General features: G+C 55.2%; 105 protein-coding genes and 3 tRNA genes (2 of these 108 only partly in view). 46 read left to right on the forward strand and 62 right to left on the reverse strand.

Annotated features, from left to right (window positions below):
* From ACR0D6_RS19020 to ACR0D6_RS19035, 4 genes are all read left to right on the forward strand, one after another.
* Nucleotides 1-267: the end of a phosphotransferase gene (locus tag ACR0D6_RS19020; protein WP_480766683.1), read on the forward strand. Its footprint begins 762 nt before the window's first position; only the last 267 of its 1,029 coding nucleotides appear in the window; its start codon lies beyond the left edge, outside the window; its stop codon occupies nt 265-267.
* Nucleotides 268-286: 19 nt separating this feature from the next.
* The gene (locus tag ACR0D6_RS19025) at nt 287-1,075 is read left to right on the forward strand and encodes an IclR family transcriptional regulator (RefSeq protein WP_480766684.1); all 789 of its coding nucleotides are present in this window, start codon (nt 287-289) and stop codon (nt 1,073-1,075) included.
* Between the two features lie 153 nt (nt 1,076-1,228).
* Complete coding sequence (locus tag ACR0D6_RS19030) at nt 1,229-2,464, forward strand: serine hydrolase domain-containing protein (RefSeq protein WP_480766685.1); 1,236 nt, start codon at nt 1,229-1,231, stop codon at nt 2,462-2,464.
* A 49-nt stretch (nt 2,465-2,513) separates the two neighbouring features.
* Entirely contained in the window at nt 2,514-3,383 is an 870-nt protein-coding gene (locus ACR0D6_RS19035) for an acyl-CoA thioesterase (protein WP_480766686.1), read from the forward strand.
* On the opposite strand, the gene ACR0D6_RS19040 is transcribed toward ACR0D6_RS19035, so the two are convergent.
* Both ACR0D6_RS19040 and ACR0D6_RS19045 read right to left on the reverse strand, forming a co-directional pair.
* On the reverse strand, nt 3,380-4,150 hold the full coding sequence (locus ACR0D6_RS19040) for an SDR family oxidoreductase (protein ID WP_480766687.1): 771 nt from the start codon (nt 4,148-4,150) through the stop codon (nt 3,380-3,382). The genes ACR0D6_RS19035 and ACR0D6_RS19040 overlap by 4 nt on opposite strands.
* A gap of 190 nt (nt 4,151-4,340) precedes the next feature.
* Nucleotides 4,341-5,570, reverse strand: coding sequence for an acyl-CoA dehydrogenase (locus ACR0D6_RS19045; RefSeq protein ID WP_480766688.1), 1,230 nt, complete (start codon nt 5,568-5,570; stop codon nt 4,341-4,343).
* A gap of 96 nt (nt 5,571-5,666) precedes the next feature.
* Between ACR0D6_RS19045 and ACR0D6_RS19050 the strand changes: the two genes are divergently transcribed.
* A complete protein-coding gene (locus ACR0D6_RS19050; protein WP_480766689.1) occupies nt 5,667-6,578 on the forward strand; it encodes a LysR family transcriptional regulator in 912 nt (303 codons plus the stop codon).
* 2 nt (nt 6,579-6,580) lie between these two features.
* Here the strand turns inward: ACR0D6_RS19050 and phoB are convergent, their stop codons facing one another.
* From phoB to ACR0D6_RS19100, 10 genes are all read right to left on the reverse strand, one after another.
* Nucleotides 6,581-7,270, reverse strand: coding sequence for a phosphate regulon transcriptional regulator PhoB (gene phoB / locus ACR0D6_RS19055; RefSeq protein WP_170655553.1), 690 nt, complete (start codon nt 7,268-7,270; stop codon nt 6,581-6,583).
* A 13-nt stretch (nt 7,271-7,283) separates the two neighbouring features.
* Nucleotides 7,284-7,985, reverse strand: coding sequence for a phosphate signaling complex protein PhoU (gene phoU / locus ACR0D6_RS19060; RefSeq protein ID WP_170655555.1), 702 nt, complete (start codon nt 7,983-7,985; stop codon nt 7,284-7,286).
* Nucleotides 7,986-8,001: 16 nt separating this feature from the next.
* On the reverse strand, nt 8,002-8,799 hold the full coding sequence (gene pstB, locus ACR0D6_RS19065; protein ID WP_170655557.1) for a phosphate ABC transporter ATP-binding protein PstB: 798 nt from the start codon (nt 8,797-8,799) through the stop codon (nt 8,002-8,004).
* 14 nt (nt 8,800-8,813) lie between these two features.
* Nucleotides 8,814-10,181 (reverse strand): phosphate ABC transporter permease PstA, encoded by a 1,368-nt coding sequence (pstA, locus tag ACR0D6_RS19070; protein ID WP_480766690.1) that lies wholly within the window; start codon nt 10,179-10,181, stop codon nt 8,814-8,816.
* Nucleotides 10,178-11,650: a phosphate ABC transporter permease subunit PstC gene (gene pstC / locus ACR0D6_RS19075; protein ID WP_480766691.1), complete on the reverse strand. Its 1,473-nt coding sequence runs from the start codon at nt 11,648-11,650 to the stop codon at nt 10,178-10,180. The genes pstA and pstC overlap by 4 nt, the downstream gene beginning before the upstream one ends.
* A gap of 80 nt (nt 11,651-11,730) precedes the next feature.
* Nucleotides 11,731-12,786, reverse strand: coding sequence for a substrate-binding domain-containing protein (locus tag ACR0D6_RS19080; RefSeq protein ID WP_170655563.1), 1,056 nt, complete (start codon nt 12,784-12,786; stop codon nt 11,731-11,733).
* 209 nt (nt 12,787-12,995) lie between these two features.
* On the reverse strand, nt 12,996-14,036 hold the full coding sequence (locus tag ACR0D6_RS19085; protein ID WP_480766692.1) for a sensor histidine kinase: 1,041 nt from the start codon (nt 14,034-14,036) through the stop codon (nt 12,996-12,998).
* A gap of 93 nt (nt 14,037-14,129) precedes the next feature.
* The gene (locus ACR0D6_RS19090; RefSeq protein ID WP_480766693.1) at nt 14,130-14,654 is read right to left on the reverse strand and encodes a gamma carbonic anhydrase family protein; all 525 of its coding nucleotides are present in this window, start codon (nt 14,652-14,654) and stop codon (nt 14,130-14,132) included.
* Nucleotides 14,651-15,292, reverse strand: a complete 642-nt coding sequence (gene gmk, locus ACR0D6_RS19095; protein WP_170655569.1) for a guanylate kinase — start codon at nt 15,290-15,292, stop codon at nt 14,651-14,653. The genes ACR0D6_RS19090 and gmk overlap by 4 nt, the downstream gene beginning before the upstream one ends.
* Nucleotides 15,293-15,310: 18 nt before the next feature.
* Nucleotides 15,311-16,201, reverse strand: a complete 891-nt coding sequence (locus ACR0D6_RS19100) for a YicC/YloC family endoribonuclease (RefSeq protein WP_480766694.1) — start codon at nt 16,199-16,201, stop codon at nt 15,311-15,313.
* 301 nt (nt 16,202-16,502) lie between these two features.
* On the opposite strand from ACR0D6_RS19100, the gene ACR0D6_RS19105 reads away from it, so the two are divergent.
* On the forward strand, nt 16,503-17,126 hold the full coding sequence (locus tag ACR0D6_RS19105) for a PAS domain-containing protein (RefSeq protein ID WP_480766695.1): 624 nt from the start codon (nt 16,503-16,505) through the stop codon (nt 17,124-17,126).
* Between the two features lie 71 nt (nt 17,127-17,197).
* Here the strand turns inward: ACR0D6_RS19105 and ACR0D6_RS19110 are convergent, their stop codons facing one another.
* Complete coding sequence (locus tag ACR0D6_RS19110) at nt 17,198-18,568, reverse strand: class II 3-deoxy-7-phosphoheptulonate synthase (RefSeq protein ID WP_170655575.1); 1,371 nt, start codon at nt 18,566-18,568, stop codon at nt 17,198-17,200.
* A gap of 168 nt (nt 18,569-18,736) precedes the next feature.
* Between ACR0D6_RS19110 and ACR0D6_RS19115 the strand changes: the two genes are divergently transcribed.
* Nucleotides 18,737-19,741 (forward strand): GlxA family transcriptional regulator, encoded by a 1,005-nt coding sequence (locus ACR0D6_RS19115; protein ID WP_170655577.1) that lies wholly within the window; start codon nt 18,737-18,739, stop codon nt 19,739-19,741.
* A 32-nt stretch (nt 19,742-19,773) separates the two neighbouring features.
* Here the strand turns inward: ACR0D6_RS19115 and ACR0D6_RS19120 are convergent, their stop codons facing one another.
* Entirely contained in the window at nt 19,774-20,865 is a 1,092-nt protein-coding gene (locus tag ACR0D6_RS19120) for a PQQ-dependent sugar dehydrogenase (protein ID WP_480766696.1), read from the reverse strand.
* A gap of 166 nt (nt 20,866-21,031) precedes the next feature.
* On the opposite strand from ACR0D6_RS19120, the gene ACR0D6_RS19125 reads away from it, so the two are divergent.
* The 8 genes from ACR0D6_RS19125 to ACR0D6_RS19160 all read left to right on the forward strand — a co-directional run bounded on the left by ACR0D6_RS19125 (nt 21,032) and on the right by ACR0D6_RS19160 (nt 28,100).
* The gene (locus ACR0D6_RS19125) at nt 21,032-22,216 is read left to right on the forward strand and encodes an ABC transporter substrate-binding protein (protein ID WP_480766697.1); all 1,185 of its coding nucleotides are present in this window, start codon (nt 21,032-21,034) and stop codon (nt 22,214-22,216) included.
* 135 nt (nt 22,217-22,351) lie between these two features.
* Nucleotides 22,352-23,140: an ABC transporter ATP-binding protein gene (locus ACR0D6_RS19130; RefSeq protein ID WP_170655583.1), complete on the forward strand. Its 789-nt coding sequence runs from the start codon at nt 22,352-22,354 to the stop codon at nt 23,138-23,140.
* Entirely contained in the window at nt 23,137-23,967 is an 831-nt protein-coding gene (locus ACR0D6_RS19135) for an ABC transporter ATP-binding protein (RefSeq protein ID WP_480766698.1), read from the forward strand. Before ACR0D6_RS19130 ends, ACR0D6_RS19135 begins: the two co-directional genes overlap by 4 nt.
* A 319-nt stretch (nt 23,968-24,286) precedes the next feature.
* A complete protein-coding gene (locus ACR0D6_RS19140) occupies nt 24,287-24,610 on the forward strand; it encodes a hypothetical protein (protein WP_480449500.1) in 324 nt (107 codons plus the stop codon).
* Nucleotides 24,611-24,875: 265 nt separating this feature from the next.
* Nucleotides 24,876-25,226 (forward strand): hypothetical protein, encoded by a 351-nt coding sequence (locus ACR0D6_RS19145; protein ID WP_170655589.1) that lies wholly within the window; start codon nt 24,876-24,878, stop codon nt 25,224-25,226.
* A gap of 118 nt (nt 25,227-25,344) precedes the next feature.
* The gene (locus ACR0D6_RS19150) at nt 25,345-26,355 is read left to right on the forward strand and encodes a branched-chain amino acid ABC transporter permease (protein ID WP_480449499.1); all 1,011 of its coding nucleotides are present in this window, start codon (nt 25,345-25,347) and stop codon (nt 26,353-26,355) included.
* Nucleotides 26,352-27,656 (forward strand): branched-chain amino acid ABC transporter permease, encoded by a 1,305-nt coding sequence (locus tag ACR0D6_RS19155; protein WP_480766699.1) that lies wholly within the window; start codon nt 26,352-26,354, stop codon nt 27,654-27,656. Before ACR0D6_RS19150 ends, ACR0D6_RS19155 begins: the two co-directional genes overlap by 4 nt.
* Before the next feature lie 54 nt (nt 27,657-27,710).
* On the forward strand, nt 27,711-28,100 hold the full coding sequence (locus ACR0D6_RS19160; RefSeq protein ID WP_480766700.1) for a hypothetical protein: 390 nt from the start codon (nt 27,711-27,713) through the stop codon (nt 28,098-28,100).
* 47 nt (nt 28,101-28,147) lie between these two features.
* Here the strand turns inward: ACR0D6_RS19160 and ACR0D6_RS19165 are convergent, their stop codons facing one another.
* Entirely contained in the window at nt 28,148-29,695 is a 1,548-nt protein-coding gene (locus ACR0D6_RS19165; RefSeq protein WP_480766701.1) for a helicase HerA-like domain-containing protein, read from the reverse strand.
* A gap of 446 nt (nt 29,696-30,141) precedes the next feature.
* Here ACR0D6_RS19165 and ACR0D6_RS19170 point away from each other — a divergent pair, with 446 nt between their 5' ends.
* Nucleotides 30,142-30,750, forward strand: coding sequence for an invasion associated locus B family protein (locus ACR0D6_RS19170; protein WP_170655597.1), 609 nt, complete (start codon nt 30,142-30,144; stop codon nt 30,748-30,750).
* Between the two features lie 51 nt (nt 30,751-30,801).
* Here the strand turns inward: ACR0D6_RS19170 and ACR0D6_RS19175 are convergent, their stop codons facing one another.
* Genes ACR0D6_RS19175 through ACR0D6_RS19190 form a run of 4 tightly spaced genes read right to left on the reverse strand, consistent with a single transcriptional unit; the run spans nt 30,802 to nt 35,046 of the window.
* The gene (locus ACR0D6_RS19175) at nt 30,802-32,010 is read right to left on the reverse strand and encodes a beta-ketoacyl-[acyl-carrier-protein] synthase family protein (protein WP_170655599.1); all 1,209 of its coding nucleotides are present in this window, start codon (nt 32,008-32,010) and stop codon (nt 30,802-30,804) included.
* A 9-nt stretch (nt 32,011-32,019) separates the two neighbouring features.
* A complete protein-coding gene (locus ACR0D6_RS19180) occupies nt 32,020-32,277 on the reverse strand; it encodes an acyl carrier protein (protein ID WP_170655601.1) in 258 nt (85 codons plus the stop codon).
* A gap of 47 nt (nt 32,278-32,324) precedes the next feature.
* Nucleotides 32,325-33,401, reverse strand: a complete 1,077-nt coding sequence (lpxD, locus tag ACR0D6_RS19185; RefSeq protein WP_480766702.1) for a UDP-3-O-(3-hydroxymyristoyl)glucosamine N-acyltransferase — start codon at nt 33,399-33,401, stop codon at nt 32,325-32,327.
* A 34-nt stretch (nt 33,402-33,435) separates the two neighbouring features.
* Complete coding sequence (locus ACR0D6_RS19190; protein ID WP_480766703.1) at nt 33,436-35,046, reverse strand: L,D-transpeptidase family protein; 1,611 nt, start codon at nt 35,044-35,046, stop codon at nt 33,436-33,438.
* 358 nt (nt 35,047-35,404) lie between these two features.
* On the opposite strand from ACR0D6_RS19190, the gene mepK reads away from it, so the two are divergent.
* A complete protein-coding gene (gene mepK / locus ACR0D6_RS19195) occupies nt 35,405-35,974 on the forward strand; it encodes a peptidoglycan L,D-endopeptidase MepK (RefSeq protein ID WP_170655607.1) in 570 nt (189 codons plus the stop codon).
* A 264-nt stretch (nt 35,975-36,238) separates the two neighbouring features.
* On the opposite strand, the gene ACR0D6_RS19200 is transcribed toward mepK, so the two are convergent.
* The 10 genes from ACR0D6_RS19200 to iscR all read right to left on the reverse strand — a co-directional run bounded on the left by ACR0D6_RS19200 (nt 36,239) and on the right by iscR (nt 44,228).
* Nucleotides 36,239-36,315: transfer RNA gene (locus ACR0D6_RS19200), tRNA-Arg, on the reverse strand.
* A gap of 88 nt (nt 36,316-36,403) precedes the next feature.
* Complete coding sequence (locus tag ACR0D6_RS19205) at nt 36,404-37,624, reverse strand: cysteine desulfurase (protein ID WP_480449490.1); 1,221 nt, start codon at nt 37,622-37,624, stop codon at nt 36,404-36,406.
* Nucleotides 37,617-38,210 carry a Yip1 family protein gene (locus ACR0D6_RS19210; RefSeq protein ID WP_480766704.1) on the reverse strand — a complete coding sequence of 198 codons (594 nt, stop codon included), beginning with the start codon at nt 38,208-38,210 and terminating at the stop codon, nt 37,617-37,619. Before ACR0D6_RS19210 ends, ACR0D6_RS19205 begins: the two co-directional genes overlap by 8 nt.
* Entirely contained in the window at nt 38,207-38,692 is a 486-nt protein-coding gene (locus ACR0D6_RS19215) for a YIP1 family protein (RefSeq protein ID WP_170655613.1), read from the reverse strand. The genes ACR0D6_RS19210 and ACR0D6_RS19215 overlap by 4 nt, the downstream gene beginning before the upstream one ends.
* On the reverse strand, nt 38,692-39,972 hold the full coding sequence (sufD, locus tag ACR0D6_RS19220; RefSeq protein WP_480766705.1) for a Fe-S cluster assembly protein SufD: 1,281 nt from the start codon (nt 39,970-39,972) through the stop codon (nt 38,692-38,694). The genes ACR0D6_RS19215 and sufD overlap by 1 nt, the downstream gene beginning before the upstream one ends.
* Nucleotides 39,972-40,727, reverse strand: coding sequence for a Fe-S cluster assembly ATPase SufC (sufC, locus tag ACR0D6_RS19225; protein WP_480766706.1), 756 nt, complete (start codon nt 40,725-40,727; stop codon nt 39,972-39,974). The genes sufD and sufC overlap by 1 nt, the downstream gene beginning before the upstream one ends.
* A gap of 156 nt (nt 40,728-40,883) precedes the next feature.
* On the reverse strand, nt 40,884-41,090 hold the full coding sequence (locus ACR0D6_RS19230; protein WP_480766707.1) for a hypothetical protein: 207 nt from the start codon (nt 41,088-41,090) through the stop codon (nt 40,884-40,886).
* Nucleotides 41,090-42,610, reverse strand: a complete 1,521-nt coding sequence (gene sufB, locus ACR0D6_RS19235) for a Fe-S cluster assembly protein SufB (RefSeq protein ID WP_170655621.1) — start codon at nt 42,608-42,610, stop codon at nt 41,090-41,092. The genes ACR0D6_RS19230 and sufB overlap by 1 nt, the downstream gene beginning before the upstream one ends.
* 18 nt (nt 42,611-42,628) lie before the next feature.
* Nucleotides 42,629-43,708 carry a cysteine desulfurase family protein gene (locus ACR0D6_RS19240; protein WP_480766708.1) on the reverse strand — a complete coding sequence of 360 codons (1,080 nt, stop codon included), beginning with the start codon at nt 43,706-43,708 and terminating at the stop codon, nt 42,629-42,631.
* A gap of 61 nt (nt 43,709-43,769) precedes the next feature.
* Nucleotides 43,770-44,228, reverse strand: coding sequence for a Fe-S cluster assembly transcriptional regulator IscR (gene iscR / locus ACR0D6_RS19245; RefSeq protein ID WP_480726161.1), 459 nt, complete (start codon nt 44,226-44,228; stop codon nt 43,770-43,772).
* Between the two features lie 178 nt (nt 44,229-44,406).
* Between iscR and ACR0D6_RS19250 the strand changes: the two genes are divergently transcribed.
* From ACR0D6_RS19250 to typA, 4 genes are all read left to right on the forward strand, one after another.
* Nucleotides 44,407-45,060, forward strand: a complete 654-nt coding sequence (locus ACR0D6_RS19250) for an alpha/beta hydrolase (protein ID WP_170655627.1) — start codon at nt 44,407-44,409, stop codon at nt 45,058-45,060.
* Nucleotides 45,060-45,305 carry a hypothetical protein gene (locus tag ACR0D6_RS19255; RefSeq protein ID WP_170655629.1) on the forward strand — a complete coding sequence of 82 codons (246 nt, stop codon included), beginning with the start codon at nt 45,060-45,062 and terminating at the stop codon, nt 45,303-45,305. The genes ACR0D6_RS19250 and ACR0D6_RS19255 overlap by 1 nt, the downstream gene beginning before the upstream one ends.
* A gap of 426 nt (nt 45,306-45,731) precedes the next feature.
* Nucleotides 45,732-46,067, forward strand: coding sequence for a DMT family transporter (locus tag ACR0D6_RS19260; RefSeq protein ID WP_480726164.1), 336 nt, complete (start codon nt 45,732-45,734; stop codon nt 46,065-46,067).
* A 76-nt stretch (nt 46,068-46,143) separates the two neighbouring features.
* Entirely contained in the window at nt 46,144-47,961 is a 1,818-nt protein-coding gene (gene typA / locus ACR0D6_RS19265) for a translational GTPase TypA (RefSeq protein WP_480766709.1), read from the forward strand.
* Nucleotides 47,962-48,310: 349 nt separating this feature from the next.
* Here typA and ACR0D6_RS19270 read toward each other — a convergent pair whose 3' ends face one another.
* The 3 genes from ACR0D6_RS19270 to recA form a co-directional block, all read right to left on the reverse strand.
* On the reverse strand, nt 48,311-48,598 hold the full coding sequence (locus tag ACR0D6_RS19270) for a DUF1330 domain-containing protein (protein ID WP_170655635.1): 288 nt from the start codon (nt 48,596-48,598) through the stop codon (nt 48,311-48,313).
* 1 nt (nt 48,599) lies between these two features.
* On the reverse strand, nt 48,600-51,269 hold the full coding sequence (gene alaS / locus ACR0D6_RS19275; protein ID WP_480766710.1) for an alanine--tRNA ligase: 2,670 nt from the start codon (nt 51,267-51,269) through the stop codon (nt 48,600-48,602).
* Nucleotides 51,270-51,446: 177 nt separating this feature from the next.
* Nucleotides 51,447-52,514, reverse strand: a complete 1,068-nt coding sequence (gene recA / locus ACR0D6_RS19280; RefSeq protein WP_170655639.1) for a recombinase RecA — start codon at nt 52,512-52,514, stop codon at nt 51,447-51,449.
* Nucleotides 52,515-52,705: 191 nt separating this feature from the next.
* Here recA and ACR0D6_RS19285 point away from each other — a divergent pair, with 191 nt between their 5' ends.
* Complete coding sequence (locus ACR0D6_RS19285) at nt 52,706-53,299, forward strand: gamma-glutamyl kinase (protein WP_480766711.1); 594 nt, start codon at nt 52,706-52,708, stop codon at nt 53,297-53,299.
* A 67-nt stretch (nt 53,300-53,366) separates the two neighbouring features.
* On the opposite strand, the gene ACR0D6_RS19290 is transcribed toward ACR0D6_RS19285, so the two are convergent.
* The 3 genes from ACR0D6_RS19290 to guaB all read right to left on the reverse strand — a co-directional run bounded on the left by ACR0D6_RS19290 (nt 53,367) and on the right by guaB (nt 58,767).
* Nucleotides 53,367-55,256 carry an ATP-binding protein gene (locus tag ACR0D6_RS19290; protein WP_480766712.1) on the reverse strand — a complete coding sequence of 630 codons (1,890 nt, stop codon included), beginning with the start codon at nt 55,254-55,256 and terminating at the stop codon, nt 53,367-53,369.
* Nucleotides 55,257-55,821: 565 nt separating this feature from the next.
* Entirely contained in the window at nt 55,822-56,991 is a 1,170-nt protein-coding gene (locus ACR0D6_RS19295) for an RsmB/NOP family class I SAM-dependent RNA methyltransferase (protein WP_480766713.1), read from the reverse strand.
* A gap of 327 nt (nt 56,992-57,318) precedes the next feature.
* Nucleotides 57,319-58,767, reverse strand: a complete 1,449-nt coding sequence (gene guaB, locus ACR0D6_RS19300) for an IMP dehydrogenase (protein ID WP_480449476.1) — start codon at nt 58,765-58,767, stop codon at nt 57,319-57,321.
* Between the two features lie 216 nt (nt 58,768-58,983).
* On the opposite strand from guaB, the gene ACR0D6_RS19305 reads away from it, so the two are divergent.
* Together ACR0D6_RS19305 and ACR0D6_RS19310 are read left to right on the forward strand one after the other, a co-directional pair.
* A complete protein-coding gene (locus tag ACR0D6_RS19305) occupies nt 58,984-61,026 on the forward strand; it encodes an ASKHA domain-containing protein (RefSeq protein WP_480766714.1) in 2,043 nt (680 codons plus the stop codon).
* A 24-nt stretch (nt 61,027-61,050) separates the two neighbouring features.
* Nucleotides 61,051-61,908, forward strand: a complete 858-nt coding sequence (locus ACR0D6_RS19310) for a class I SAM-dependent methyltransferase (RefSeq protein ID WP_480766715.1) — start codon at nt 61,051-61,053, stop codon at nt 61,906-61,908.
* Between the two features lie 18 nt (nt 61,909-61,926).
* Here the strand turns inward: ACR0D6_RS19310 and ACR0D6_RS19315 are convergent.
* The 5 genes from ACR0D6_RS19315 to ACR0D6_RS19335 all read right to left on the reverse strand — a co-directional run bounded on the left by ACR0D6_RS19315 (nt 61,927) and on the right by ACR0D6_RS19335 (nt 65,346).
* Nucleotides 61,927-62,000, reverse strand: a tRNA-Gly gene (locus tag ACR0D6_RS19315).
* A 65-nt stretch (nt 62,001-62,065) separates the two neighbouring features.
* Complete coding sequence (locus ACR0D6_RS19320) at nt 62,066-62,893, reverse strand: polyphosphate kinase 2 family protein (RefSeq protein ID WP_480766716.1); 828 nt, start codon at nt 62,891-62,893, stop codon at nt 62,066-62,068.
* A gap of 130 nt (nt 62,894-63,023) precedes the next feature.
* Entirely contained in the window at nt 63,024-64,088 is a 1,065-nt protein-coding gene (locus ACR0D6_RS19325; RefSeq protein ID WP_170655655.1) for a methyltetrahydrofolate cobalamin methyltransferase, read from the reverse strand.
* A gap of 9 nt (nt 64,089-64,097) precedes the next feature.
* Entirely contained in the window at nt 64,098-65,024 is a 927-nt protein-coding gene (locus ACR0D6_RS19330; protein ID WP_480766717.1) for a methylenetetrahydrofolate reductase, read from the reverse strand.
* A gap of 25 nt (nt 65,025-65,049) precedes the next feature.
* On the reverse strand, nt 65,050-65,346 hold the full coding sequence (locus ACR0D6_RS19335) for a virulence factor (protein ID WP_170655659.1): 297 nt from the start codon (nt 65,344-65,346) through the stop codon (nt 65,050-65,052).
* A gap of 237 nt (nt 65,347-65,583) precedes the next feature.
* Between ACR0D6_RS19335 and ACR0D6_RS19340 the strand changes: the two genes are divergently transcribed.
* Entirely contained in the window at nt 65,584-66,696 is a 1,113-nt protein-coding gene (locus ACR0D6_RS19340; RefSeq protein WP_170655661.1) for a Ppx/GppA phosphatase family protein, read from the forward strand.
* Nucleotides 66,696-67,412 carry an RlmE family RNA methyltransferase gene (locus tag ACR0D6_RS19345; RefSeq protein ID WP_480449471.1) on the forward strand — a complete coding sequence of 239 codons (717 nt, stop codon included), beginning with the start codon at nt 66,696-66,698 and terminating at the stop codon, nt 67,410-67,412. The genes ACR0D6_RS19340 and ACR0D6_RS19345 overlap by 1 nt, the downstream gene beginning before the upstream one ends.
* A 297-nt stretch (nt 67,413-67,709) precedes the next feature.
* On the opposite strand, the gene ACR0D6_RS19350 is transcribed toward ACR0D6_RS19345, so the two are convergent.
* Entirely contained in the window at nt 67,710-69,623 is a 1,914-nt protein-coding gene (locus ACR0D6_RS19350) for a multiheme c-type cytochrome (RefSeq protein ID WP_480766718.1), read from the reverse strand.
* Nucleotides 69,624-69,657: 34 nt separating this feature from the next.
* Nucleotides 69,658-70,527, reverse strand: coding sequence for a YihY/virulence factor BrkB family protein (locus ACR0D6_RS19355; protein ID WP_480766719.1), 870 nt, complete (start codon nt 70,525-70,527; stop codon nt 69,658-69,660).
* Between the two features lie 182 nt (nt 70,528-70,709).
* Here ACR0D6_RS19355 and ACR0D6_RS19360 point away from each other — a divergent pair, with 182 nt between their 5' ends.
* From ACR0D6_RS19360 to cls, 5 genes are all read left to right on the forward strand, one after another.
* Nucleotides 70,710-71,786 carry an AI-2E family transporter gene (locus ACR0D6_RS19360; RefSeq protein ID WP_170655670.1) on the forward strand — a complete coding sequence of 359 codons (1,077 nt, stop codon included), beginning with the start codon at nt 70,710-70,712 and terminating at the stop codon, nt 71,784-71,786.
* Between the two features lie 3 nt (nt 71,787-71,789).
* Nucleotides 71,790-72,896, forward strand: a complete 1,107-nt coding sequence (locus tag ACR0D6_RS19365; protein ID WP_480766720.1) for an acetoin utilization protein AcuC — start codon at nt 71,790-71,792, stop codon at nt 72,894-72,896.
* A 334-nt stretch (nt 72,897-73,230) separates the two neighbouring features.
* The gene (locus ACR0D6_RS19370) at nt 73,231-74,739 is read left to right on the forward strand and encodes an arylsulfatase (RefSeq protein WP_480766721.1); all 1,509 of its coding nucleotides are present in this window, start codon (nt 73,231-73,233) and stop codon (nt 74,737-74,739) included.
* A gap of 74 nt (nt 74,740-74,813) precedes the next feature.
* Nucleotides 74,814-75,788 carry an HAD family hydrolase gene (locus ACR0D6_RS19375; RefSeq protein WP_480766722.1) on the forward strand — a complete coding sequence of 325 codons (975 nt, stop codon included), beginning with the start codon at nt 74,814-74,816 and terminating at the stop codon, nt 75,786-75,788.
* A gap of 22 nt (nt 75,789-75,810) precedes the next feature.
* A complete protein-coding gene (gene cls, locus ACR0D6_RS19380; RefSeq protein WP_480766723.1) occupies nt 75,811-77,223 on the forward strand; it encodes a cardiolipin synthase in 1,413 nt (470 codons plus the stop codon).
* Here cls and ACR0D6_RS19385 read toward each other — a convergent pair.
* Nucleotides 77,220-77,777: a potassium channel family protein gene (locus ACR0D6_RS19385; RefSeq protein ID WP_480766724.1), complete on the reverse strand. Its 558-nt coding sequence runs from the start codon at nt 77,775-77,777 to the stop codon at nt 77,220-77,222. The two genes, cls and ACR0D6_RS19385, sit on opposite strands and share 4 nt — an antisense overlap.
* A 66-nt stretch (nt 77,778-77,843) precedes the next feature.
* On the opposite strand from ACR0D6_RS19385, the gene ACR0D6_RS19390 reads away from it, so the two are divergent.
* Genes ACR0D6_RS19390 through ACR0D6_RS19400 form a run of 3 tightly spaced genes read left to right on the forward strand, consistent with a single transcriptional unit; the run spans nt 77,844 to nt 81,929 of the window.
* A complete protein-coding gene (locus ACR0D6_RS19390; protein ID WP_480766725.1) occupies nt 77,844-78,491 on the forward strand; it encodes an ABC transporter ATP-binding protein in 648 nt (215 codons plus the stop codon).
* Nucleotides 78,488-80,902, forward strand: coding sequence for an ABC transporter permease (locus ACR0D6_RS19395; protein ID WP_480766726.1), 2,415 nt, complete (start codon nt 78,488-78,490; stop codon nt 80,900-80,902). The genes ACR0D6_RS19390 and ACR0D6_RS19395 overlap by 4 nt, the downstream gene beginning before the upstream one ends.
* Complete coding sequence (locus ACR0D6_RS19400; RefSeq protein WP_480766727.1) at nt 80,892-81,929, forward strand: lipocalin-like domain-containing protein; 1,038 nt, start codon at nt 80,892-80,894, stop codon at nt 81,927-81,929. Before ACR0D6_RS19395 ends, ACR0D6_RS19400 begins: the two co-directional genes overlap by 11 nt.
* A 43-nt stretch (nt 81,930-81,972) precedes the next feature.
* On the opposite strand, the gene ACR0D6_RS19405 is transcribed toward ACR0D6_RS19400, so the two are convergent.
* From ACR0D6_RS19405 to ACR0D6_RS19420, 4 genes are all read right to left on the reverse strand, one after another.
* Complete coding sequence (locus ACR0D6_RS19405) at nt 81,973-83,361, reverse strand: alpha/beta fold hydrolase (RefSeq protein WP_480766728.1); 1,389 nt, start codon at nt 83,359-83,361, stop codon at nt 81,973-81,975.
* 57 nt (nt 83,362-83,418) lie between these two features.
* Nucleotides 83,419-83,850 carry a universal stress protein gene (locus tag ACR0D6_RS19410; protein WP_170655688.1) on the reverse strand — a complete coding sequence of 144 codons (432 nt, stop codon included), beginning with the start codon at nt 83,848-83,850 and terminating at the stop codon, nt 83,419-83,421.
* The gene (locus ACR0D6_RS19415) at nt 83,847-86,864 is read right to left on the reverse strand and encodes a TRAP transporter permease (protein ID WP_480766729.1); all 3,018 of its coding nucleotides are present in this window, start codon (nt 86,862-86,864) and stop codon (nt 83,847-83,849) included. Before ACR0D6_RS19415 ends, ACR0D6_RS19410 begins: the two co-directional genes overlap by 4 nt.
* A 108-nt stretch (nt 86,865-86,972) precedes the next feature.
* Complete coding sequence (locus tag ACR0D6_RS19420; protein ID WP_170655692.1) at nt 86,973-87,941, reverse strand: TAXI family TRAP transporter solute-binding subunit; 969 nt, start codon at nt 87,939-87,941, stop codon at nt 86,973-86,975.
* Nucleotides 87,942-88,694: 753 nt separating this feature from the next.
* On the opposite strand from ACR0D6_RS19420, the gene ACR0D6_RS19425 reads away from it, so the two are divergent.
* The gene (locus ACR0D6_RS19425; protein ID WP_480766730.1) at nt 88,695-89,705 is read left to right on the forward strand and encodes a sulfotransferase family 2 domain-containing protein; all 1,011 of its coding nucleotides are present in this window, start codon (nt 88,695-88,697) and stop codon (nt 89,703-89,705) included.
* A gap of 359 nt (nt 89,706-90,064) precedes the next feature.
* Here ACR0D6_RS19425 and ACR0D6_RS19430 read toward each other — a convergent pair whose 3' ends face one another.
* On the reverse strand, nt 90,065-90,751 hold the full coding sequence (locus ACR0D6_RS19430; protein ID WP_480766731.1) for a GntR family transcriptional regulator: 687 nt from the start codon (nt 90,749-90,751) through the stop codon (nt 90,065-90,067).
* Between the two features lie 140 nt (nt 90,752-90,891).
* Here ACR0D6_RS19430 and ACR0D6_RS19435 point away from each other — a divergent pair, with 140 nt between their 5' ends.
* A complete protein-coding gene (locus ACR0D6_RS19435) occupies nt 90,892-92,049 on the forward strand; it encodes a M24 family metallopeptidase (RefSeq protein ID WP_170655700.1) in 1,158 nt (385 codons plus the stop codon).
* A gap of 2 nt (nt 92,050-92,051) precedes the next feature.
* The gene (locus tag ACR0D6_RS19440; protein ID WP_480766732.1) at nt 92,052-92,846 is read left to right on the forward strand and encodes a carbon-nitrogen hydrolase family protein; all 795 of its coding nucleotides are present in this window, start codon (nt 92,052-92,054) and stop codon (nt 92,844-92,846) included.
* 27 nt (nt 92,847-92,873) lie between these two features.
* Here ACR0D6_RS19440 and ACR0D6_RS19445 read toward each other — a convergent pair whose 3' ends face one another.
* The 5 genes from ACR0D6_RS19445 to ACR0D6_RS19465 form a co-directional block, all read right to left on the reverse strand.
* Nucleotides 92,874-93,275 carry a ribonuclease E inhibitor RraB gene (locus ACR0D6_RS19445; protein ID WP_480766733.1) on the reverse strand — a complete coding sequence of 134 codons (402 nt, stop codon included), beginning with the start codon at nt 93,273-93,275 and terminating at the stop codon, nt 92,874-92,876.
* A gap of 38 nt (nt 93,276-93,313) precedes the next feature.
* Nucleotides 93,314-93,790, reverse strand: coding sequence for a hypothetical protein (locus ACR0D6_RS19450; protein WP_480766734.1), 477 nt, complete (start codon nt 93,788-93,790; stop codon nt 93,314-93,316).
* Nucleotides 93,791-94,268: 478 nt separating this feature from the next.
* Nucleotides 94,269-95,753 (reverse strand): SpoVR family protein, encoded by a 1,485-nt coding sequence (locus ACR0D6_RS19455; protein ID WP_480766735.1) that lies wholly within the window; start codon nt 95,751-95,753, stop codon nt 94,269-94,271.
* The gene (locus tag ACR0D6_RS19460) at nt 95,746-97,068 is read right to left on the reverse strand and encodes a YeaH/YhbH family protein (RefSeq protein WP_480766736.1); all 1,323 of its coding nucleotides are present in this window, start codon (nt 97,066-97,068) and stop codon (nt 95,746-95,748) included. The genes ACR0D6_RS19455 and ACR0D6_RS19460 overlap by 8 nt, the downstream gene beginning before the upstream one ends.
* Nucleotides 97,069-97,083: 15 nt before the next feature.
* Nucleotides 97,084-99,018: a PrkA family serine protein kinase gene (locus tag ACR0D6_RS19465; RefSeq protein ID WP_170655712.1), complete on the reverse strand. Its 1,935-nt coding sequence runs from the start codon at nt 99,016-99,018 to the stop codon at nt 97,084-97,086.
* Between the two features lie 320 nt (nt 99,019-99,338).
* On the opposite strand from ACR0D6_RS19465, the gene ACR0D6_RS19470 reads away from it, so the two are divergent.
* Complete coding sequence (locus tag ACR0D6_RS19470; protein WP_480766737.1) at nt 99,339-99,596, forward strand: site-specific integrase; 258 nt, start codon at nt 99,339-99,341, stop codon at nt 99,594-99,596.
* Nucleotides 99,597-99,694: 98 nt separating this feature from the next.
* On the opposite strand, the gene ACR0D6_RS19475 is transcribed toward ACR0D6_RS19470, so the two are convergent.
* A tRNA-Leu gene (locus tag ACR0D6_RS19475) sits at nt 99,695-99,780 on the reverse strand.
* 144 nt (nt 99,781-99,924) lie between these two features.
* On the opposite strand from ACR0D6_RS19475, the gene ACR0D6_RS19480 reads away from it, so the two are divergent.
* Entirely contained in the window at nt 99,925-100,503 is a 579-nt protein-coding gene (locus ACR0D6_RS19480) for a YqaA family protein (RefSeq protein ID WP_170655714.1), read from the forward strand.
* The gene (locus ACR0D6_RS19485; RefSeq protein WP_480766738.1) at nt 100,500-100,964 is read left to right on the forward strand and encodes a disulfide bond formation protein B; all 465 of its coding nucleotides are present in this window, start codon (nt 100,500-100,502) and stop codon (nt 100,962-100,964) included. Before ACR0D6_RS19480 ends, ACR0D6_RS19485 begins: the two co-directional genes overlap by 4 nt.
* A 2-nt stretch (nt 100,965-100,966) precedes the next feature.
* Here the strand turns inward: ACR0D6_RS19485 and ACR0D6_RS19490 are convergent, their stop codons facing one another.
* Entirely contained in the window at nt 100,967-101,554 is a 588-nt protein-coding gene (locus ACR0D6_RS19490) for an HNH endonuclease (RefSeq protein WP_170655718.1), read from the reverse strand.
* 213 nt (nt 101,555-101,767) lie between these two features.
* On the opposite strand from ACR0D6_RS19490, the gene ACR0D6_RS19495 reads away from it, so the two are divergent.
* Together ACR0D6_RS19495 and ACR0D6_RS19500 are read left to right on the forward strand one after the other, a co-directional pair.
* Nucleotides 101,768-102,373 (forward strand): rRNA large subunit pseudouridine synthase E, encoded by a 606-nt coding sequence (locus ACR0D6_RS19495; RefSeq protein ID WP_480766739.1) that lies wholly within the window; start codon nt 101,768-101,770, stop codon nt 102,371-102,373.
* Nucleotides 102,374-102,404: 31 nt separating this feature from the next.
* Nucleotides 102,405-102,830: a VOC family protein gene (locus tag ACR0D6_RS19500; RefSeq protein ID WP_480766740.1), complete on the forward strand. Its 426-nt coding sequence runs from the start codon at nt 102,405-102,407 to the stop codon at nt 102,828-102,830.
* Here the strand turns inward: ACR0D6_RS19500 and ACR0D6_RS19505 are convergent.
* Genes ACR0D6_RS19505 through ACR0D6_RS19515 form a run of 3 tightly spaced genes read right to left on the reverse strand, consistent with a single transcriptional unit; the run spans nt 102,827 to nt 104,612 of the window.
* Nucleotides 102,827-103,315 carry an N-acetyltransferase family protein gene (locus ACR0D6_RS19505; RefSeq protein WP_480766741.1) on the reverse strand — a complete coding sequence of 163 codons (489 nt, stop codon included), beginning with the start codon at nt 103,313-103,315 and terminating at the stop codon, nt 102,827-102,829. The two genes, ACR0D6_RS19500 and ACR0D6_RS19505, sit on opposite strands and share 4 nt — an antisense overlap.
* Before the next feature lie 2 nt (nt 103,316-103,317).
* Nucleotides 103,318-103,983 (reverse strand): alpha/beta fold hydrolase, encoded by a 666-nt coding sequence (locus ACR0D6_RS19510; RefSeq protein WP_170655724.1) that lies wholly within the window; start codon nt 103,981-103,983, stop codon nt 103,318-103,320.
* Nucleotides 103,980-104,612, reverse strand: a complete 633-nt coding sequence (locus ACR0D6_RS19515; RefSeq protein ID WP_480766742.1) for a DNA-3-methyladenine glycosylase family protein — start codon at nt 104,610-104,612, stop codon at nt 103,980-103,982. The genes ACR0D6_RS19510 and ACR0D6_RS19515 overlap by 4 nt, the downstream gene beginning before the upstream one ends.
* Nucleotides 104,613-104,712: 100 nt before the next feature.
* Here ACR0D6_RS19515 and ACR0D6_RS19520 point away from each other — a divergent pair, with 100 nt between their 5' ends.
* Nucleotides 104,713-105,924, forward strand: a complete 1,212-nt coding sequence (locus ACR0D6_RS19520; RefSeq protein ID WP_480726970.1) for an MFS transporter — start codon at nt 104,713-104,715, stop codon at nt 105,922-105,924.
* Nucleotides 105,925-105,932: 8 nt separating this feature from the next.
* Here ACR0D6_RS19520 and ACR0D6_RS19525 read toward each other — a convergent pair whose 3' ends face one another.
* From ACR0D6_RS19525 to cysS, 3 genes are read right to left on the reverse strand one after another with little or no spacing between them, the layout of a single operon-like run.
* Nucleotides 105,933-106,760 (reverse strand): phytoene/squalene synthase family protein, encoded by an 828-nt coding sequence (locus ACR0D6_RS19525; RefSeq protein WP_480766743.1) that lies wholly within the window; start codon nt 106,758-106,760, stop codon nt 105,933-105,935.
* Nucleotides 106,712-108,361, reverse strand: coding sequence for a citramalate synthase (gene cimA, locus ACR0D6_RS19530; RefSeq protein ID WP_480766744.1), 1,650 nt, complete (start codon nt 108,359-108,361; stop codon nt 106,712-106,714). Before cimA ends, ACR0D6_RS19525 begins: the two co-directional genes overlap by 49 nt.
* Entirely contained in the window at nt 108,361-109,731 is a 1,371-nt protein-coding gene (gene cysS, locus ACR0D6_RS19535) for a cysteine--tRNA ligase (RefSeq protein WP_480766745.1), read from the reverse strand. The genes cimA and cysS overlap by 1 nt, the downstream gene beginning before the upstream one ends.
* 212 nt (nt 109,732-109,943) lie before the next feature.
* Here cysS and ACR0D6_RS19540 point away from each other — a divergent pair, with 212 nt between their 5' ends.
* Nucleotides 109,944-110,288, forward strand: a complete 345-nt coding sequence (locus ACR0D6_RS19540) for an MmcQ/YjbR family DNA-binding protein (protein ID WP_170655734.1) — start codon at nt 109,944-109,946, stop codon at nt 110,286-110,288.
* 59 nt (nt 110,289-110,347) lie between these two features.
* A complete protein-coding gene (locus ACR0D6_RS19545; RefSeq protein ID WP_480766746.1) occupies nt 110,348-111,535 on the forward strand; it encodes a pyridoxal phosphate-dependent aminotransferase in 1,188 nt (395 codons plus the stop codon).
* Between the two features lie 23 nt (nt 111,536-111,558).
* Here the strand turns inward: ACR0D6_RS19545 and ACR0D6_RS19550 are convergent, their stop codons facing one another.
* Nucleotides 111,559-112,077 carry an outer membrane protein gene (locus tag ACR0D6_RS19550; protein ID WP_480449436.1) on the reverse strand — a complete coding sequence of 173 codons (519 nt, stop codon included), beginning with the start codon at nt 112,075-112,077 and terminating at the stop codon, nt 111,559-111,561.
* A 496-nt stretch (nt 112,078-112,573) separates the two neighbouring features.
* Here ACR0D6_RS19550 and ACR0D6_RS19555 point away from each other — a divergent pair, with 496 nt between their 5' ends.
* Nucleotides 112,574-113,532, forward strand: the 5' portion of a protein-coding gene (locus ACR0D6_RS19555; protein ID WP_170655740.1) for a trimethylamine methyltransferase family protein. 586 nt of this gene lie beyond the right edge of the window; 959 of the gene's 1,545 nt are visible here — the first part of the coding sequence; the start codon lies at nt 112,574-112,576; its stop codon lies off the right edge, out of view.

A 113,532-nucleotide genomic window follows, 5' to 3' on the forward strand; every position in this document is an offset into this window, starting at 1 on the left:
CGCGGCCTGGCTGGCATTGACAGGCAATCATTGGGTTTGCCGTCCGACCAAGAGTTCATTGCAAGCTATCGTAAGCGTCGAGGGTTACCAGAAATCGAGAACTTCGGCTTTTACCTCGCCTTCAATTTCTTTCGCATGGCGGCAATCATTCAGGGCGTTTACAAGCGCGCGCTGGATGGCAACGCGTCCAATCCGGAAAGGGCGAAGATGTTAGGTCAATATGTACCTGTGTTTGCCCAAAACGGACTTGATGCATTGAAACAGTAACTCCAGCAGCGCGAACAAGATGGAACGAGGTTTGACACCACAAGACGAAAAAGATCGAAATTTTGTCACGGCGCTGGCGCGTGGCCTGGATATTCTGCGGTGCTTTCGATCCGGAGAGACAACTCTAACAAACCTCGATTTTTCAGATCGAACCGGATTGCCCAAGCCCACTGTATCGCGCCTGACGCACACGTTGTGCCAATTGGGGTATCTGGTGCAGGAACAACAAGGAGGGTCATACCGCCTAGGGGTAGGGGTCTTGCGCCTTGGATTTTCTGCTTTGGCCTCAATCGATGTATGCGACAGGTCTGCTGTTGCCCTAAGAGATCTGCGCGACGGACCCAATTCCTACATAACCGCCGCTCTGGGTGAGGCACATCGTTCCGACGTCATCTACGTGGCGGTAAACAGATCGCGCGAGAACGTCGCTTTGACCATGCATGTGGGGTCACGGTTGCCATTGTTTTACTCATCCATGGGCCGTTCGATCCTTGCCGGTATGCCGGAAGCAGAGCAGGAAGCGGCCGTTTCAGCGGCATTCGATGATCTTGGTCGTTCGCAGGACGAACTCTGGGCAATAATTCGTTCCGCCGAGGAAGAATGCAGCGCCAAGGGGTACTGCACCGGTTTTGGACTGTGGCGCGAAGACGTTAACGCGATTTCCGCTCCGGTTCATTCTCTCGAGGATGGTCGAATATTCGGGCTTAATGTTGGTGGGCCCAGTTTTCACGTCTCACCCCGCCAATTGGAGGAAGATTACGCCGAGAAACTGGTGCAGGCAGCAAGGTTTCTTGGAATGAAGCCGTAACAAGCCGCAATCTTCTTCAAAGAAAACTCAAATTCAAATTTTAGGCAGTGCGCTGTGAAGCGGGTCAGTTCAGGATGCGTATTCCTACGTACTTCCTTCTCTGCCCACTCCGAAGGACACTCAGTTCATGCAATGTAAGGAGAGCCTGAAGGAATGGATACGTCTACACATCATGGATTCGATCAATCCAGGTTGAATCGTATCTCTTCCTGGATGCAGCAATATGTTGACGAGCGTAAATATGCCGGCAGCTCTGTCCTGATAAGCCGCTCGGGTAGCGAAGTTTATTTCAACGAGGCGGGATTGCGCAGTGTAGAAAACAGCCTCCCGTTCCAGCGTGAAACGCTGGTGAGAATCTATTCAATGACCAAGCCGGTGACTACGGTTGCATTGATGATGCTGGTGGAACGTGGGCTTCTCCGTCTTGATGCTCCAGTCGCCGAGATTATTCCATCGTTCGACGATATGTACGCCCTGATCCCCGAAGCTGTGGGAACCGATCAGGTCGAGCCGTCATCGGTGCCCACGCTGCGCCAGTTGCTGACGCATACAAGCGGGCTCAGCTATTCCTTCAACCCGGGTATCCTGCCAAAGGCGATGGACGAACAGGGCCTGACGTTCAAACCCAATCAGGGTGAATTGTCGGTGATGGTTGATGCCCTGGCGGCTCTGCCACTTGCTTTTCAGCCGGGTTCGCGTTGGGAGTATTCTGTTGGTATCGACGTCATAGGGCGTGTTGTTGAAATTGTTTCTGGCAAAACACTTGAATGCTTTTTTCAGGATGAAATTTTCGAACCTCTCGGAATGACAGAAACAGGGTTTTCTGCGCCAAAAGGGGCAGGGGACAGATTTGCGTCCCTTTATACACCGCTCGAGGGCGATGCGATGGCCCTTAATGCAGCTAAATCAGGCGATGAGACTTTGCGTTTAGTGGATCAGGCCGGGCATTCTCCTTTTGAAAATGCGGTCCTGTATTCCGGTGGTGGCGGCTTAGTCAGTACCATCGACGATTATTGTCGGTTTGCAGATATGCTTCGCAGTGGCGGTATGGGCGTGAATGGCAGGCTTTTGGAGGTTGATACAAGAAAGTTGATGATGCGCAATCACTTACCGGGCGACATTGCATCAATGGGACCGCAAAGTTTCGCTGAACAACCAATGGAAGGTATGGGATTTGGCCTTGGTGGCGCCGTTATGCTGGATCCGGTCAAAGCACGTGTAGCAGGATCTGTTGGCGATTTCAGTTGGGGTGGAATGGCCTCGACCTTTTTCTGGATTGATCCGGTACTCGATCTGACAGTGATCTTTTTTACACAGCTTTCCCCGTCCAGTTCATATCCTTCACGGTCCGAGTTAAAAGCGCTTGTTCACGCCGCACTCATTGATTGACCTTGAGCGGGCTGATACCTGAATGCAGGGCTGAAACTAAGGACACACAATGACGGAAGCGGAACGCATTCTTCTTGACCTGCTGAACCTGGAAAGGCTCGAGGTCGATCTGTTTCGCGGCACCGGGTCCGGGGGCGAAACGCCAACACGAATATACGGAGGGCAGGTGGTTGCCCAGGCTTTGGCTGCTGCCTATCGCACCGTCGAGGATCGGCTTTGTCATTCTCTGCACGCCTATTTCATCCGCCCTGGCGATCCAAGTATACCCGTTGTTTATCAGGTAGATAGAGCGCGAGATGGAGGTTCATTTACCACTCGGCGCGTTGTTGCGATCCAGCACGGCAAGCAAATTCTGAACATGTCCGCATCGTTCCACGTGCAGGATGAAGGTTGGGATTATCAACATCCCATGCCCAGTGTCGAGAAAGCCGAGCACCATCCGTCCCGAGACGAATTGAGGCAGAAATACCTTGATCGGGTACCAGAGAATTACCGAAAGGAATTCATGCGTGAGAGGCCGATCGAAGTACGGGAAGTCGACCCGCTGGATCTTTTTGATCCGGTTAAGGCCGACGACCGGAATCACCTTTGGTTCCGCATGGGTGCTGCCGCAGGCGCCGACCCACAAACGCAACATATTCTGCTGGCCTACGCGTCTGATATGGCACTGCTGAGTTCCGGTATGCGCCCTCACGGGTTGAGCTGGTTCAAACGCGAAGTGAACGGCGCCAGCCTGGATCACACCATGTGGTTTCATGCGCCGATTCAATTCGAAAACTGGCACCTGTATTCGATGGATGCCCCTTGGACAGGGCAGGGGCGTAGCTTCAACCGAGGATCGATCTACACAGAAGATGGCGTATTGGTTGCGTCGGTCGCTCAGGAAGGACTTATGCGCCGACCTCTGAGAAAAGATTAACTATCGCCGCTAAACTGCCTGTTTAGCTTACGCATTCCGCCGATCCATCTGTCATAGTCTGACGTCTTAAGGCGCATATAGTCCAATACCTGCGGGTGCGGCAAAATTAGGAAGCGTTCGTCGCGAATTGCCTCAACACACGCCTCAGCCACATGCTCAGGTTCCAGCATTCCGTCTATTGCTGCTACGGAATCTTCGTGCCCACGGGTCATTTCAGATCGAACGGCCTGAGGGCACAACACCGAAACCCCAATTCCTTTATCGCCGTATGTCAAAGCCAGCCACTCGGCCAGACCAACCGCTGCGTGCTTGGTAACCCCATAAGGCGCTGCACCCGGTTGATTTAGAAGCCCGGCCGCCGAGGCTGTGTTCAATAGATAACCACCGCCACGGGCAATCATGCGTGGCACTACATGACGCGCAGCCCAAACATGGGACATGAGATTAATGTCCCAAATTCGGTTCCAATCTTCGTCCGGAACGTCGAGGCCACCCAGCGTCAGAATTCCCGCGTTCGAGCAGAATAAATCAATTGGCCCGATATCTTTTTCGACAGTTGTAATCAGCGACTCGATGTTGGTTTCACTGGACACATCGCACTTGAAAGCAACGCCACCGATTTCTTCCGCCACGACCCGCGCAGCGTCCAGATCGATATCAGCGCATACGACGCACTTGGGGTTTTCATTAGCAAACCGCTCGGCCAATCCTTTGCCGATACCACCAGCTGCGCCGGTAATGACCACAATCCTGTCTTTCAGTTCCATATCCCAATCCAAATTTCCGGCATCAAACTTATGTTTCAACCGAGGATCGTAGTGATGGGATAACAAACGGCCAAGGGTGGACGCGTGGTACGTCGCGTCACCCTATTATTACCATAATACCGATTATGCGAATAATACTAGCTACCTATGCAGACACACACATCCAACATCTCAGCCATAATCCCTGCCGTTAGAAAAATGCCTGAAGCCCTGTTTGTGCGCGGCCCAAGATCAGTGCGTGAACATCGTGTGTTCCTTCATAGGTATTAACGGTCTCAAGATTCACCATGTGCCGTACGACATTGAATTCTAAAGAAATACCGTTTCCGCCGTGCATGTCCCGCGACATCCGCGCGATATCCAGCGCTTTGCCACAGTTGTTGCGTTTGACGATGGAAACCATTTCAGGCGCTGCATTGGCTTCATCCAGAAGACGTCCGACGCGAAGGCTGGATTGCAATCCCAACGCTATCTCGGTCTGCATATCAGCGAGTTTTCGTTGAAACAGTTGAGTTTGCGCCAGCGGTCGATTGAACTGCTTGCGGTCCAGACCATATTGCCGGGCTGCGTGCCAACAACATTCGGCGGCCCCCATAACTCCCCAGCTGATCCCGTACCTTGCCCGGTTCAAACATCCGAACGGACCTTTCAAACCTTGAACGTGAGGTAGCAGAGCGTCTTCGCCGACCTCGACGTTATCCAGAACGATTTCGCCAGTGATCGACGCGCGCAGGCTCAGTTTGTTTTTGATCTTGGGCGCACTCAGACCCTTGACGCCCTTCTCAAGGACAAACCCGCGGACTTTTCCGTCATGCGCATCAGACTTTGCCCAAACCACGAAAACGTCGGCGATAGGTGAATTCGAAATCCACATCTTGCTGCCAGTCAGTCGGTAGCCGCCTTCAGTTTTCTCAGCCCGTGTTTTCATTCCTGCGGGGTCCGAACCGGCATCAGCCTCGGTCAGCCCGAAACAACCGATCCATTCGCCGCTGGCAAGTTTGGGCAGATATTTCCGCCGCTGTTCCTCGCTGCCGTAGGCGTAGATCGGGTACATGACCAATGAGCTTTGGACAGACATCATGGACCGATAGCCTGAATCCACACGCTCAACTTCCCGAGCGACCAGACCGTAAGTGACATAGCCCGCGCCAATGCCGCCATATTCTTCGGGGATCGTTGTTCCCAGCAATCCCATTTCACCCATCTCGCGGAAAATCTCCGGATCGGTTTCTTCGTTCTGGAACGCTTCGGTAACGCGTGGCTGCAGCTTTTCCTGAGCATAGGCATAGGCGCTGTCTGCAACCATCCGTTCATCTTCGGTCAGCTGTTCCGATAACCGGAACGGGTCGTCCCAAGTGAATTTTCCGAGATCAGGTGCATCCTTGGCGCGGAGGGTTGGTTTTGGATCCGGGGCATTCATGGCACAACTCCACTTCATCTGTTTGGGGCACCCTACTCTGCCATTGCCTCAAGATACAGCGAGACTTTTTCACAGTTTCATGAGTAAAACGCATACATGAAAACATCACGCAGGCTTTTGCCGTCACTTTCCTCGTTACGCGCATTGGAAGCGCTTGACCGTCTTGGTTCTGCTTCAGCAGTCGCTGACGAACTGTCACTGACACAAAGCGCGATCAGCCGACAATTGCAGACGCTGGAATCGCAGCTTGACGTCGAGCTGATTAGCCGGGACAGAAAAAGGCTGTCATTGACGCCGGTAGCACAGGATTATGTCAGTGAAATCCGGCAAGCCCTGAATCAGATAACTCAGGCTTCTTTCAGGCTGCATGTAGCGCCCGTTGGCGGAACTCTGAACCTGGCAATACTTCCGACATTTGGTATGCGCTGGCTAATGCCCCGGCTGCCCGAATTCGCGCGACTGCACCCCGACATCACAATCAACATGTCAACGCGGCTCAGGCCCTTCAGCTTTGCGTCAGAACCATTTGATGCAGCACTGCATTTTGGCGAACCTGATTGGCCCGGAACTGATCGCCTGCTCCTCAAGATCGAACATGTTCTGCCAGTCTGCGCGCCGTCTCTCTTGCCTAATGGGACACCCAAGTCGCCGAAGGATCTGCTAAGGATTCCTCTTTTGCATATTCAGACGCGCCCCAGTGCCTGGCAGGATTGGTTTCGGCAGATGGGGGTTACGCATCCCTCTCCCCTGCCCGGCACGATTCATGACCAGTTTTCGACGATCAGTCAGGCTGCGCTTCATGGGTTGGGCGCCGCTCTTTTACCAAATTACCTTGTGGAACAGGAACTGGCCACCGGCAAGCTGATCGCTGCCTTTCCTGATGCCGTCGAGACGGTGGGCGCCTACTACCTGGTCTGGCCCAAAACCAAAGGCGACGATCCTTCCTTGCGGGAGTTTCGCCATTGGCTGGGGTCGCATGCGCAATCCGAAGACACGTTACCGCGGTAGGATTAACCCAGTGCGTACCCCGCACCGCGTACTGTACGAACCGGATCTGCGCCACCGTGCTGTGTCAGGGCCTTGCGCAGGCGTCCGATATGTACGTCCACGGTGCGCGTATCGACATAGATATCGCGTCCCCAAACACGGTCCAGCAGTTGCTCCCTGCTCCAGACACGTCCCGGTTTTTCCATGAAGGTGCTCAGCAAACGAAACTCGGTCGGGCCAAGCTTCAAGGGTTTTTCACCTCGGCTGACCTTGTGTGTTTCTGAATCCAGAACGATGTCGTCGAATTCAAGGCGAAGTCCAACAGTCGCCGGGCGGACGCGGCGCAATTGTGTCCGGACCCGCGCCATCAGTTCGACAATTGAATATGGCTTCACCACATAATCATCTGCGCCGGTCTCAAGACCACGAACCTTGTCCACTTCTTCGCTGCGCGCCGAAAGCATGATGATCGGGATCGAACGCGTATCCGGGCGGGACTTCAGCCGCCGGCAAACTTCGATCCCGCTGAGGTTGGGCATCATCCAGTCGAGGACGATGATGTCCGGACTGTCCTCATCCACCAGCAGCAGCGCCTCGTCGCCGCTTTCTGCCTTGGATACCTGAAAACCCTCGGCTTCGAGGTTGTAGGCAAGCACCTCTCGCTGGGCCAATTCATCCTCGACAACCAGAACTGTCGGCTGATCTGCGGACATGGAACGCAGCCTCCTAGATGGTTTGCGACGTTGTGTCGGCCTTGGGCCGAGACTCTGTCGGGCGCTCGCCGGTGACAAGATATACGACCTGCTCGGCAATTGCCGTTACATGATCGCCCATACGCTCGATATTCTTGGCGATGAAATGCAGATGCATGCATGAGGAAATGTTGCGCGGGTCTTCGGCCATAAAGGTCAAAAACTCACGGAACAGACCGTTATACATCTGGTCGACATCCTCATCCCGGCCGATCACGTCAGAAGCCAGCTCGGCATCCCGCTGAATATAGGCATCCAATGCATCACGCAGCATGACTTCGACTTCACGCGCCATACGCCGCAGGGCCGAGGCGCTGCCATTAACTTCATGCGCATTGACCAGAACCGTTGTGCGCTTGGCGATGTTCTTGGCGTAGTCACCGATCCGTTCCAGATTGGCCGAAACCTTGAGCACCGAAAGCACCAGCCGCAAATCCCCGGCTGTAGGTGCACGCAAAGCGATCAAACGCGCGGTTTCTTCGTTGATCAGTTCTTCCAGCGCGTCGATGGCCTTGTCGCCCTGTCGAACGGTTTGGGCCAATTCCTCGTCACGGGTTTCCAGCGACCTGGCGGCGCCCATGATCGCTGCTTCGACCATGCCGCCCATTTTCATGATATGAGCCTGGATCGCCTCGAGATCGCGATCGAATGCGGATGCGATATGTTGTTCGGTCATTTGTAAATACCTGTCCTCAGCCGATACGGCCGGTGATGTAACTTTCGGTGCGGGGATCTTCGGGGTTGGTAAAGATCTGACCGGTCTCACCGAACTCCACGAGATTGCCCAAATGAAAGAATGCCGTTTTCTGACTGACCCGCGCGGCCTGCTGCATCGAGTGGGTCACGATCACCACCGAATACCGCTTGCGCAGGTCGTCGATCAGTTCCTCGACCTGTGCAGTCGCGATCGGATCAAGGGCCGAGCAAGGCTCGTCCATCAACAGAACCTCGGGCGCGGTCGCGACGGCACGTGCGATGCACAAGCGCTGTTGCTGCCCCCCGGACAGACCGGTTCCCGGCGCATCCAAGCGATCTTTCACTTCGTCCCAGATTGCCCCACGACGCAGGGATTTCTCAACAATCTCATCCAGTTCTGCCTTATTCTTAGCAAGGCCATGAATGCGCGGACCATAGGCCACATTGTCGTAGATCGACTTGGGAAATGGGTTTGGCTTTTGAAACACCATACCTACCTTGGCGCGCAATTGCACCGGATCGACACGCTTGTCATAGATGTCTTCGCCGTCCAACAGGATATCGCCCTTGACCCGGCAAATGTCGATGGTGTCATTCATCCGGTTCAGGCACCGAAGGAAAGTTGATTTGCCGCAACCTGACGGTCCGATAAAGGCAGTAACGGTCTTGTCTTCAATTTCGACATTCACGTCCTTGATGGCGTGTGTGTCGCCGTAATAGACCTGAACGTCTTTGGCGGCGATCTTGATATCACGGGATTCCACGGTTCTCTCCAGTCGAGACATATCGTTCATTTCTTTTGCCTCACTTACCAGCGGCGTTCAAAGCGGCGGCGCAGGATCACGGCCACAGTGTTCATGGTCACGAGGAAGATCAGCAGGATGATGATGCCTCCCCAGGCGCGTTCATAAAAGGCCGGATCGGCGCGTTTTGACCACTCATAGATTTGCGCGGGCATGGCCGAGTTTGGCGACAAGAACCCTGCGACAAGGCTGTCGGGCGGATTCGACGCGATGAAGCCGACCATCCCGATAAGCAACAGCGGTGCGGTTTCTCCAAGAGCCTGCGCCAGACCAATAATGGTACCTGTCAAAATACCGGGTGCGGCAAGTGGCAGAACATGGTGGAACACCGCCTGCATTTTCGAGGCCCCTACCCCAAGCGCCGCGTCCCGGATTGAGGGAGGAACCGCCTTGAGTGAGGCTCGCGTCGAGATGATGATTGTCGGCAGCGTCATCAACGTCAGAACAAGCCCGCCAACCAGCGGCGCCGAAGTCGGCAGATGCATGTAGTTGATGAACACGGCCAGACCCAGAATACCGAAGACAATCGACGGCACGGCTGCAAGGTTCGAAATGTTAACTTCGATGATGTCCGTCAGTCGGTTTTGCGGCGCAAATTCCTCAAGATAGATCGAAGCGGCCACACCAATCGGCAATGCCAGTGCCAGAACAACCAGCATCATGAACAGCGAGCCCAGCATCGACACGCCAATTCCGGCGGCTTCCGGGCGCTGGTCCGATGCATCCGTGCCGAAAATAAAGTCAGGATTGAACGCCTTGTACAGGATGCCGGCACTGATCAACTGATCGACGAAATCCAGTTGCTCGACCGAGATACTTTTGTCGTTTGCAATGGATTCGCGTGTCACGCGCCCTTTGACATACCCATCGACACGGCTGTTCGCGAGGAACTTGAAACTGACCGTATTTCCAATTTCGTCAGGGTTCGCAATTACATAGTTTCTCAACTTGGCCAGCGCAGATTTGGACAGGATGCCACCCATTTTCTTGGGCGGCAGATCTGTCTGAATTCCCAGTTCAGCGACCTTCTTTTCCAACGCGGTTGAGACCAGAGGGGCATACCCAAAGGTCGATACCTTCTTGATTTCTTCGATGTTGCGCTTGCCGTTCTTATCCAGCTTGCTTGCCAACAGATCGACATCGAGTTCCAGATAGGTCTGCTGGAACGCGCCCACTCCTGCGGTGACGATGTTGGTAACCAGTACAGCCAACATCAGCAAGCCGACGCCGATTGCGGCTATTCCGTACATTTTGAACCGGCTTTCAGCGGCATTGCGCCGTTTCGTGCGCGCATCTTTTTCGAACAGCGACCCACCTTTGCCGCTTGCACCGGGCACCGGAGCGTTTGGTGGTGTTTGAGAGATATCGGTCATTCGTACTGTTCCCGGTATTTGCGTACGATGTAGAGGGCAAAGATATTCAGCCCCAGTGTAATAACAAACAGGGTCAAACCCAGCGCAAAGGCCACCAGTGTCTCGGCGCTGGCAAAATCCGTGTCACCCGTTAGCTGGCTGACAATCCTTGTGGTGATCGTCGTCATCGCCTCAAACGGGTTCAGCGAAAACTTCGCGATTGCACCGGCAGCCATCACAACGATCATCGTTTCACCGATGGCACGGCTCGCCGCCAACAGGATGGCACCTACGATCCCCGGCAGCGCGGCGGGCAGAACAACCTGTCGTACTGTCTCGGAATGGGTGGCTCCCAGCCCGAGTGAGCCGTCGCGCATCGACTGAGGCACCGCGTTGATGATGTCATCGGACAGCGATGATACAAAGGGGATAAGCATGATCCCCATGACCAGACCCGCTGTCAGCACCGCATTCGAACTCGCCATCCAGCCAACGCCAATTGCACCACCGTCCCCAAACAACGCAACTAGCGCCGGGCCGACGGTCAGCAGGGCAAACAGACCATAAACAATGGTCGGAATACCCGCCAGAATTTCAAGCAGGGGTTTTGCCAGTGAACGCGTCGCGACAGAGGCGTATTCCGACAGATAAATCGCAGCGAACAAGCCGATTGGGACCGCCACGAACAACGCGATCAGAGAAATGTACAGTGTTCCCCAAAGCAGCGGCAGAATGGATAATTCACTGCCTCCGCGAAAGTTGGGAGCCCAGGTGCTGCCGAAAAAGAAATCTTTCCAGGAATGCAGCTGAAAGAAGTTCATCGTTTCGAACAGCATCGACAAAACGATGCCGATGGTTGTCAGGATCGCGATTGAAGCGGCCAACAAAAGCAATGCGAGAATGCCCCGCTCAACCACGTTGCGCGCCCGAAATTCCTTGTGAGTTCGCACATAGGAATATGCCCAGCCCAGCAAGGCGACCGCTATGACCGCAATCTGCATCGCGGTCTTACCGTATGCATTCATAACGCGGTATTCTTGTGCAGCGCGCAAAACAGGCGTCGTTACGTTTTGAGTGATAACCTGGCCGGCCTCTTTCAGGCGGGAAGTCACGTCCGTGATGTCCGCGCGCGCGTTTTGCGCGAATTCCTCGGTTATGGCACCTGAAGCTATTGCGCCGTCCAACCCGTCGGCAACACGGCGAACCTCACTCATAATCAGCCCACGGGTGGAACCTTCCGGGATGGCCTGGTCGGGGATCATGCCAGATGCGGTGTTGTTGACGATAAGTGGCTGAACCAACAACCAAATGATCAACAAGGCGAGTGCAGGAACCAGCGCGCTGAGTGCCACGTTGTACCCGTAATAGGACGGCAGAGAGTGTAACTCTCGTGCGTCACCCTGTGCACTGGACAAAGCACGCGTGCGGCCCGCCAAAAAGCCAACCGCTGAAATTACGATCAGGACGATCAACAGCCATGATAGAGGCATAAGAACTCCGTGGGGAGGAGAAGTTTGGAGTCAATGTGAACCGGGGCATTCTCAACGCCCCGGTTCGTGTGAGGTCTGGATCAGGAACCGCCGCCCAGGACGGTTTCGTTTGCCACTGCGTCCTGTACCTTGGCCAGTTCCGGATCGGAAACCAGTCCGTACTGTGCCAGCGGGCCGTCAGGACCAGCAATCTCATCCGCGACGAAGAACTCGGCATATTCCTTCAGGCCAGGGATCACGCCGATATGAGCTTTCTTCACGTAGAAGAACAGCGGGCGGGACACCGGATATTCGCCCGTGGCGATGGTTTCGGTCGACGGGGTCACATCCGACATGGTCGCTACCTGCAGCTTGTCGGTGTTGTTTTCGTAGAACGCCAGACCAAAGACGCCGATACCGTCCTTGTTGCTGTCGATGCGCGCCAGGGTCTCGGTGTAGTCACCATCGATGTCGACAGAAACGCCGTCGGTGCGCAGAGCAATACAAGCTTTTTCAGCTGCTTTTTTCTTGGCCTTGTCGCTATCGCCCTCGGCAGCGGCAAGATAGACGTCAAAGTCGCCAAGGTGTTCACAGCCTGCCAGGATCACTTTGTCTTCGAAAACTTCACGGGTACCGTGCTTAGTGCCCGGGATGAAGGCGGCAATCGGCTGTGCCGGGAAGTTCGCGTTGACCTGATCCCAGGTCTTGTAGGGGTTGTCGACCAGCGCGCCGTCAACTACGACCTGAGCGGACAGGGCCTTGTACCAGTCCTCTGGCGTGAATTCGAACGAGTTGCCGTTGATGTCGCTGGCGAAGACAATGCCGTCATAGCCAATCTGAACTTCGATGATGTCCGTCACACCATTGTCGGCACAGGCTTTGATTTCCTTCTCGCGAATTTGGCGCGACGCGTTGGCCACGTCGATGGTGTTTTCGCCAACACCTTCACAGAAACGCTTGAGGCCTGCAGAGGAGCCACCCGATTCAACAACCGGTGTGGGGAAGTCAAAGTTCTCACCGAAGGCTTCAGCTACGATCGACGCGTATGGCAGTACGGTCGAAGAACCGGCAACCTGAACCTGATCACGGGCTGCAGCAGTGGTGGCCGATACGGCCGCGATAGCAAGCGCCGAAGCCGACAGTTTTACAAAGGACATTTCAGTCTCCTTGGCAATGAATTTCAACGATCACCCCCATGATGATCCTGCGCGAACCCCTACGAGCGGCACGTAAGCCTTTTGTGACAGCTGTGTAACAGTATTATGACAAGGAGCCTGAAATTCGAATGACCTGACGCAAAGCTGTTATGCGCAAGGAGCATTGCTGCATTGCTGGCCATCTACATCGGCGAGCAGCAGCGCACTGATCAGTGGGGCAGAATAACCGTAAACGTCGAGCCCTGCCCCAACTCACTGTGAACCCTCAGACGTCCCCGGTGGCGATTGACGATATGTTTCACGATCGCAAGACCCAATCCCGTGCCGCCAAGTTGGCGTGATCGGTGACTGTCTGCACGGTAAAACCGCTCTGTCAGCCTTGGCAGATGCACTGCATCGATGCCGGGGCCATTATCCGAGACTTTTACCCTGACGGACGGCCCGCGCACGGCTGTGTCCCGTTCCTCCAAAGTCAGGTCAATGTCGACTTTGCTGCCACCATACTTAATTCCGTTTTCAATCAGGTTCGTAAAAACCTGCCGCAACTGATCCCGGTCACCTGTAACGGACACGGGATCGTCAGGCGCTTGAAGCGTTAGTTCGACGCCAGCGCTGTCAGCCAATGGTCGAAGTGTATCCAAGGTTGATTCGAGTTGCCCAATCAGATTGACCTGTTCCGTTGGGCGCACTCGTTCTTCGCTTTCGACCCGGTTGAGGGACAGAAGATCGCCGACCAGCCGGTTCATTCTGTTGGCCTCGTCCGTCATGATCTGCAAAAACCGATCCCGCGCTTCGGTGTCCTCGCGGGCGGGTCCCTGCAATGTCTCGATGAACCCCATCAGCGCGGTCAGAGGTGTGCGGAGTTCGTGACTGACATTTGCGACGAAATCCCGCCGCATCTGACTGGCCTGCTCCAAATGTGTCACATCCACAAAACTGGTCAGGACGGCCCCGCCCCCGACAGCACCGATACCGTTGATGTAACGGCACTGAACCTCGAACGTCGTGTCCTGAGCACCGTCGTTGGACAAGTGATTGGTTTTGGACGGGCTCTTTGTCTTCAAGCTTTGTTCAATTGCCTCGATCACCTGCGGTTGCCGCAAGATCGTGGCAAAGTGGCGGCCCGTGATCTGAGGGCCCAACAATGAAAATGCGTCTGCATTTGCCGCAATGATCCGTTCGGACTGATCCACCAGCACTGCGGCCGCCGGAACCGCCGAAAGAAATTCACTTAGCAGATCGTCAGACATGATGTGCCTCGAAAGGAACCGGATTTATCGGATGGGTAGCCTTGTTTTGCAAAACTCTTGTTGCAGCGCCGCAAAACAAAGCCACAAAATCGCTTACGAAACTGGTTTAAGCGTATCGCGAAACTTACGCATGTTCTCTTGATAATGCAGCGCACTCCAGGTGATCTTTTGCGCGGCCGCTTCATCAAGCTGCCGCACAACTTTGCCCGGAGACCCCATTACCAGAGAATTGTCCGGGATTTCCTTGTTTTCCGTAATCAGCGCGCCAGCACCAATCAGGCAGTTTTTTCCAATCTTGGCGCCGTTCAGAACAATGGCCCCCATGCCAATCAACGTGTTCTCACCGATTGTGCAACCGTGCAGCATGACCTTGTGGCCAATGGTGCAATTCCTGCCGATGGTCAGGGGGTATCCTGCGTCGATATGCATGACGCAGTTCTCCTGAACGTTGCTGCCTGCACCTATCCGAATTTCCTCGTGATCGGCGCGGATCGTGCAGCCGAACCAGACCGAAGACCCTTCTTCCATCACGACCTTGCCGATCAGATTGGCATCGGGCGCAACCCAGGTGTCGCTGTGGACCTGTGGCGCGAATTCTCCCAAAGCATAAAGGGTCATGGCAATTCCTCAAATTCGGACTGCAGCGTACGTACGTGTGATTGCAGATTGGGTTGCTGAATACGTCGCATACGTTCTGCGCTGACAATGGTTTTCAGCTTTTCTTCGGTCTCATCCAGATCATCGTTGATCAGAACATAGTCATAGTAACCCCAGTGGCTGATCTCATCCCAGCTTTTGAGCATTCGCTTGGCAATCACATCCTCGCTGTCCTGCCCCCGGTTTTCCAGCCTGCGGCGCAGCTCGCGGATTGATGGCGGCAGGATGAATATCGACAGGGCGTGCTTGCCAAGGTCTGAATTTCGAATCTGAACTTCGCCCTGCCAATCCACGTCAAACAGAACGTCCTGGCCATTGACGATGGTTTCGCGCACCGGCCCCGCCGGAGAGCCGTAGAAATTGCCAAAAACATGCGCATGTTCAAGCATCTGGCCCTGTGTGACTTGCTGCCTGAATTCGTCCTCTGTTAGAAAATAGTACTCGCGCCCGTGCTCCTCACCCGGCCGTGGCGCGCGCGTGGTGGCGGATACCGAAAACTTCAGCCCGTCGTCCCACCGCATGAGCCGCCTGGCAAGCGTGGATTTGCCGGCGCCAGAGGGCGAAGACAAAATGATCAGTAGACCTCGACGATCAGCCATGTCGAATTGTTCCCGTATTTATTCCACGTTTTGCACTTGTTCGCGCATCTGATCGATGACCGCCTTCAGTTCAAGCCCAACTGATGTCAGTTCCGGACTCTGCGATTTCGAACACAGCGTATTTACCTCGCGGTTGAACTCCTGCATCAGAAAATCCAGTTTGCGGCCAACAGGCCCGTCACCTTTCATTAGGTCCCGGGCCGCGCCGATATGGGCAGTCAACCGGTCGACTTCTTCGGTAACGTCCATCTTGACCGCAATCAGGGCCATTTCCTGAGCGATGCGATCCGGGTCGGCGCCGTCGGTATTTTCCATGACCCGTGCAAGATTTGCGTGCAATGTTTCGTGCATCTTACCCTTGCGCCGCTCGGCCAGATCCGCGGCTTGACCCGTCAGTTTTTCAACCTGATCCAGCTGACCTGTGATGACTTTGGCCATCGCCGCGCCTTCGGTTTCCCTCATCTCCAGAAACGCCTCAAGCAGCGGCGCAAAGCCGTGTTTCAGGCATTCGACAAGGGGGGCTGAGTCGTCAGCCTCAACACTTGCGTCCATCATGCCCCGCAACGCCAGCAGATCAGAGGCCTTTGACGGCGCCAGTGCGATTCCCCGCGCGGCGGCCATTTCCTCGGTTTTAGCTAATGCATCCAGTGCCGCAGACAGGGCAGTCGGGTTCAGTTTGAGGTCTGCAGTGTCCTCCTGACGTGTGACGCGGAGTGAAAGCGTCACGTTTCCACGACTCAATGCCTTGGACAGTTCCGCCCGCAAAGCGGTTTCCAACCCGGTTAGCCAATCGGGCACGCGCAGGCGCATATCCAGCCCCTTGCCGTTCACGCTGCGCAACTCCCAACTCCAGCTGTGCAGGCCAAACTCACCCTTGTCTGAGGCGAACCCGGTCATGGATCTGATCATGTCTGCCCTTTCCTGTCGGCTGATGCGTCCAGCACGGTTGACGCACCTAATGCCATCCAACGACAGAGGGCAAGTGTTTGCTGTTGCCCGCCCTTGATCTCAGCAAGTTAACCATTCGTTAAAGAATTGATCCAAAATTGAATAAACCTGTGCAAATCTGACCGTCACAGTGAACGTGTTGCGAAACTGCGTTCCAGCATAGCGGCCTGCAAAAAAACGGCGGGCCTTTGACGTGAAGGTAACGAGGATGAAGTCTGTTTTTGGGAAAAGCCCCGGATCGAGGGTTGGGGAAGTCGTTGCAATGGACCGTTTCCGCAGTGGGCGCAGCCTGTCCCCAATTCGTCAGGCGGAAGGCTATTGGACAGCTCTGCTGGATGGGGATGGCGTTCCCAAAAGGTCCCGGGTCGATCCCCGTGGTCTTGAGAACATACTCGAGTACACATTCATCCTTGAACGAATCGCCCCCGGCATTGCCCGGTTTCGTCTGGCAGGGCACCATCTGAGCGCACTGGCGGGTATGGAAGTGAGAGGGATGACACTGTCAGCCATGTTCGAGGCGTCCGCCCGCAAAGAGGTGTCACAGACGATCGAACGGGTTTTCAGCGAACCCGCCATTGCCGAGGTCGAACTTTCCGCGTCGGGCGGGCTTGGATGCCCCCGGCTGGAAGGTCGGATGATCCTGCTACCCCTCAGAAGTGATCTTGGGGAGGTTAGCCGCATTCTTGGTGTACTCGTTAGTGACGACCCCGTCGGGACGACACCCCGTCAATTTGAAATCTGCGCCAATCGGTTGCGGGAAGTCGCAGGCATTCAGGGCCCCAACACCGCTGATAAGGAACCCGCAATGGAATTTGCGGAAGATCAGCAAGAATTCGACCACCCGGCGCAACATTTACGTCTGGTTGTATCGAACGAACCCGATTAGGCGACGGGCGCGATATGAAAACGGCGGGACTAATGGCCCGCCGTTGTCGGTGTTTATAAATGGATCGGCGTTCAGCCGGCTGCGCGCTTGTTTCGGTCCCGGCGCAGATTTGTAAGTTCTTCGGCCACGAGGAAAGCAAGTTCCAGCGATTGGGTGGCGTTCAGACGCGGGTCACAGGCCGTGTGGTAACGGTCAGACAGATCTTCCTCGGTTACGGCACGTACACCACCGGTGCATTCGGTAACGTCCAGGCCGGTCATCTCAAAATGAACACCGCCCGGAACAGTTCCTTCGGCCTGGTGAACGCCGAAAAAGTCGCGAACCTCACGCAGAACCGACTCGAACGGTCTGGTTTTATAGCCCGTGGCCGATTTGATCGTGTTGCCGTGCATCGGATCGCAGACCCAGGTGACATTGGCACCCTCTTCTTTGACGGCCTTGATCAGACGCGGCAGATGTTCACCTGCCTTACCTGCACCGAACCGCGCAATCAGGGTCAGGCGCCCCTCTTCGTTTTCCGGGTTCAGTTTGGACATCAGAACCTTGAGGTCCTCAGCGGTCGTTGTCGGGCCGCATTTCAAACCGATTGGGTTTTGTACGCCCCGGCAGAACTCGACATGCGCGCCATCGGGCTGACGTGTGCGATCCCCAATCCAGATCATGTGACCCGAACCCGCCAGCCACTTGCCAGAGGTTGAATCCAGCCGTGTCAGCGCCTCTTCGTATTCCAGAAGCAGACTTTCATGGCTTGTGTAGAACTCGACCGTCGAAAACTCGTGAGTGGTATCAGCGGTGATTCCCGCCGCACCCATGAAGTCGATGGTGTCCTGGATGCGATCGGCAATTTCCGAATATTTCTGAACATCCTGCTCATCGGTGAAGCCCAACGTCCAGGAGTGCACCCTGCTCATATCCGCGAAACCACCGGTGGAAAACGCACGCAGCAGGTTCAGTGTAGCGGCCGCCTGAGTATAGGCCTGCAACATCTTTCCGGGGTTCGGAATGCGCGCTTCGGGTGTGAACGCAAGTTCGTTGATTATGTCGCCGCGATAGCTCGGCAGCTCCACGCCGTCCACAACCTCGGTCGGCGCGCTGCGCGGCTTGGCAAATTGTCCGGCCATACGGCCCACCTTTACCACCGGCACCTTGGCGCCGTAGGTCAGGACCATCGCCATCTGCAGCATTACTTTGAACGTGTCACGGATCGCATCTGCGCTGAATTGTTCGAAACTTTCCGCGCAATCTCCGCCCTGAAGCAGGAAGGCCTCGCCGCGACCGGCGGCACCGAGATGTTGCTTGAGGCGCCGCGCCTCGCCTGCAAAGACCAGCGGCGGATACTGGGAAAGCTGCGCCTCGACTTTGGCCAGTGCAGCCGCATCGGTATAATCAGGCATCTGAACCCGCGGCTTGTTGCGCCAGTTCGATTTTTGCCATTCGGTCATAGCTTGGATCTCCGCTGAAGTATTTCAGGTGGTCTCTATACAAAAAGCATTGAAGAGTGACCATATCCGAATTGCGCCTCTTGACGGCGGAAACAAGCTTTGAGCATGGTATTTGCCAACTCTGCCGTCGTTTCCGTGCCGGAAGCGCCGTAATAAGGACAATCAGCCATGCAAGAGCAACGCCAAGTTGTCGAAGTGGAAATCACATCGGCCAAACCACGCCGCTTTATCTTTGTCCTGCTGGACAAATTTTCGATGTTGTCCTTTGCATCAGCTCTGGACAGTCTTCGTATTGCCAACCGCATGGCGGAAAAAGAACTGTATACTTGGCAACTTGTTGGCGAGGGTGGGGAAACCGCGAGCTGCTCAGCAGGAACATCTTTCAATCTGGATGACGATCTGGCCGAACTTCAACGTGACGATGTTGTGTTGGTGTGTGGTGGCGTCGACGTTCTGAAAGCGTCCACGAAGAAGATGCTGAACTGGCTGCGCCGAGAGGCACGCAAGGGCATTCGCATCGGTGGTCTGTGTACCGGTGCGCACACGTTGGCCAAGGCGGGCCTTCTGGAAGGTAAACGCGCAACGATTCACTGGGAAAATGCTGACAGCTTTGCCGAAGAGTTCGAGAATGTCGAACTCACCAAATCGGTGTTCCTGATTGATGGCAACCGGATGTCGACGGCTGGTGGTACATCCTCAATTGACCTGATGCTGAAACTGATCGCGGATGATTACGGCGAAGAACTTGCCAATGCGGTTGCCGACCAGATGATCTATTCCTCGATCCGGACGGATCAGGATACTCAGCGTCTGTCGACTCCGACGCGGATCGGGGTACGTCATCCGAAGCTCAGCCAGGTCATCCAAATGATGGAAAAGAACATCGAGGAACCGATCTCGCCCTCGATTCTGGCCAAGGATGTCGGAATGTCCACACGACAGCTTGAACGACTTTTCCGCCGTTATCTGAACCGGTCGCCGAAACGATACTATATGGAGCTGCGCCTGCAAAAAGCGCGTAACCTGCTGATGCAAACGGATATGAGCGTCATCAACGTCGCACTGGCCTGCGGTTTTGCCAGCCCTTCGCATTTCTCCAAGTGCTACCGGGCGCATTACAATACAACACCGTATCGCGAGCGTGGAACACACAGCGCCCGACTGTCGGTTTGATGTAGCCCGACAGTCCTGAATATGGGGTGCGCCTACTTCGACAGTTTGTAGACGGCTCCCTGCCCTACAGAAATGAACCAGATCGAACCGTCGGGCGCCTCGACGATGTCACGTACGCGTTCGGTTTCGGGGGCTTTGATCTGCTCGACTTCGCGGAGCGGCGAGCCGGAAAGCCGGGCGATGTAGTCAAATTTCAAAGAGCCTACAAATATGCTCCCCTTCCATTTTGGCCAGAGCTTTCCGGAATACACCAGCAGCCCAGACGGAGCGATTGAGGGGTCCCAGTAGAATTCAGGCTGCTCCATACCGGGTTTCGCGGTCCCTTCCCCGATCTTCGCGCCCGAATAGTGTTTTCCATAAGAAATCACCGGCCATCCGAAATTCGCGCCTTTCCGGATTAGATTGACCTCATCCCCACCTTTCGCGCCATGTTCCGACACCCAGAGGCGGCCTTGCTGATCCAATCCCGCCCCCTGCGGGTTTCGGTGGCCAAAGGACCAGATTTCGGGCCGGATACCAGCCTGTCCGACAAAGGGATTACCCGCGGGCACGGAACCATCTCGATTGATTCGAATTACAGAACCGTTGTGATTAGCACGGTCCTGCGCTGATGGGCGGTCCCCACGCTCGCCAATGGTCACAAACAGCGTGCCGTCGGTGGCTTCGACAATGCGGGACCCAAAATGTCGCCCTCCGGAACTGCCAGGCGCAGCTTCAAAAATTGTTCGTACATTCGTCAGCCGTTTGCCATTTTCACTGAGCCGACCGACGGCAACCGCTGTGCCGGCCCCGCCCTGCTGGCGTTTCGAATAGGAAAGAAAAACCTCACGTGTTCGGGAAAAATCGCGTGGAATCATTACGTCCAGCAAACCGCCTTGCCCCGAAGCATAAACCTTTGGAATGCCGGTCACGCGATCAGCTTTTCCCGCAGCCACGCGCAGCAGATCGCCGTCTCGTTCGGTCACCAGAAAACTGCCATCGGGCAGAATTCCGATGGCCCAGGGCGTATCCAGACCACCCAATAGCTTTGTAAGCCGAACCTGTCCGACTGAGGTATTGATGAGTTCGGCGACAGAAATCGCCGGGAAGAAGATCGTTAGCAGAATCACAAAATACTTAAACATCGCATCGCGCCTTGTCGCATCAAACGCCCCTGCGGACCAAAATCAGGCCCATCAAATCAAATGAATTCCTTTGCACAAACCACTTTTTCGTTAGGACTTTCCTTTTCCGAACAGCTTGCCTAGGGTCTGGGGCAGAACGAATACGTTCCAATACGGGAGTAACCATATGAAAAAGCTGCTTACGGCCACTGCGGCCATTGCATTGATGGCTGGCGCCGCATCTGCGGAAGACGTCAAACTTGGTATCATCTTTGGCTTCACCGGCCCGATCGAATCTCTGACCCCGCCGATGGCCGCAGCTGCGGAACTGGCGATGAAAGAAGTCGCCGACAGCGGTCTGCTGCTGGATGGTGCGTCAGTTACTGCTATCCGGGCAGACTCGACTTGCATCGATTCCGGTGCGGCCACCGCGGCAGCCGAACGTCTGATTACATCGGACAAGGTTGACGGTATCGTTGGTGCGGACTGCTCGGGTGTGACCGGTGCCGTTCTTTCGAACGTTGCATTGCCGAACGGCATGGTGATGATTTCGCCTTCGGCGACCTCACCCGCTTTGTCGACAGCCGAAGACAACGGCCTGTTTTTCCGCACTGCGCCATCTGATGCCCGTCAGGGTCAGATCATGACCGAAGTGCTGATGGATCAAGGCGTCAAAGAAGTCGCTCTGACATACACCAACAACGATTACGGCAAGGGCATTGCCGACAGCTTCCAGCAGGCCTTCGAAGCGGCAGGCGGAACCGTCACCATCTCGGCAGCTCACGAAGACGGCAAAGCCGACTATTCGGCTGAAGTCGGTGCGCTGGCTGCGGCGGGCGGCGAAAAGCTGGTGATCGCTGGTTATGTCGATCAGGGTGGCTCGGGCGTTATGCGCGCGGCGCTGGATTCCGGCGCATTCGACAGCTTCCATTTCCCTGATGGTATGTACGGCGCCAAGCTGGAAAGCGATTTCGGTTCTGAAATTGACGGCTCGACCGGTCAGCTGCCGGGCACCGACAGCCCTGGTGCAGAAACCATGGTGGCGATGGGCGAAGCGAACGGCTTTGACGGAACATCGTCCTTTGTCGGCGAATCCTATGATTCAGCTGCGCTGATCTTGCTGGCCATGCAGGCCGCAGGTTCGAAAGCTCCGGCTGACTATGCTGGCAAGGTTATGGATGTGGCCAACGCGCCGGGTGAAAAGATCTATCCGGGTGAACTGGCCAAAGCTCTGCAGATCCTCAAGGATGGTGGCGAAGTCGACTATGTTGGCGCAACTGCTGTCGAACTGATCGGCCCCGGTGAATCCGCCGGTAACTATCGCGAGTACAAGATCGAAGACGGCAAGATCACAACCGTTCAGTACCGTTGATCGACCTACCCAAATGATATCAGGCAGCCCGGACCTTGTGTCCGGGCTGTTTCAATGACAAAAGACCGCACCTCGGTTCAGAGGTCTGGCAACACGAAAACAGAGCTGCCCTAAATGATGCAGCCAGGGGATAACATGATCGTCGTTGAAGACGTGCATAAGCACTTTGGTGGCTTTCACGCGGTGGATGGAGCTACGCTGGAAATCGCGAAAGGTTCGATCACGGGTTTGATCGGGCCGAACGGGGCCGGAAAGACAACTCTTTTCAACGTGATCGCAGGGGTTCTTCCGCCGACCAGCGGCAAGGTCACGATGGATGGTGAGGACATCACCGGACTGCCCCCGCACGAATTGTTTCACAAGGGGCTGCTGCGCACGTTCCAGATCGCCCATGAGTTTTCGTCGATGTCCTGCCGGGAAAACCTCATGATGGTTCCAGGCGCCCAATCCGGGGAATCGCTGTGGAATACATGGTTTGGCAGAAAGCGGATCGCTGACGAAGAACGCGCCCTTCGTGCCAAGGCCGACGAGGTGCTGGAATTTCTGACCATCGAGCATCTTGCCGACCACAAGGCCGGACAGGTTTCCGGTGGTCAAAAGAAACTGCTGGAACTTGGCCGCACCATGATGGTCGACGCCAAGATCGTGTTTCTTGACGAAGTTGGTGCCGGTGTGAACCGCACTCTGCTAATGACCATCGCCGACACGATTCTGCGTCTCAACAAGGAACGCGGCTACACCTTTGTGGTTATCGAACACGACATGGACTTCATCGGCAAGATCTGTGATCCGGTGATCTGCATGGCCGAAGGCAAGGTTCTGGCCGAGGGTACGTTGGACGAAATCAAGGCCAACGAGCACGTGATCGAAGCTTACCTGGGAACCGGACTGAAAAACAAAGACAAGCTGGAGGCCGGGGCATGAGCGGCAATCCTTATCAGGACGACCACGGCAACAAGGATGCAACAATCACCAATACCGCTGGACAGGGAACCATGACGCCAGCCCATCGTGAAAGCGGTGAAACGCGCTATGTCGGTGGCGGACCGTTCCTGATTGGCGACACCATGACAGGTGGTTACGGCAAGGGGCCGGATATCCTGCACGAATGCACGATTGCCGTCGACAAAGGTGAAATCGCAGTGATCGTCGGTCCCAATGGTGCTGGTAAATCCACGGCCATGAAGGCTGTATTTGGAATGCTTGATGTTCGGTCCGGCTCTGTTCGGCTGGATGGGGAAGACATTACCAATCTGAGCCCACAGGACCGTGTGGTTCGCGGGATGGGCTTCGTGCCTCAGACTCAGAACATATTCACCTCGATGACAGTTCAGGAAAATCTGGAAATGGGCGCGTTCATACGGCGCGACGATTTCTCGGACACGATGGAACAAGTCTTTCATCTATTTCCGATCCTCAAGGAAAAACGAAATCAGGCAGCGGGTGAGTTGTCGGGCGGACAGCGTCAGCAGGTGGCCGTAGGCCGGGCACTGATGACACAGCCCAAAGTGTTGATGCTGGATGAACCTACCGCAGGTGTGTCACCTATCGTGATGGACGAACTGTTCGACCGGATCATCGAGGTCAGCCGAACAGGCCTTCCGATTCTCATGGTTGAGCAAAACGCGCGGCAAGCTCTTGAGATCGCTGACAAGGGATATGTTCTGGTGCAGGGTCGCAATGCCTATACGGGAACCGGTAAGGAACTGCTCGCCGACCCGGAAGTTCGAAAGAGCTTCCTTGGCGGCTGACAGGTAGAATCCACGCGCAGCATCTGAAAATTGTCACAATTGTGGCGACCCTCGTTGCCACAAATTAATATCGACACGTGTGGGCGACCAAGGCGTTGATATTAATTCGCATTTTTCGTGCATGTTTTTTTCTATCCGTTTTTCCGTATCAGAAATTCGACAATGACTGGCTGAAATTGCGCCACAATACCCCCCTATCGGGTGCGAGCCGTAAGGTAACTCTTACGGGGCTGGCACGAAAAAAGTGTCGGCTGAGCTCTCCCCAAAACCGAGCCGACTCCCGTGGGACCGGCTTGCCCAACACTCCGGACCAACAAAAATGAAAAAACTGACAATTGCCGCCATTCTCTGCCTTTCTGCCAACGCGTCTGTTGCGGCGGAACGCAGTTTTGTGTGCGTCTCGGATATCGACGGAACGGAATTTCACCTGACGAAAAGCGGCGATGACAGTACCGGATCCATCGCGGTGAACGATATCGCTGGCTCGGCCCAGGTTTTTCCGGGGCTTGGTAATCTGACGTTCATGTATGTGGATGAAAGCAACGTCATGACTTTTGTCGTTAAACTTCCCGATCTGAATTACGACCTGTCCGTTCAGCGACCCCAACCCAAAAATGACAACGGTAAATGCAAGGAAGTGTGACGAACTCACTAACCTTTAGAGTGTCATCTATCTATTTAAATTCAAAGTGATGGATGGTGGGTCTAACATTTAACACGCCTTCTCAACTGCCTGTGATTGTGTGGCATAATCGCTTTTTTGAAAACCGTTCCGGCATAGGTTGAAAAGTGAAATCGCGGTCGGGCTTTCAAGGCCCACCTCGGTTTCACTTAACCTGACCATAGACAGGCGCTTGCAAGGTCGAAATTCTCGGCTTTGCACTCGCCAATAAACGGAACAGTGAACGATGAAGAACGTGATAACTCAACTTTTTGCCCTGCTTATTCCTTCGCTTGGTTTTGCCGCTGGCGGTCCACTGGATGGAGCAGATTTTGTCGTCAATTGTGTATCGGATCAGAATGGTGCCTCGGTTACTCTGGCGCGCTCCGGTGGGACGGACAAGGGATTCATCATAACCGAATCCGTCAAGGGTGAGGCTACAATACTTTCCGGCATTAACTCTCTGACTTTCCTTCATATTATGGGAAAGGATGTCATAACTTTCGTAGTGGATTTTGACGACCTGAGCTATGATCTGACGATCAAAGGGCCGAACGCCACAAACGATCGCGGTGCCTGCAGTGATCCGGTAAGTTGAATGCCAATTGATCAGTTCCTCAATACCCGTCCGGTAATGATGAAAAAACCGGCACAAAATGTTGTGTCCGGTACGCACACCGTGCCATAAGGCCGCACCCGGACTGTGAGAAGAACTGATGGATCTATTGAACGCGCTGGTTGCGCTTGCGAATTTTGTCCTCGTGCCGGCTGTTGCGTATGGCAGCCAGCTGGCACTTGGGGCACTTGGGGTGACGCTGATCTACGGCATCCTGCGCTTTTCCAATTTTGCCCACGGCGACACGATGGCATTCGGCGCGATGATCGCCGTACTGCTGACATGGTGGCTGCAGAGTATGGGCGTCAGCTTTGGACCTTTGCCCACAGCTTTGCTGGCCCTGCCAATGGCAATTCTTGGTTGCATCATCCTTGTTCTTGTCACGGACAGGCTGGTCTATCGATTTTATCGAGAACAGAAAGCCAAACCGGTAATCCTGGTCATCGTTTCGATGGGTGTCATGTTCATCATGAACGGATTGGTCCGGTTCGTCATCGGACCCAACGATCAACGGTTTGCCGACGGTGAAAGATTTCTGATTTCCGCCCGGGATTTCAAAGAGATGACTGGCCTTCGCGAAGGGCTGGCCATCAAAACTACACAAGGCCTAACAGTGGTCGTGGCCGTTATCGCCGTGGTTCTGCTGTTCTGGTTCCTGAACAAGACGCGGACCGGAAAGTCGATGCGGGCCTATTCCGACAACGAGGATCTGGCGCTACTGTCCGGCATCAATCCCGAGCGTGTCGTGATGATCACCTGGATCATCGTGGCGGCCTTGGCGACAACGGCGGGTGTTCTCTATGGTCTCGATAAAAGCTTCAAGCCGTTTGTCTATTTCCAGCTGCTGCTTCCTATCTTTGCGTCAGCCATCGTTGGCGGGCTGGGCAATCCGCTGGGCGCGATTGCGGGCGGGTTCATAATCGCCTTCTCCGAAGTCACGATCACCTACGCCTGGAAAAAGGTCATCACATACGTTGCGCCTGAAAGTCTTGCGCCGTCCGGCCTCGTGCAGCTCATGTCAACGGATTACAAATTCGCGGTCAGCTTCGTGATCCTGCTGATTGTACTTTTGTTCAAGCCCACCGGGCTTTTTAAAGGAAAAGCGGTATGAACGAGACAGTCAAGAATACCCTGCTGTTCGTACTGGTCGGCGTACTCATCCTGCTGACCGGGTTCATGCAAAGCTGGAACTCGGCTGTGTTGATCCTGAATATGGGATTGATCTCGGCCATAATGGCGATCGGCGTGAACCTGCAATGGGGCTTTGCAGGTCTGTTCAACGTCGGCGTCATGGGATTTGTTGCGTTGGGCGGGTTGGCCGTTGTGCTGATCGCGGCTTCTCCGACGCCGGGAGCGTGGTCATCTGGCGGCGTCGGTATCGTCGTAGCGTTGCTGCTTGGTGCCGCAACCGTGGTCGCCGCTGTTCTGACGGCAAAAAAAATGCCCAAGGGGCGACTTCGCAATATTTCGATACTGGGGATTCTGGTCGTCGGTTTTGTCGTATACCGTCAGGTGTTCGACCCTAGCGTCGCTGGTGTTGAGGCGATCAATCCCGCAGCGGCCGGCAATATCGGTGGGCTTGGACTGCCCGTTTTGTTGGCGTGGCCCGCTGGGGGTCTTCTGGCTGCGGGCGCCGCATGGCTGATCGGTAAAACCGCGCTCGGGCTTCGGTCTGACTATCTGGCAATCGCCACCCTTGGTATTGCCGAGATCATCATTGCGGTTCTCAAGAACGAAGACTGGCTGGCCCGCGGTGTAAAGAACGTCATCGGCCTGCCCCGTCCTTTGCCGTATGAGATCGATCTGCAGAACTCACCAGACTTTGTCGAACGCGCAGCCAGCCTGGGGCTTGATCCTGTCACCGCGTCGACGCTTTACGTCAAATTCGGCTACTCAGTCCTGTTCATGATTGTTTTGCTCGTCTTGCTTTGGATGGCGCAAATGGCACTCAAAAGCCCGTGGGGCCGTATGATGCGCGCCATTCGCGACAACGAGGTCGCAGCCGAAGCCATGGGCAAGGATGTTACGCGCCGCCACCTTCAGATATTTGTTCTGGGCTCGGCGATCTGCGGCATTGCCGGAGCAATGATGACAACACTGGACGGACAGTTGACGCCGGGCACATACCAGCCGCTCCGCTTTACCTTCCTCGTATGGGTCATGGTGATTGTCGGTGGATCGGGCAACAACTTTGGCGCGGTTCTGGGTGCTATGCTGATCTGGTTCCTTTGGGTTCAGGTTGAACCAATTGGCATTTGGCTGATGCAAATCATAACCGCAGGTATGGCGGATGGAAGTCCGCTGAAAGAACACCTGTTGGACAGCGCGGCGCATATGCGTTTGCTGACTATGGGGCTCATTTTGTTGCTTGTGCTCAGGTTCAGCCCCAGAGGTCTGATCCCCGAACGATAAGAGCAAACCATTCAAATTGTTGAAACTGCGCCGGGATTTCGGCGCAGTTTCTTGATGGATAGCCCAAAATTAATTAAAGAGGTTCATCGCCGAGAAACTTTTTCGGCGCAGATTGTCCGCACTCACTCACTCGCTTCTCATACGGTCTGTAACGATCATCATCTTAACCTCAGAGACGAACTGCGAACCAAAATGAAACTTGGATCAACCAAAACCACTCTTTTCCTGTCAATTCTGGCTGGACTTTCCGCATGTGTTCCTTCACCGGAAAAACTTGAATCTGAACCGGTTACTGTTCAGACGCCCAAAGGTGCTGTGACTTGTCAGTTGTACACCCGGAACACGGTAATCTGGGATCGCGCGATTGATTTCCCGGCGACCAAAATGTCTGTTGCCGAAGCGGATGCGTATTGCAAACAGGAAGGCCAACGCCTGCTTCAGTAATCTTTATGAAGACTGGTTGGAACCAGCGTATTGCAGCTGGTTCCGCCTTACCGATTTCGGAACAAACCGCCTAAAATACCGCGCACGATGCGTCGCCCTGTTGTGCCTTTAAGCTCCTTGATGACGGCCTCTGACATCGCAGATGCGAACGTGTCCTTTTTACGTGTGTACCGGGCAGAAGACCGCCCAACGCGGCTGCCACTAAATCGTCGGGCGGCAGAAAACTCCCGTTCCATGGCGGATTGCTGCTCTACGACATCGTCAGATTCGGCGCGTTCTGCCTCGCGTGCGGCCTGTTCGGCACGGGCGGTCAGGATTTCGTATGCCGACTTCCTTTCGACACGTTGATCGTACTTGCCCGACATTGCCGAATTTGCCAGCGCCTGCTTCCTGTCGTCGGCGGTTATCGGACCCAATTGCGTACTGGGAGGCCTGATCAACGTTCGTTGCACAATCCCCGGCACCCCCTTTTTTTCGAGCATCGAGGTCACGGCTTCCCCGACACCGACCTCCCGTATTGCTTCTTCGGTTTCGAACGCCGGGTTGTCGCGATACGTTTCTGCCGCCATGCGCAGGTTTTTCCTGTCCCGTGCCGTAAATGCCCGCAGAGCGTGCTGAATTCTGTTGCCTAGCTGGCCCAGAATATCTTCGGGAATATCGGCCGGGCTTTGTGTAATAAAGTAAACCCCAACACCCTTTGAGCGGATCAGCCGGGCAACTTGTTCCACCTTGTCGACAAGTACCTTTGGGGCGTCTTCGAACAGAAGATGCGCTTCGTCAAAAAAGAACACCAGCCTTGGTTTTTCAGGGTCGCCTACCTCGGGCAGTTCTTCGAACAACTCGCTTAAAAGCCACAACAGAAACGTTGCATAAAGACGAGGCGCGCCCATCAGCTTGTCCGACGCCAGAATGTTGATCATTCCGTGCCCATGTTCGTCATTGCGCATCAGATCCGACAAATCCAGTGCCGGTTCGCCGAACAACTGCGTCGCGCCCTGATTTTCCAGAACCAGCAAGCGTCGCTGAATCGCGCCGATCGATGCGGTTGATATGTTTCCGTACCGGAGTGATAGCTGGCTACGATTTTCTCCAACCCAGACCAAAAGCGCCTGAATGTCTTTGAGGTCAAGCAGCGGCATGCCCTCTTCATCCGCGACGCGAAACGCGATGTTCAAAATACCTTCCTGCGCTTCGCTGAGTTCCAGCAAACGAGACAGAAGCAATGGCCCCATCTCGGTCACGGTCATGCGCACCGGGTGGCCTTGTTTCCCGAACAGATCCCAAAAGGTCACGGGACAGCTGTGATACGAGAAATCGGAAAGTCCAATGGTTTCGGCGCGATCAAGAAAGGCTTGGTGAAGCTTGTGATCAACACGCCCGGATTTGGCCAGCCCCGATAAATCGCCTTTCACATCAGCAAGGAAAACCGGCACACCGGCCTTGGAAAACCCTTCAGCCAGAATTTGCAGTGTTACGGTTTTACCGGTCCCGGTTGCACCTGCGATCAAACCATGACGGTTGGCGTATTTAAGGGACAATTCCTGCGGCTGGTCATATTCTACTCCGGCCCCGCCCAAAAAAATCTTTTCACCCATTACGGTTATGCCTCAATATTTCACAGTCCACTCCCAGCATACAAACTTAACCTTTACCTGCGATAGTCCCTTTGTCCCCTACTGGCGTTGCCGGATTTGGGGGCAGACTTCCTCCCTGTCGACTGGCTGTGCCTTCGGGCACGGCCTTTTTTGGTCAAGCACCGGGAAATAGCGATATTTCAGCATTAAAATTCCCGGATAGCTGTTGACCGATGTCCTCCCCTTTCGTAACGTCTCGGACATAACTAAGTCGGCCAGTCCGACGGGGAGAAATATTCATGAAAGGGAGCCGTTCCTCCGGCTCCCTTTTTCGTTGTTCAACCGAAAATCACGAATTTGAGCAAAAATCCGATCAAATTCTTGCACCCCGCGATCTTCGCACCTGACACCGTACGGCAACGATGGTAGACGGGGCAAAAAGTTCTATCGGATGAAATGAGGCATTCATGATCAAGAAACTGATTCCGCTGAGCGTAGCGGCAACCGCGATTCTGACTGGTGCGGTTTATGCTCAGGACACCACGACTACTGCCGGTGAAAGTCAGGCAGAGACATCGCAGGCGACCGGCACCGGATTGGATCTGGGTGAAAGCGGACCACGCATTGGTGAGCAATATGTTAAGGAAGAATTCGGCGATTGGGACTTGGCGTGCGTCAAGACCGAGACAGAGGCCGACCCTTGCGCATTGGTACAGCTTTTGACGGGTCAGGACGGCAACCCGATGGCCGAGGTGACAGTATCTCGTCTTCAGGATGGTGGGGTCGCAGTAGCCGGTGCCACCGTCATCGTGCCGCTGGAAACCTTTTTGCCGGCACAACTTGAGCTTTCTATCGATGGTGCGCCGTCAAAGCGCTACAACTATCGCTTCTGCAACACGGTTGGGTGCTTTTCTCAGCTTGGCCTGACACAATCTGACGTAGATGCAATGAAAGGCGGTTCCGAAGCCATCGTTTCGGTTGTGCCTGCTCAGGCACCCAATCAGGTTCTGCAAATGAAAATGTCGCTAAAGGGATTCACGTCCGGCTTCGAAACTCTTATTCCACGAAGCAACTGACACGATATACCGAAAAGCCGCCAGCTATGAGCTTGGCGGCTTTTTTGTCAGTCAAATTCGTTTCAGAGCCAGGACAGCATTCAGCCCGCCAAATGCAAAGGCGTTGCTAAGAGCCACGTCAACCTTGGCTTCACGCGCCACGTTCGGCACCACATCCAAGGCACATTCCGGGTCAGGCTCTTCGTACCCGATGGTTGGCGCGACTATCCCGTCCCGCAGCGCCATGATGCAGGCCAACAATTCCACTGCGCCGGTTCCACCGATCAAATGCCCATGCATCGACTTTGTTGACGAAATCATCAACTCATCCGCATGTGGCCCAAACACGTCCGCAACCGCTGCGCACTCAGTTTTATCATTGGCGGCAGTACCGGTGCCATGCGCGTTGATGTAGCCGACTTCGCTTGCATTTATCCCGGCATCTGCCAACGCACCGGACATGGCCCGGGCCGCTCCCTGCTTGCTGGGCATGACGATGTCTGCGGCATCAGATGACATGGCATAACCGACAACCTCGCACAGGATGTCTGCCCCACGTGCACGGGCGTTTTCGTAATCTTCAAACACGAAGACGCCTGCACCTTCACCTTGAACCATCCCGTTCCGGTTCGCACTGAAAGGACGGCACGCGTCTTTGGACATGACGCGCAGGCCCTCCCACGCTTTCACGCCGCCAAAGCACAACATGGATTCCGAGCCGCCGGTAATCATCGCAGGCGCCGCCCCGCTGCGCACCATCTGAAACGCAAGAGCCATCGCGTGGTTGGACGAGGCACAGGCGGTCGAGACGGTAAAGCTGGGGCCTTTGATATTGTGCTCCATCGAAACGTGACTGGCGGCAGCGTTGTTCATCAGCTTCGGCACTACAAATGGATGCACCCGATTTTTGCCGTCTTCGTAAACCGAGCGGTAATTATCATCCCAGGTTGAGACGCCGCCGCCCGCCGTCCCAAGAACGACACCAGAGCGCGCAGCGAGTTCGCCATGAAACTCGATGCCGGATTGTTCGATCGCTTCCTTGGTGGCGGTCAGCGTGAACTGGGTAAACCTGTCATACAGGGTCATCTGTTGCCGGTTGAAACGGCCTTCAGCCTCGAACCCGCGCACCTGTCCGCCGATCTTGATGGCCAGACGCTCGACATCACGAAAATCCAGTTCGCCGATGCCACAACGTCCTTCGCGCATCGCTTCGAGTGTATCGGGGACAGAGTGGCCCAGAGAGTTGATTGTGCCAGCTCCGGTAATGACGACGCGTTTCATGATCGCTCGTCAGACCTTTTCAGCCACTAGTTTTTCGATACCCGCGATGATTGCCGCCACGTTGGTGATGTCAAAATCGCTAGCCGTCGGTTCGTTTGCGTTGAACGGAATGGAAATGTCGAACTCTTCCTCAATCGCAAAGATGCTTTCGACCAACCCCAGGCTGTCAATTCCAAGATCCTGCAGGGTGCTTTCGGGCGTGACGTCCGATGGCTCCAGCACGGCCTGCTCTGCAATGATTGCGATGACACGGTCGCTGATGCTCATTTCAATCCCCTGATTGTCGCTTCACGGTTGATTTAATCGCTTGGGGACTATTTGAAAACAGCCTTTTTCAGCGCTTCTATGTCACGGGCCAAGCGCGGCAGGCGACGCTGCGCCTTATAAATGTCTGTGTGGCTTTCCATTTTGATGCCCGGATATCCCATAATGACGCGGCCTGCGGGCACGTTGGACAGAATCTTGGTGCCGCCGCCGGAAATCACGCCATCGCCGATAAAGATGTTGTCGACCACTCCGGTCTGACCGCCAAGAACCACGTTGTTGCCGATCTCAACGGAGCCGGACACTCCGGTTTGGCCGCACAGCAGGCAGTCCTTGCCAACACGTGTGTTGTGACCCACATGAACAAGGTTATCCAGCTTTGAGCCATCACCAATTCGGGTGTTTCGAATTGTGCCGTTATCAACGGTGCAGTTGGAGCCTACTTCGACGTCATCCCCGATCTCGACAGCGCCAAGAGAGTGAATCCGAAGCCAGCTTTGGGCTTTCGCCTCGCCCTGATCACCCATTGTTTTGCGGACGTTCTCGACACCCGAAACCTCTGGCGTGACAAAGCTGAAACCGTCCCCACCGATCCGGGCGCCCGGCTGAGCAATGAATCGATCTCCAATAACAGCACGCGCGCCGACACTGACCATTTCACGCAATAGCGCATCTCTGCCCAGTTGAGCATCCATGCCTATCACACAATGCGCCCCGATGACCGAGTCATCACCGATTCTTGCTCGCGCGCCGATCACCGTCAAAGGCCCGATGGAAACATCTGCACCAATCTCGGCCGTAGGGTCTACAACTGCCGAAGGGTGAACGCCGGGCTCAATCCCCTGCCCCCGGTCCAACATCGCCGTGACACCGGCCATCGCCATGCGCGGCCGCTGGACGAAAATTGCAGCTTCCAGCCCAAGTTCTTCCCAAGGTGCGCCTTCCCATAACAGAGCTGCTCGGGCTGCGCCCTGCCCCAGAGCCTCAGCATATTTCGGCGACATTGCCATTGCCAAATCTGTTGGCCCCGCATCGGCTGGTTCAGCCGCGCGCAAAATGGTCAGGTCAGTATTGCCCTGCGTGTCCGCACCAAGGGCGTCGGCAATCTGTTGGACTGTGAACTTCATGTCGGGGTTCCCTGTCAAAGGATTTGCCCCGTGCTTAACCCTGAACCGCCGGTAGGGCCACCCCCGCATTGTTCAACGCATTCCAGATCTTCTTGTCCCGGTCATACACGTCACGGCGGTACTGAACCTCACCCTTTGGACCAATATAGGCTGTTCGGTAGATCAGATGCACAGGTACTGGTTTTTCCAGCTTCACCTTGGTTTCATTGCCGGTGTTCAACACGCGATGGAAGAATTTTTTCGGACTTTCTTCCTGCAAGGCCAGCAACGCATAGGCGAATTCGAACGGTTGAGCCAACCGAATACACCCGTGCGAAAACGCCCTGACTTCACGCGCGAACAAACTTTTTTGCGGCGTGTCGTGCAGGTAAATGTTGTACTTGTTCGGGAACATGAACTTCACCAGCCCCAGCGCGTTGCTTTTGCCCGGAGGCTGGCGCATCGAGAACGGGAAGTTGCGGGCAGAAAACTGATTGAAATCAACTGCCCCCCGGTTGATGGCGCGCCCACTCCGATCCGTGATCTGAATATGGCCTACCGCATTGGGATTGCTGCGAAGTTTCGGCAAGTATTCTTTGGTTATGATCGAACGTGGGACATACCAGCTGGGGTTGATCACCATGTGTTCCATCTGATCCGAGAATTCCGGGCTGCGGCGATCACTGGTGTTTTTCCCGATCACTGCGCGCGTTTCAAAGGTAACCTGACCATCGTCAACGATCTTTGCTGAAAAATCGGTCTGGTTCACAAGGATATGGCGCCCGCCCCGTTCACGGGGCAGCCAACGCTCGCGCTCAAGGGCGACGATAACGGATTTCAGACGATCAGATACAGGGCGGTTAAGTTCAGTAATAGTACCATTGCCAGCTACGCCGTCCGTTTCCAGGCCGTGTGCGGCCTGAAACTCCTGAACTGCCTTGAACACGTTGCTATCGTATCGCGGACTGGCGGTCGGTTTCAGATAGCCCATCGCGACCAGCCGGTTACGCAGCTTGATGACTGCTGCGCCCGCATCGCCCTGCTCCAGTTTGGCAACCGGAACGTTTTCCCCCCAGCCACCTGCCTGAATCAGGTGTTGCAGCGCAATCTTCTCTTTCATCAGAGAGCGGTATTGGCGGGATTGTGGAGGCAAAGACCGGAAATATGTCGCCGCATCCATGGTCACCAGATCGTTCAAATGCTGAGCTGCAGAACGGCGCGTCACCTCGCGCACAAGGCCGTCATCGATACTGGAAGGCAACAAAACACCAGATTGGACGTCCCGGGCATATTTTACGAACACACGGCTCAATTCAGCTTCGACCTGTCCAAGGTCGCGATTGCTCCGCGCCGTCTGCATTTTGTTCAGCAGACCTTGGACATCGTATCGTGAAAGAGGCAAACCGTGATTGTCGGCGTGTGACAGGGATTCGATCAGAATCTGACGACGTTCCTGATAGTCAGGGCCGGTTCCCGTCCAGACCGGCTGATAGTTGTTTGTGCGATAAAAATCAGCCAGCCCGGAATCCGATGCGGTAGTTTCAGCCACCGCGATCTGGAATGCCGAGATACTGACACCATCCGATACCCCCTGCGCATGGGCCCCGGAGCCCGCCAAAAAGGCCGCGATAGCGATTGCTGCGATGGGCCGAATGACAACTTTCATATTTTAGACCTTACTATTCAATAACTTGCACCGATTTCCTTCAGCCAGCCAAGTTTGGGTGTTTTCAGGTGCAAATGTCCATTCACAAATACTCTATCCTGATGCATCTTCCATTGCCTGATGCGTGTTTGCATCGGAGCGCCAGGCTGCTTAGCCCAATTGCAGCGAAATTTCGGTACACATTTTCAATTGCGCGAAAAACTGCCGAAAGTTCCCCCTTGAAAACATACATGCGAAAGACTTCTTGGCTCGTGATTCCGACTGTGCCATAAATCCCGCATCTGGGGATGGAAGTAAAAAAGTAAGAAGGCGCGCGTAACATCGAGCGCAGGCAGGAACAGTACGGGACTAAACGCTAATGATAAAGAGCAGTACTTCGGGCATAACCCGACGTGCCCTTCTTGGGGCATTTGCAGCTACGGCCGTAACAGCGGCCCCCACCTATTCCCAGGCAGCAGGGTTTTTGCGCGGCGGCGGTGACGTTCGCCGCATTCGTATGTATTCCGGTCGCACAGGCGAACGGATTGACATGATATATTGGGTGGACGGCAAATATATCAAGGACGCAGTCAAGGAAATCAATCACTTCATGCGTGATTGGCGCACGGACCAGTCCAAATCAATGGATTTGCGCACCATCGACATCATGGCGGCCTCACATAATCTGCTGGACGTAAACGAACCCTATATGTTGTTGTCCGGCTATCGCAGCCCTAAAACTAACGCTATGCTCCGCTCTCGCTCTCGTGGAGTTGCGCGGAATTCGCTTCACATGCAGGGTCAAGCGGCGGATTTGCGGTTGGCATCCCGCTCAGTCTCGCAGATGGCGAAGGCCGCCATTTCCTGCCGTGCCGGCGGAGTTGGGCGGTACCACCGTTCAAACTTTGTCCATATGGACTGCGGAGATGTTCGGACCTGGGGTGGTTAAGCCACCCTTTTTGGCGGACAACAATCGAATCTCCGGTTGCGCTTATGCACCCGAAATAGTCTCGTGCCTGCATCGGTGAGCCGATGTGGGATTTTTCTGTTTGCCATTTCGAGCGCGCAACTGCCGGGCGCGATAGAGATCTGTAAAACTTGCGAAAATCCTTGAGACCTGAAGCCGCTTTAGCATTCCAAGCTGATCGCAATGCTCGGCTTGGGCAAGCCGCATATGTCAGATCTGGCCGACAAACTTTGCTGTGATATGAAGTGGCGCACCTGAGAGGATTCGAACCTCTGGCCTCTGCCTTCGGAGGGCAGCGCTCTATCCAGCTGAGCTACAGGTGCCTGTGCCGTTAGCTAACCTTGATCCGATCCGGGTGCAACAGCAAATCGAAGTCCCAAAGGCGGCATTTGAAGCCGCCAGCCATACGTTTCACGCAAAGAGATCGTGAGCCAACTCAAGGGCCTCGATCAGTGTATCGACCTCTTCCTTTGTATTGTAGAGGCCAAAGCTCGCCCGGCAGGTTGCGGTCACACCGAGGTGGTCCATCAGAGGTCCGGCGCAGTGATGCCCGGCCCGAACCGCAACTCCCTTTTTGTCGAGGATGGTTGAGACATCATGTGCGTGCCCCGCCCCGTCCAGCGTAAAACTGAAGATAGCCGCCTTATCTGGGCGCGTTCCCTGAACCTGCAACCAATTAAGACCGTTCAGCCGTTGCAGCGCATAGTCGCGCAGACCACCTTCGTGTGCGGCGATGTTGTCCATCCCCAAATCCATCATGTAGTCCAATGCCACCCCAAGCCCGATCGTTTGCACGATACCCGGGGTTCCCGCTTCGAACTTCATTGGCGGATCGTTGTAGATCACCTGATCTTTGGAAACTTCCTTAATCATGTCACCACCGCCGATGAAGGGGCGCATCTCGGACATGCGTTCCGATTTGATATAAATCGCCCCGGAACCGGAAGGACCATACAGCTTGTGGCCGGTAATTGCATAGAAATCACAGCCGATGTCCTGCACGTTGACAGGCATGTGGACTGCGCCCTGACTGCCGTCAACAAGCACCGGAACGCCTTTTGCGTGTGCACCCTGAGTGATGGCCTTTACATCAACGACCGTTCCAAGAACGTTCGAACATTGGGTAACCGCCACAAGTCTTGTTTTCGGACCAATCGCGTCGATGACGGCCTGAGGATCAAGACCGCCATCCGCATCCACATCAACCCATTTCAGGACAACGCCCTGTCTTTCCCGCAGGAAATGCCAGGGAACGATATTGGCGTGATGCTCCATCACGCTCAGAACGATCTCGTCACCAGCCTCAAGTCTGGGCATCGCCCAACCGTATGCTACCAGATTGATCCCTTCGGTGGTGCCAGAATTCAATACGATTTCATCTTCGCTTCCAGCCCCAAGAAACCGGGCAATAGTTCCGCGCACGGCCTCGTACTTTTCCGTGGCCAGATTCGACAGATAGTGCAAACCCCTGTGTACGTTCGAGTATTCCTCGGCATAGGCCCGCGTCACGGCGTCGATCACCGCCTGTGGTTTCTGGGCCGACGCGCCGTTATCAAGGTAGGTCAATGGTTTACCATTCACCTGACGCGACAGAATTGGAAAATCAGAGCGGATTTTCTGGATATCATACATGGGCGGAAAATCCCAACATTGGGGCCCCGACAAGGGACAGCACGAGGATGAGAAGAGCGGCGATCGCCAAGACCGAAAGGAAAAGAACACCAACCGCCCTGGGCAAAGAACCCAATCGGTGTGCCTGATCAAGGAAATGGACGGTAATGTAAAGACCAACCACAAAAGCAGCAAAGGCAAGCAGCGCAGACAAAACCGGTATGGTCATCAGAAAGATAAGCCCGGCTGCCTGTACGGCAACCCTGAGAAACTGAAGCCAGACCATCAGAACCATGATGTCATTGAATGACCCGGTCCCGCCCATTCTTCGACCAACATGATAAAATGCAAGAATACTCAGAAACAGCCCGCCTCCGACGATCGCGACATAAAGCACAAGCGAATTGGCAATGCCCTGAAACTCGCTGTCTATGACCGGGAAAACTACGTTGGACGCGGTTTGCAGCAGTGTGTTGAGAACTATGGCCAGCGCGAACGCAACCCAAAGCACCTCTCGTCCCAGATTCATCGCCATCAGCTGGCGCGCGGCCTCAGCCGGATCGGTAAGCGTCAGGATGGCCAGATTTTTCAAGTTGGTTGAATTCATCTGGCGCGACCTTCTGCCTGAATAAGCCCGGAAATCCAGAACCAGACAAATACCACCAACCACAGGCCGCCAACTAGATTCTGAGCGGCACCAGGGCCGATGAACCCGGCCACCAGGCCGAACAGCATCAGCAAAGGGCTTGAGGCGAGAAATGACCAGAACAAGGCCATGCGAGCACCAAACCAATCGCCGCTGCCGCCGAAAAGTCGGGCCACCAAATGACTAATACCTGCGAGGATATAGAGGAGCAGCGGCGCACTTAGCACCCAGGCGAAAAGCGCGCCTGCAAGCAGAGAGTTCAGCTCCTGCCCGGTCAGATGTGCCTCTCTGGCCAGACGCGGCGTTTGGCCAACGAACACCAGAACGCACGCGGCCATAACGATGGCCAACGCGCGATCTTCGCGTTGACCCATATCCAAAAGGCGCCGCATGACACGGCCCGGCCCCCTGTATGTGGCCACGATATCGGTAGTAACCGGCATCAGCTACGCCGTGCCAGCCAACCTTCGAGACGCCCGACGATATCAGATATCAGGTCTTCATTCTCGATCTCGTCTACCGCCTCTGCCAAAAAGGCCAGTGTCAGCATATTGGTGGCGTCCTTGTATGGCACACCGCGCGAGCGCAGGTAAAACAAGGCCGTTTCATCAATTGCGCCAGATGTTGACCCGTGGGAACAGGCAACGTCATCTGCATAGATCTCGAGTTCGGGCTTGGCCAGAAACTGACTGTCATCGTCCAACAAAAGGGATTGGCTGATCTGATACCCATCTGTTTTCTGGGCACCTTCCTTGACCAGAATCTTACCCTGAAACACGCCGGTCGCGCCGTTACGCAGCACTTTCTTGAAAACCTGACGGCTTTCGCAATTTACCGCATCATGGGTGACGAACACAGTATCGTCGTGGTGAAAGTCACCATCACCGACACAGGCGCCCGCGACATGTGCCACAGCATCGTCGCCGGTCAGTTCAACCACCTGCTCGTTTCGGGTCAGCACGCCGTTCACTGTCAGCGTGAAGGACTTATAGACGGACTCCTTGCCCAATCTTGTAAACATGTGCGTCGCGGCGCGGCGCTGGTGATCTCTGCCCTGTGCGCGAACGTGGTGCAATGTACCGCCATCCGCGACATCGATTTCCATGCACTTGTTGAAACGCGAAGCCGCCGGGCCGTTTTCCAGAATGGTAACTTCGGCACCGCTTTCAACGCGAATTACGTGATGCAGGATGGCGTCAGAAGATTCCGACGCGTGCCGATAAAAAAGGCTAATCGGCTTGGACGGCTTACCGGTGACGTGGATTGCTACACCATCGGTTGCAAACGCCGTGTTTAGTGCGGCCAGTGGGCGCTGTACCGGGTGCTGTCCACGTGCTTCAAGAACGCCATATAACTCTTTGGCCCAATGGATATCTTTGCAGCAAATATCTTCCAGGCGATCGATCTTGATGCCCTCCAGGGCAAGATCGTCTGATTCCTCGGCGCTGAATACACCATCGACAAACACGATCCTAAGGCGATCGATTGCATCGAACATTACCGGTTCATCTGAATGAAACACCGCTGCGCTAGGTGCTTCCGGCGAAATCAGCGTGTCCGGCCGAGTGTACTTCCAGTATTCATCGCGGCGGCCGGGCAATCCCATCTCGCGAACCCGGGCCAAGGCGGCCTGACGCGCGTCCTTTGTACAGCCTGCATCCGGCAGTTGCAGCGTCGACAGGCGCGCCTCGGTTGCTGATTGTTTTACTTCGGGCAAAGCCATCAGTTTACCTCGGCAAGAATGTCGGCATAACCGTTGTTTTCAACTTCAAGCGCCAGATCGGGTCCGCCCGTTTTCACGATGCGCCCGTCTGCCATGATGTGCACCACGTCCGGCTTGATGTGGTCCAGCAAGCGCTGATAGTGCGTGATGACCAGAAAGCCCCGACCTTCGTCCCGCAGCGCATTCACGCCTTCGGCAACCAGTTTCATCGCGTCCACATCCAGACCGGAATCCGTTTCATCCAGAATACACATGCTGGGCTCCAGCATCGCCATTTGCAGGATTTCGTTGCGCTTCTTTTCACCGCCAGAGAATCCGACGTTGACAGGGCGCTTCAACATGTCAGCGTCGATTTTCAAAGTTTTGGCCTTCGCACGCACAACTTTCAGGAAATCCGTTGCTGACAGCTCTTCTTGTCCTCGCGCTTTCCGCTGAGCATTCACAGCAGTGCGCAGAAAAGTCATGTTGCCGACACCGGGAATTTCCACCGGGTACTGGAAAGCCAGGAAAAGACCAGCGGCTGCGCGCTCTTCCGGCTCCATTTCCAGCAGGTCCCGGCCTTCCAGCTCAGCCGATCCCGCAGTCACTTCGTAACCGTCGCGGCCGGACAACACGTAGCTCAGTGTAGATTTTCCCGACCCGTTCGGCCCCATGATCGCATGAACTTTGCCAGCCTCGACCGTCAGATCAACACCCTTGAGGATTTCTTTTTCTTCTTCTTCAAGTTTGACGTGCAGGTTTTTGATTTCCAGCATTTTTTCGTCCTTCGTATTTCGCTCGGAGTGCAAAGCTCCGCCATGTTCATATCTCAGGCTGACCGCAGGTAACTGGCCCAAACCATCAGCATGCTCTTGCCCAAAGAATTGTGGCCCGGATTGACGTTCATCACCCAAAGCCACAGGGCATTTCATTCATTCCCTCAGAAGCTTTCGGATTATCAGAGAACAACCCCAGCCGAGGATTGCACCGCCGCCCACGGCCCACACGGGATTCAGGAAGTCCTTTGGGTTGATGTTTACGTACACTACCCCCAACAGGCCGCCCAAAACCGGCAACGCATATCCGAGGGCGATCAAAACATCATCCCGTCGAACCCGGTTCCGGGAATTGCGTGTCATCAGCCAACCGATCCTTCAAGCGAGATGGCAACCAGTTGCTGCGCCTCCATTGCAAACTCCATGGGCAGAGCCTGCAATACATCCTTGCAGAATCCGTTCACCACCAGAGCAACGGCTTCTTCCTCGTCCATGCCGCGTTGGCGGCAATAGAAAAGCTGATCTTCATCCACCTTAGAGGTCGTCGCCTCATGCTCGCAACGTGAGGAGTTATTGCGAACCTCAATATACGGCACCGTATGGGCGCCACACTTGTCGCCAATCAGCAACGAGTCACATTGGGTATAGTTGCGCGAGTTTTTTGCCTTTGGGTGCATTGCGACCAACCCGCGATAGGTATTCTGTGCCTTACCAGCACTGATGCCCTTAGAAACGATGCGCGATTTGGTGTTTTTACCCAAATGCACCATCTTGGTTCCGGTATCGGCCTGTTGGTAATTGTTGGTGATCGCGATCGAATAGAATTCGCCCTGGCTGTCGTCACCGCGCAAGATGCAGGAAGGGTACTTCCATGTGACTGCTGACCCCGTTTCAACCTGAGTCCACATCACTTTGGACCGATCGCCACGGCAATCCGCGCGTTTGGTGACGAAGTTATAAATTCCGCCCCTGCCGTTTTCATCACCCGGGTACCAGTTCTGAACGGTCGAATATTTGACCTCGGCATCTTCCTCGATAATGATCTCAACTACCGCAGCATGTAGTTGAGCCGTATCGCGCTGAGGTGCGGTGCAGCCTTCAAGGTACGACACATACGAGCCTTTGTCGGCGATGATTAAAGTGCGCTCGAACTGACCAGTATTTTCTGCGTTGATGCGGAAATACGTGCTCAACTCCATCGGGCAGCGAACGCCCGGCGGCACATACACAAAGGATCCGTCCGAGAACACGGCGCTATTCAGCGTGGCGTAGAAGTTGTCGGAAACCGGCACGACCGAACCGAGGTATTTCTTCACCAGCTCCGGATGCTCACGGATGGCCTCGGAAATCGAACAGAAGATCACGCCGGCCTTTTTCAGTTCGGCCTGGAACGTCGTTCCGACCGAGACCGAGTCAAACACCGCGTCTACGGCAACCTTGCGGCCCTCAGCGGGAGCGTCTTCAGCGCCTTCGACACCAGCCAGAATCATCTGCTCTTTCAAGGGGATACCAAGCTTTTCGTATGTAGCAAGCAGCTTTGGATCAACCTCATCCAGAGATTTCGGCTTTTCCTCCATCGATTTGGGACGGGCATAATAATACTGGTCCTGAAAATCGATCTTGGGGTAGCTGACCATAGCCCAGTTCGGCTCTTCGATCTGGGACCAGCGGTCGAACGCCGCCAGACGCCATTCGGTCATCCATTCGGGCTCGTCATTCTTTTCCGAGATCAGCCGCACGATGTCCGGATTTACGCCTTTGGGCGCATATTCCATCTCAATGTCGGTTTCCCAGCCATACTTGTAGGTTCCGACCTCGCGCACCGCATCAACGGTTTCCTGATCGACACCTTCTTTGACCTGTGTCTGGTCCAAAGCCGCCATGGCCTTCTCCTCGTAATCTCACGCCGTCCGGGCGCGGTATTTTTCCCGCTGCTTCAGCCAGCCATCGGCGAAGCGCATGATTTCATCTTCCGTCGTTTCCGGCCCAAGCGAGACACGGATGGCACTCGCCGCTTCGGATTCGTCAAACCCCATCGCCGCCAGGACCCTGCTGGATTTCACCTTGCCGCTGGAACAGGCAGATCCGGCTGAAATGGCGAAGCCCGCCAAATCCATTGCCATCACCTGGGTTTCACCCTTCCAACCAGGCGTGATCATGCATGACGTATTTGGAAGCCGACGTTCTTTGTTCCCGACAAAAATAGTTTCTTTTGCGGATTCCACAAGACATGATTCTAGAATGTTTCTAAGTTTTTCGACCCTATTCCACGAACCATCCGACAGTTCACGCACAGCCGCCTCAATCGCCGCTCCAAACCCGGCAATTCCAACGATGTTTTCCGTTCCCGAGCGGCGCCCCATTTCCTGACCGCCCCCGGTTGCCAGCGGTTCGATATCCAACCCTTGCCGGAGGATCAATGCCCCCACACCCTTGGGTCCGCCAATTTTGTGGGCAGACAGAATTGCCATATCGGCGCCGCTCCACGCGAACGAGAACGGAATTCGACCAATGGCCTGAGTTACATCCAGTAATAGCCAATCAGCCAGTCTTTGACCGTATGGCCACTGACCATCCACCTTTTCAGGCGGCAAACTCACAATTCCTGTTTCTGAATTCGCCAGTCCCATTGCCAGAGTGTGACCCGGACCGACCGGGCGCTCAGCTACGTTCGAAAGATCCAGATGCGACCAAAGCGCGTCATGCGCCGTGCTGTCTACAAACACATCACTGGTATCGGGCCTGTTCATCAGTACGCGGGCCGCCTCGGTCGCGCCGGATGTAAAGATGACCTCTTGGGGTTTGCACCCGACAGCTTCGGCCACTTGTGCCCGCGCTTTCTCGACCAATGACTTGGCGACCCGACCTTCCGCATGAACTGAAGAAGGGTTTCCGACAACGTCCATCGCCGCGATCATTGCCTCCCGAGCCTCGGGCCGCAAAGGGGCGGTGGCGTTGTAGTCAAGATAAACGCGTTTCATGGATGCATCTTTTCTTGCGGGTCTGATTTCGTTGCATTGACCAAAGTCACGTTAGCGGAATTTAATCATCCACTACGGAAAACAAACTGGGTACGGCAGGACATGGCGCCAGGTCATTCTTGATTACATCCGACAGTCGCGTCTGGTGCAGAAATACGTAGACATGGGCGCTAAGGCTCTCCCAAAGACGGTTAGTCAGTGACTGCGCGCGACTGCCCGAGGAAGCGCCCGATGCGCCAGCACCCTTGTGCATTGCATCAACAGTTTCATCAACAGCGGCCAGAATTTCGACCACGCGGATTTCGGACGCGGGGCGCGCAAGGCGATACCCACCGCCAGGACCCCGAACAGACGTAACCAATTCTGCCCGCCGCAGCTTGACGAAAAGCTGTTCAAGGTAGGGAAGGGAAACATCCTGTCTTTCGGAAATTTCCCCAAGTGTAACCAAGGCGTCGTTGGATTGAAGCGCAATATCGGCCAACGCCACCATCGCGTAACGACCTTTGGTCGAAAGCTTCATTTTCGATTCTCCCAAACCTGACTGCGCGAAAACATTGACGACGTCGCCACCAGTGCGTATCTCCGACTGACAGCGCCCTTGCGCAATGCATACATAATTAGAACCGTTCTAAGGTGCCTGACGGATAGCGTCAAGAATATCCCGGTACCCAGCGAAATAAGACAGGACAAAAGCACACATGCCCGAGGTGATTTTTCCCGGACCCGAAGGCCGCCTGGAAGGCCGTTACCACCCGCAAAAGGAAAAAGACGCACCGATCGCCATCGTGCTGCATCCTCATCCGCAATTTGGCGGAACAATGAACAACAAGGTCGTCTATAACCTGCACTACGCCTTTTACAACATGGGCTTCACGGTCTTGCGGTTTAATTTCCGCGGTGTTGGACGCAGCCAGGGCGAGTACGATCAGGGTGTTGGCGAACTGAGCGATGCAGCGTCGGCGCTGGATTATCTGCAGTCGATGAACAATAACTCCAAACATTGTTGGGTTGCCGGATTTTCGTTCGGTGCCTGGATCGGAATGCAGTTGTTGATGCGCCGTCCGGAAATCACCGGCTTCATCAGCGTGTCCCCTCCGGCGAATATGTACGATTTTTCGTTCCTGGCCCCCTGCCCTTCGTCCGGTTTGGTCATCAACGGTTCGGCCGACCGGGTTGCTCCGCCGGCCGATACGACCTCTTTGGTCAGCAAATTGCATGAGCAAAAGGGAATCACGATCACTCATACCGAAGTCGAGGGCGCCGATCACTTCTTTCAGGAGCCACACATGGACACTTTGGTCACCGACGTTACCGACTATGTAAAACGTCGACTGACGGAGAACACGCGCTGATGTCTGACACCATCAACACCTTGGCCGGGAAACTGGCCGAGGACACGATGAAGGTCATGGACGAGACAGGGAATGATCGGCTTTTCGTAGAGATCGGGGATGTTCTTGCGGCGGCCTCTCAATCTCTGGAAGAAGCGTTCCTGACGGAGATACGTGTACGGCTGGCCGAACGCACAGCCCGTCAATTTCTGATTAAAAAATTATCCGATCATCGCGCCAAGACAAAATCCATCGAAAAGCAATAAACCTGTTTGCCTCGGCGCCGGTTCTGCAAGTTGCAAAGAAAAAGGGGTCCGAAGACCCCTTTTTCATTATCGGTTGGCGCTCAAACCAAATTAACTTCAAACCGCTCAACACTTTGTGCTGCATCTATGTCGACGGACCCCCCGTCTGCAAGCCACCCGAGCGCCACGATAAGTACCGAAGCTACAATAATAGTTATCGCAAAACGCGTCATGAAAGAGAACTCACTAAAAATAACATCAAGTACATGCGTACATTATCACGCCTTCGGGTCATTATCATAGTCGGGTTTCCCTGACCTTCAGCCAGCCAAAGAGCGTGCCCGGTGTAGCGTCGAACGCACCTGATCAAGTAGGTTTTGACTTGCCCGCAGACGGGAATTCGTGCTCAAGGTTTCCGCGAATTCTCCCACGTTAGGACTTGCACCTGTGCCAAAGGCTTATCTGATCCTCCTATTTGCAGTTGTCGCCGAAACAATCGGTACGAGCGCCCTCCAGGCAAGTCAGCAGTTCACCCGGTTCTGGCCATCGGTTCTGGTCGTGGTTGGATACGGCTTAGCGTTTTACCTGATGGCACTCACGCTCAAGGTCATGCCTGTTGGCATCGTCTATGCGATCTGGTCGGGTCTGGGAATCTTTCTGATCGCAATCATCGGATTTGTCGTTTTTGGCCAGCGGCTGGACTGGCCCGCAATTTTTGGCCTCAGTTTGATTTTGATCGGTATATTGGTCATTCACCTTTTTTCCGAGACTGCTGGCCACTGATCTCGCGTTAGGGCTGGTATCTTTTGTCGCGCCGCGTTATGCGCGCGTCAACTTCCCGTTCAAAGGCTGACCTCTCATGGACCTGCGCAACATCGCAATCATTGCTCACGTGGACCACGGCAAGACGACCCTGGTGGATGAGCTGCTCAAACAATCCGGTGCGTTCCGGGAAAACCAGGCCGTGGCCGAGCGTGCCATGGACAGCAACGATCTGGAGCGCGAACGCGGCATTACCATTCTGGCCAAGGCTACGTCGGTCGAATGGAAAGGCACGCGGATCAATATCGTTGACACACCCGGCCACGCCGATTTCGGCGGTGAGGTTGAGCGCATTCTGAACATGGTCGACGGTGTGGTTCTTCTGGTCGATGCTGCCGAAGGCCCGATGCCGCAGACCAAGTTCGTCACATCCAAGGCGCTTGCTCTGGGGCTGCGCCCGATCGTGGTTCTGAACAAAGTGGACAAACCGGATGCCGAACCGGATCGCGCACTGGACGAGTGCTTTGATCTGTTTGCCAATCTGGGTGCCGATGACGATCAGCTTGATTTCCCGGCAATGTATGCGTCAGGTCGATCCGGCTGGGCTGACATGGAGCTGGACGGTCCTCGTCAGGATTTGACCGCTTTGTTTGATCTGATTGTCGATCACGTCCCCGCCCCAAAACAGATTGAACGCAAGGATGAACCCTTCCGTATGCTCGCAACCACGCTGGGCAGTGATCCTTTCATCGGTCGCATTCTGACTGGTCGGGTGGAAAGCGGCACCCTGAAGGCTGGCGCCAATCTCAAGGCCCTGTCACGGGATGGCACAGTCATCGAGAATTTCCGGGCCACCAAGATTCTGGCGTTCCGCGGTCTCAGCCAACAACCGATCGAGGTGGCCGAAGCCGGTGACATCGTCACCATCGCCGGTATGAGTAAGGCAACAGTCGCCGATTCTCTCGTTGATCCGCAGGTTGATGAAGCTCTTCACGCTCAACCGATTGACCCGCCGACCATCACCGTGACATTCGGCATCAACGATTCACCTCTGGCGGGCCGTGACGGCAAAAAGGTTCAGTCCCGTGTGATCCGCGACCGTCTGATGAAAGAAGCCGAGTCGAATGTCGCCATCCGGATCACCGACACGCCAAGCGGTGAAGCATTCGAAGTCGCCGGTCGCGGCGAGCTCCAGATGGGCGTCCTGATCGAGAACATGCGGCGCGAGGGTTTCGAACTCAGCATTTCGCGTCCACAGGTGCTGTTCCGCGAGGAAAACGGCCAACGCCTTGAACCGGTCGAAGAAGTGACAATCGACGTTGACGACGAATATTCGGGCGCGGTGATTGAAAAAATCACAGGTGCCCGCAAGGGCGAACTGGCCGAGATGCGTCCAGCCGGTGCGGGCAAAACCCGGATCATCGCACATGTTCCGTCACGCGGACTGATTGGTTACCACGGTGAATTTCTGACCGATACACGCGGTACAGGCGTTCTGAACCGTGTTTTCCATGATTGGGCACCCCACAAGGGCGCCATCCCCGGACGACGCGCAGGTGTGCTGATTTCGATGGAAAATGGTCAGGCAGTTGCATACGCCCTTTGGAACCTTGAAGAGCGTGGGCGCATGTTCCTTGGTCCGCAGGCAGACGTCTATCAGGGCATGATCATCGGCGAGCATTCCCGCGACAATGATCTGGAAGTTAACCCGCTCAAAGGCAAGAAACTGACTAACGTTCGCGCTTCGGGTTCCGATGACGCAGTTCGGCTTACCCCGCATGTTCAGTTTTCACTGGAAGAAGCGATCGCCTATGTGGACGACGATGAACTGGTTGAGGTGACACCGAACTCAATCCGGCTTCGCAAAAGATACCTTGATCCGCATGAGAGAAAGCGGATGTCAAAAGTATCCTAGACACTTAACCAGCATTAAGAACTGGGTGCAAACTGATAGCAAGGAATGACTTTTTATCAGTTTTTGCATCCAGAGTGGACTGATGTTCTCATTAGGGTCGTCCAAAAGACGACCCGCTGTCCGGTGACGCAGAGGCTCATTTTGCGCTCCGTGTCGTCCAAGACAGCGTGACATGCCGCCTTCAGCGACGATCAGATTTCCAAGATATGCCTGCCCGGCATTCGAACAGAAGTCCTGATCGTAACCTTTGCCGCCTGTGAGGGCATCGGGTATAGCGACCGGGCAAGCTTGTTGACACCAAGGGATCCCCAGCGGCCCGGTTTACGCGCCGCATTCGGGTTCCTTGTCGTCACTCGGTCGTTTCTACAACCATTAACTCGCGCTCAGAGGCATTGCGGGCGTGGCTCAACGCCTCTTGATATTCGGTGGAATTGTAGCATTCGACCGCCGCTTCTACCGATGGAAAACGTGCCACAACATTTCGTGGCCGCTCTTTTCCTTCCAACTGAACGAAACGTCCGCCGCGCGCGATGAATTCGCCGCCATGCTTGGCAATCGCCGGACCAGCCAGTTCGGCGTATTTTCCGTAAGCGTCGGCATCAGTGACCGTCACATGTGCGATCCAGAGTGCGCCCATTTTATCCTCCCAAAACCTGCTCTGCCGCTTTGACCGCAGCATCTGCATTTGCAGCGTCTTTACCCCCACCTTGGGCCATGTCCGGGCGACCTCCACCGCCCTTCCCGCCCAGTTCGGCCACTGCGGCGCGTACCAGATCCACCGCTGAAACTTTTTCAGTCAGATCCTTGGTAACACCGGCCGCGACTGCAGCTTTGCCCCCGGTGTCCGCAATCAACAAAACCGCACCGGAACCAAGACGTTCCTTATGTTCATCGATCAATGCGGGCAGATCCTTGCCGGACACACCGCTCAGGGATTGTGCTAGGAATGGAACGCCGTTCACCTCGCGCGCTTCCACCGCCGAAGATCCATTTCCTCCGCCCATGGCAAGGTCACGCCGCAATTGGGCCACCTCATTTTGAAGCGCACGGCGCTCATCCATCAAAGACTTGATGCGATCCACAACGTCGGTTGGCTGAGCCTTCAGCATCCCGGTCACCTCAGCCATCCGCGAAGCTTCCTGCGAAAGGTGGTCGAATGCGGCAGCACCGGTCAAAGCCTCGATCCGTCTGACACCGGCCGAGGATGCGCTGTCGCTCAGCAAAACGAAGGTGCCAATATCTCCGGTCTGTTTCACATGAGTACCGCCGCAAAGTTCGATCGAGTACGTCATGCCGTCCTGGCCTTTGCCCGTTTCCGCATGGCCCATCGAAACGACCCGCACCTCGTCCCCATACTTTTCACCAAACAGCGCCTGCGCCCCCATGGCGCGCGCGTCGTCCGGTGTCATGATCCGAGTTTCAACCGTGGAATTCTGCCTGATAAACTGGTTCACGTCCGAGGCGACGCGCGTCAGTTCCTCGGCGGTCAGCGCCTTAGCGTGGCTGAAATCGAAACGGAGACGGTCGGAGTCGTTCAATGATCCACGCTGAGCGACGTGATCGCCCAATGTTTCGCGAAGCGCCTCGTGCAGCAGATGAGTTGCTGAGTGGTTTGCGCGAATGGCAGTCCGACGTCCGTGATCAACCGCAAGCTCTACGGCGTCACCTTTTGCAATTGTCCCATGCGCAACTGACACTCTGTGCGCATAGACCTTTCCGTCAGCGAACTTTCTGGTGTCCTCGATTTTGGCAACATCATCACGGTTATCCAACCGGCGCATTTCACCGGTGTCACCGACCTGACCACCGGCCTCGCCGTAAAACGGGGTCTGATTAACGATGACCCAACCCGTTCCGCCCTGTTCAATTACATCGACCATTGCGCCATCAACAACCAGTGCACCGACCTGACCTTCGGCCGTTTCGGTGTCGTAGCCAAGAAAATCGGTGGCGCCGACCGTGTCCAGTACGTCGAACCAAACCGCCAGATCAGCGGCCTCTCCTGAACCGGCCCAAGCGGCCCGCGCCTTGGCTTTCTGTTCTGCCATTGCAGCATCAAAGCCGTCGGTATCTACGCTGAGCCCTTTTTCACGCAATGCATCCTGCGTCAGGTCCAGAGGAAACCCATAAGTGTCGTATAGTTTGAACGCGGCCTCACCTGGCAAAGGCTCACCTTCTGCCAGGTTCGTTACTTCATCGTCCAGCAGCTTGAGACCGCGGTCCAGAGTCTGTTTGAACCGCGTTTCCTCGAGCAACAAGGTCTCTTCAATCAACGCCTGCGCCTGACCAAGTTCCGCGTACTGCGCCCCCATGAGCTGAACCAAGGTCGGTACAAGCCGGTGCATGACCGGATCTCTTGCGCCCAAAAGGTGCGCATGCCGCATGGCCCGGCGCATGATCCGCCGCAGAACGTATCCGCGACCGTCATTCGAAGGCATGACACCGTCAGCAATCAAAAAGGATGTTGATCGCAGGTGGTCGGCGATCACGCGGTGATGCACGTTCTGATCTCCGTAGGGATCGACATTCGTTGCGTCCGCAGATGCCTCTATCAATGTCTTGAACAGGTCTGTGTCGTAGTTGTCGTGACTGCCCTGCAACAACGCACCAATCCGCTCGAGCCCCATTCCAGTGTCGATGGATTGCATGTCGAGTTCGACCATCGAACCGTCTTCGAACTGCTCGTTTTGCATAAAAACGATGTTCCAGATTTCGATGAAACGATCGCCGTCTTCTTCTGCCGATCCCGGAGGGCCGCCCCAGATATGATCACCGTGGTCATAAAAAATTTCAGTGCAGGGTCCGCAGGGGCCCGTCGGCCCCATTTGCCAGAAATTGTCATTCGTAGCGATACGGATAATCCGGTCTTCAGGAACACCGACCTTTTTCCAGATTTCGAACGCCTCATCATCGGTGTGATAAACAGTTGTCAGCAACCGGTTCTTATCAATCCCGAATTCTTTGGTGATCAGTTCCCAGGCAAATGGGATCGCTTCGGGTTTGAAGTAATCGCCAAACGAGAAATTTCCCAGCATTTCAAAGAACGTATGGTGTCGGGCAGTATAACCCACATTATCCAGATCGTTATGCTTGCCGCCTGCGCGAACGCATTTCTGGGATGTGGTTGCGCGGTTGTAGTCGCGGGTTTCGACCCCGGTGAAGAGGTTCTTGAACTGCACCATGCCTGAGTTGACAAACATCAGGGTCGGATCGTTGCGCGGAACCAGCGGGCTCGACGCGACCACTTCGTGACCCTGTTTCGCAAAATAGTTCAGAAAGGTTGATCGGATGTCGTTCAGCGTGGGCATAAGGTTCTCTCAGCGCGCAATCAATTTGTTCCGCGAAGGTTTATCCCTGTCCCTGCAGATAGTCCACAGGATTGCAGCAGCAGAACGAAACAAGGCGGCCCGATGGACCGCCCTGTTACGAGTATTCTAGCCCCCATTAAAGGGCCGTTGAACTTCTTCTGTTGCCATCAGCACTCTTCAGGCTTCGAGGATATCATCCTCTTCCGCGCCCGGTGGCATGTCGAAATCCAACCCGTGTGCGGCGCGTATCTTATCTTCGATATCCAGTGCGATGCGGCTGTTGTCACGCAGGTACTGCTTGGCATTCTCGCGCCCCTGCCCGATCCTCTCGTCGCCATAGCTGAACCAGGAACCCGATTTCTCGACCACACCGGCCTTGACGCCCAGATCCAGCAACTCTCCCATCTTCGAGATGCCTTCTCCATACATGATGTCGAATTCTACCTGCTTGAAAGGCGGGGCCACTTTGTTCTTGACCACCTTTACACGGGTCTGGTTGCCCACAACTTCATCCCGGTCCTTGATCGCACCGATACGGCGGATATCCAGGCGAACCGAGCTGTAGAACTTCAGAGCATTGCCGCCGGTCGTTGTTTCCGGACTGCCGAACATCACGCCGATTTTCATACGAATCTGGTTGATGAAGATCACCATGCAATTGGACCGGCTGATCGAACCGGTCAGTTTCCGCATTGCCTGGCTCATCAGGCGGGCCTGCACGCCGACATTGCTGTCGCCCATGTCGCCTTCCAACTCGGATTTGGGCGTCAGGGCCGCAACCGAGTCGACCACAACCATATTCACAGCACCGGAACGCACCAGCGTGTCCGTGATTTCAAGTGCCTGCTCTCCGGTGTCAGGCTGTGAAATCAAAAGCTCATCAAGATCAACGCCCAGCTTTCGGGCATACTGCGGATCAAGCGCATGTTCTGCGTCTACAAATGCGCAAACGCCCCCGCGCTTTTGCTGTTCCGCGATGCAATGCAGGGTCAAGGTGGTTTTGCCCGAGCTTTCCGGACCATAGATTTCCACGATGCGCCCCATCGGCAAACCGCCGATCCCAAGTGCAATATCCAGTCCAAGCGAACCCGTCGAACTGGCCTCAATCTCGGCCAGGACATTATCACCGCCCAGCTTCATGATTGAGCCCTTGCCAAACTGCCGCTCAATTTGGGCCAACGCGCTGTCGAGCGCCTTTTGCTTGTCTGCGTTTTTCTTGTCGCTCATCGTCAGAAGATCCGCCATTGTCCTGTTGCTTTCCTTTTGTCACACCCTCGTCCGGGCGGCAATCGCTGCTTTGTTCACCCCTTGTTCCTTATGGGATCAAAAAGAGAACATTTCAACTCAAACTTTCAGATTCAACTGTTTGCCAATTGTATTAAGGAGAAGTTTACGGCAATCTGGATTTATGGAATTCCCCTGAGAGATTTGCATAAATGCTTGTTTTCTATAAGGAACGACTAGCCCTTCTATCGGTACCCAAGACGGGAAGCACTGCCTACCAAATGGCGCTGAGAAACCGGGCCGATATTGTGGTATCAGGGCCTCCGGAGCTAAAACACGCACCCGTTCGCCGATACGACAGGTTTTTTCAGAACATGTTTCAAAAGCTGTTCGACGCGGAAATGGAAATCATGGCCGTCGTCCGCGAACCCATAGATTGGCTGGGAAGTTGGTATAGGTATCGTCGCCGCGCCTCCCTTTCAGGCAGCCCAACCTCGACAGAGCATCTAAGCTTTGAGGAATTTGTCTGTGCCTACATGAACTCCAATCGTCCGGCCTTTGCAGACGTGGGCAGCCAAAGCCGATTCTTTCTGACCCGTAGCAACGGTGCAGGTGCTACACACGTTTTCAAGTACGAGCATCAGGACAAGATCCTTGCATTTTTGGAATCACGGTTGGACACAAAGATCTCCCTGAAGCGAGAAAACGTCTCTCCGAAAATGCCTCTGTCTTTATCTTCGGAAACGGAAGGGCGTTTTCGTACAAAGTTTGAGGATGATTTCGAGTTACACCGGTCCGCCCAATAAAGGCACCAGGTTCAATTCAAAAAACTTGGCAGTAATAGTTGGCAGTAATAGATTGCGCGCACCCGCCCTATTGAAGCTGTTGATAAACAGTTTCGGTTAACTGGTTGAGGGAAAACGGTTTCGGTAGGAATACCGAATTCAGAACATCCGGGCCAGTGTCGCCAAAAGCCCCTTCGGTATACCCTGACATAAATACCACGCGAACATGCGGGCGATCATCCAAGGCTTTTCTTACCCAGCTTGGACCATCCATCCCGGGCATTACGACATCGGTTACGAAAACATCCACAGACAGGTCCTTGTCGTCCAGAAGGCGAAGGGCTTCTTCTCCCGAGTCAGCCTCAAGCACCGTGTACCCCCGCAGCCGGAGGGCACGTGATGCAAATGCCCTTACCGGAGCTTCATCTTCGACCAGCAAAACAACTCCTTCTCCCTGCACCATTCCCGGGCTCGGTTGAGTGGATTGAGGGGCTTCGGGCAAATTCAGTTTCTCCACACAGGCAGGCAGGAAAAGCGTAAATACTGACCCCTTGCCCTCGATACTGTCGACAAAGATAAAACCACCGGTCTGTTTGACGATCCCGTACGCTGTGGACAATCCCAGGCCGGTCCCCTCTCCTGTTCGCTTGGTGGTATAGAATGGCTCAAAAACCTTCTGCAGCTTCCCCGGCGGGATTCCGATACCTTCATCCGTCACTTTGACCGTGACGTACTCACCCACGGGCAACGTAGCACGGTCACGCTGCATCGGCTGTTCCAGTCGCACGACATCGGATTCAATACGAATCTCACCGCCCTGAGGCATTGCATCACGTGCATTCACGACCAAATTCATCAATACCTGCTCCAGCTGCCGCTTGTCAGCGCGAACCGGCCTGAGAACCGGATCGTGGCTCAGTGTCAGGGTGATTTTCTCTCCGACCAGACGATTGAGTAAGTGAACCAGATCAGAAATCGTATCCCGCAGATCCAGCACCTCGGGCTGAAGTGTCTGTTTCCGCGAAAACGCCAAGAGCTGACCGACAAGCGCCGCTGCACGGTTCGCGTTCTGGTTTATTTGAATCAAATCGGCATAGTTCGGATCATTCTGATCGTGACGCAGCAAGAGAAGATCGCAATGGCCGGAAATCGCAGTCAGAAGATTGTTGAAATCATGCGCGACTCCGCCTGCCAGTTGCCCGACAGCCTGCATCTTCTGGCTTTGAACAAACTGTGCCTCAAGTGATTTTAGCTCGGTTGCGTCATTTAGAACCGCAATCAGGTTCACGTCCCCGTTCCGAACAATCCGCGTCAGCGTCACTTGCAGGAACAGTTCCTTATCCTTGCGTGTCAGCCGAAGAAATTCGGAATGTGGCACGGTATTCTTCTCTGCCGTCTCTCTGAGCCAGCTTCGAAGCGGGCGTCCTAGACCCTGCATGATTTGTTGGATGTTGGCGTTGCTTGGAATAGTGCCACCAATCAACTGCCTGGCAAGCCGGTTCGCTTCGAGAATGTCACCATCCGGCGAAAGCCGCATGACCGGAATCGGGAGTTCTGCAAACGTGGCGCTGTCCTGATCATCCTTCAACTGCTTCAGCGGAAGCAATACCATCTCGCGGCACACTCCCGATACGCGAATATCCGAAGCCACGACAGGAACGGTCCCTTGCGGGGTTCTGATGCGAGTGATTTCACCATGACGGACCGGAAGTTCGGTAAACACTTGATCCAGTGGCCCAACGCCGCAGTCAATCAAATCCCGGGCAGCCGCGTTTACACCCAAAATGACATCGTCACGACCAATGGTCAGAATGGGCAGCAAACTGCTTTCATTTCGATTTTCTGTACCTGTCGCCACACGCCAGAGGATTAGCCCCCTGCCAACCACGTGCGCGGTCACCGGTACGGTTCCGGCCTTGGTCACAACATCTTCCTGCGCGCGGCCCTGCATGAGTGCGGTCGACTGTAGCCGAAACAAAATGGCTGAGGGATTCGCAAAAACCGATTGCAGGCAATCGTCCAGGCTTTTCCCCGCAACAACACCATTGCATTGCCGGGCCTGTGCATTCGCGAATTGAACACAGCCTTGGGGGTTCGTAACAAAGGTCGGAGTAGTGTCTTGTTCTGAAAGAGATTTCAGTACGTCCAAAGTGTTGGCGCGTGCCATTTTCGAGATCTGCTTTTTGCAAAACATCAACGTAGCGGTAAAAAGGGATGACAATCCCAAAACCACCAGCAATTGGTCAACGGATTCAGGCAATTCGCCAAACAACAAAACGGCTACTAAGGCTATACCGAGAAGCGACAACAAGACACCGCGAAAACTGCCGGTTAACAGGTATCGAAATTCTTGGTGCGAAAACGCGGTTGGAGCGGGCATGGGCGACTCGAATTATTCTGGCGACCGATTGTTCGCCCGCCAACAGTTAACCCACTATTAACGCCTCAGGTCAGTTACACGCCACCCTAAGTTGTGTTCGCACATCACAATTCATGCTTTGCGAGCTAAAAAATCATCATTTCCCCGTATGGCCCACCAGCAATTAATCTTTGCGAAGGACAGCGCAGTAGAATCCATCCCCGCCATCAAGCGGGCTAAATCGCCTTTCGCTCACAAGGGAGAAATTGGAGTTTGACTTCACAAATTCACTGATCTGTTGGCCATTCTCACACTCCAGCAAGGAACAGGTCGCATAAATCAGATGCCCCAATGGCTTAACAAAGTGACTTGCCTGACTAAGAATTTCTTTCTGAGTGTTCAATGTCTGACGTAGCTTGTCCGGGGTCAGCAACCATTTTCCCTGCGGGTCCCGACGCCACGAGCCGGTACCCGAGCAAGGCACGTCAATGAGAACTGAATCGAACGATGGTTGTTTCTCCAACTCCGGCAACGAAACCAGAGACACGGCAACGCCTGCACGAGACGCGCGTTTTGGCAAATCTTTCAACCTGCCCGGATCTGCATCATGGGCATAGAATTCACCGTCCACACGCCCGGCAACGGCCAAAACCTTACCGCCCCCGCCGGCACAAAAATCCAGTAGTGTCCCACCTGCTTCAAGCGGCACCAAGTCGGCGACAGCCTGCGACGAGACATCCTGCAGTTCGATCTTTCCCTGCAAATAAGCCTGCGAATTCCTTACTTTCCTTGCCCCGTCCGTGACTTCGAGAGCCGAGGGAGACAGCACATGTGGCTGGACCGTTATTCCCTCGTCGGCAAGTTCAGCCGTTGCCCTCTCGCGGCTCAGTTTGGACAGATTGACCCGAAGGTAGACCGGCGCCCTGTTTCGCATCGCATCGGCGACCGCTTGGGCCTTGTCCCCAAGTGAATCCTGAAGATGAGGCCAGAGCCACTCGGGGAAATCCGCGCTTTCGCCACCATCCGGTCGCGGTGGGCGACCAGGTAAACGTTCTGCCTCTGTCAATGAGGAAGGAGCATAAGGACCAACACCAAAAATCGTTTCAGGATCCTGTTCAGCTTCTCTGACGTAGCCAAGCAAAAGGGCCCTGCCGGTATCACCGCCACCCCGCGATGCGAGGCTGCGCTTGCGTCTGAGAACATCATAGACTAGATCTGCGATTGCGGCCCTGTCCTTGGACCCGGCATACCGATTTTTGCGCCCCCAATCAGCCAGCGCACGATCTGCAAGTTCTCCGCCCAAAATGCGATCCATCAGGCCAATCGCGGCGCTTATTCGTGCTGCCGGGGTCATCGTGTCTCAATATCCAATGTCAAACGTCCATCTTCATGTTGATACCACCCGTGCAAAGGATTCTACGGCTCGCCCTTGGGGATACTTAAATCCCGGAATCCAGTCCGGAATATCATACATTCCGAAACGGCCACTTAGGCAGGAAAGAAGCACACCTCAAAAAAGGTAAGCGCCTTTTTCGAACCGCATACAGAGCGCAAGCAAGTTTAAGCGAAACAGCGAGCCAACCTATATGCCTCGGTTTGCATCAGTGAAACTGAGAATATCGTGGCACGATGAAACGTTTCACTGATGCAATCTTGTTAATTATCAAGCATAAGTCATTGTTTATGCAAGCCTATAGTTCGGGCTCTCCCTCGTGATCTGAACGTCATGCACGTGGCTTTCCTTCAATCCAGCCCCGGTGATTTTCACGAACTGGCAGTTTCTGCGCATTTCTTCGACGGTGGCGCAGCCGGTGTAGCCCATCGCTGCGCGCAGTCCGCCCACGAGTTGATGGATCACAGCGCTTGCCGATCCCTTGTAAGGCACCTGGCCTTCAATCCCTTCGGGAACCAGTTTGTCGCTTGCTGCGTCCTTCTGGAAATAGCGGTCGGCCGAACCGCGCGCCATGGCGCCCAGGCTTCCCATACCGCGATACGATTTAAAGGATCGCCCCTGATAGAGAATTACCTCACCCGGAGATTCGTCCGTACCAGCAATCATGGACCCCACCATCGCACAGGATGCCCCGGCAGCAATTGCCTTGGCGAAATCGCCTGAAAACTTGATCCCGCCGTCTGCAATCACAGGCACGTCTCCGGCGGCGGATGCACAGTCCAGAACCGCAGTCAGTTGCGGAACACCAACGCCCGCGACCATGCGTGTTGTACAGATCGATCCGGGGCCGATGCCAACCTTTATTGCGTCCGCGCCTGCATCGATCAGGGCCTTGGTCGCCTCAGACGTGGCGACATTGCCCGCAATGATCTGAACTTCGTTCGACAAAGTCTTGGCCCGCTTCACAGCGTCCAGAACGCCCTGCGAATGCCCGTGCGCGGTATCGACCACAATGATGTCCACGCCGGAGTCAACCAGTTGCTCGGAACGCTCAAATCCCGAGTCGCCAACCGACGTCGCAGCAGCCACACGCAACCGACCCAGGCTATCCTTGCAGGCTGTGGGGTTCAGAACGGCCTGTTCCGTGTCTTTTAGGGTCAGCAATCCGGTCAGCTTGCCCCCGCCATCGACGACCAGAAGTTTTTCGATCCGGCGTGCCTTCATCAGGCTTTTCGCTTCTTCAAGGTCCGCAGGCTCTTGCAGCATCGCCAGATTGTCGGATGTCATCATCACCCGGATCGGAGTGTCATCGGACGTTGCAAACCGCATGTCCCGATTAGTCACGATGCCGACAACGCGTCCGGCATCATCCACGACGGGAAAACCAGTGAAGTTATAGCGCTGCACCAAAGCCTTGGCGTCCGCCAAAGTCTGATCAGCGCGCAGTGTCACAGGGTTATAAACGATACCCGATTCGAAACGCTTGACCCGCCGGACCTCACGGGCCTGTTCCTCGACGGACAGGTTCTTGTGAATGACGCCAATTCCACCAGCCTGCGCCATTGCGATAGCCATGCGAGCCTCGGTCACGGTATCCATGGCCGAACTCAGAAGCGGAATATTCATGGTGATCTCGCGTGTCACGCGCGTGGACGTATTTGCCATAGATGGCAGGACGGACGAACTGCCCGGAACCAATAATACGTCGTCAAAGGTAAGTGCCTCACGAATCTGCATCTGCTAACCCCATGCAAAAGCCCGTTTGGCGGTGACCCTATTACATGGATTTCACCCAAGGGAAAGCCCCCCGTCGCAACTAGTCGCTTTGTGCATGCTGATGCGGGCTATAAAACGACGCTAGACGCACAAAACGTGCCGCTGAATGCCCTTTCTCTTTTCGCTCAAAGCCATATCCTGCGCGGAATACGCGCGAACACCAAAGGCAGGCCTCTCATGACCACCGATCCTCTTGTCGTCTTTACACCGTCCGGCAAACGCGGCCACTTTCCAGTGGGCACACCGATTCTGACAGCCGCACGCCAGCTGGGCGTCGATCTGGATTCTGTCTGTGGTGGGCGTGGGATCTGTTCCAAGTGCCAGATCACACCATCCTATGGTGAATTTCCGAAACATGGCGTGACTGTAAGTGATGGCGCGCTGTCGGAATGGAACGCGGTCGAACAGCGATATGACGACAAGCGTGGCCTGAAGCCGGGCCGCCGCCTGGGGTGCCAGGCTGCCGTGCAGGGTGATGTGGTTATTGATGTCCCCCCAGAAAGCCAGGTCCACCGTCAGGTTGTCCGCAAAGCCGCCGCCGCGCGTGCCATCGTGATGGATCCGGCAACAAGGCTGTATTTCGTGGTGGTCGAAGAACCCGATATGCACTCGCCAACCGGAGATCTGGAGAGGTTGGAACGCGCCCTGCGCCAGCAATGGAATATCGAGGCAGTCACGGCAGATTTGTCGCTGATGAACAAGCTTCAGCCGACCCTGCGAAAGGGCAAGTGGGAGGTCACTGTGGCCGTCCACAAAAGCCATAAGGATGACGTGGCCCGAATCGTGGAAATATGGCCCGGCCTGCACGAAAGTGGCCTTTTCGGACTGGCCATTGACCTCGGCTCGACCACGATCGCGGCGCATCTCACCGATCTTGAAACCGGCGAGGTCAAGGCGTCATCCGGCCTGATGAACCCGCAAATCCGCTTTGGCGAGGATTTGATGAGCCGCGTGTCATACGCAATGATGAATCCCGGCGGAGATCTGGAAATGACCCGCGCCGTCCGCGAGGCGATCAATGATCTGACAACGTCCATCGCGGAAGAGGCCGGGATCGATGCAAACCTGATCGTCGAAACGGTGTTTGTCTGCAACCCGGTGATGCACCACCTGCTGCTGGGTCTTGATCCGGTGGAACTTGGTCAAGCACCGTTTGCTCTAGCGACGTCAGAGAGTATGTCCCTGCCCGCCCGAGACATGGAATTGACCGCGATGAACCCGCGTGCGCAGGTATACATCCTGCCCTGCATCGCAGGCCATGTGGGTGCCGACTGCGCTGCGGTCGCCCTGTCGGAAGAGCCCGGAAAATCCGAGGATCTAGTCTTGATCGTCGACGTCGGGACCAACGCCGAAATTCTGCTTGGAAACACGAACCGGGTTCTGGCTTGCTCGTCCCCGACTGGTCCGGCATTTGAAGGGGCTCAGATCAGCTCGGGCCAGCGTGCCGCCCCCGGCGCGATTGAGCGGATCGAAATTGATCCTGTGACCAAGGAACCACGGTTCCGCGTCATAGGCTCGGACAAATGGTCGGATGACGAAGGTTTTGACGCCGATATCGCAACCACCGGCATCACTGGCATCTGCGGTTCGGGCATTATCGAGGCCGTTGCTGAAATGCGAATGGCCGGCTTGCTTGATGAAAGCGGTTTGATCGGTTCAGCCGAACAAACGGGCACTGCGCGTTGCATACCCGAGGGGCGGACACACTCTTATCTCATTCATGACGCCAGCGCTGAAGGCGGACCGCGGGTGACGGTAACTCAGGGCGATATTCGGGCCATTCAGCTTGCGAAATCCGCCCTCTACGCGGGTGCCCGCCTGCTGATGGATGAAATGAACGTCGACAAAGTCGACCGCGTAGTTTTGGCAGGTGCCTTCGGCGCCCACATCTCGACCAAACACGCTATGGTGTTGGGCATGATCCCGGATGCACCGCTGGACAAAGTCATGAGCGCAGGCAACGCAGCCGGTACAGGCGCGCGGATCGCTTTGTGCAATATTTCGTCGCGGGCCGAAATCGAACGTGTCGTTCGCGAAATCACCAAGGTGGAAACCGCGATCGAGCCAAAGTTTCAGGATCATTTTGTTGCGGCCAACGCAATTCCGCATAAAACGGACCCGTTCCCGGAATTGTCCAGCGTTGTCACCCTGCCCGCGCCTTCCTTCAATACTGGCGGAGACGAGGAAAAAACAGGTCGCCGCCGCAGGCGGAAGGCATAGTTCCATTAATTGAAAGAGGTGCCCGTGGATTTCGCAAACAAAGAGCAGGCCGAGTACTGGGGAAATTCTGCGTCGGGCACAAGCTGGCTGACATACGAAGATCAGCTTGATCATCTGATGCAGCCAGTTCTCGACCTTGTTCTGAGCCGGTCGGGCTTGACCCAGGGCATGCGTGTGCTGGACATCGGTTGCGGAACCGGTGCCAGCACGATTGCAGCAGCGCACCATGTCGGCCCGGATGGCCACGCCTTGGGTATCGACATCTCAAACGGCTTTTTGGAACGTGCACGAAATCGGGCTCGGGCCAAGGGATTGAAAAATCTAAGTTTCGAGGTCACCGATGCGCAGGTGGAACCGTTTCCACCCAATGACAGAGACGCAGCGATTTCGCGTTTTGGCGTCATGTTCTTTGAAGACACGGTTGCCGCCTTTGCCAACATTGCGAAGGCGCTAAAACCGCAGGCAAAAATGACCTTCGCCGCGTGGGCACCTCTGGCAGACAATCTTTGGTTCAAAACGCCTTTTGTCGCCGCTGCCAGGCGACTTGGAAACCCACCCAAGGTTGACCCCAATGCCCCGGGTCCATTGGCGTTTCAGGACCTTGACAGTGTCGCTAACCTGTTGTCAGACGCCGGATTGGTTCAAATTCATGCGGAAAAGGTTGGTCTTTCGCTGACACCAAAAGGGACAGTCCAAGATGCAGCCACGCTGTGTGCTCGCGTCGGCCCTGCCGCGCGGGTGATATCGCATTTTGAAGGGACCGAAGCGGATGCCGCGGCCATTCAAGCCGAGGTCGCGAGGGAATTTGAACAGTTCAATACGGAAAAGGGCGTTCGTATTCCAGCGACGATTAACCTGTTTCAGGCCAGTCGGCCCGATTAAAGCACCACTGAGAAAGTCTGGAGCGGGTAGCGGGAATCGAACCCGCGCGTTCAGCTTGGGAAGCTGACAGGCTACCATTACATCATACCCGCCGCGAGAGATTGGATAGCATCGCACCCTAGGCAGGTTCAAGCGAGTATCGATCCCGCACACACATTCACTCGGTACGGGATCGCAGGCTTTCTATCAGGTTCTTGTCCACGTCCAGAACCCTGCTGGCTTCATCCAATGTTCGCATGTCCAATTGCTGTTCAGACAGATCCAGATCCTGCGAAAACACATTAACAATAGTTTCCATGGCCTTGATACGGGCGTACTTTTTGTTGTTGGCCGGTATTACGGTCCAGGGCGCTAAATCTGTTGAAGTGCGGGCCAGCATTTCATCCACAGCGATTTCGGTTTCGCTCCATTTTTCGCGATTTCGGAAATCCTCATATGTCAGCTTCCACCGTTTCATCGGGTTACGCAGGCGTTCTGTAAAGCGGTCCATCTGCTCTTGGGGTGAAATATGGAAGAACAGCTTGACGATGCGCGTGCCGTCATCGACCAGCATACGCTCAAATTCATTGATCTCGCGATATGCGGCACGCCAACGATGTTCTGGTGTAAACTTCTCCAGCCGCTCGACCAGCACGCGTCCGTACCAGCTTCGGTCGAATGCCGATATTGCCCCCTCAGGCGGAAGCCTCTCCCAAAACCGCAACAAATAGTGACGATTGAGATAGTAGTTGCGTGGAGCACCGATGGGCCAGACTTTGAAGCTTCGCGGGTCGAGTGCCTGACTGATACGGCGAATTGTACCGCCCTTGCCTGCAGCATCCCATCCCTCAAAGACAATGACGCCCTTGTTGCCATGGAACAGAAACGCCTGCTGAATGCGGGACAGTTTCGTCTGCAGCTCAGCCAAAGCTTCAAAATAGTCCTTTTTACCCAAACGCAAAGACAAGTCCGCGTCCGACAATCTGGGGGGACGATGCTGTTTCATTTGGCCACCTTCTCAATGTCTCTCGCGCGACTTCAGTCTTCCGGGACAAACAGGCTTTGGCAACAGCTCTTCGGACAGAAAAAAGGCCGGGCAACGTGCCCGGCCTTTGCAATTGTTTGTGAAACCCGGATCAGGCGCGACGGCGACGACCGCCACCGCGACGGCCACGGGCGCCTTCGCCTTCGGCACCTGCGGCCTCGGGAGCCTTGTTGAACTTGATCCACGCCCCGCCATGCGGGTCGTTGTTGGTCAGCAGGTTGGCGGCGCGAATGGCCTCCATCTCTTTACCAGCGCGTGGCAAAGTCGAACCGATGTTGAACAGCTGACAGAAGGTTTCGTCGTCCATGTCCGCAGGCAGGACGATGCCTTTGGCTTCGACTTCGGCTTTCTTCTCGGCCAATTTCTTGGGGCCGACCGGCAGCGCGACCGGGTTCATGATCGCCGAGGTCATGCCAGCAGCCATTGCCATCGGCAGGAACGCATTGTTGATGCCGTGACGGTTAGGCAGACCAAACGAGATGTTGGACGCACCGCATGTCGTGTTCACGCCCAGTTCCTCGCGCAGGCGGCGGACCAGAGCAAACACCTGCTGACCGGCAGTTGCCATCGCACCGATCGGCATAACCAGCGGATCAACCACGATGTCATGCGCAGGAATGCCGAAGTCGGCAGCGCGCTCAACGATCTTCTTTGCCACTTCGAAACGCACATCCGGGTCTTCTGAGATACCAGTGTCGTCGTTCGAAATTGCAACAACCGGAACGTTGTACTTTTTGACCAGCGGCAGAACCAGTTCCAGGCGCTCTTCTTCGCCGGTAACCGAGTTCAGCAGCGGACGGCCTTCGGCCGCTTCAAGACCGGCCTCCAACGCGCCAGGTACCGACGAGTCGATGCACAGTGGTACGTCGACCAGTCCCTGTACCAGCTCGACGATCTTGGTCATCAGCGGCGGTTCGGTCTCGTTCGGGTTGGGGTTCGAGTTGTAAACGACGCCTGCGTTGATATCCAGAACGGTCGCCCCTGCCGCAACCTGAGCCAGCGCGTCTTTCTCGACGGTCGAGAAATCGCCCGCCTCAAGTTCCGCAGCCAACTTCTTACGGCCAGTCGGGTTGATCCGCTCACCGATCACGCAGAACGGTTCATCAAAGCCCAGGACGGCAGTTTTTGTTTTTGATTCTACGACTGTACGGGTCATGTCCGATCCTTAGGAGTTTACGGGCGCTGCAGAAGCACCGCCGTTATTGATCGCCCAGTTGGCATTGGTCTTGATGCCACCAAGCGGGAAGAAGTGCACGTTGGTGATGTTGAAATCCGGGTTGGTCGCTTTGTGCTCGGCCAGTTCGGTGATCACATCATTGGGCTCATAGGGCAGCAGCAGCTTGGATACGTCCATCGCGCGCTTCTGCAATACCTTGAGCGACGGCCCAACACCACAGGCAATGGCAAATTTGATCAGGGTCTGCAGTTTGGCCGGACCGGCGATACCGATATGAACCGGCAGATCGATACCTGCGGCCTTCAAGTTGTCAGCCCATTCGATGATCGGCTTGGCATCAAATGCGAACTGTGTGGCCAGCGCCATCTCCGCATCCGTTGTTTCGCTGAACTTCTGCTTCCAGCGCAGCGCGTCATCGACATTCTTGGTCGAACCGTCCGGGTCGATGTCCTTGTTGCCTTCGGGGTGACCGGCGACGTGCAGACGCTTGAACCCTGCCTTGTCAAACAGGCCGGTTTCCAGCAGTTGCATCGAGCTGTCAAAATCACCATGCGGTTTTGCAACGCCACCCGCCAGCAGTAGTGCCTGATCGATACCGGCTTCACCCTGGTACATCGAGATCCAGTTCTCCAGAGTCGCCGCATCCTTGATGATGCGCGCCGGGAAGTGCGGCATGACCGGATACCCTTCGGCCGCGATCCGCTTGGCGGTCTTGACCATGTCCTCGATCGGGGTGCCCTCGATATGAGCGATGTAGACGCGGGTGCCCTCGGGCAGCAGCGCGCGGAAATCCTCGACCTTTTCGGCGGTGCGCGGCATCACCTCGATCGAATAGCCTTTCAGAAAGGCTTCGACGGTCGGGTTCACCGGGGCCTTTTCGGCCACATCACGTTTCTTGAAGTTCAGCAAAGCCATTGCGGCCTCCCATTAATGTAAGGGCTCACGCCCAACCGTCATTGGCGATCAGGGATTTTACACGTTCCTGATCGTATTCCGTTTCCAGACGCAGGGCCTGCGCCTCGGCGATTTCTGCCGGATCACCTTCGACCTCGAAAGGTTCTGCCTTCCGCCATTCAGCCAGATAGGCATCGGCATCCTTTGCGTTAACTTTCATCGCGGCTCGATCAATGGCTTGCTCGAACCGCTCCTCCAGCTGCCGTTTGGCACCTCGACGGCCTTTGCCGACGATGACCTGAGCAGGGATGTCGCGCCAATAAACAATTGTGACGTCGGGCATCGCTTTGATTCCTCCTAGCCTGATGGACAGTATCTAGACGGCTATGGTTGTTCGGGTCAGTCGATTTTCGACACACAACGCATTCTCAGCGACGTTTTTGCCCGCAATGATATCGAACTGTTTACCTGCCGTCGTCAAAACACGGCACATCAAAATTCTCATGACTTTAATGAGCCGCTTGCGTGACCGGACACCGCGACATATGGTCGAGGTAACTCGAAATCGGAGGGCGTGAAGATGGCGCCCAGGCGTCCCAAAGGTGCGGGCGCGTTCCCAAAAGCGGTCGAAAGCCCCGTGCCAGCAAGACCCGATCCCGATGCGCTGTATGCCGCATTGGATCTGGGAACAAATAGTTGTCGCATGCTGATTGCCCAACCCAAGGGCAGCGGCTTTCATGTGGTGGACAGTTTTTCCAAATCCGTTCAGCTTGGCGCGGGCCTTGAACGGACCGGACGACTGTCGCGGTCATCCATGGCGCGCACCATTCAGGCACTTCGTATCTGTCAGCAAAAGCTGAAGCGGAACAAGGTTAAGCGGATGCGCCTAGTCGCGACCGAGGCTTGTCGGCGGGCCAAGAACTCCCGCGACTTTATCCGGCAGGTCAGACGCGAAACCGGTTTGACGCTTGAGATCATCCAGCCCGAAGAAGAAGCCCGCCTTGCCGTCATTTCCTGCGCGCCTTTAGTGTCGACCAAGACAGAACAGCTGTTGGTTGTGGACATCGGCGGTGGCTCGACCGAACTGGTCTGGATCGATATTTCTTCGATCCCGCGCCGGGACCGGCCTGCGGCAATCATGCGGCTGCACAACGGGTTTCACACAGTCGAAAGCCCCTTTCCTTCTGCCAAGGTGGTCGACTGGATCAGCGTACCTTTGGGTGTGGCGACTTTGCGAGATCAGTTTCACGATGTCGAGGATGACTCGGCCCGGTTTGCCCTGATGAGCTGGTTCTTCGAAGAGAACCTTGCCGACTTTGCCCCCTACAAGGACGAACAGGCCCGCGAAGGATTCCAGATTGTTGGAACCAGTGGCACCGTCACGACTGTCGCCGCATCGCATCTGGGGCTCAAGCGTTATGACCGGACCAAAGTCGATGGCTTGCGCATGACCAGCGATCAGATTGACAAAGTCATACGTGGCTATCTAGAACTCGGCCCTCAGGGCCGCCGCCGTGACCCGCGCATTGGCGAGGACCGGCAGGCCCTTATCATGTCCGGCTCGGCCATTTTGCAGGCGCTTTTGCGGCTCTGGCCCACCGACCGCCTTTCCGTGGCGGACCGGGGGCTGCGCGAGGGTCTGCTTTATGCGCAGATGAGTGCGGACGGCGTACTGGAAGACGGACCATTCTGATGGCTAAGACACCTAGCGGAAAAAACACGTCGGGTCGCGGACAGCGTGACCTGAAAGTCAACGTTAAAACCGCCCGCGGACGCAAGCTGAGTTCTACCCGCTGGCTGCAGCGCCAGTTGAACGACCCGTACGTAAAGCGTGCACAGGCCGAAGGTTACCGCGGTCGCGCGGCATTCAAGATCATGGAATTGGACGACAAGTTCCGATTTCTGGTCCCCGGCGCACGGGTGGTCGATCTGGGTTGTGCACCGGGTGGATGGTGTCAGGTGGCCGTCAAACGCGTGAATGCGCTGGGCGAAAAGTCAGGGAAAAAAATCGGCACGATTCTGGGCATCGACCTGCAAGAAGTTGAACCGATTGCAGGCGCCGAAATTCATCAGCTTGATTTCATGGATGACGGCGCGGATGAGGCGGTCAAGGAATGGCTGGGGGGCAAGGCGGATGTGGTCATGTCCGATATGGCTGCGGCCTCGTCCGGGCATAAGCAGACCGACCATTTGCGTATCATGTCACTTTGCGAAACAGCGGCCTATTTCGCGTTTGACGTTCTGGAACAGGGCGGCACCTTTGTTGCCAAGGTTCTGGCCGGAGGGGCCGAAGGCGATCTGCAGAAACTGCTCAAACAAAAGTTTGAGAAGGTCGCGAATGTAAAGCCGCCCTCGTCCCGGTCGGATAGCTCCGAAAAATTCGTCGTGGCCACCGGGTTCCGCGGCTGAAGCCGTTATCGACGGTCCGGCTTCAACTCGGGCAGACGTTGTTCGCGAAACGACGCGACCGCCAACCCCTGCAACAGTAACGCATCCCCGTGACTGACATCGGTAGGTTTTCTGGATCGCAATTCTTCAATTCTCTGAATCCCCGCCTTTGATTTAGCGGGCAAAGCAAAACCTTGCGAACTCTTCTGAATCCTGGACATACAGCACCTCTAAGGCCGGTCAGACATCACTCCTAACCTCTGTCTATCTCAGCAATTTGCGGGGAAAATGGCGCAAAACAGACCTGACCGTGCCGATTCAACGTCCAAGTTGCGTCGACAGGTCTTTCAGTGCGGGATCATTCGGCAGAATATTCATCGCTTCGCGCAGCACGTCGCGCGCCGCTTGCGGACCCCGGTTTATCTGGGCCAGTTGAACCAGCATGGGCCAGGCTTCGGCCCTCTGCGGGTCCAGACTCACGACCTCACGAAAAGCGCGCTCGGCGGCTTCGGGATTGCGCAGGGTGAGTGCCATACCCCCCAGAACCAGATGTGTTTCCGGAAAGTCTAGACGGTTTGACAACGACCTCTGCCAATCGCGCATCCCCTGCCCTGCAAGAGCCCGTTGGCTGGGCGAAAGTGCCGCCGAGGGAATCGTCAGGAATTCCTTTGCTGCGGAAATTCGCACGTTTCGCATTGGGTCCTGCAACAAAAGCACTAGGCGTTCCACCCGCTCCGCAGGCGGAGCGTGACGTTGCAAAGGTGCGACGTTGGCCCGTATCAGCGGGTCCTCATCCCACAACAGCGGCGCAGTTTGCTCCGCGATGTCAGGCGACCCATAAGATTGCAAAAGATACAACGCCGTTGCGCGTACAATGCCGGGCAAATCCTCGTCATGCGAGATTGCCACAAGATCAGGGGCAGACTCTGCCGAGTTTGCTATGGCCGTCGAAAAAACCGCCCCATAATGCCTGCCTCGGTGATTTGAGTCGGGGAACCAACCTTCAATTTGTTCGGCCGCCCAGTTCTGATCGCGGTCCTCATGGCAATCCGTACACGCGTCCGGTGAACCAATTCGAAGACCAAGATCAGGCCGGGGCACACGGAAACTGTGATCCCGACGGCCATCGACGCCCATGTAGACCCGTTCGATCATATGGCAGTTTTTGCACTGCGCACCTTCACTGTTTTCGGAATGATGATGATGTTCTGCGGTATCATAGGCTTTGTTGATCAGAGTCGGGAAATTGGGGTTGCCTGCCGGCGAATGGCATTGGGTGCATATCGCGTTCCCCTCGGCCCTGAGATCGGCCCCGTGCGGCTCATGGCAATCCATGCACCCAACTCCTCGCGCGTACATCTTGGATTGCAGGAACGAGCCATAAACATAAACTTCATCCAGAATCTGACCATCCGGATGATAAAGACCGGGCCGGAGCAGCGCGAGGTTATAGGCATCGTGAAAAGGGGTACCTGGCAGTGGATTGCCATTTTCCAATGCTTCCCGACGGGAATGGCATCCGGCGCATTGCTGAATTCCCGGTTCCGTTTCATCCCAATTCACCGAAAAACCAAATTGGTCGAGCGGATCATCCGGCGACTTTCCTGCCACCCAGTCTAAATGCGCCGAGGCCGGGCCATGGCAAGCCTCGCACCCCACCCCGATTTCAGATTGAGTCGACGCGTACCTGTCTGTTTGCGCACCAAAGTTCTTCTGAAAACCCGTTGCGTGGCATTCGGCGCAACGACTGTTCCAATTCTTGTACGGTCCCGTCCAGTGTAGGCCGTCGTCTGGCGGTAAATCCTGATCCGGATACAGATGAAACCACTCTTGCCTCTCTGTGTCCCATACCACATCAAAGCTTTGCAGCCTGCCCGGTTCGGTTTCAAACAGATATTGCTGCAGCGGCTCAACCCCGACAACCGAATGCACGCTGTATTCAGTTGTTTTTTCGTCTTTTTCAGTGACCTGCGCGGTATAGGAGTCGCCGTTCCGCCGGAAGGTTGCCGTCATGCCATCGTGATGAAACTCCGTGCCGTCGAAGTCGGCCAGAACCGTGTCATCGCTGACTTCGGTCCAGGCCTTTGCATGATGAGAACCCGCCCACGCCTTAGCTTCTTCTTCGTGGCATTCCAAACATTGATCTGATCCGACATATTCAGGCGATTGCGCTGATACGCTGGTTGCGAGCAGAACAAACACTGCAATCGAAGAGAATACCCACGTCGTCATGCGCTGCTCTCTGCACCTTTTTCCGGCTTGTACATCAGTTTTTCCCAGCCTCAGCTTTTCGGCTGGTCAGATCAATCAAAGCACCATTGAACTCGGCTCCGAGGATCAGAATGGCAGCGCACAGATACAGAAAGATCAAAGCGGCCATTGCACCGGCCAACCCTGCATATGTGGCGCTGTAGGTTGCGAATTTTCCAATGTAGACCGAAAATCCCCACCCGCCAGCCGCCAAAAGCGCCAGTGTCAACAAAACGCCGGGCAAAATCTGGCCAAGACTATGCCTGCGCGTTGGCAACACGAGATGGGCCAGAACAACCGTTCCCGTTGGCACGGCAACGGTGAAGGTCCAGCGCAATCGGTCGACGGACAACCATTCAGACACGTTCACCGCCGTATTCTCGGATACAAGTTGAGTGTAGACCGGTAAAACCAGCTCAAAAGCAGCCAAGGCCAGGATCGCAGCCCCACCAAGGATCACCAGTACGATGCAAAGCAGGCGCGATTTCCAGAACGGCCAGACATCCTCGTCATGGTAGGCGCGGGTAATTGCGGTGCGTACCGCATTCACTCCGTTCGACGCAAAGTAGATCGCAAGCAGGCCGCCAAGCGTGATGGCGCCCGACCCTGCACCGGCAAGGACGGCACGCAGTTCGGAAACGATGGGATCGGCCACGTCCTTGGGCCATGCCCCGAAGATCAGTTCGATCAATTCGTCCGTCACCAGATCCTGAGACAGTGCCCCGGCCAAAGCCACTGTGAACAACACAAAAGGAAACAGTGCCAGCATCATCGACATGGCAACGTGACTACTCATGACAAAGCCGTTCTTGTCATTGAAACGGCGCAACGCCAGCCACAATGCCTGAACTGGAAGTCCGAATTGGGGATTCGCCGGGCGTGTCATTCGCCCACCCTAGCCTGCATCAGACGCCCGCAGAACCCATCAAAGCGCAATGGGTAACGATTTCTCCCGCTTAACCGCCTGATGCCATTGCATAAACCGAACCGCCTGTGCAGGATCGCTCAGACGTTCTATTGTCCAAGGCCCTATGGCCCGCCATTTTGATCGAACCGCAGGCAAAAAACATGACACGACCCGCCAAATACACGTACAGCCTGCACCTAACCCTGGTCCGGGATATCACGATTGTGGCGACCCTGGTCATACTGGGCCTCTATGCAGGCGCTGGATTTCTAATACCCCTTACCATGGCCCTATTGATCAATGTGCTGATCATCGCACTGAGCGACCGGGTTGTTGCCCTGACACGCGCACCCGTTTGGCTGGCCAACGTTGCCGGTGTCACCGTGGTTTTGGCCGGTTTGTTCATGATCATGTACATTATGGGCAGTCAGGCCACGCAATTCGCGCGATCCATCAATACTTATGAAAGCCAGTTCGACAACGCTGTAAACCGTATTACCGGACTGGTTGGCAACGATGTGACAAAATTCATCCGCGACAATCTGATCAGCCTCGACATGTCCTTTGTCGCCCGCCTGCTGCTGGGCAGCGCCACATCGCTACTGAACCAGTTTTTCCTGATCAGTCTTTATGTCGCCTTTCTGATGGCAGAGCGATTGGCCTTTCGGAAAAAGATAAGGCTCGCCGCTGGCAGCCCGGAGTTGGGGGCCGAACTGGCCACGGTTCTGGATGCCATTTCGTTCAGCCTGCAGCGTTATGTCGGGGTCAAAACACTTATCAGCCTGATCACCGCCCTGATCAGCTATTCCGTTTTCCGCGCTTTGGGTCTTGAATATGCCGAGACATGGGCGGTTCTGACATTTGCTCTGAATTTCATACCATCGATCGGGTCGGTCATTGCGGTGGTTTTCCCGTCGCTGATCGCCCTAGTCCAGTTCGAATCCATAGGACCGTTTCTGATCATCGTGCTGGGTTGCGGGACTATTCAGTTTCTGATCGGCAACTTCCTTGATCCGGCAATGCTTGGCCGGTCCCTCAACATGTCCACATTTCTGGTCATTCTGGCGCTGACGTTCTGGACCACTGTCTGGGGACTGATCGGCGCATTCCTGAGTGTCCCCCTTACTGTTTGCATCCTGATCATCTTCAGCCACATCCCCGCCCTCAGACCCGTAGCCATAATGATGTCCCTCGATGGCCGTTTAGGGGAAGAGGCCGCAAGAACTGATACGGAGTGAGCAGTGCAGGCGCCGCTGTTCATAGGTTCGGAAATCTATCGGCATTCGACCTATGGTTCCAAACACCCTCTGGCGATTCCACGTGTGTCCACGGTAATCGACCTTTGCCGGGCTATGGGCTGGCTGACGCAGGACAATTACCGCACAAGTCCGCGCGCAAAACCCAGAGCGCTAGAGGCATTTCACACACCCGAATATATCTCGGCGCTGCTGCAAGCCGAAAAATCCCAAAAAGTTTCACCTGAAATACGGCGCCGGCACGGGTTGGGCACAATATCAAACCCGGTTTTCACGGAAATGTATCGGCGTCCGGCCACCGCTGCGGGCGGTTCCATTCTTGGGGCTGAACTTTTGGCCAGAGGTGGTGTGGTCTTTAATCCGGCAGGCGGAACCCATCACGGTATGCCTGACCGGGCAAATGGCTTTTGCTATCTCAACGATCCAGTTCTGGCGATCAAAACCCTGTTGAATCAAGGCATTCAACGCGTCGTTTACATCGACATAGACGCCCATCACAGTGATGGGGTCGAAGCCGCCTTTCATGGTTCGGAATGTGTACGAATGATTTCGGTCCATGAGGGAAAACGCTGGCCGTTTTCGGGCGCTCTGGAGGATCGTGCCGGTGGTTCGGCATTTAACCTGCCAGTGCATCGCAACCTGAACGACGACGAGTTCAGATTGATATTGGATCGGCTGATCCTGCCCGCAACCGAGGCGTTTTGCCCGGATGCCATCGTGCTCCAATGCGGGGCGGATGCTGTCTTCGAAGACCCTTTGTCGCGCCTCGCACTCTCTAACACTTCTCATTGGCGAGCTGTTGCTGAATTACGCGCGCTTTCACCAAGGATTCTGGTTCTGGGTGGGGGTGGGTACAATCCGTGGTCCGTTGCCCGGCTTTGGGCCGGTGTCTGGGCTACACTATGCCATCAAGAAATACCTGACGTACTGCCACTTCAGGCGCAGTCGGTTCTGAAAAATTTACAATGGACCCGAGCCGCCGGCCGCAACCCGCCCGACCACTGGCTTACGACGCTGCGGGATGTGGTGAATAGTGGGTCAATCGATCATGAGTTGGTGAGCAACATTGCTAAACTCGCTACTCGGATTTGACAGCGGAATAACAAAGGCCTTTCTAGTAAATTAATTTTTGACGATTTCTCAAACATCCGTTTCTAATAATATTTTGATCTGATAGTTTTCCGATCACGTACTGGATTATAACCGTTAACTTCCCACCGCAGACCCACCTAATCTAATTCGCGTAAAATCAATCTCTTACGAAGGCTGCTTTAATTCGACGTGCCTTCGGTTCTCAAAACAGACCATCCGGCGGCGGCTTGGTCGGCGCAATTACAAGGAGAGACTTATGCCAGAAACGTTTCCGTCATTGCCACGTTGGCGCTCTTATTTTCGAAGATTGGCGGCACTGTCCGTTACGGCAGTCATGGCACTGCCAGCTATTGCGCAGGAGCAAAAACCGAACATCCTCGTCATTTGGGGTGATGATATCGGCCAATCCAACATCTCGGCCTACACAATGGGCCTTATGGGCTACCATACGCCCAACATAGATCGCATTGCCAAAGACGGCATGATTTTCACCGATTATTACGGTGAACAGTCCTGCACCGCAGGGCGCTCCTCGTATATCATGGGGCAATCTGTATTCCGTACAGGCCTGTCCAAAGTCGGCCTGCCGGGCGCAGAGCTTGGAATGCAGGAAGAAGATCCCACCATTGCCGGACTGTTGAAGGCCGAGGGGTACGTTACCGGCCAGTTTGGTAAGAACCACCTCGGTGACAAAGATGAGCATTTGCCGACAAACCACGGTTTTGATGAGTTTTTCGGCAATCTGTACCACTTGAACGCCGAAGAAGAACCCGAGAACGAAGATTATCCGGGAGATGCCGTTCTGGCAGACGGTCGGACCTTTCGTGAAGCATACGGGCCGCGCGGGGTTATCAAATCTTCGGCGGATGGAAGCATCGAAGACACCGGACCGTTGACCAAAAAGCGTATGGAAACCGTTGACGACGAAACCGTTGTCGCCGCTATCGATTTTATCAAACGCTCCCACGAACAGGGTCAGCCATTTTATGTCTGGTGGAACGGAACCCGGATGCATTTTCGCACCCACGTGGCCGATGATCGGCGCCATCGGGGCAATGACGAGTACACAGACGGCATGATCGAGCACGACATGCATGTTGGCCAGTTGCTCGACCTGCTGGACGAGTTGGGTATCGCCGACAACACCATCGTTCACTATTCGACCGACAACGGACCTCATATGAACACGTGGCCGGATGCGGCGATGACTCCGTTCTGGGGTGAAAAGAATACCAACTGGGAAGGAGGATGGCGCGTTCCGTCCATGGTCCGCTGGCCCGGCGTGATCGAGCCCGGTTCGGTTTCGAACGAGATCATGCACCACATGGACTGGCTACCCACCTATCTGGCCGCAGTTGGCCGCGACAACATCAAAGAGGAATTGAAACAGGGCGGTGTTCAAGCCATCGGGCGCGAATACAAGGTGCATCTGGATGGCTATAACTTCCTGCCCTATTTCAAGGGTGAGGTCGAAGAAGGCCCGCGCAAGGAAATCTTCTATTTTTCTGATGATGGCGACATGACCGCGCTGCGCTATGACGACTGGAAGCTGATTTTCCTTGAGCAAAAGGCGTGGGGCACATTGCGGGCGTGGATGGAACCGTGGACGGAACTGCGCATTCCGCTGATGATCAACCTGCGCCGGGACCCGTATGAACGGGCCTATCGCACCTCCAACACCTACTATGACTGGCTGTTGGATCGGGCCTACTTCCTGGTTCCCGCACAGGCATATGTCGGCAACTTCCTTGCGACATTCCAGGAGTTTCCTCCTCGCCAGAAGGCCGCCAGCTTTAATCTGGAACAGGTGATGGAAAAAATGCTGTCGCCGATTGGCGATTGATCCTGTTGATAAAATCGACGAGGGCCGCAAAAGCACGTTGCGGCCCTCGCTGGCATTTTGCCGGAGGCGTTTTTATGAAAATTGCAAGCATTTGTCTGGCAGCACTCTTTGCCGCATCCGCCGCAGCTGGCGATCCCCTGCCCTCGTGGAATGAGACTGAAACCAAATCCCGGATCATTGAATTCGTTGAAACTGTCACAGATGCAGACTCGCCAGATTATGTGACTCCGGCTGACCGCATCGCGGTTTTTGACAACGACGGGACATTGTGGGCCGAGAAGCCTGTGTATTTTCAGCTTATCTATGCCATGGATCAGGTTGCCCAACTGGCACAGGAAGATCCTTCAATCGTGACAAGCCCCGCACTCGAAGCCGCCTCCAAGGGCGATTTAGAAGCGATTGCGGCAGGTGGAATGGTGGCCCTGCTGGAGGTGGTCAACGCCTCTCATGCGGGTATGACCGTTGACGAGTTCCAGCAATCAGTTTCAGAATGGCTTCAAATCTCTCGTCACGGTGAAACAGATCTGGCCTACGATCAGATGACTTACCAGCCAATGGCCGAGTTGTTGCGATACCTGCGCGACGAAGGGTTCAAGACCTATATCGTCTCGGGCGGCGGCGTGCATTTCATGCGTGTATTTGCAGAAAGGGCGTATGGCATTCCACCCGAGCAGGTTCTCGGAACCTACGCCAACAGCACCTATTCACTGATCGACGGTGTGCCGACCATCAGCAAGACTCCGGGCATTGCATTTGTGGATGACAAGGAAGGCAAGCCGATCAATATTGAGCGCACCATAGGAAAGCGCCCCATATTGGCAGGCGGCAATTCAGACGGGGATTTTGCGATGCTCGAATGGACAACCGCCGGAGAAGGGCCTCGTCTGGGGCTTTTGGTGCACCACACCGATGAAGATCGTGAATGGGCCTATGATAGGGAAAGTGCCGTTGGACGCCTCGTTGACGGGTTGGATAAAGGCCCCGGGATGGGTTGGTTGATCATAGATATGGAGAAAGACTGGTCACGCATCTACACTGGCTCGAAGTAATCATTCAGGAAGCCGGGCCATCATGTGGACCACCCTCGTTTCAGCTTTTGTTATTGGGCTTTATGGCTCTGCCCTCTTTTGCTCGGTGCGCGCCGCTCAGACTTCAAGGACGCCGCAGGGATCGGTTGGGTGGGTGGTATTTCTTTTATCCGCGCCTCTGTTTGCGGTGCCGCTATATCTGTTCCTCGGCCATCATCGATTCCGCGGCTATCGAATTGCCCGCAAAGAAAGCGAGCGGGTTGTCGAAGGGATCAAGAACTTTGCCGATATAGCAAAACCTGACCCAGCTACGATGCGGATAAACCCCCGCCCTTTCGAAGCCCTGGCCCATCTGCCCGTTTCCCGTGGGAATGACGCCCATCTTTTGATCGATGGCGAAGCGACCTTTCAGGCCATTTTCGACGCTATAGATGGGGCTACAAAATACATCCTGATTCAGTTTTACATTATTCGCGACGATGAATTGGGCGTGGAACTTCAGGACCGTCTGATCGCCGCTTCGAAACGGGGCGTGCACGTACGCTTTATGACGGATGGTGTTGGCAGCTATGGCCTGTCCAATGACTACTTTGACCGGATGCGCCAAAACGGGATTGATGTCGCTGATCCGCGGGATCAGAGAGGACCGAATTTCAGGTTCCAACTCAACTATCGCAATCACCGCAAAACCGTGGTGGTTGACGGAGAGATCGGCTTTATCGGCGGACACAATGTTGGCGTTGAGTATCTGGGACAAAACCCCAAATTTGGGCCTTGGCGCGATACTCATGTTCAACTGCACGGCCCGATTGTTCGACAGTTGCAGCTTATCTTTGCCGAGGACTGGCATTGGGCCCGGAATGAAGACCTGATTGATCTGGTTGACTGGAATGGTTCTGACGCAGAACGGGACATGAATGCCCTGCTGGTTGCAACGGGACCGGGGGATGACACGGAAACCGGTGCGATGATGTTTTTTTCCGCCATTGCGGCGGCAAAGGAACGGATCTGGATTGCGTCGCCCTATTTCATTCCAGATCTCGACATCATGACGGCCTTGCAGCACGCAGCGCTACGCGGCGTCGATGTTCGCATTCTGGTGCCCGAAGTCATCGACCACCGTATTCCATGGCTGGCTGCTTTTGCCTATTTCGACGAAATCCGGGACTGTGGCGCCAAGGTCTTTCGCTATACAGACGGTTTCATGCACCAGAAGGTTTTTGTCGTGGATGAAACCCTGGGTGCGGTTGGCACCACCAATCTGGACAATCGTTCCTTCAGGCTCAATTTCGAAGCAATGGCCCTGTTTTTTGATGAAGAAGCCGCAGTTGCAATCAGTCAGATGCTGCAAGACGATTTCAACTCAAGCTATGAGCTTGTGCGCTCTCTTCATCAACAACCGGCCTATATTCGGCATGGGGCGCCCATCGCGCGCCTTTTTGCCCCGATCCTTTAGGACAGAAACCGCTCTTCGAACACGCGGGTCATCAGGGCAACCATGTAGGCGGTAGAAAGACCAAAGGCCAACAGGCCCGTAACCGAAGCAAATGCACCAAAAATGCGTAACCCTTCCCCCAGAACGATATCGCCATACCCCAAGGTAGTGAATGTAACGAGCGAGAAGTACAGCGCAGAGTTCCAATCTGGCAGCACATCGCCCAAAACCCAGACAATCGCCCAGATCCAGACCTGTATGGTGTGCGTCGCAACAATGAACGCCAATGCCATGCAAACCGGACCGGCCGTTCTCAGGACCTGCCCTTTGTCTTCCCATCTGTCCAGCAGACGGCGGATCATGATGGTGCACCATGTCAAAAGGCCAATTTCAATCAGGAAACAAAGGCCCAGATAGACGCTGCCCCAAAAAATCTGCTGCGACAACGTCATGTCACGAAACCCCGGTTCCCAAAAGCGCACCAATTGCCCGGCCAGAATGAACCGCAGCCACGTTAGGGGCAACCCCTGCACGTGCGTTCCACTGCCCTGCCCTGCGACGAATGGCAATACCACACATGTCTCTACTGGACACAGCGCGCGGCGGCTGCACATTGTGTCAGGCGCAAGGTGAACGTCAGAATGCTTTTAGAGATAAATCAAGTTACTAAGTCCTATCCCGGCGGCAGACCGGTTCTTAAGGACGTGTCCCTAAATCTGGATCACGGCCAGACACTGGCCCTTACTGGTGAAAGCGGCAGCGGCAAGAGCACCCTTCTTAACCTTACAGGGGCGTTGGACAGTTTTGATCAGGGTGAAATCCTGCTGGACGGTATTCGTTTGTCCGGTCTGGGGGATTCCGGACGGGCCGATCTGCGCCGCCGCACCGTCGCGTTGGTGTTTCAGCAATACAACCTGATCCCTTCGCTGACCGTATCGCAGAACCTGTCTTTTCATGCGCGGTTGGCCGGGGGCTTTGACGCCGAATGGACGGATGAGCTGGCGCAACGGCTTGGCCTTTCCGAATTGGGCGACCGTTATCCTGAACATCTGTCGGGCGGCCAGCAACAACGGGTCGCAATCGGGCGGGCGATGGCAGCAAAACCCAAGCTTCTTTTGGCGGATGAACCAACCGGCAATCTCGACGAAACCGCAAGTGGCGTCGTGATGAAGCTGATGCTGGAACTGGTGCGGGATGCAGGTGTCGCGCTGCTGCTGGTCACGCATTCAAGTGAAATTGCCGGACAACTGGACCGGCACGCACATCTGGCTGGCGGAAAGATCTCATGATCGGCCCGGCGTTGCAGGTTTTGCTGTCGCATTGGCGGGCGCATATTCTGCAACTGGCCACACTGCTTATCGGCATCGCACTTGCCACCGGCCTTTGGTCTGCCGTTCAGGCAATAAATGCCGAGGCCCGCGCCAGCTATGCCCGCGCTAACGCCCAGCTTGCCATCGGTCAGTTCGACGAGTTGCGCGACCAAAACGGCCATCTCCCGCTGGAAAGATATATCGATCTTCGCCGAGCCGGGTGGCAGGTCGCGGCAGTACTGGAGGGCCCGTTCAGGGTCGGAGATCGCACCTTGCGCCTGATGGGCGTCGATATGATTGCTTATCCGGCATTACCGGCAATGACCCAGGCCGATCAGGGCGATACACCGCCTGCCCCATTGGACATCCTGACACCTCCGGGTCGATTACTGGTCCGTCCTGATCTGGTTTCGGTACTTGGCGATCAGGAAGATTTACCACCGGTCACTGCGTCAGAGTCTCTCCCCCCTGATCTGATCCTAACGGATATCGGTGTCGCAGAAAAGTTGCTGGCCAAGCCCGGCCAGATATCTCGTCTTGTCGTACTGCCGACCCAGCCCATGGGGATTCCGCCTTTGGCGGAAATCGCCCCTGACCTGGAACGGATCACTGCATCATCGCAGATGGACACAGCGCAACTGACAGACAGCTTTCACCTGAACCTTTCTGCATTTGGTCTACTGTCATTTGCTGTTGGTCTATTCATCGTTCACGGAACGGTCGGCCTTGCCTTCGCGCAGCGCCGCGGCATGATCCGCACCCTTCGCGCACTTGGCCTTCCGCTGCGTCTGCTGATCTGGCTGATCCTTGGAGAATTGACGTTATTGGCATTAATCGGCGGCGTGTTGGGATTGCTATTGGGCTATTTCATCGCCGGAGGGTTGCTGCCGGATGTAGCAGCAACCCTGCGGGGGCTGTACGGCGCCCCGATTGACGGGCAACTCGCCCTCCGGCCGACTTGGGTGGCCGCGGGTTTATTGATGGCCGTGGGTGGTACTCTGCTTGCAAGTGGCCAATCCCTGTGGCGTTTAGCCAAGATGCCGCTACTGGCAAGCCCTGGGGTGCAGGCATGGAGTTCCAGCGGTACTGCAAACCCTCTGCCCGGCTATCTGGGCCTGCTGCTGATAGGGGCTGGTATCTTGGTCTTTTGGAGCTTTGGCGGCCTTGTTCCGGGCTTCCTCATGCTTGGTGGAATTCTGACTGGCGCGGCATTGTTACTGCCCCTTGTGCTTTCGACCTTTCTACGAGGCTTTAAAACGCGCGCGCAAAGCCCTGTTTCTCAATGGATATGGGCGGATATGCTTGCCCAACTACCCGGGCTGTCGCTTGCTCTTATGGCTTTGCTTCTCGCCTTGGCGGCCAATATCGGCGTCGGAACCATGGTATCAAGTTTCCGCCTGACATTCACCGGTTGGCTGGATCAGCGACTGACATCCGAGCTCTATGTTACTGCAGTAAACGACCAGCAAGACTTGGAAATCACCCAGTGGTTAAGTCCACAGGTGGATGCGGTGCTGCCAATAAGGCGGGTTGAATTGAGCCATGAGACAGGACCGTTGTTTTTGTACGGAGTTGTTGACGATCAGACTTATCGGGAAAAATGGCCCTTGATAGCGGCAGATCCTGATGCTTGGGACAAGGTGGCCTCAGGCAACGCTATTCTAATCAATGAACAACTGGCGCGCAGGGCCGATCTTTGGCCGGGCTCATCAATTTCGCTGTCTCCCGACTGGCAGTTGGTGGTCACCGGGGTCTATTCGGATTATGGCAACCCAACCGGGCAGGCTATCGTGTCGATGGATCAGTTTACCGCGCATTTCCCAAATAGCCCTCATCGCCGGTTTGGGATTCGCGTTTCCCCGGACCGGGCCACCGATCTTGCCCGATCTCTACGTGAACAATTCGAACTCCCTGATCGGGCTGTGGTTCATCAGGCCGCCATGAAAGCGCAATCGTTATCCATCTTCGAGAAGACATTCGTGGTGACCTCGGCCCTGAACATACTGACACTGGGTGTTGCTGGTTTTGCCATTCTGACTAGCCTGCTTACACTTTGGACACAGCGCTTACCGCAGGTAGCGCCGGTCTGGGCGCTGGGAATGACCCGAAGTCGGCTTGCAACACTGGAAATTCTGCGCAGCGTGTTGCTTGCCGCACTGACCTGTTGCCTTGCGCTGCCTTTGGGCCTTGTTCTCGCTTGGGTTTTGCTTGTGGTCATAAACGTCGAGGCATTTGGATGGCGGCTTCCTATGCACCTGTTCCCCATGGACTGGGTTCGCTTGCTGCTGCTGACGTTGCTTGCAGCGGCAATAGCGGCGGCTCTGCCCGCCTTGCGGCTGCGTCGGTTGCCGCCAGCTGATTTGCTGAAAGTGTTTGCCAATGAACGTTAAGCTGCTTCTTACCTTTCTTTTGGCGCCTTGTGCCGCTCTGGCTCAGGGGTTTGCGGGGTTGGGCGGAGACGCAGAAGGTTTTGACGTCCCTTACGCGGGTTACGAGTTCCAGTTTCCCGCCGATCATGGCCCGCATCCACCGTTTCGGATTGAATGGTGGTACGTGACTGCCACGTTGGAGGATGAGGATGGGAACGACTATGGCATTCAATGGACCCTTTTTCGGTCGGCGTTGAAGCCCTTTGATCAGGAAGGCTGGCAAAGCCCACAGTTGTGGATGGGGCATGCTGCGGTTACGACACCAACCGAACATTACTTTGACGAACGCCTCGCCCGTGGTGGCATCGGTCAAGCTGGTGTCAAAGCCACCCCGTTTGCCGCATGGATAGACGAGTGGCATATGAAAGGCCCTGACATCAACACCATCCATCTGACGGCTAGAGGGCAGGAATTTGGATACGACCTGAGCCTACAGGCCCAAGGACCACTGGTCTTTCATGGTGACGCTGGCTATTCGGTCAAATCCGCCGAGGGACAGGCAAGTTTTTACTATTCACAGCCTGCTTATTCCGTGACCGGAACCCTTAATCTGCCTGATGGCGAAGTTTCAGTGTCCGGCGAGGCCTGGCTTGATCGGGAGTGGTCGTCGCAGCCTTTGGCTGAGGATCAGACCGGATGGGATTGGTTTTCGCTCAACTTCGACACTGGCGAGCGCCTGATGGCATTTCGCCTGCGCGGCGGGCGTGGAGATTTTACCTCGGCCACTTGGATTGCCAGAGATGGCACCACAACCGCCCTGCCCGATAAGGCAATTTCGTTTACACCATTGCAATCCGCTTCAGTTGCCGATCGTGACATTCCAATCAAATGGCGGATCAACCTACTTGAAAGAGACCTCGATATAGAGGTACAGGCGATGAACCCCGATGCATGGATGGGAACAACCTTTTCTTATTGGGAAGGTCCTGTCGAGGTATCCGGCAGTCATCTCGGTCGCGGATATCTGGAAATGACAGGGTATCAATGACAGGTACGTTAACGCATCGCATCCTATTAATTTGGTACAGTATTTACGAATTTTCGCTGATAAATGGTTCCACCGCTTCAAAATACAATTCGAAGCCCGGCTGCCCTTCGATGGCAACGTGATTGTTGCCCGGCAGTTCTACGAACCGCGCACCGGGGATAAGTCTTGCCAGCAATTGCCCTTGGTACAGTGGGGCCACGCGATCTCCGGTGAAATGCAAGACCATTGTGGGCACTTTCAGTTCGGATGCCAGCGTCCGCACATCTATTTTTCCATTCATTTCATAGATCTTACCCGCGTTTTCTGCGGTGACAGTTACACGTTGCAACTCATCAAAACTCTCCTGCACGGAAATCGGCGCATCCGGCAAAAAGGCTGAGGTGAAAAAGTTTCGGTAAATTGGAGTGTCCGATCCCCACCCCTCGCGGATCATAAGCCTTGCTGCATCGTATAATTTAACTTCCTCAGGGTCCTTCCGCATAAGGCGTCCCTGCGCGTACCCGCCGAACAAAATCAGGCAGGCAACCTGCTCGGGGTGTTTATGGGCGTAGCTGATGGAAAACGCCGCCCCCTGACTGATACCGAACAGGGCGAACTTTTCCAGGCCAGCAGCTTGAACCACAGCTTCCATATCCTCGATCATGGCATCGGCATCTATTCGGTCGACGTCCCAATCGGACAAACCGTTGCCGCGTTGATCGAAACGGACAAAGCGATGGTTTTCGGCAAACCGGGTCAGAAACGGAGACATGAAAGGGCTTTGCCATTCATACTCGATGTGGTTCAGCCAGTGCGGCGCCCTAAACACTGGAAATCCTTGTCCAACACTCGCAAAGGCAATGTGTGTCCCGTCCGCTGAGGTGCAGAATTCGATCTGTTGGTTGTGCGCTAGATGCGATCTGGGGCGTTCTCTTGGCTGTTCGGGTGCCCATTGCCAGACCCGAATGGGCCGCGTGATGTTTTTGACCCTTTGACTTCCAAGATCACGAAAATCATCGGCGTAACGGCCTTGAACCGTCTGATGAACGATGTCCGAGATGCACACACCGCCGGGCTGCGCCAATCCTTCAAGGCGAGCGGCAACATTGACGCCATCTCCGAACATGTCGGATTCGTCGAAAATCACATCACCCAGATTGATGCCGACCCGGTACTTGATCCTGCGGTCATCCGCTTGCTCGGATTCGCGTTCACTCATTTGGGACTGGATATCCACGGCGCAACGCACGGCATCCTGCGCCGAATGGAATTCGGCCAAAAGGCCATCGCCGGTGGTCTTTACGATCCGGCCCCGGTTGGTCGCGATTGATGGGTCGATCAGTTCCTTGCGGTGGCGTTTTTGCCGCGCAAGGGTAGCTTCGTCATCCAGTTCCATCAGCCTGGAGTACCCGACCATATCGGATGCCATTACGGCGGCCAAACGACGTTCCATCTCGTCTCCCCCGGTCGCACAATAGCAGAATTGTGCCGACCTCGCGAGACCGGTGCGTTATCGAACCACGTAGACGGAAACCGTGGAGTGGCGAACGACGCGAGCGGCATTCGGGCCCAGAAGGTAATCCCTGAATTCAGGTTTGTGCGCCCCGATAACAATCAGATCACTACCTGCATTCTCAGCCGTGTTCAGGATCTCCTGATAGGCCGTTCCTGTTGCCACGACATGCCGGACCGACGCATTTTTTTCCTCGCCCAGGGTCGAAACGCAAAGGCGCAGTAGGTTTGCCTGTGCTTCCTTAACTGCGTTTTCGTGGAACCCGGGTTCAAAGAACCCGGACACCCAGCTTTCACCGAAATCCGGCAAAACCGTCACAACATCCAGTTGCGCCCCTTCAAGCTCGGCAAGCTTTGCTGCCTGCCGCAGGACCGCCGCGTCGTGATCACCGTTGCTGAGGTCAACTGCACAGAGAACTGAATTTGTCATGCGGGAACCTCTTGTCTGGCGGCGCGGCCGCGTTGCAGAAAGGCGATGAGGCCAAGAAGGATCAACGCCGGAATGAACATCAGCTCTTTCGGCGGCTGACTTGCAGGCACGCTGACAGAAGTGAGCTGAACCGGTTCATCCCCATAGTAGTCAAAGATGTCCATGTCATCCGACACCGGTGTGCCAAACATCGGCTCATCCAGCTTGACCATGCCATCTTCTTCGATCAACAGCAGACCCATGGCGTCAACACGTGCCTGACCGCCTTCCTCGGAGCCCACGGTCAGAACGACAGTAGTATCAACCATTTCACCGGTATCAAAATCGGGTCCGCTGGCGACAATGCGGATTTCGTCACCCGGTGACGCTTCTCCTACCGTTTGCACCAGTTGGGCAGGCGCTACGTTATTAAAGGGAGGCGACACATAGTTCATTAAGAAATCCGGTCGGAACAGGGCAAAGGCCACCAGGATCAACGCGACGCTTTCATAGATACGGCTGCGCGAAATGAAATAACCCATTGTTCCGGCGGTAAAGACAAGGATCGCGATCGTTGCCGAGATGGCTACGATTATGCCCTCAACCCAGGTGACATCGATCAACAACAGGTCGGTGTTAAAGATGAACACGAATGGCAGCGCGACGGTCCGCAGCGAATAGAAGAACGCTGTGAAACCTGTTCTGATCGCATCGCCACCTGACACAGCAGCGGCCGCAAAACTTGCCAATCCGACAGGGGGCGTAACGTCCGCCATGATGCCAAAGTAGAAAACGAACAGATGCACGGCGATCAACGGAACGATCAGGCCGTCCTGCGCACCAAGCTCGACAACAACACCCGCCATCAGCGAGCTTACGACGATATAGTTTGCTGTCGTCGGCAGCCCCATGCCCAGAATAAGGCTGAGCAGGCCAACCATCACCAGCATCAGGATCAAATTGCCACCGGAAAGGAATTCAACCAGATTGGCCATCACTTGTCCGACACCGGTCAGGGTCACCGTACCAACGATCACCCCAGCGGTTGCCGTTGCAAGAGCAATGCCGATCATGTTCCGTGCACCAACAATCAGGCCATGCCACAGATCGCTTACGCCTTCCATAAAGGTCGCAGCCATGTTGCTTTGACCACGAAACACAGCCTTGAGCGGTTTTTGGGTCAGCAGGATCACAAACAGCAGCGCGGTTGCCCAAAAGGCAGACAGACCCGGCGATTTCTGTTCGATCATCAGGAAGTAGACCAAAACGATAATCGGCAGCAGATAATGCAGGCCAGCCTTGTAAATGTCCTTGATAATCGGCAGGGAAACTTCCTTGGCATTCGGATCATCGGGCTCAAGGTCCGGCACCTGCGCGGCGAGGTACACCAACGCGACATAGACGATGCAGACAATCGCACTGAGGATCAGCCCCGCCTGCGATGGCGCCCATTGCGTGATTGCTTCGACAGGGAACTGAGAGCTGTAGCAAAGTCCTGCGAATACAACGAAGAACGACAACATTCCCACGATTGTCCGGGCCAGGTGAACTTCTCGATCCCCCAGCGTCGGCATGTTCCGCTTTACCGCCTCCAGGTGAACGATATAAACCAGCGCGATGTAAGAAATCGCGGCGGGCAGGAAGGCATGCGTGATCACCTCGACGTAGGAGATGCCAACGTATTCCACCATCAAGAAGGCCGCGGCGCCCATCACCGGCGGCATGATCTGACCGTTGACCGAGGATGCAACCTCGACCGATCCGGCCTGTTCACTGGTAAAGCCCACGCGCTTCATGAGCGGGATGGTGAAGGTGCCGGTTGTAACCACGTTTGCAATCGATGAGCCTGAGATCAGGCCGGTTGCAGCCGAACCCACCACAGCAGCCTTCGCCGGACCACCACGCAGGTGACCCAAAGCGCCGAACGCCATTTTGATGAAGTAATTCCCTGCCCCTGCCTTTTCCAGCAATGCGCCGAACAGGACGAACAGGAAAACGAACTTGGTTGATACTCCCAAAGCGATGCCGAAAACACCTTCGGAGGTGATCCACATATGGCTCATCGCCTTTTGCAGGCTCGCGCCTTTCCAACGAATGACGTCAGGAACCCATTCAGAAGACCCAAAGAATACGTAGGCGAGGAAAATGGTGGCAATGATCGCCATTGCAGGACCCAGGGCACGGCGCGCCGCTTCGAACAGGATCAACAAGCCTGCAAGTGCAAAAAACTTGTCGACATCGTCGGCCAATCCACCGCTATCAACAATTTTCTCATAGAACAAAAAGCCATACAGCGCCGAGAACACCCCTGCCCCGCAAAGAACCCAGTCTTGAACCGGAATGAAACCGCTGCCGTCGTATTTTTCCCTTAGAAGATACTTACCCGCAATCAACGCACCGATTACCACGCCTATGACAATGCACGCCACTTGCGCCGTGCTTGAAAAGCTGTCGGTGGCGTACTGGACCAAAATTGCCATGGCCCCGTAAGTCAGGGTTGCGATCGCGGCCAAAAGACCAACCGCGCTAAATACCCGTTCCAGCGCCATTGGCTCTCCGGAACCATTCAGAAACGTCGGGGCGATCAACGCTATCGCAATGACGGCCGAAAGTGCCACCCACACCCCAAGGCTGAGATCGGAAGGAAGACCCAAAAGCGCGGTAAGATCGGGAGACACCGCCATAAATAGGGCAAGTGCAAAACTACCCAGTCCCAGAGCAGTGCCCAAATGACTCAACCAGAACTTCAGAAAGTTCCGGCTTTCCTGACCCATGGCCGGATAGGCCATGAAACCCAGCATAAGCGCAAAGGCCAGATGGATCAGACGTGAGTTGTTACTTACCGCACCCGGTAAAAGGTAGTTAGCCAACGGAGACGCGAGAGTAACCTGAAAAAGCGACCAACTCACTGCGATGATCGCAAGCGTTAGCCCAACCATGCCAGCCGGGTCACGGGCACCGGCGTCCGAGGACGCAACCAGTTCCTGTAGTTCCTCTTCGGATAAAGGACGATTGCCCTGTTGGTCAGTGCTCATCAACGTATCTCCCCGTCCAGCGGCCGTTGTGCCGACATTAGTGCCCCGGTTTACCGGGTTGCCACGAGGCGCCCTTTGGGGGCGCCTCGCAGAGTTTTAATGGGTGGCTTAGTTCAGCCAGCCTTTTTCTTGATAGTACTTTTCAGCACCCGGGTGCAGCGGGGCCGAAAGGCCATCCTTGATCATTTCTTCCGGTGTCAGGTTGGCAAACGCAGGGTGCAATTTCTTGAAGTCATCGAAGTTTTCGAAGACCGAGGAAACCAGCGTATACACCGCTTCGTCCGACACATTCGCCGAAGTCACCAGAGTTGCGCCGACACCAAATGTGCTTACGTCGTCCGGGTTGCCACGGTAGGTGCCGCCTTTGATGGTGGCTTTGCGGTAGAACGTGTTTTCATCGACCAGACGATCAATTCCGGCACCTTCAACACTGACCAGAACCGAGTCACAGGCAGTGGTTGCTTCCTGGATCGAACCCGACGGGTGACCAACGGTGTAGACCATGGCATCGATCTGGTTGTCGCACAGAGCGGCGGACTGTTCGGCAGCCTTGAGTTCGGTTGCAAGCTCAAAGTCCTGCATGCCCCACTCTTTCATGCCCATCACCACTTCCATGGTGCCGCGCTGACCGGAACCAGGGTTGCCCACATTCACCCGCTTTCCCTTGAGGTCATCAAAGGTGGTGATCCCGGAATCGGCACGCGCTACGACGGTAAAGGGTTCGGGGTGGATCGAGAACACTGCGCGCAGGTCTTCGAACTTGCCCGCATCCTGAAACTTGGACGAGCCGTTATACGCGTGGAACTGCCAGTCGGACTGTGCCACACCAAACTCCAGCTCACCTTCGCGGATGGTGTTGATATTATAGACAGATCCCCCTGTCGATTCGACCGAACAGCGAACGCCGTGTTCCTTGCGGCCCTTGTTGACCAGACGGCAGACAGCGCCACCGGTCGGATAATAAACGCCGGTTACACCGCCGGTACCGATGGTGATGAACTCTTCCGCGTAAGCGGCCGGTGCCATGAACGCCGCCGTTACAATGGCGCCGAGGCTAAGCTTGCTGCTATTTTTCATTTAAGTACTCCCAGGTATTTATTCAGTGGACGGAAGAACGACTTTGGCGACCTGTCCGGCCCATCCGAGATGGAGGCCAATACAGATCAAACGCGCACCATTCAATGGCGCAAACGCCTGAAATTCCTTTCTCTCCCGACAGTTCAAGGGTTTCATTCAGATACCTGCATTGTCAAGGCTCGGTCCGACGCAGACCGCCCAAAGAAGCAGATTTGACGAACAGGCAGGAACATTCCCCCCGAAACCACCTGACCTGACAGGGATCAAAACAAGGCGCCAAACAGGAATACACCATACTACCCGCGCAACTCAGGCACGAAGTGCTTTGCTGCCAGTGGCGCCACTTTTTTCCTTTTGCCACACGATTTGTGAACAAAAGAGCGTCGCAATCCCGAGACGTTTACAAACAACGCGATCGCCGTGTTTCGCTTCAAGACGACGGCCTGAACATGGGTACTCCTGTTCGTTCAATGCAGCTTCAAGCACGTCAGTCTATCCAAAATCGAAAGTGTCGATGTCAACGGAACAACCGCCATATTCAAGCTCTGAGTTTTGCGGGTGTTAAGCAAACTGATGGTGGCTAGAGCACCCGTGCCATTCACGCCTTGTACGCCGCCAAAAAGGGATGGCAACTCTGTGCCGGGTACCGGCATTTTTAGCCCAAGCGCCTTGCTTCTGGCACCGACTTTCTGACAGATACGGCGCAGACGTGCTTATCGTCCCCGAAGATTGCCAGAAATATGAAAGCGCTCAATGCATCGAAAATTGATTTTTCTTCACCTGCCCAAAACGGGTGGCACAAGTCTAACTTCTATGCTTTCCAATCACTTTGACGCAGCTCAGGTATGCCCAAAACGGGTCAATGACCTGATGACGTTGGAGGATGGTGAACTTTCCAAATACCAGTTCTTCTCGGGGCATTATAAGCTGGCAGAGATACCTGCAGCGCTTAGAGATCAGGATATAGTTTCGATTTTTCGCAACCCGAGGGATCGACTGCTTTCCACCTACTACTACCATCGTTCCCTTAGTTGGGATTTCATAGAAGAACGCGGTTTAGAACGCGCCAAACGAGCCAAAAAGAACGATCTTCTAACTTGGTTGCGTGAGATCCAGGATGACGACAATTTGTGCAACACAATGGCGCGTGCAATTGTCGTGCCTCCGTCAGGGGCAACCTACGAGGACATGTCGGACAGCGAAAAAGTCGAAAACGCATTCGACAAAGTTGATAAGTTAAGCGCAATAGGAATATTTGAGTATTACGATGTTTCCGCTGCACTAATTTTTCAATCGCTGGGTTTAGAACATCCGGACAGGTTGAAACATCTCCAGGTAAACCCAAACACAAAGAAAGCTGGCAAGATAGCGTCAGGAGCTGAAGCCTCGGCGACTAAACGCTATGAAATAACTGAAGATATCGAAGCTGAACTCAACCGGCTAACGAAGTTGGATCATCAACTCTATGACTACGCCAAGAAGCAGTTTTTTGTTCGCCTCAGCGAAGATGCGTTGAAGTTGGTACAAGCCATTTCCAAAAAGCAGGAAGAAACTGCCAATGAGCGTGACATAGCTGTAGCACAGCGCAACAAAGCTGCTGAAGAACGCAACAAAGCAACCGCAGAGCGTGACCAAGCCAAGGCAGAGCGTGACAAGGCAGCGGCAGAGCGTGACAGAGTGACTGCAGAGCGTGACCACGCAAAAAGATACCCTTGGAAAAATCTAAGTCACGCCGCGAAACTTCGCCTGAAGCGTTTTTCGTAAGTAATAAATGGCATTCTAATCGGCTGATCAACCTGAACTGAGTGTTCAAAATCGACTGTTGGTCTTTGATCCATCCGCGCTCTGACTTCGGGCGTTATTGGCAACAGCCCAAGTCTTGACGTGATCGCAGTAAAGCTGACGGACATGGACCATCAGAGAGTCACATGTCACGACCGCAGAGAGGACCTGCACCGAGGGCAACGCCGAAGAATTGGTTAGCCGTTCTCTCTCGGGTGTTCCCTGAATGTGCCCGGAATGCTTGTCCTTGAAGGATCCGAAAGCGCACCTTGGCCCTTCCCGTTACCGGTAGTGGTCTTTCGGCAATACCATCATAACATCGACCACACGACAAAGGCTCGTCATTCCGCTTCAGTCGACAGTAAGTGGGTTTTGATCCGTTGGTAGCCATATCCGATATGGGTTCGCTGTATAAACCCGATGGCAGTGACATCGCCTAGGTCCAGCGCGGTGTTGATCTCGCTAAGTTCCGCTACTAGCGCCAGTGCCATTTCCGAGCCTCTTTGGTTTCCGACCCGATTCCAGGTACTGGCCGCCTGACAATAGGTCTGCCACCAAAATGACCTTAACGTACCGTTGCCGATCAGACTGGTGATCAGCACATGCAGGCAATGATTGACCTCGATGTATCGCCGGGAATCGAAAGCATTGCACAACGCTTTCGCGTCCTGCAGCAATGTCTGTCCGATCTCGCAATCTGTCTCGGTGATGACGCGGGGTGACATGGTGCCGATCAACGGCGCAAGCTCCAGCCGCATGTCATAAACATGACGGATTTGCGTGGCTGACAGTGCGACCACGACCGTACCCACCCCATTACGGGTTTCCACCAGCCCCAGATGACTGATCCGGCTGATCGCATCGCGTATCGGAGTTCTGCTGACGCCAAATTCAGCAGCCAGTTCAGCCTCTTTCAGTTGTTCGCCTGGCGGGTATTCCAGAAAACAAATCCGCTTTAAAACTTCGGTCTGGATGGCTTCGGCCGTACTTTTGATTTCTCTTGCGGTGGTATTTTGAGAGAGGGGCATATGATCTCCTTTGCGTTAGGTGCATACACCATTGGCGAACTGACGGCAATATTTGAAACTAAGTATAAGTTTGACTCCCAAGCTGTGTACAGCTTAAGCATTTAGAGATACCTCTCCAGCCCCCAATCGAGGAAACACAAATGCTCGACGAAGCCAAAACCCGCACCCTCACCCTTCAGGCCCGGATGAAAGATCTGGGTATCCAGCGGGCCGTTTTTACGGATGAAAGCTCCATCGCTTACCTCGCAGGGTTTTGGGGTTATTTGGGTATCGAATTTGGTCGCCCCTCGATGTTAGTCATAAATGCCGATGAGGCGCCCATCGTGATCACCCCGCTGATGGAAAGCGAAATGGTGGGCGCGATGACCTGGGTCGAGGATGTTCGGACTTGGGAAGATATGGGGCAACGCACGTGGGGCCGCGCCCTTGCCAGAGCCCTAGGTGATAATCCGGGTGACATCTGGGTGGAGCGCGGCAGCATCCCCGCAATTGTGCGCAATCATTTGGATGAGACCTATCCGGGGGTGCCGATCAAAGACATCTCACCGATACTGGGAGCCATGCGGATGATCAAAACTCCCTTTGAAATTCAGGTGATGAAAGAAGCAGGCCAGATCGCTGGCGCAATGATGAAAGCCGCTCATGACAGCTTGCAGGAGGGTGCTCCGGAGTATGAGAGTGCACTGGCCGTTATTGAGGCCGGATCGCGCAAGGCTGCCACGTTTCTGACGGATAAAGGCTGGGACAGATTTGTCTCGCCGATGATCCACAACCTGCAAATCCTGCAAAGCGGCAAGGACACTTCCATGGTGCACCGCCGCGCCTCGATGCGTCGATATCAGCGCGCCGACCCGGTCTATTTCTGCTTTTGCAACATGGCGCAGTTCAAACAATACAAACTGGGTTTCGACCGGATGTTCCACATCGGTGAAGTGCGCGATGATGCCGCCCGAGTTCAAGAAGCCGCCATTGACGCCCAACAAGCTGCAATCGCCTCTATTCGCCCTGGGGTCGAAGCGCAACAAGTGGCTGCAGCCGCCAATGAGATCTATGCCCAACGGGGATATCAGACCGGATATCGCACGGGGCGATCCATTGGTGTGGCCTATCTTGAGGCGCCCGAGCTTAAAACCGGCGACACCACCATTCTGCAACCGGGCATGACCTTTGCAGTGGATGGGGGCATCTCTATCGATGGGGTGACCGCGGGGCGTATCGGCGATTCCGTCGTGGTGACGGAGACGGGATTTGACTACATCACCGAATATCCCCGCACATTGTTGGTCACGGACAACTAAGGATGGGCCGTGTGTTTCGACTTGCGGTTGGACAATCGCCAGCAGAATTGGCCACGGTGCATGATCGGCTGGATTGGCTGTCGAGGGTGATGCCCGAGGTCGCCGCCGAGCAGGCTGACCTTCTGGTGCTGCCCGAGCTTTTTGCCAGTGGCTATCATATCGGCGATCAGGTCGTCGCGCGGGCCGAACCTGCTGATGGTCCTATTTCTCGGGCCATTGCGACACTTGCCAAGGAACACGACCTCGCAATCCACTATGGGTTTCCTGAATCTGACGGGGAAGCGATCTTTAACGCGGCACAATGCATCGGGCCGGACGGTACACGCTTGGGCGGGCATCGTAAGCTCGTCATTCCGCCGGGATTCGAAGGAAATTACTTCACCCCCGGTCGAGGTTGTACGCTGTTTTCATACCGCGACGTGCGGATTGCGACGCTGATTTGCTATGATGCAGAATTCCCGGAAACGGCGCGGCATGTGGCCTCAATGGGAGCAGAGCTTGTCATCGTGCCCACCGCACTAGGGGCTCAGTGGGAGTGGGTTTCGCAACGCATGATTCCAACCCGCGCTTTTGAGAACGGTGTGTATCTTGCGTACGCCAACAGCGCTGGCAGCGAAAACGGCATGGCCTTTCTGGGCCAAAGCCTTATTGCAACCCCAGATGGGCGGGAACTGGCACGCGCAAAGGCGCAACCCGAAATCATCTATGGCAATTTGCACCTAGACAAAGTGTCAGTCGCACAAGCAAGGCTTCCTTATCTAGTGGACCGCGAAGCGCTAGGACCAGACGTTCTCTAACTCTTGCCGAACGTCAGCTTCGTCCGCTCAGCCGTCACCCTGATAGAAGGGTAGATCAGAACCAAACCCGATGCTGTAATCATCATACCTCGCTGAATATTGCGCAGCAGTAGATTTGAATAGCTCGTCATGTTTTTTGATCTCTGACGCGCTAGGGATGAAGCTCACTTCGGCTTCGATCTCATGAGGATATTGATCACCCTCTTCATCCGTTTCATGTGTGACCACGTAGCCTTTTTCAGACAATTCTTTTGCCACAATATCTGCATCCCGCCGGCTCTTGAAGGCAAGGTAAAACGTGAAAGGAACAGGTTGCGATAAGTCGAGACCATGTTCTTCTGCAGACTTCAACATTTGCTCATCTGAGGGTTTAAAAAAGTGATCCTGAATCGAGCTCAGCCGATCCTGGATAAGCGCCCATAAAGCCATCACTCCACACCTTTCTTGGAACCGCATTCCTATCGAATTTAACTGTTGAGACAAAAGAAAATGTTCTGAGCGCGCGGCGGGCCAGGCAGGTGCCTGAATGATCCCGGCATCTGAGAAATCTGATACAGAAGTTTGTCTACTTGCCTTGGGTGCCGGATCAGACCCAAATTGCGGAGGTTCCTAATTGCAAAGCAATCTGCGGCAGCCTCATTTCCGCCGACAACATGGTGCGCGCATTCATGCAAGAACCAAAACTGACCCACCAAAGGCGGAACGCGGCTAAAAAATCCCGGACCCAAAACGATTATTGGATAGCCATTGTTCATTGCACGCCCGATGTTGTGATCAACGCTGGGGTCAATGAAGATCGCCGCCCTTTGCCCTGAGCTTGACGTACAGTGCATCGGAACTCCACCGATATCTACGTATCCAAGTGGACCTTGCTGTGCTTGAGCAAGGGAATAGAAAAAGAGATTTGTCGTAATAAAAGCTGCAATAACAATGAATTTTGACAACTGGTTTTCCTCCCTATTGTGAACTTTCGAATGTCTGCGGTGAGCCCGAAGCAAACACTTAATTGACTTTAGCCTCTTACTCTGCGGCGAACGACCAAACTGAGTTCAATCAGCGATTTTAGTTTACCCGTGCCGTGGACTTCACCAATTTGAAGCCAAGCATTCGTGGGTCCCCGTGCTACCAAATGGCTTATCGGAAGATTCTTTTGATAAAGTTCCCCAAAAGCTAACTTGCAGCGGCAAAATATATTCTTTGTACGTGGGGCTATGACAGCACTCGCCAATCACGAGACCGTCAATTGCAAGAAGTATGTAACTGAGCCTCGTTCATCGGCACGTGGCTCGCCGTGAGACTTTGGGAAACAGGGCTACAAACGCGCCATCTGCATATGGCTCAGCCAGAGAAGATCAGACATGTCACCGCTCGTTCTTCGAACGATGAATCACGCCTCAAAACGGATATCAATGCGCCCCAAACCTAGTTTTCAAACGCCGCATCAAAACCCCAGATTTGCTGCAGATAGCCTATAGTCGCTTCAGACGCCTTTTTGTTTAACGGCACACCGTTGCGCACGGAATGATTTAGCCTGAGGTGACGATCGCCCATCAAGTCCACATCAACAATCTGAATATCGGGATCGTGTTCCGAAACGTCGAAACTGTGCGCCAGGGTGTCGCGCACCTGGTGATAACCGCGCTCGTCATGAATTGCGTCGACGGTGTAGAAAGGTTTCCCCTCTTCATCGGTCAGCGAAAACATGCGGAACCGGCGCATGACATTTGGGCTGAGGAACTGCTGCACGAAACTCTCGTCCCGATAGTTGGCCCAGGCATCCTTCAATACATCCCGCCACGCGCCGCTACCCGCTATGTCCGGGAACCATTCCCGGTCCTCCTCGGTTGGGTCGGTGCAGATGCGCTTGATATCCTGCATCATCGCGAAACCCAGCGCATAAGGGTTGAGCCCCATTGCGTTCGGAGCGTCAAAGTCGGGCTGCGTAAGCACATTGGTATGGCTATGCAAAATTTCGAGCATGGCTCCATCCGTCAGCAGACCGGTGCGGTGCAACTCGTTGGTGATATAATAATGGACGAAGCACGCACATCCTTCGTTCATCACTTTTGTCTGGCGCTGCGGGTAGAAGTACTGTGCGATGTTTCGAACGATACGCAGAACTTCACGTTGCCAAGACTTCAGAACCGGGCTGTGACGTTCGACGAAATAGAGCAGATTTTCTTCTGGCAACCCCATTTCTCGCTTACGTTTTTGCGCCTCTTCATCGGTTTTCGACGATTGTGTGGGGTGATCGAAAGCGTCCCACAGGTAGTGTACCGCCCGTTCCTCTTCGATGCGCCGCTCACGCTGTCGGATTCTCTCGTCCGCAAGCGATGAGTGGGGGGGGCGTCTGTGTCGGAAAACGCTCGATGGCATAAGCGCGTGGGCAGCGTCGAGTAGTTTCTCAACCTCGCGTTCCCCGTGCTGTTCTTCGCATTGGGCAATAAAACCACGCGCGTAGTCGAGGTAGTCGAGAATACCCTGCGCATCGCTCCACTGGCGAAACAGGTGATTGTTCTTGAAGAAATGATTGTGCCCGAAGGCCGCGTGGGCAATCACAAGGACCTGAAGCGCCATCGTGTTGTCTTCGAGGCAGTACGAAATACAGGGATCGGAATTGATCACGATCTCATAGGCAAGACCGTTTGCGCCTTTGCTGTAGGCTTTCTCTTCGTGAACGAAACGCTTGCCGAAGGACCAGTGCCGATACATGAGCGGCATCCCAGTCGACGAATAGGCATCCAGCATTTGCTGATACGAGATGATTTCTATCTGGTTGGGATAGACGTCAAGTTCGAGATCATCAATCGCTACGCGCTCGATCGCGTCATAGCTGCGGTGGATGGTATCGAAATCCCATTCCGCGCCTTCAAACAATGACGTCCTAGCTTCTGCCTGTTCAGCCATTGGAAACTCCGTTCCTCTTGCGTGCAAACAGCTCGTGCAGAACAGGGTAGATATCACTGGCGCGCGCGATCCGTTTCATGGCGAAGTTTGGCCAAGCCTCTGCGACCTGTCGGTACGAGCGCCAAAGCTCCATACCATTGTCTTCGCTGTTCATCAGATTGGCTTCGGTCTCGTCGACGATCTCCGTATAGGCGAAGTATTGGCAGCCCTTCATCAGATCACTGTTCAGCAGGTCGGCGCACAGTTGGGAATCTCCGCTGAAATTCTCACCATCTGATGCTTGCGCGGCATAGATATTCCACAGTGCGGACGGGTAGCGGGCTTCGATTATCTTTTTCATCTCGTTGAGCGCGCTGCTCACGACCGTACCGCCGGTTTGGCGGGAGTGAAAGAAAGTGTCTTCGTCGACTTCCGCGGCGATCTGGGTGTGGCGGATGAACACGAGTTCGATCTTGTCGTAGCGTTGCTTGAGGAAAAGATGCAACAGGACGAAGAACTGCTTAGCAAGGCTCTTCTCCCGCTCTCCCATCGAGGCTGAAACGTCCATTAAGCAAAACATCACCGCGTTTGCCGCCGGCTCGGGGCGCATCTCGAAATACTTGTAACGTACGTCCAGAGGGTCAATGTAGGGAATGATCTGGCGTCGCCTTAGCATCTTGTCGAGCTGCTCGCGCAGTAAATGCTTTTCCGCCTTTCGCGCCGCATCTGGCTTTTCCAGAGCCTCCAGTTCTTCAACCTGTTGCGTGAGAGCCTGTATCTCGGCATTTGTTGGGCGCCGCATAGCAAGACGTCGGCCGAACGCATTACGCATCGTCCGCGAAACACTGAGGTTGGCGGGTGTCCCGGCGGCGGTATAGCCCATGCGATGCGGTTTGGAGACCGCAACCTCTTTCAGACTGCGTTTGACCATGTCGGGCAGTTCGAGATCTTCAAAAAACAGGGAGAGAAATTCGTCCCGCGACAGAACGAACATGAACTCGTCCTCGCCCTCTCCATCCGGCGCGCCCTCACGTCCACCTTGTCCACTCTGGCCCGATGGAGGTTTCTTGAGCCGGTCACCAGCCTTGAACTTCTTGTTTCCGGTCAGAACCCGGTGTCTGGACCCACCTTTGCTGTCATGTTGAAAATGCGGTTCTCCGATCCCTTCTGATGGTACCGAGATGTTTTCCTGCTGGCCGACATCGGCGATTTTTCGGCGCCGCACGCTTTCGTCAACTGCCTCTTTGACGGCGGAACGAACCCGGCGCAAAAACCGCCTACGGTTCCCGAGGTTCTTATCCTTGGGGTTTAGCCTTCGGTCGATGAAATGGGCCATTTGAGCATAGACTCCTCATCCTGCCTTGTTGACCCGCATGTACCATTCAACCAGGCGCCTGACCTGACGGCGCGTGTAGCCGCGGCCGATCATGCGATCAATAAACTCGTTATGCTTGGCTTCGGTTTCCTTGTCCCGCTTGGCGCCAAAGCTGATGACCGGCAACAAGTCCTGGATCTGACCGAACATGCGCTTTTCGATCACGCGTCTCAGCTTCTCATATTTGCGCCAATCCGGGTTGCGACCGCGATTGTTGGCCCGCGCACGCAGCACGAATTTGACCACTTCGTTTCGGAAATCCTTGTGGTTGGAAACTCCGGCCGGTTTTTCGATCTTTTCAAGCTCCTGCTCCAGAACGCCGCGATTGAGAATCTGGCCGGTATCCGGATCTTTGAAGTCCTGATCTTCGATCCAGGCATCAGCATAGGCGATGTATCTGTCGAAAAGGTTCTGACCAAAGTCAGAATAGGATTCCAGATAGGCTTTTTGAATCTCGTTACCAATGAATTCCGCGTAGCGCGGCGACAAATCGTCTTTCATGAACGACAAGTACCGGCTTTCAACCTCGTCGGGGAATTGTTCGCGTTTCACAGCCTGTTCAAGAACATAGAGCAGATGAACCGGATCGGCACCCACCTCCTCGGTGTCGTGGTTGAAGGTCTCGGACAGTACTTTGAACGCAAAGCGGGTGGATGTGCCCGTCATTCCCTCGTCCACCCCGGCCGCATCCCGATATTCCTGCACTGACCGCGCTTTGGGATCGGTATCCTTCAGGGTTTCACCGTCATAGACGCGAAGCTTGGAAAATGTTGGCGAGTTTTCATGCTCTTTCAGCCGTGTCAAAACACTGAACTGGCTCAGGATGGACAGCGTTTCCGGCGCACAGGGGGATTCGCCAAGGCTGCTTTCCTCGAGCAACTTTTCGTAAATTCGGGCTTCGTCCGAGGCACGCAGGCAATAGGGAACCTTGACCAGACTGATCCGATCCAGAAAGGCCTCGTTGTTCTTGTTGTTTTTGAACTGCTGCCATTCAGCTTCGTTCGAATGCGCAACTATTATACCCTGGAAGGGGAAAGCGCCGATGTTCTCTGTGCCCGCATAAGACCCCTCCTGCGTAGCGGTCAGCAAGGGGTGCAGCACCTTGATTGGCGCTTTGAACATCTCCACGAATTCCATCAAGCCTTGCGTGGTGCGGTTCAGAGCGCCGGAATAGGAGTAAGCATCCGGGTCGTTCTGGCTAAATTCCTCCAGCTTGCGTATATCGAGTTTTCCGACAAGCGAAGAAATGTCCTGATTGTTTTCGTCGCCCGGTTCGGTTTTCGCAACGCAAATCTGACGCAGTTTCGACGGGTAGAGTTTCACAACCGAAAATTGGGAAATATCACCATCAAATTCCTGCAGGCGCTTGACAGCCCAGGGCGAAATCAACCCGTTCAACAACCGTTTGGGGATGTTGTACTTGTTCTCCAGCAGATCCCCCATCCGCGCACGGTCGAAAAGGCCAAGCGGAGACTCGAAGATTGGGCTGATCTGGTCACCCGCCTTCAGCACGTAAATCGGCTGCCGCTCCATAAGGTTCTTGAGGATCTCGGCAAGCGTTGATTTGCCCCCACCGACCGGACCCAACAGATAGAGGATTTGCTTGCGTTCCTCGAGGCCCTGGCTGGCATGGCGGAAAAAACCGACAATTCGCTCAATGGTTTCCTCGACGCCATAGATGTCTTGGAAGGGTTTGTATCGTTTGATTGTACGGTTAAGAAAAATGCGACTGAGCCGAGCCTCTTGACTGGTATCGACAAGCTCTGGTTCGTCAATTGCGGCAACCATCCGCTCGGCGGCGGTAGCCCGCATCGTTGGATTTTCACGACATTCCAGCAAATAGTCCTGCAATGTCATTTCGATGAGCTTTGTCCGCCCATACTCTTCTGCAAACTGCTCGAAAATCTCCATTTTAAAAGTTCCTCTAGGTTTCGTTCTCCTTCGTCCCAGCGCGCTAAGTTCATCCTAGTCTACCACAAAATTGGTCCGTAATTGTCTAATTTCTAATCACAATTTGTTTCCCGTCCGTTGCCCAGTTGAAACAAGTGCTCCTTGAAGCCTGCAATAGCCGCCACCGCGCGACCCTTTTTTGCCGCCTTGGTCGCGCCGATGTTCCACCCTCGTTATGGGTTTGCCCGACCGGTAAGCAGACGCCGTATTCTGAATTCTGACAGCCCAGGAAGCTTGGGTTGCACTTGAACTGGCTGCAGGCTCAGTCGTGACACTTACCGGTGAACCTAAGCGAGCCGTTGGGCTACTATGACTTTAGAAAATCGTTTCGCGCCTGGCGTAAGGATCTGGCGGCCAACGCTAAACCTTATGTTCTGCGCGGCCTGCGAAAACCCGCAATTATCCGGCTGGCCGAGGCTGGATGTTCAGAAGCTGAAATTCAGGCCGTCACAAACCAAAGTGCCAAAATGGTCGCTTGTTATCGCCACAAGGCGGATCGTCGCTGGTTGTCCAAGGCCGCGCAGTCACGCCGAATCTGAGGCTAGAACAGAATAGGACTAGGACGTGAAAGTGTTAGTAAATGTAATCGCCCCTAAACTCACTAGAGCGGAAAATGCGATTATCCCATTAAAATCAGTGGTGCCCAAGGAGAGACTCGAACTCTCACGCCCGTGAAGGCGGGGGATTTTGAATCCCCTGCGTCTACCATTCCGCCACTTGGGCCACGATCACTGGATTAGCGTCCACAGGCAGTAAGGTCCAGAGGCAAAAGCACAGAATTCAGACCTGATTTCGATCCAGAGTGGTTGACGCTTTGCTGACCTCATGATTTGGCTTAACGCAACAGTTTCAAGGATTGCGCATCAGATGTTGCGAGCACTTTATGACCGGACGATTCGTCTGGCCGAGCATCCACACGCCATGTGGGCGTTGGCTGTCGTCGCTTTTGTCGAAAGTTCATTTTTTCCGATTCCTCCGGACGTGCTGATGATTCCAATGATTCTCGCCCGTCCGTCCAAAGCGTGGTTGATCGCGACCGTCGCTTTGGTCGCGTCGGTTCTGGGTGGGCTTTTGGGATACGCGATCGGAGCGTTTTTCTATGAAAGCGTCGGCCAACCCATCCTCGAGTCGATGGGCAAGGCGCATGCAATGGAAGAATTCAATGAGCGTTTTAACGACTTTGGGTTCTGGGCTGTTCTGACCGCCGGAGTAACGCCATTCCCCTACAAGGTGATCACGATCATGTCCGGGTGGACAGGAATGCCACTTGGAACATTTGTCGCGACTTCCATCCTGGCCCGAGCGCTCCGGTTCTTCGTTGTCGCAGGATTGCTCTGGGGTTTCGGAGAGCCTATCCGCGATTTCATTGAAAAGCGTCTGGGTTTGGTCTTTACAGTCTTCATCGTCCTCCTGATCGGAGGCTTTGCGGTGGTACGTTATCTATGACAAATCGAAATAAGCTGGTTCTGCTTGCGGCGCTGGGTTCTGCCGCGATGTTGCTGAGCGCGTGGGGGTTTCAGTATCTGGGTGGTCTTGCGCCGTGCAAGATGTGTATCTGGCAGCGCTATCCCCATGCAGCTGCCGCCGTCATCGGCGTTGTCGCGCTGGCTGCACCGAAACTTCGGATTTTGCCCGCTCTGGGCGCTCTTGCTGCATTGACCACCGCTGCGGTCGGTCTGTTTCACGCAGGTGTAGAACGCGGCTGGTGGGAAGGCCCGTCCACATGCACGTCCGGTGATATTGGCGGACTGACACCGCAACAGTTGATGGATCAGATATTGGCGGCGCCGCTGGTCAGATGCGACGAAATTCCGTGGGAATTGTTTGGAGTGTCGATGGCCGGTTGGAATGCGCTGGTGTCAATGGGCTTGGTTCTTGTGTGGATCGCAGCCTGGAAAAGCAACTGAAGCTACTGCGCGTCCAGTTCAGCATCCCAGTACAAAAAGTCCATCCAGCTCTCATGCAGGTGGTTGGGCGGGAATTTACGGCCCACATTTTGCAGTTCTTCAGCCTCGGGCTGCCTCGGCGGTTTGCGTAATGCCATTCCAGCCTGCCGCAACGACTTTGAACCCTTGCGCAGGTTGCAGGGGCTGCAAGCCGCAACAACGTTTTGCCAGCTTGTTACACCGCCCGCCGCGCGAGGGACGACATGGTCAAAGGTCAGATCCCCCCTGCTGCCGCAGTACTGACAACAGAATTCGTCCCGCAGAAATAAATTAAAGCGCGTGAAGGCCACGCGCTTTCTGGGTTTTACATAGTCCTTCAGCACAACGACCGACGGTATTCGTATCTGAGTGCTGGGGCTGCGGACTACTTCGTCATATTCGGCTACAATGTCCACGCGATCCAACCAGGCAGCCTTGATCGCCTCCTGCCAGGGCCAGAGAGATAACGGATAATACGAAAGCGGGCGGTAGTCAGCATTCAGAACCAACGCCGGATGATGTTTCAGCGCACCCGGCTCTCTGACAAATTCAGTCCTGAAATCTCCGTCCATTACAGAATCTCTCCTCGCTCTGTACTGCCCTTTTGTGACATCAGAGCGGGGAGCACCCGCCCCGGTCTTACTATGACTATATATCGTGGTAAAACTCTGACAAGCCCTGAGTTTACACAATATGTCGAAGACTGGGTAAGGCGAATCCGTAACAGATACGTGACAGTTATCCACAGGTTGCACTGTGGCCCTTCATCGGGCTATGGCGGTTTCATGTCCTGGCTTATCCGTTTCAATAAACCCTATGATGTCCTGCCCCAGTTCACTGACCGGGCAAATTCGGAATCGCCACGTCCTACGTTGTCGGATTTTATCGACCTGCCCGGTGTATATCCGGCTGGTCGTCTGGATCGGGATAGCGAGGGATTGATGCTGCTTACAGACAACGGGCGACTGCAGGCGCAAATATCGGACCCAAAGCATAAAATGGCCAAGACCTATTGGGTTCAGATCGAAAGTGAACCCGACGCCGCTGCACTTAACGCGTTGCGAAAAGGTGTCGAGCTAAAGGACGGTCTGACCCGCCCCGCCAAAGTGGAGCTGATGGATGAGCCACCTGATCTGTGGGAACGGGTACCGCCAATCAGGGTGCGCAAAACGGTTCCCGACAGCTGGATCGAACTGACGCTGCGCGAAGGACGCAACCGCCAGGTGCGCCGGATGACGGCTGCTGTGGGCCACCCTACACTACGCCTGATCCGCGCACGTATTGGCGACTGGTCACTGGATGGGCTGCAACCCGGTCAATGGGAAAGCCTTCCTTTGCCGAATCTGAACGCCGCACCTCAGCGCAAACGCGACCGACGCCCCCGCCGGTGACAGAAGGCGTTACAGTGGCTAAACTGATTTCATGAAGGTCACACCGGACATACCGGCCCCTTCCGCCATTCTGGAAGCTGCCCTCTATGTGGACGATCTGGATGCCGCCGAGCGGTTTTATGGCGAAATCCTTGGGCTGACCCAAATACAGCGCGTCGAGAACCGGCACATTTTCTATCGGGTCGGCGGCTCGGTTCTGTTGCTGTTCAACCCGGACCAAACAGAACAACCGCCAAATAACCTCGACCTGCCCGTTCCCCCACACGGATCCCGCGGCGCCGGACATGTCTGCCTTGTTTTGTCCCGGGATGAGATTGCGATCATGCGCAAACATCTATTGGACTGGAACATTCCGCTTGATGCCGAATTCGACTGGCCCGGTGGCGTTAGGTCGTTGTATGTCCGCGACCCTGCCGGAAACTCGGTCGAATTCGCCGAGGGGCATCTGTGGGATTAACGCAGGTTGAACCGCTTCGAAATCCGATTCACCGGGGTCCCGTCGCGAAGCGGTACGCCGTAAGCGACTGACATATCCCGAAATCCCATCTTGTTATAGTAACTCAAGCCCGGTGCGTTATCGGTGCGGATTGTGGCGTTAATCGATTGAAACCCCAACGAAGTCGCCACCTTGACTGTCTCGGAAAACAATGCGCGTCCTGCCCCTTTCAGGACCGGATCACGTCTGGTGAAGGTGGCGATGTCCGCGCAATCATCGGGCAGTGCTTCATGTATGCCAAGCCATTGAAATCCCGCCACTTCACCCTGCTCATCCAACACAACGTGACAGCAAATCTTGTCTACCCCATCCAGATAGCTCTGTGCGAACAGCGGTTCCGAGAACGGGATCTCAAACGCAGTCGTTCCACCAATGGCAATGATCTGGTTGAGGATGCGGCAAGCATCCGCCACATCTTCGCGCATCATCGGCCGGACGGCGATCATGGTCAGAGGCTCAATTTGTCACGCATAAATGCCAGCGCCACACTCAGCCCATCAGGTGCTATGCCGTGCCCTGTGCCTTTCATGACATGCGCATAGACCTCTTTGAAACCGGCAGTCTGCAGGGCCTCAGCGGCTTCCGGCAGCGATTGGGGCGGTACTACATCATCGGCATCACCATGCACCAGCAAAATGGGCATCCGGCTGACTACCTCATCGGCCAACAGGTCCGGTTCCAGCAAACGCCCGGAAAACGCGACGATGCCAGCCACTGGGTCTTCGCGACGTGGGGCGACGAACAGGCTCATCATTGTGCCCTGCGAGAATCCGAACAGAACAACCTGTTCCGGCAGCACATCTTCATCGACCATCAGGGCATCAAGGAAGGCATTGAAGTCTTCAACTGCCATTTCCATGCCTCGGCGGGCCTCTTCCTCGGACGAGCCATCGATCCACGGGATCGGGAACCACTGAAACCCGTTTGGCATACCGGGGATTTGCTCAGGCGCATCGGGGGCAACAAACAACGTGTCAGGCAGATGTTCACCCAGCACATCGGCCAGCCCCAGTAGGTCCGCCCCGTTGGCACCATAACCGTGCACGAATACCACGACCGAGCGCGTGTCGCCCGAAACCGGTTCTTTCCGGAGCGCGTTCAAAACCCTTGTCATCTGATCCCTTCCCTGTCCTTGGCCACGCGGTAATAGGCCCACAGGACGCGGGCCGCAACCGAACGCCAGGGTGACCATGCTTCGGCCATTTGCCGCAGTTCCTTATCAGTGGGGCGTTTTGGCAAATCGTAGAGAACGCGCGCCGCCTCTTGCAGGGCCAGGTCGCCCGGTGCGATTACATCCGCACGGCCAAGAGAAAACATCGCATAGATTTCAGCGGTCCAGACGCCAATTCCCGGCACCTCAGTGAGGGTCGCGACGACCTCTTTGTCAGAAGCACCTCGTAACGCTTTGTAATCTATACGAGCCTCAGCCAACGACCGCGCATAGCGTATCTTTTGTCGACTCAATCCTACAGCGCGCAAATCCTCGTCCGTGGCCCACATTATTTTCCGCGGCCCGGTCAGTTTGGCATCCTGCATCCTCTTCCAGATCGCATTGGCCGACGCAACGCTGACCTGCTGACTGACGATCGCGCTGAGCAATTGCGCAAATCCGTCCGGTCGACGTCGCAACGGTAAGGGGCCGGTTTGTTCCATCGCATAGGCCATGCGCGGGCAGGCACCCGCCAGCCACGTAGCGCCTTCGGTCACGCAATCCGGTGTCTCGATAATCCGACCTACGGACATATTCCCCCCTTCCGTGGATGCCTGCACGTTAGGCCCCTTTGCCGCATATGCAACCCGCTTGTGCGCAAATGAATTCACCGATACCCATGCGGGCATGACAATGATCTCGACCGCCCCCGACAACAGTCAGGCCAAACGCAACGTTGCCGTTCTGGTTGCTGCGCAAGCCATTCTCGGCGCGCAGATGCCGATGATTTTCACGGTTGGCGGGCTGGCCGGACAGTCGCTGGCAACCAATCCCTGTCTGGCCACTCTGCCGATATCGCTGATTGTCCTTGGCTCGATGCTGGCCGCCACTCCGATCTCGGCCATCATGCAAAGATGGGGACGGCGCACCGGATTTCTTGTGGGCGCCACGGCGGGGGCACTGGGTGGCATGGTTGGTGCTTATGGCCTGTACCTCGGGTCGTTCCCAATATTCCTGCTGGGCAGCCTGCTGACTGGGATCTACATGAGCGCGCACGGATTTTACCGTTTTGCCGCTGCGGATACAGCATCGGACGAGTTTCGCCCCAAGGCGATTTCGTATGTCATGGCGGGTGGTCTGGCGGCTGCCATCATCGGTCCTCAGATCGTCAAGCTGACCTCGCAATCTTACGTGATCCCATTTCTCGGCACGTATTTTGCGGTGATCGCGGTCAATGTCGTCGGGTCGGGGCTGTTCTTTTTCCTCGATATCCCCAAACCTCCTCGCCCTCAGGCCGACGCGCCCAAGGGACGGAGTCGTCTGGAATTACTCAAAACCCCGCGCATCGCAGTCGCCATCATCTGTGCGATGGTCTCGTATGCGCTGATGAATCTGGTGATGACATCAACTCCGCTTGCCGTCGTCGGCTGCGGTTATACCGAAGGTGATGCGGCCGATGTCGTCACAAGCCATGTGCTGGCGATGTACGTTCCCAGTTTCTTCACCGGCCACCTGATCGCCCGGTTCGGTGTCGAAAAGATCGTCGCCCTTGGACTGGCCATTCTGGCAGGTGCGGGCGTCGTTGCGCTGCAGGGTGTTGAGCTTGGAAATTTCTTTATCGCGCTGATTTTGTTGGGCATTGGCTGGAATTTCGGCTTTATCGGAGCAACCACAATGCTGGCCAGCGAGCATGAGATTCACGAGCGCGGCAGGATGCAGGGCCTGAACGACCTTCTGGTGTTTGGTGGGGTGACGATGGCGTCGCTGGCCTCTGGCGGGTTGATGAACTGCTCGGGCGGTTCACCGGTCGAGGGTTGGACGGCGGTCAATCTGGCGATGGTTCCGTTGCTGACACTGGCAGGTGGTGCCCTGATGTGGCTGACGATGCGCCCGAAGGAGGCCTGACGGTCGACCTACCACCGTCCCGTCACTACACGCGCCATCAGATCCACGCGGCGGCGGAATTCACTTTGACCTAGCGCTCCGCCCGACACCCTTTTGGGGTCTGCGGTCGCTTGGCGCAGGATCGCACCGGTTTGCCAGCCACAATACATCGCAGGCCGAGACTCAGCGCTTATCAAGGTGCGCTTTGAACGGGCGCGCGCCAATCGCTCCATGGCCTTGCCTGCCAATTGACGAACACCGTCCTGTGTTCCGTCCAAAAGCGGAATTCGACCTCGTGCTTCCAGTTCCGGAATTGCACGAAGCCAGTTTGCAACGCCCAACGCATAGCCAAAATCCCGCAGAACGCTTTCCTCTGCCACACCCATCGCCTGTGCGGCAACCAATGTCAAAGTGCCCGAACTCTGGTCGATGTAGTTGTCGAAATGCTCGCCATCCTCAAAGGGTTCTTTGTATATATCCCATCGCCTTACGGCGACATATTCATCTAGTTTACCGGCAAGATGAGGGGAAAGAACCTGTGCTAGTGGCGTTACCACCTGATGCCGCCTGATTGTCTTTCCTTCGGCGATCTCCTGCAAGGCATCGCGCCACCACTGCAGCCGCATTTCGGCAATCATAGGCTCTTGTGTAACCCATGGCGCACGCGCCACTTCGACATTCAGGGCATACAACGGAAACAGAACGGCCCGAGCTGCAACCGGGGCCGCCATGGTGGCAAGAAACCGGTCGGGGTCGGCCCGTTGCACCAGCTCGGCACAAGCTCTTAGGTCATCGTCGAACTGCACCGCTATTCCGCCGCTGTGGCCTGTGCCCCGCAATCGCGCACCAGTTTCCATTGAATTGCATCCAGCAGAGCCTCAAATGACGCGTCAACTATGTTCGCACTGACACCAACAGTAGACCACCGCCGTCCTGTACCGTCCTCGCTGTCGATGATGACGCGCGTGACGGCTTCGGTCCCGCCCTGAGTTATGCGGACCTTAAAGTCCACCAGATGCATGTCATCCAGTACTTCGGAATATCGCCCAAGATCCTTGGCCAGCGCCTTGGCCAGAGCATTCACAGGACCGCGATCGCTCCCACTGTCATCCAGTGATTCACTGACAGACAGTTTTTTCTCGCCATCCACCTTCACTACGACGACCGCCTCGGACAGGCTGACCATCTTGTTGTACTTGTTCTTGCGCCGCTCGACCGTCACCTTGTACCGCTTGACTTCAAAGAACTGCTGTAACTGGCCCAGTTCATCCCGCGCAAGCAATTCGAACGAGGCCTGTGCGGTGTCATAAGAGTACCCCTCACCCTCACGCACCTTGATCCGCTCAAGAATGCGCCCGAGCGCTGGATCGCCCTTTTCGACGACAATCCCCGCCTCAGCCAGCCGGTTGCGCAGGTTCGACTGACCCGCCTGGTTCGACATGGGAATGATGCGACTGTTACCTACAGTTGATGGTTCAACATGTTCATAGGTTGTCGGATCCTTCAGGATGGCACTGGCGTGCAGGCCCGCCTTGTGTGCAAAGGCCGAGGCGCCCACATACGCCGCCTGCTTGCTTGGCACGCGATTCAGGATATCGTCCAGCATCCGGCTGATGCGTGTCAGCCCGGACAGAGCTTCGCGGCTTACACCGATATCGAATTGCGACGCATAAGGTTCCTTCAGCAACAATGTCGGGATCAGCGCTGTCAGGTTCGCGTTGCCGCAGCGCTCGCCCAGCCCGTTCAAAGTGCCCTGAATCTGCCGCGCGCCCGCATCGACTGCGGCAAGCGAACAAGCCACCGCCTGCTCGGTGTCGTTGTGACAGTGAATGCCCAGCCGGTCACCCGGCAGTCCGGCGTCAATAACGTCGCGCACGATCCGCCCGACCTCGGCAGGCAAAACGCCTCCATTGGTGTCGCACAGAACCACCCAACGTGCGCCCGCATCCAGCGCGGCACGGCAGGTTGCAATGGCGTATTCCGGGTTGTCCTTGTAACCGTCAAAGAAATGCTCGGCGTCGAACAACGCCTCACGCCCTTGACTGACGATATGGGCCATCGAGGCGCGGATATTCTCGACATTTTCCTCCAACGGGATGCCAAGCGCCTGCGTGACATGGTAGTCATGCGCCTTGCCGACCAGACAGATTGCCTGTGTACCAGCATTCATTACCGCAGCCAGCACATCGTCGTTTTCCGCCGACCGACCCGATCGCTTGGTCATGCCGAAAGCGGTCAGGCGCGCCTTCGTCGCTGGTGCCGTGTCAAAAAATGCGCTGTCGGTCGGGTTCGCGCCGGGCCAGCCGCCTTCGACATAGTCAACGCCCAACTCGTCCAATGCCTGTGTGATCTGCGCCTTCTCAGCGGTCGAGAACTGCACGCCTTGTGTCTGCTGCCCGTCACGCAGCGTGGTGTCGTAGAGATAGAGGCGTTCCTTTGACTGATTTTCCGATACCATCAGACCGCCTCCAGCTTTGCGGCGTCGAATCCGGGGCCTGGAACCAGCTCCACACCTGATTTGCTCATGCGAACCTCCAGACCGGCTTCCAGATACGCAGCCTTTAACCGATCCACTTCGGCGAAGTCCTTGCTTTCCATGGCAATTGCCCGGGCGCTTGCAAGTTTTTCTTCATGCGAAGACAAATCCAGTTCTGCAGTTTCGGCCCACGCGCCCAACCCTTCCGACAACAATCCAAGCAATTGCGCGCCCGCCAACAGGCCCGCAACATCGCCATCCGCCGCCAAACGGTGCAGTTCCGTGATGGCGCCCGCAGTGTTCAGATCATCGGCCAGCGCAGCGATGATCGCGGGCGACGCGCTGGCGGTGGGCTCAATGCCCGCTGTCAGCGCCCGCCACTTGCGCAAGGTTGCCTCGGCTTCGCGCGCTTTCCTTTCGGTCCAGTCCATCGGCTTCCGATAATGCGTTTGCAGGAACACAAAGCGGATCACTTCGCCCGGCACGCCCTGCTCCAACAGATCGTGCACGGTAAAGAAGTTGCCCAGTGACTTGGACATCTTCTTGCCTTCGACCTGCAGCATCTCATTGTGCATCCAGACTTTGGCGAACTCGCCATGCGGGTGTGCGCAGCAGCTTTGCGCTATCTCGTTCTCGTGATGCGGGAACATCAGGTCATTGCCGCCGCCGTGGATGTCAAAACTCTCACCCAACAGCTCATATGCCATGGCCGAGCATTCGATATGCCAGCCCGGACGGCCCCTGCCCCACGGAGAATCCCATCCCGGCAGATCATCCGTCGAGGGTTTCCACAGAACAAAGTCCATCGGGCTCTTTTTGTAGGGCGCTACCTCGACCCGCGCACCGGCAATCATGTCATCGACGGAACGACCGGAAAGCTTTCCGTATTTCTCTTTCCACGAATCCACTGCAAAAAGAACATGGCCCCCGGCGGCATAGGCGTGGCCCTTATCGATCAGAATTTCAATCATCGCGATCATCTGCTCGATATATTGCGTGGCGCGCGGCATATGATCCGGCTCAAGCGCACCAAGCTGCCCCATATCATCCAGAAACCACTGCGTCGTTTCGGCGGTAATGTCGCTGATTGGCTTTCCGCTTTCGGCTGCGCGTGCGTTGATCTTGTCATCCACGTCAGTGAAATTGCGCACATAGGTCACATGATCCGCGCCATAGACGTGACGCAGCAATCGGTTGAGTACATCGAACACCACGACAGGCCGCGCATTTCCCAGATGCGCCCGGTTATAAACGGTCGGTCCGCAGACATACATCCGGACATTTTCAGCATCGATTGGAACGAAATCCTCTTTCGTCCGGGTCCGGGTGTTGTGCAGCTTGATCGTCGTCATCGGTCAGGTCCTTAAGCCATGGGCTTGCGCGTTGACGCGGGCTTAGCAACTTGTCTCAGAGATGAAAACGAAAGAAACCGGCCCGCTTGAAAGTTCAGCAGGAAATGCAGCAGATAATGATGTAAGTCATCCGGTTCATGCCCACCGCCATATCACGAGCCCGCACCAACGCCAAGGCTTGAGTGATCGTTGAACCCGTGCAAACTGAATGAATGAGCCGAGAGATAGTGAATTCAATTTGCAAAACACTCCCCGGGGCCGAGGTTTCGGACCCATGGGGAGGCGGTCATGATGCTTGGAAAGTTGGAGGTAAGATGTTTGCCTGCATCGGTACAGCAAATGACGGCGTGTCGGTGAAGACGCCCGATATTGAAACCGCCCAGATGCTAATCGACGCGGGAGTAGGAACAAAAGCGCCTTATTTTCATCGCAGCTGGCTTCGTCTGCCATGGGGAACGGATGAGGAAGAAATCCGGCATCGGGTGGTCGCGTCGTATGACATCGTGCGGGCATCTCTGACGAAAAAGATAAAGGCGACATTGCCGCCGCGAAGTTGATTGACAAACTGTCATCCGTCTGCCCCTCTCCGCGCTGGAACGTTCCAAGGAGTCCAGTGATGAAACTGTCGCATCGCATCACAAATTTGACCAGCGGGGGATCAGACGGCTGGGAGGTGTTTTATCGCGCACGCCGGATGAAATCCGAAGGCATCGCCGTAACGGAGTTGACGATTGGTGAACATGACGTTCGTACCGATCCCTCCATTCTGGCAGCGATGGATGCGTCGGCCCGTGGCGGCCACACCGGATATGCAATGGTTCCAGGTACGGCCCTGCTGCGCGACACTGTGGCCGCGCGCGTTCAGACGCGGACCGGTGTTCCGACGAAACGCGACAATGTTTTGATCACATCCGGGGGTCAGGCAGCCCTTTTCGCGGCCCACATGGCTGCCTGCGACGCAGGCGATACAGCGTTGTATCTTGATCCGTATTACGCGACCTATCCCGGCACCATTCGCGGGGTCGGAGCCGTTGCCAAGGCTGTTCCTACCCGGGCAAAAAATGCCTTTCTACCGCAACCTGCCGACATCGACAGTGCTGCGGAAGGAGCCGTTTCGCTTTTGATCAACTCGCCGAACAACCCCACAGGGGTCGTGTATCCGCGTGAGACGTTGGAAGGCATCGCCGCGGTTTGCCGAAAACGCGACTTGTGGCTGATCTCGGACGAAGTTTACGACACGCAGATTTGGGAGGGCGAGCACATTTCGCCCCGCGCATTGCCCGGCATGACCGAACGGACCCTTGTTGTTGGTTCTATGTCGAAATCACACGCAATGACCGGGTCGCGCTGTGGCTGGATCGTTGGACCCGAGGAGATTATCGAGCATCTGATCAACCTTGCCACGCACACCACATACGGCGTTCCGGGATTTGTTCAGGATGCAGCCAGTTATGCGCTCAGCACCGGCACCGATTTAGAAGAAACTATTGCCGAACCATTTCGCCGTCGGCGCGCATTGGCCATGGACATCCTTTCGCGTCAAAACACCGTCGGACTTGTTCCGGCGGGGGGCGCGATGTATCTGATGCTGAATGTGCGGGCCACTGGCCTCAGCGGCGACGAGTTCGCAAATGCGCTGTTGGACCAACACTCAATCGCGGTTATGCCCGGCGAAAGTTTTGGAACGTCTGCTGCTGGACACGTTCGCGTCGCCATGACAATTGAAGACGATGCATTTGCCACTGCATTGCAGACGCTATGCAACTTTGCTGCAGGTCTGGCTGAGCAGCACGCTGCAGAGTAGCGGATGAGCCGTCGAGCGTTCTGTCAGAATCTGAAGGTCGTCCTGAGATTGAATGTGTTGGTATCGGCGTCGCCGGATTGTCCGTTCAGATCACTGAAGTTCTGGCGCAACGCCTCACCGCTGATGACAAATCGGTCGTTTACCGGATAGGCGACGCCGATCCCGTAAACAGCGGCAGTATCGCTGTCACCCGAAGCGCCTGCACGTGCGGCACCAACAACCACGTAACCAAGTGCCGGACCGAAATCATACCCGCCCCTCAGCTTCAGACGCGTTATATCGTCGATGCTGCCACCGCCTGTTCCCAAATCCAGATCATTCCAGTTGAATTCCAGTTCTCCACCCAGAACAAGGCTGCCGAAATCATAGTCATACCCGATATGCGGGCCAAAATTTGTTCCACTGCCGCCAAGACCGCCCGGCCCATCCGCATCGGAATATCCAAAGCTGAAACCAGCATATGGCCCGGTCCAGTCCTCAGCCCACGCCGGGGTTGAAACGAGAACCGAAAAGGCCACCAATACTGAAATCAACTTTGCCATATTGCGACTCCGAAAATCGGAAACAACCAGACCATTTCGATTGGTAGAACAGCCCGGACCTTAGTAATTGATATGGAAAAACCCCTTGAATGCTTCAACCTAGCGGATGCCCTTCTCTAACGAATGTGAAGTGAGTATAGCAAAATTCTCGTCATACGGGAAAAAATCTTTGGAACGCATGCTTTTGCACTGATCACAATCGCTCTCAATCACTCGAACAATCGCCAAAATTCAAGTTAGGAACGCTGTTGGATCGATGTTGATTCTGTTGCCCAAAAAACATCTGAACTCAGGTCGCAAACAGAACAGATCGAATCCGGACAAGATGCCAACCTAGACTGAAGAATGTTAGAGGGGCCGAATGCACGGCGATTTTTGGAAAATCCGTTTGGTAAGCCGTACCATCGGTGCCGACCGCGGGCGCGCTGCGCGTGGTCGCCCTTTTTCTTGTTGAGACTTCTCCACCTCTTCAAGTTCAAAAATTCGGAACACTCTCATGAACGATCAATCCCGAAGCTCTTCTCGTAGCGGCGGGCGCTCTGCGCGCCGTGCGGCACGGGCCGCAGCCCTGCCCGAACATCTGCGCCCTGTACGCCCCGGCATGGAGGGCGGCACATACAAACCACTTAGCCAGCAAGATATGGAGCGTATTCATAACGCTGCATTGACCGCGTTGGAAACCATCGGTCTGGCCGATGCACCGCAAAGCGGTATCGACTATCTGGTTGGAGCGGGCTGCATACTGGGCGATGACGGCCGCATCCGGTTTCCCCGCGCGCTGGTCGAGGACATGCTGGCCAAGGCCAACCGCTCGGTCACCCTATACAGCCGCGATGGAAAGACCGATCTGGAGCTGTCAGGCCACCGCGTCCACTATGGCACGGCGGGTGCTGCTGTGCACATGGTCGACGTGCATGGGCGCGAATATCGCGATTCGACGGTTCAGGATCTGCATGACGCGTCTCGAATCTGCGAAAATCTGGAAAATATCCATTTTGTACAACGCCCTATGGTGTGTCGTGACATTCTGGACAATCAGGAAATGGACCTGAACACGATCTATGCGTGCTGTTCGGGAACGTACAAACACATCGGTACTTCCTTTACCGATCCCAGCTATGTCGCGCCCGCGATGGAAATGCTGCACATGATCGCGGGAGGAGAGGACAAATGGCGCGAGCGGCCTTTTGTTTCCAACTCGAACTGTTTCGTCGTTCCCCCCATGAAATTCGCAACCGAAAGCTGCGAAGTGATGGAAGAATGCATTAAGGCCGGGATGCCTGTGCTGCTGCTGTCAGCCGGTATGGCTGGAGCAACTGCACCATCAACGGTTGCAGGTGCCATAACCCAAGCCACTGCCGAATGCCTTGCGGGGCTGGTTTACGTAAATGCCGTAAAGCCAGGTGCACCCGCAATTTTTGGCACCTGGCCCTTTGGTCTGGACTTGCGGACCGG

It is taken from the genome of Ruegeria sp. BJ6, assembly GCF_056537885.1.

Excerpts from the sequence above, each read along its gene's own strand:
- ACR0D6_RS19025 (WP_480766684.1), top strand. The coding sequence starts at position 287 with ATGGAACGAGGTTTGACACCACAAGACGAAAAAGATCGAAATTTTGTC.
- ACR0D6_RS19030 (WP_480766685.1), top strand. The coding sequence starts at position 1,229 with ATGGATACGTCTACACATCATGGATTCGATCAATCCAGGTTGAATCGT.
- ACR0D6_RS19035 (WP_480766686.1), top strand. The coding sequence starts at position 2,514 with ATGACGGAAGCGGAACGCATTCTTCTTGACCTGCTGAACCTGGAAAGG.
- ACR0D6_RS19040 (WP_480766687.1), bottom strand. The coding sequence starts at position 4,150 with ATGGAACTGAAAGACAGGATTGTGGTCATTACCGGCGCAGCTGGTGGT.
- ACR0D6_RS19045 (WP_480766688.1), bottom strand. The coding sequence starts at position 5,570 with ATGAATGCCCCGGATCCAAAACCAACCCTCCGCGCCAAGGATGCACCT.
- ACR0D6_RS19050 (WP_480766689.1), top strand. The coding sequence starts at position 5,667 with ATGAAAACATCACGCAGGCTTTTGCCGTCACTTTCCTCGTTACGCGCA.
- phoB (WP_170655553.1), bottom strand. The coding sequence starts at position 7,270 with ATGTCCGCAGATCAGCCGACAGTTCTGGTTGTCGAGGATGAATTGGCC.
- phoU (WP_170655555.1), bottom strand. The coding sequence starts at position 7,985 with ATGACCGAACAACATATCGCATCCGCATTCGATCGCGATCTCGAGGCG.
- pstB (WP_170655557.1), bottom strand. The coding sequence starts at position 8,799 with ATGAACGATATGTCTCGACTGGAGAGAACCGTGGAATCCCGTGATATC.
- pstA (WP_480766690.1), bottom strand. The coding sequence starts at position 10,181 with ATGACCGATATCTCTCAAACACCACCAAACGCTCCGGTGCCCGGTGCA.
- pstC (WP_480766691.1), bottom strand. The coding sequence starts at position 11,650 with ATGCCTCTATCATGGCTGTTGATCGTCCTGATCGTAATTTCAGCGGTT.
- ACR0D6_RS19080 (WP_170655563.1), bottom strand. The coding sequence starts at position 12,786 with ATGTCCTTTGTAAAACTGTCGGCTTCGGCGCTTGCTATCGCGGCCGTA.
- ACR0D6_RS19085 (WP_480766692.1), bottom strand. The coding sequence starts at position 14,036 with ATGTCTGACGATCTGCTAAGTGAATTTCTTTCGGCGGTTCCGGCGGCC.
- ACR0D6_RS19090 (WP_480766693.1), bottom strand. The coding sequence starts at position 14,654 with ATGACCCTTTATGCTTTGGGAGAATTCGCGCCACAGGTCCACAGCGAC.
- gmk (WP_170655569.1), bottom strand. The coding sequence starts at position 15,292 with ATGGCTGATCGTCGAGGTCTACTGATCATTTTGTCTTCGCCCTCTGGC.
- ACR0D6_RS19100 (WP_480766694.1), bottom strand. The coding sequence starts at position 16,201 with ATGATCAGATCCATGACCGGGTTCGCCTCAGACAAGGGTGAGTTTGGC.
- ACR0D6_RS19105 (WP_480766695.1), top strand. The coding sequence starts at position 16,503 with ATGGACCGTTTCCGCAGTGGGCGCAGCCTGTCCCCAATTCGTCAGGCG.
- ACR0D6_RS19110 (WP_170655575.1), bottom strand. The coding sequence starts at position 18,568 with ATGACCGAATGGCAAAAATCGAACTGGCGCAACAAGCCGCGGGTTCAG.
- ACR0D6_RS19115 (WP_170655577.1), top strand. The coding sequence starts at position 18,737 with ATGCAAGAGCAACGCCAAGTTGTCGAAGTGGAAATCACATCGGCCAAA.
- ACR0D6_RS19120 (WP_480766696.1), bottom strand. The coding sequence starts at position 20,865 with ATGTTTAAGTATTTTGTGATTCTGCTAACGATCTTCTTCCCGGCGATT.
- ACR0D6_RS19125 (WP_480766697.1), top strand. The coding sequence starts at position 21,032 with ATGAAAAAGCTGCTTACGGCCACTGCGGCCATTGCATTGATGGCTGGC.
- ACR0D6_RS19130 (WP_170655583.1), top strand. The coding sequence starts at position 22,352 with ATGATCGTCGTTGAAGACGTGCATAAGCACTTTGGTGGCTTTCACGCG.
- ACR0D6_RS19135 (WP_480766698.1), top strand. The coding sequence starts at position 23,137 with ATGAGCGGCAATCCTTATCAGGACGACCACGGCAACAAGGATGCAACA.
- ACR0D6_RS19140 (WP_480449500.1), top strand. The coding sequence starts at position 24,287 with ATGAAAAAACTGACAATTGCCGCCATTCTCTGCCTTTCTGCCAACGCG.
- ACR0D6_RS19145 (WP_170655589.1), top strand. The coding sequence starts at position 24,876 with ATGAAGAACGTGATAACTCAACTTTTTGCCCTGCTTATTCCTTCGCTT.
- ACR0D6_RS19150 (WP_480449499.1), top strand. The coding sequence starts at position 25,345 with ATGGATCTATTGAACGCGCTGGTTGCGCTTGCGAATTTTGTCCTCGTG.
- ACR0D6_RS19155 (WP_480766699.1), top strand. The coding sequence starts at position 26,352 with ATGAACGAGACAGTCAAGAATACCCTGCTGTTCGTACTGGTCGGCGTA.
- ACR0D6_RS19160 (WP_480766700.1), top strand. The coding sequence starts at position 27,711 with ATGGATAGCCCAAAATTAATTAAAGAGGTTCATCGCCGAGAAACTTTT.
- ACR0D6_RS19165 (WP_480766701.1), bottom strand. The coding sequence starts at position 29,695 with ATGGGTGAAAAGATTTTTTTGGGCGGGGCCGGAGTAGAATATGACCAG.
- ACR0D6_RS19170 (WP_170655597.1), top strand. The coding sequence starts at position 30,142 with ATGATCAAGAAACTGATTCCGCTGAGCGTAGCGGCAACCGCGATTCTG.
- ACR0D6_RS19175 (WP_170655599.1), bottom strand. The coding sequence starts at position 32,010 with ATGAAACGCGTCGTCATTACCGGAGCTGGCACAATCAACTCTCTGGGC.
- ACR0D6_RS19180 (WP_170655601.1), bottom strand. The coding sequence starts at position 32,277 with ATGAGCATCAGCGACCGTGTCATCGCAATCATTGCAGAGCAGGCCGTG.
- lpxD (WP_480766702.1), bottom strand. The coding sequence starts at position 33,401 with ATGAAGTTCACAGTCCAACAGATTGCCGACGCCCTTGGTGCGGACACG.
- ACR0D6_RS19190 (WP_480766703.1), bottom strand. The coding sequence starts at position 35,046 with ATGAAAGTTGTCATTCGGCCCATCGCAGCAATCGCTATCGCGGCCTTT.
- mepK (WP_170655607.1), top strand. The coding sequence starts at position 35,405 with ATGATAAAGAGCAGTACTTCGGGCATAACCCGACGTGCCCTTCTTGGG.
- ACR0D6_RS19205 (WP_480449490.1), bottom strand. The coding sequence starts at position 37,624 with ATGTATGATATCCAGAAAATCCGCTCTGATTTTCCAATTCTGTCGCGT.
- ACR0D6_RS19210 (WP_480766704.1), bottom strand. The coding sequence starts at position 38,210 with ATGAATTCAACCAACTTGAAAAATCTGGCCATCCTGACGCTTACCGAT.
- ACR0D6_RS19215 (WP_170655613.1), bottom strand. The coding sequence starts at position 38,692 with ATGCCGGTTACTACCGATATCGTGGCCACATACAGGGGGCCGGGCCGT.
- sufD (WP_480766705.1), bottom strand. The coding sequence starts at position 39,972 with ATGGCTTTGCCCGAAGTAAAACAATCAGCAACCGAGGCGCGCCTGTCG.
- sufC (WP_480766706.1), bottom strand. The coding sequence starts at position 40,727 with ATGCTGGAAATCAAAAACCTGCACGTCAAACTTGAAGAAGAAGAAAAA.
- ACR0D6_RS19230 (WP_480766707.1), bottom strand. The coding sequence starts at position 41,090 with ATGACACGCAATTCCCGGAACCGGGTTCGACGGGATGATGTTTTGATC.
- sufB (WP_170655621.1), bottom strand. The coding sequence starts at position 42,610 with ATGGCGGCTTTGGACCAGACACAGGTCAAAGAAGGTGTCGATCAGGAA.
- ACR0D6_RS19240 (WP_480766708.1), bottom strand. The coding sequence starts at position 43,708 with ATGAAACGCGTTTATCTTGACTACAACGCCACCGCCCCTTTGCGGCCC.
- iscR (WP_480726161.1), bottom strand. The coding sequence starts at position 44,228 with ATGAAGCTTTCGACCAAAGGTCGTTACGCGATGGTGGCGTTGGCCGAT.
- ACR0D6_RS19250 (WP_170655627.1), top strand. The coding sequence starts at position 44,407 with ATGCCCGAGGTGATTTTTCCCGGACCCGAAGGCCGCCTGGAAGGCCGT.
- ACR0D6_RS19255 (WP_170655629.1), top strand. The coding sequence starts at position 45,060 with ATGTCTGACACCATCAACACCTTGGCCGGGAAACTGGCCGAGGACACG.
- typA (WP_480766709.1), top strand. The coding sequence starts at position 46,144 with ATGGACCTGCGCAACATCGCAATCATTGCTCACGTGGACCACGGCAAG.
- ACR0D6_RS19270 (WP_170655635.1), bottom strand. The coding sequence starts at position 48,598 with ATGGGCGCACTCTGGATCGCACATGTGACGGTCACTGATGCCGACGCT.
- alaS (WP_480766710.1), bottom strand. The coding sequence starts at position 51,269 with ATGCCCACGCTGAACGACATCCGATCAACCTTTCTGAACTATTTTGCG.
- recA (WP_170655639.1), bottom strand. The coding sequence starts at position 52,514 with ATGGCGGATCTTCTGACGATGAGCGACAAGAAAAACGCAGACAAGCAA.
- ACR0D6_RS19285 (WP_480766711.1), top strand. The coding sequence starts at position 52,706 with ATGCTTGTTTTCTATAAGGAACGACTAGCCCTTCTATCGGTACCCAAG.
- ACR0D6_RS19295 (WP_480766713.1), bottom strand. The coding sequence starts at position 56,991 with ATGACCCCGGCAGCACGAATAAGCGCCGCGATTGGCCTGATGGATCGC.
- guaB (WP_480449476.1), bottom strand. The coding sequence starts at position 58,767 with ATGCAGATTCGTGAGGCACTTACCTTTGACGACGTATTATTGGTTCCG.
- ACR0D6_RS19305 (WP_480766714.1), top strand. The coding sequence starts at position 58,984 with ATGACCACCGATCCTCTTGTCGTCTTTACACCGTCCGGCAAACGCGGC.
- ACR0D6_RS19320 (WP_480766716.1), bottom strand. The coding sequence starts at position 62,893 with ATGAAACAGCATCGTCCCCCCAGATTGTCGGACGCGGACTTGTCTTTG.
- ACR0D6_RS19325 (WP_170655655.1), bottom strand. The coding sequence starts at position 64,088 with ATGACCCGTACAGTCGTAGAATCAAAAACAAAAACTGCCGTCCTGGGC.
- ACR0D6_RS19330 (WP_480766717.1), bottom strand. The coding sequence starts at position 65,024 with ATGGCTTTGCTGAACTTCAAGAAACGTGATGTGGCCGAAAAGGCCCCG.
- ACR0D6_RS19335 (WP_170655659.1), bottom strand. The coding sequence starts at position 65,346 with ATGCCCGACGTCACAATTGTTTATTGGCGCGACATCCCTGCTCAGGTC.
- ACR0D6_RS19340 (WP_170655661.1), top strand. The coding sequence starts at position 65,584 with ATGGCGCCCAGGCGTCCCAAAGGTGCGGGCGCGTTCCCAAAAGCGGTC.
- ACR0D6_RS19345 (WP_480449471.1), top strand. The coding sequence starts at position 66,696 with ATGGCTAAGACACCTAGCGGAAAAAACACGTCGGGTCGCGGACAGCGT.
- ACR0D6_RS19350 (WP_480766718.1), bottom strand. The coding sequence starts at position 69,623 with ATGACGACGTGGGTATTCTCTTCGATTGCAGTGTTTGTTCTGCTCGCA.
- ACR0D6_RS19355 (WP_480766719.1), bottom strand. The coding sequence starts at position 70,527 with ATGACACGCCCGGCGAATCCCCAATTCGGACTTCCAGTTCAGGCATTG.
- ACR0D6_RS19360 (WP_170655670.1), top strand. The coding sequence starts at position 70,710 with ATGACACGACCCGCCAAATACACGTACAGCCTGCACCTAACCCTGGTC.
- ACR0D6_RS19370 (WP_480766721.1), top strand. The coding sequence starts at position 73,231 with ATGGCACTGCCAGCTATTGCGCAGGAGCAAAAACCGAACATCCTCGTC.
- ACR0D6_RS19375 (WP_480766722.1), top strand. The coding sequence starts at position 74,814 with ATGAAAATTGCAAGCATTTGTCTGGCAGCACTCTTTGCCGCATCCGCC.
- cls (WP_480766723.1), top strand. The coding sequence starts at position 75,811 with ATGTGGACCACCCTCGTTTCAGCTTTTGTTATTGGGCTTTATGGCTCT.
- ACR0D6_RS19390 (WP_480766725.1), top strand. The coding sequence starts at position 77,844 with ATGCTTTTAGAGATAAATCAAGTTACTAAGTCCTATCCCGGCGGCAGA.
- ACR0D6_RS19395 (WP_480766726.1), top strand. The coding sequence starts at position 78,488 with ATGATCGGCCCGGCGTTGCAGGTTTTGCTGTCGCATTGGCGGGCGCAT.
- ACR0D6_RS19400 (WP_480766727.1), top strand. The coding sequence starts at position 80,892 with ATGAACGTTAAGCTGCTTCTTACCTTTCTTTTGGCGCCTTGTGCCGCT.
- ACR0D6_RS19405 (WP_480766728.1), bottom strand. The coding sequence starts at position 83,361 with ATGGAACGTCGTTTGGCCGCCGTAATGGCATCCGATATGGTCGGGTAC.
- ACR0D6_RS19410 (WP_170655688.1), bottom strand. The coding sequence starts at position 83,850 with ATGACAAATTCAGTTCTCTGTGCAGTTGACCTCAGCAACGGTGATCAC.
- ACR0D6_RS19415 (WP_480766729.1), bottom strand. The coding sequence starts at position 86,864 with ATGAGCACTGACCAACAGGGCAATCGTCCTTTATCCGAAGAGGAACTA.
- ACR0D6_RS19420 (WP_170655692.1), bottom strand. The coding sequence starts at position 87,941 with ATGAAAAATAGCAGCAAGCTTAGCCTCGGCGCCATTGTAACGGCGGCG.
- ACR0D6_RS19425 (WP_480766730.1), top strand. The coding sequence starts at position 88,695 with ATGCATCGAAAATTGATTTTTCTTCACCTGCCCAAAACGGGTGGCACA.
- ACR0D6_RS19430 (WP_480766731.1), bottom strand. The coding sequence starts at position 90,751 with ATGCCCCTCTCTCAAAATACCACCGCAAGAGAAATCAAAAGTACGGCC.
- ACR0D6_RS19435 (WP_170655700.1), top strand. The coding sequence starts at position 90,892 with ATGCTCGACGAAGCCAAAACCCGCACCCTCACCCTTCAGGCCCGGATG.
- ACR0D6_RS19440 (WP_480766732.1), top strand. The coding sequence starts at position 92,052 with ATGGGCCGTGTGTTTCGACTTGCGGTTGGACAATCGCCAGCAGAATTG.
- ACR0D6_RS19445 (WP_480766733.1), bottom strand. The coding sequence starts at position 93,275 with ATGGCTTTATGGGCGCTTATCCAGGATCGGCTGAGCTCGATTCAGGAT.
- ACR0D6_RS19455 (WP_480766735.1), bottom strand. The coding sequence starts at position 95,753 with ATGGCTGAACAGGCAGAAGCTAGGACGTCATTGTTTGAAGGCGCGGAA.
- ACR0D6_RS19460 (WP_480766736.1), bottom strand. The coding sequence starts at position 97,068 with ATGGCCCATTTCATCGACCGAAGGCTAAACCCCAAGGATAAGAACCTC.
- ACR0D6_RS19465 (WP_170655712.1), bottom strand. The coding sequence starts at position 99,018 with ATGGAGATTTTCGAGCAGTTTGCAGAAGAGTATGGGCGGACAAAGCTC.
- ACR0D6_RS19480 (WP_170655714.1), top strand. The coding sequence starts at position 99,925 with ATGTTGCGAGCACTTTATGACCGGACGATTCGTCTGGCCGAGCATCCA.
- ACR0D6_RS19485 (WP_480766738.1), top strand. The coding sequence starts at position 100,500 with ATGACAAATCGAAATAAGCTGGTTCTGCTTGCGGCGCTGGGTTCTGCC.
- ACR0D6_RS19490 (WP_170655718.1), bottom strand. The coding sequence starts at position 101,554 with ATGGACGGAGATTTCAGGACTGAATTTGTCAGAGAGCCGGGTGCGCTG.
- ACR0D6_RS19495 (WP_480766739.1), top strand. The coding sequence starts at position 101,768 with ATGTCCTGGCTTATCCGTTTCAATAAACCCTATGATGTCCTGCCCCAG.
- ACR0D6_RS19500 (WP_480766740.1), top strand. The coding sequence starts at position 102,405 with ATGAAGGTCACACCGGACATACCGGCCCCTTCCGCCATTCTGGAAGCT.
- ACR0D6_RS19505 (WP_480766741.1), bottom strand. The coding sequence starts at position 103,315 with ATGATCGCCGTCCGGCCGATGATGCGCGAAGATGTGGCGGATGCTTGC.
- ACR0D6_RS19510 (WP_170655724.1), bottom strand. The coding sequence starts at position 103,983 with ATGACAAGGGTTTTGAACGCGCTCCGGAAAGAACCGGTTTCGGGCGAC.
- ACR0D6_RS19515 (WP_480766742.1), bottom strand. The coding sequence starts at position 104,612 with ATGTCCGTAGGTCGGATTATCGAGACACCGGATTGCGTGACCGAAGGC.
- ACR0D6_RS19520 (WP_480726970.1), top strand. The coding sequence starts at position 104,713 with ATGATCTCGACCGCCCCCGACAACAGTCAGGCCAAACGCAACGTTGCC.
- ACR0D6_RS19525 (WP_480766743.1), bottom strand. The coding sequence starts at position 106,760 with ATGGAAACTGGTGCGCGATTGCGGGGCACAGGCCACAGCGGCGGAATA.
- cimA (WP_480766744.1), bottom strand. The coding sequence starts at position 108,361 with ATGGTATCGGAAAATCAGTCAAAGGAACGCCTCTATCTCTACGACACC.
- cysS (WP_480766745.1), bottom strand. The coding sequence starts at position 109,731 with ATGACGACGATCAAGCTGCACAACACCCGGACCCGGACGAAAGAGGAT.
- ACR0D6_RS19540 (WP_170655734.1), top strand. The coding sequence starts at position 109,944 with ATGAGCCGAGAGATAGTGAATTCAATTTGCAAAACACTCCCCGGGGCC.
- ACR0D6_RS19545 (WP_480766746.1), top strand. The coding sequence starts at position 110,348 with ATGAAACTGTCGCATCGCATCACAAATTTGACCAGCGGGGGATCAGAC.
- ACR0D6_RS19550 (WP_480449436.1), bottom strand. The coding sequence starts at position 112,077 with ATGGCAAAGTTGATTTCAGTATTGGTGGCCTTTTCGGTTCTCGTTTCA.